This is a genomic window from Streptomyces sp. NPDC085932, assembly GCF_044540525.1.
Taxonomy (GTDB): domain Bacteria; phylum Actinomycetota; class Actinomycetes; order Streptomycetales; family Streptomycetaceae; genus Streptomyces; species Streptomyces levis.
In genome coordinates, this window is the sequence record NZ_JBITSJ010000001.1 from 400744 (window position 1) to 514339 (window position 113596).

The window sequence follows — 113596 nt, forward strand, 5'->3', positions numbered from 1 at the left end:
CGGCCGCTGGATCGGCAAGGTCGTCGCCCAGGCCCTGCCGCGCGACGACGTCCAGCGGTTCAAGGACTACGGCGTGCAGATCTACCACCCCAACTACGAGGTGTGGGACGAGTACCTGTTCAAGATGTACTGCCCCGGCAAGGAGCGGTACGTCGGCCGCGACGAGTGGCACAAGCGCATCCTGGACTCCGCCGAGGTCTTCGGCGCCCGCAACGTCATCCCGAACTTCGTCGCCGGGGTCGAGATGGCCGAGCCCTTCGGCTTCAAGACGGTCGACGAGGCCATCGCCTCCACCACCGAGGGCCTGCGCTTCTTCATGTCCCACGGCATCACGCCCCGCTTCACCACCTGGTGCCCGGAGCCCACGACCCCGCTCGGCAAGGCCAACCCGCAGGGCGCGCCCCTGGAGTACCACATCCGCCTGCTGCAGGCCTACCGGCAGACGATGGAGGACTTCGGCCTCTCCTCGCCTCCCGGCTACGGCCCTCCCGGCGCCGGAAACGCGGTCTTCTCGGTCAGCTCCTTCATGGACAGCCTGCCCGCGGACGAACCCGTCGAGGTCTGACCCGCTCCGCTTGAGACGGAGCGGCGTGCCGTACGTACAGCGTCCCGGAGCCCTGCTGCGGGATTTGAATACGCGGCTTGTCAGTTGTGTCGGAAGCGTGAAAAACTCCTCCCCGCCCCGAGGTTCCCCCCAACTCCAATGCCGACATGGTGAGTTGACCTCGCTTGCGGATGCAGGAGACTCATGCCCGACCTGCCGACCCCTCAGGACGCCATCGAGGCCGCGCTGTTCTCCGAGTGCTGGGACGCGGTCCTCGCCTACGCAGACCTGTGCACGTCCGGTTCCACGGCCGCCGCACAGCTGGGCCGCGAGGCGTTCGCACACGGCATACGCGAGGCCCGCGCGGCCGAGGCCGGGCCCGTCCGGGGCGCCGGCCGCCGCCCGGCCCGGCTGCCCCGCATACCCCTGTTGCTGACCTCCGTGCGCACCACGGCAGCGGCCTGGGAGGAGGACGGACAGGGCCACAAGCTCGACCCCGACCTGCGGCTGTGGCTCAACTCCGACAAGGCCGCACGCTTCACCGGGCCGCCCCTGCGGCGCCCGCTCGCGCTGCGCGGCCTGCGCGACCTGCAGCAGGCGGACGCCGAACTGCTGTGGCTGGCCGAGGTGGAGGCGCTGCCGCTGTCCCTGGTCGCCCGGCGCCTGGGCCTCGACCCGGACACCGCCGCCGAGGAACTCCAGCAGGTGCGCACCCTGTTCCGGGACCGCTGCCACCGCAACCACCTCGACACCCCCATGGACGCCGGGTGCCGCAGCTACGCCCGGCTGCTGGACGCCGTCACCCGCTCGCCGGCCGCCGACACCCCGGGCGACCTCTCCCGGCACCTGGCCACCTGCGTGGGGTGCGCCGAGGCCGCCGCCTGCCTGCGGCTGCACGGCGGAGGGCTGCCCGCGGCGCTGGCCGGCGGGGTGATCGGCTGGGGCGGTCTCGCGTATCTGGAGCGCCGCCGCCGCGCTGCCGAGGTGCGGCTGGGCGCCGGGCGCGCCGGTACGGCGGACCGGGCGGCCGACGACCCGGAGGACGGCACGCAGAAGGCGCGCGTCGCCCGCAACGGCCTCCTCGTCGCCGCCGTCCTCGTCTCCGTCCTGGCGCTCGGCGTCTCCCTGATGCCTTTCGGTGGCTCCGGCTCCGGCGACGAACCCGGCACACGCGACGACGCCGGCCGTCAGCCCGTGGCCGACCCCGGCCCGTCCCTGCCGTCCGCACCCTCCCTGCCGCCCGCCACCTCCCAGCCGGCGGGCCGCTCCCACGATGCCGCCGGGGAGCCGGACCGGCCCCGCTCGTCCGAGAGCAGCGACCGGCACACCGAACCGCAGGGCACCGCCACGCCCACCGAGCGGACCACGCCCGCCGAGCGCGCGAAGCCCACCTGCCGCGTCGAGTACGACCTGGTCAACCAGTGGCCCGACGGCTTCCAGGCCACCGTCAGCGTCACCAGTACCGCCGCCCTCGACTCCTGGCGGGTGTCCTGGTCCTTCCGCGACGGCCAGCAGGTCGGCCAGATGTGGGACGCCTCCGTCTCCCAGGACGGCTCCCGCGTCACGGCCACCGCCGCCGACTACAACGAGTCCGTCCCCGCGGGCGGCGACCTGGCCTTCGGCTTCATCTCCTCCTGGCGCGGCAAGAACTCCCCGCCGTACGACTTCACGCTGAACGGCCGGGCCTGCGCGAAAAGCGGTTGACGCCACCGGGGCGTGGCGGGATACGGTGACGCCGGTTCTGCGAAGAGCCGCAGCAAGAGCCGCACGAAGACCGGAAGATCCGGAGAAGGACGAGGAGGTGTCGACCGATGGCTGTCATTGCGACGAGCGCTGCCCGCATCCAGTTCACGAAGTCCACCTCCCTGGCCACCGGCTGACCGACCGACCGTCGCGCCGGGGCCGTCCTCCAGAAGGATCCCCCTCTTGTCTTCCAGCTCCCTTTCCTCCGTTTTCTCCGCCCTCGTCCCGTACGGCTGGGACACCGCCTGGGCCGAGGCGTTCGCTCCGTACGACACCGAAGGGCTGCTGCCCGGCCGGGTCGTCCGGGTCGACCGCGGGCAGTGCGACGTCATCACCGCCGACGGTGTGCTGCGCGCCGACACCGCGTTCGTCACCCCGCACGACCCGCTGCGCGTCGTGTGCACCGGTGACTGGGTCGCCGTCGAACCCGGCGGCAACCCGCGCTACGTCCGCACGTACCTGCCCCGCCGCACCGCGTTCGTCCGCTCCACCTCCTCCAAGCGGTCCGAGGGACAGATCCTCGCGGCCAACGTCGACCACGCCGTCGTCGCCGTGTCCCTCGCCGTCGAGCTCGACCTCGGCCGCATCGAGCGGTTCCTGGCCCTGGCCTGGGAGTCCGGGGCGCAGCCCGTCGTGGTCCTCACCAAGGCCGACCTCGTGCCCGACGCGGTGACCCGTTCCCACCTCGTGCAGGACGTGGAGACCAGCGCACCCGGTGTGCCGGTGGTCCCCGTCAGCGCACGGGACGGGGAGGGAGTCGACGTGGTCGCGGCGATCGTCGCCGGCGGCACGTCCGTGCTGCTCGGGCAGTCCGGCGCGGGCAAGTCGACCCTCGCCAACGCGCTCCTCGGCGAGGACGTCATGGACGTCCGGGCCACCCGCGACGTGGACGGCAAGGGCCGTCACACCACCACCACCCGCAACCTGCTCGCCCTCCCCGGCGGAGGCGTCCTGATCGACACGCCCGGACTGCGGGGCGTGGGACTGTGGGACGCCGAGACCGGCGTCGGACAGGTCTTCTCCGAGATCGAGGACCTGGCCCAGCGGTGCCGTTTCCACGACTGCGCCCACGAGGCCGAACCCGGATGCGCCGTGCTGGATGCCGTCGACTCCGGTGCACTGCCGCAGCGGCGGCTGGACAGCTACCGCAAGCTGCTGCGCGAGAACCAGCGCATCGTCGCCAAGACGGACGCCCGCCTCCGGGCGGAGATCCGCAAGGAATGGAAGCGGAAGGGGGCGATCGGCAAGGCCGCGCTGGAGGCCAAGGGGGCGACCGGCAGGGCCGCGCTGGAGGCCAAGCGGGGAGCGCACCGGCGCTCCTGATCGCGATGTCCGATTTCCGCCAGCGGCGGCCGGGCCGACGGCGGAGACTGGACCCGTGAGCAACCACGCAACGGACGAGGACACCAGGTACGAGGCCGTGCGCAGCCGGGACGCCCGTTTCGACGGCGTGTTCTTCTTCGCCGTCGAGACGACCGGCATCTACTGCCGGCCCAGCTGCCCCGCGGTCACCCCGAAGCGGGCCAACGTGCGGTTCTTCGCCACGGCCGCCGCCGCGCAGGGCTCGGGATTCCGGGCCTGCCGGCGGTGCCGTCCCGACGCGGTGCCCGGCTCCGCCGAGTGGAACGTCCGCGCGGACGTGGTGGGCCGGGCCATGCGGCTGATCGCCGACGGTGTCGTCGACCGGGAGGGCGTCGCCGGGCTCGCCGCACGCCTCGGCTACAGCGCACGGCAGGTGCAGCGCCAGCTCACCGCCGAGCTGGGCGCCGGGCCGGTCGCCCTCGCCCGGGCCCGGCGGGCCCACACCGCGCGCCTGCTGACGCAGACCACCGAACTGCCGATCACGGAGATCGCCTTCGCCTCCGGCTTCGCCAGCGTGCGGCAGTTCAACGACACGATCCGCGCGATCTACGCCTCCACCCCGAGCCAGTTGCGCGCCGCCGCGCCGCGCGGCGGTCACCCCCGGCGCACGGCCACCCCGGGCGCCGGGATCCCGCTGCGGCTCGCTCACCGCGGCCCCTACCAGGCCGGATACGTCTTCGACCTGCTGGCCCACGAGGCCGTACCCGGTATCGAGGAAGTGAGCGGCCCACCCGGCGCCCGCACCTACCGGCGCACCCTGCGCCTGCCCTACGGCACCGGCATCGTCGCCGTCGGCGAACGCTCCGGCACCGCCCGCACCGCGACCGGCGCCCACCCGGGCGGCTGGCTCGACGCCCGGCTGCACCTGACCGACCCGCGCGACCTGACCACCGCCGTACAGCGGCTGCGGCGGCTGTTCGACCTCGACGCCGACCCCTGTGCCGTGGACGAGCGGCTCGGCGCCGACCCGCGGCTCGCGCCCCTCGTCGCCGCCCGGCCCGGTCTGCGCTCACCCGGCGCCGCCGACCCGGAGGAACTCGCGGTGCGCGCCCTGACCGGGCCCGTGGAGGCGGAACGCCTGGTGCGGCGGTACGGCAAGGCCCTCGACGCCCCCTGCGGCAGCCTCACCCACCTCTTCCCCGAGCCGGCCGTCCTCGCGGCGGCCGAGCCGGGCGGCACCCTCGGCGCGCTCACCGCCGCCCTCGCCGACGGCGCCGTACGCCTCGACCCGGGCGCCGACCGGGACGCCGCGCAGGACGCCCTGCTGGCCCTGCCCGGCCTGGACGCCCCTACGGCCGCCGAGATCCGCGCCCGCGCCCTCGGCGACCCGGACGCCGCCCCGCCCGGCCTCGACATCCCCGACACGTGGCGCCCCTGGCGCGCGTACGCCTTGAACCACCTGCGCGCAGCAGGGGAGTGGGAGCTTCGATGACCCAGCCGACCTATTGGACGAGCGTGCCCAGCCCCGTCGGGCCGCTCCTGCTCACCGCCGCCCCGACCGGCGAACTGACCTCGCTGTCCGTGCCCGGGCAGAAGGGCGGACGCGAGGTGCGGGACGAGTGGCGGCACGACCCCGGGCCCTTCCGCGCGGCCCGGGAGCAGCTGGCCGCGTACTTCGCCGGGGACCTCCAGGAGTTCCGGCTGGCGTGGCGCACCGAGGGCACGCCCTTCCGGGAGAAGGTGTGGGCCGCGCTGGACGACATCCCCTACGGCGCGACCGTGACGTACGGGGAGATCGCCCGGCGGATCGGGGCTCCCCGGGCGGCCGTGCGGGCCGTCGGCGGAGCGATCGGCGCCAATCCGCTGCTCGTGGTCCGCCCCTGCCACCGTGTGATCGGGGCCGACGGCACACTGACCGGTTATGCGGGCGGCCTGGACCGCAAGGTGCGGCTGCTGACGCACGAGGGGGTGCTGACGCACGAGGGGGTGCTGACCCCCAAGGGGGGCCGGGGTCCGAGGGGCGCTGACGGACGCGGGGGCGCTGTGGCCTCCGCCTCGGGGCGCTGACGCGCCCGCCGGGATGCTCTGGCCTCGGGCGCCGGCACCCGCCGGGACGCTCTCGTCTCCGCCGCGTGCGCCTCAGCCCCACAGGACCGCGCCGAGCCACGCCGCCGCGATCAGCTGGCAGGTGAACAGTTCGGCCAGGATGCTGGAGCCGCCCGAGCGCATGACGGTGCGCAGGGCGGACCTCGCCTCGGCGCGGCGGCCCAGCCGGACCCGTTCGAAGAGGTACACACCGGCCAGGAAGCCGGGGATCGCGCCGAGCACGGGGAGCAGGACGAAACCCACGGTGGACCCGGCCCCCGCACAGGCCAGCATGCGGCGGCTGGTGCGGTTCGCCCGCAGCCGCCTCGGCGGCAGCGCCCAGCGCACCGCCTGGGAGGCGAGCAGGAGGACCGTCGCACCGACCAGCACCCACCAGGCGACGGGCTGCGGGTCCTTCAGCGCCCACCACAGGACCGCGGCCCACACGAGCAGCGACCCCGGCACCGCGGGCACCAGCACTCCGCACAGGCCGAGCAGGATGACCAGCCCGACCAGCAGGAGGTCCCACACTCCCATCTGACCAGACTGCCGGAACCCGTGAGAAGGCGCAGGTCAGGAGCGTGTCCGAAGCCCAGACCCGCAGGTCAGCCGTCCACGGCGCGTGGGACGCCCGGTATCGCACGACCGTTCTACGGCTCACTCGGCGCGCCGGGAACGGCGGGGTGGCGGGCCGGTTTTTTCCACAAGCCCCGTTTTCATCCCGCTCGGGCGGTGGACAATTACGGGCATGAGCCAGCAGGGGGGAAGGCCCACCGGTCACGAGGACGACTGGTGGGGGCAGTTGTACGACGACTCCACCGGCGACACGGGCCCCACACCGGCCCCCGATTCCCTGGACGACCGCTTCGCCTCGGCGGCGGGGACGGTGGGCGGCCCCGGGGAGACCGGGTCCGCCGGCGCGGAGCCGATGGTTCCGGCGCCCCGGTCCGGGGCGGACGACGTGCCGGGTGCCCCGCGCCCGACGGGCGGGGCTCCGCAACGGGCGCCGTGGGAACCGCCGCCCGCCCGGGCCACGGGACCCGTGACCTTCCCGACGGCGTCCCACCCACGGGGCCGCTCGGAGCCCGGCCCGGGGCGGCCACCACGGCCTCCGGCCCGGCCGACCGCCCCGGCACGGGGCGGCACGGCTCCGCCGGACCCGCGGGACACGCGTGCGGCATCGATCCCGGCCTCCTGGCCACCCAGGGGCCCCGAGCCCGCACCCGCCGGGCCCGACGTACCCGCGGGAGACCCGGGACGGCGTCCGGAAGCGCCGGCCGAGGGCTCGCGGGGATCCACGGCCCCCGCGCCGCCGCCGGCACCCCCGGCACCCCCGGCACCACCGCCCGCGTCCCCGCCCCCGCCCTCGGCCCCTCCCGGCCGTAGCGCACCCCAGCCCCCGCCCGCCCCACCGGCAGACCCACCCCGAGACGCCACCCCGCCCGCCGCGACCGGCCGGCCGGCCCCACCGGCACCCGTCGACCCGCCACCCGTACGTCCGGGCACGGCAGGCCCGCCCTCGGCGGCTCCGGGGCCGGCCGGGCCGCCGCCCGCGTCACCGAGCGCCACCGGGACGCCGCCCGCGTCGGCCGGTGCCGCTGGACCCTCGGCCGTACCCCCGGCCGTCGGGCCGCCGCCCGCGTCACCGAGCGCCACCGGGACGCCGTCCGCGTCGGCCGGTGCCGCTGGACCCCCGGCCGTACCCCCGGCCGACTTCGGGCCGCCGTCCGTGCCCCCCGTCGCCGGGTCGCCGTCCACGGCCCCCGCAGCCGGGTCGCTGCCCGCGCCGCCCGTCGCCTTCGTGGCCGAGGCCGACGGGTCCGGGCCGCTCGTCGCGCCGCCCGCGTCCGTTCCCCGGGCCCGGGGGCACGTCGGGTCGCGGCCTCCCACCTACGACGCCGAACCCACCGCCCTCCCGTCCGCCGACCCGGACGACCTCGGCGACCTGGTCCCGGACACCGTGCTCGACGGTGCCCGCTACGGGGCCTGCACCCTGCGGGCGGCGTCCGTGCGCGGGGACTCCGCGCGGTACCGGGGCGAGCCGCGGCGCGACGCGCTGCTCACCGCCCGGTTCGGGACCGGAGAGCACGCGCTGGTGCTGGTGGCCATGGCGACCGGCGCCCGGACGGCGCCCGGGGCGCACCGGGCCGCCGCCGAGGCCTGCCACTGGATCGGCCGGGCCGTCGGACGCAGCCACGCGCGGCTCGTGGAGGACATAAGGGGCGGCCGCCGCGGCGACCTCAAGTCCGGGCTGCACCGCCTCACCGACCGCAGCCTGGGCAAACTCCGGGCCAGCGCCTCCGAACAGGGCGTGGCGCCGGAGGAGTACGCGGCCGGCCTGCGCTGCCTGCTGCTGCCGGCCGACCCCGACTGCCGCACCCGCGTGTTCTTCGGTGTCGGCCCGGGCGGGCTGTTCCGGCTGCGGGAGGGGGAGTGGCAGGACATCGAGCCGCAGGTCGCCGACGTCAGGGGCGAAGCGGTCCTGGGCTACGGCTCGCCGCCCCCGGAGACCCCCGAGGGCGACCGGCTCACCATGGACCTCGGCATCCCGACCCCGCCCAGCCCGTACGAACCCGCCCCGGAACCGCCCCGCGAGCCCTTCCGCTTCCGCACCTCCGTCGCCCGCCCGGGTGACACGCTCCTGATGTGCAGCGGCGGGCTCGCCGAGCCCCTGCACGGCGAGCCCGAACTGGGCGAGTACCTCGCCGAGCGGTGGTCCCGGCCCGAACCGCCCGGCCTCGCCGCGTTCCTCGCCGACTCCCAAGTACGGGTCAAGGGTTATGCAGACGACCGTACGGCCGCGGCCGTGTGGGAGGCGTGACGGGCCGCCCTGTGACTTGATGGAACCCGGAGGGATCCCAGGAGACCGAAGGGGCAGACGAGAACCATGGCCAAACAGAACGTCGCGGAACAGTTCGTCGACATCCTGACCCGCGCCGGAGTGAAACGCCTCTACGGCGTGGTCGGCGACAGCCTCAACCCCGTCGTCGACGCGGTCCGCCGCAACTCCGCCATCGACTGGATCCACGTCCGGCACGAGGAGACCGCCGCCTTCGCCGCCAGTGCCGAAGCCCAGATCACCGGCGGTCTCGCCGCCTGCGCCGGCTCCTGCGGCCCGGGCAACCTGCACCTCATCAACGGTCTCTACGACGCCCACCGCTCCATGGCTCCGGTCCTGGCCCTCGCCTCGCACATCCCCTCCAGCGAGATCGGCCTCGGCTACTTCCAGGAGACCCACCCCGACCGGCTGTTCGCCGAGTGCAGCCACTACAGCGAGATGATCTCCAGCCCGGAGCAGATGCCGCGGCTGCTGCAGACCGCCATCCAGAACGCCGTCGGCCGCAGCGGCGTCAGCGTGGTCACCCTGCCCGGTGACATCGCCGACCGCCCGGCCCCCGACAAGGCCGCGGAGACCGCCCTCGTCACCTCCCGGCCCACCGTCCGTCCCGGCGACGCCGAGATCGACCGGCTCGTCGAGATGATCGACGAGGCCGGCAAGGTCACCCTCTTCTGCGGCAGCGGCACGGCCGGGGCGCACGCCGAGGTCATGGAGTTCGCGGCGAAGATCAAGTCACCGGTCGGGCACGCCCTGCGCGGCAAGGAGTGGATCCAGTACGACAACCCCTTCGACGTCGGCATGAGCGGACTGCTCGGCTACGGCGCCGCCTACGAGGCCACCCACGAGTGCGACCTGCTGATCCTGCTCGGCACCGACTTCCCGTACAACGCGTTCCTCCCCGACGACGTGAAGATAGTCCAGGTCGACATCCGGCCGGAACACCTGGGCCGCCGCTCCAAGCTGGACCTCGCGGTCTGGGGGGACGTGCGGGAGACGTTGCGCTGCCTGATCCCGCGGGTGAAGGAGAAGAAGAACCGGCGTTTCCTGGACCGGATGCTGAAGAAGCACGCCGACGCGCTGGAAGGCGTGGTGAAGGCGTACACCCGCAAGGTGGAGAAGCACACGCCGATCCATCCCGAGTACGTGGCGTCCGTGCTCGACGAAGTCGCCGCCGACGACGCCGTGTTCACCGTCGACACCGGCATGTGCAACGTCTGGGCGGCCCGTTACATCTCGCCCAACGGCCGCCGCCGTGTCATCGGGTCCTTCTCCCACGGCTCGATGGCCAACGCCCTGCCCATGGCGATCGGGGCGCAGTTCACCGACCGCAAACGGCAGGTCGTGTCGATGTCCGGCGACGGCGGCTTCTCCATGCTGATGGGCGACTTCCTGACGCTGGTGCAGTACGACCTCCCGGTCAAGGTCGTCCTGTTCAACAACTCCTCCCTCGGCATGGTCGAGTTGGAGATGCTGGTCGCCGGGCTGCCCTCGTACGGCACGGCCAACAAGAACCCCGACTTCGCGGCCGTCGCCCGCGCCTGTGGCGCCTACGGGGTACGCGTCGAGAAGCCCAAGGACCTCGCCGGGGCCCTCAAGGACGCCTTCAAGCACAAGGGCCCGGCCCTCGTCGACGTCGTCACCGACCCCAACGCGCTGTCCATCCCGCCGAAGATCAAGGCCGAGATGGTGACCGGGTTCGCCCTCTCCGCGTCCAAGATCGTGCTGGACGGCGGGGTCGGGCGGATGCTCCAGATGGCCCGTTCCAACCTGCGCAACGTGCCCCGGCCGTAAGGGTCGTCAGCGGTAGGGCGTCCAGCGGCGTGCCGAGGTGTCGTACAGGTAGCGGGGCAGGCCCGTGATGCCGCTGGTGCGGAACGGACGCCCGCCGTCGTCGATGCGGACGGTGCCGCTGCGGCCCTGGGAGGACCAGTCGAGCTCCAGGTACCAGCGGCAGTCGCAGCCCCGCGTCCGGGCGTTGACCAGCAGCACCTCGGGGTCCTGCGCCGAGACGCGGTACGGCATGCTCACCGCCGGGATCGGCGTACCGGCGTCGTTCCCGGGGACGGCGCGGGCGATGGGGCGGTCCTTGTCCAGATCCACGTCGAAGGAGCGCGGGGTGATCGAACCGCCGCAGCCCTGGTCCATGGCGTAGGCGTTGCCCTGGACGGGGTCGGCTCGTCCGACCACGCGCACGCGCAGGGCGTCCAGTACGACGGCCGTGTCGCTCCGCCCCTGCACGGTCAGCCGCACGAGCGTCTCGCCGCCGTGCACCGCGTTCTGCGACGCCGCCCAGACCCCGGCGTCCTGCGGGACCGGGGGCGGGGGGACCTGGGACGGCGGCCTGGCGACCACGTAGTCGTGACCGCAGCCGAGCTTCCAGGCCTGGGAGTTCGCGGACCAGGTGAGAGGTGCGGCGGGGTCCGCTCCGCTCCGCGGCGGGGCGGTGGTGCGCCCGGAGGGCGCGGGGACGGGTTTCCCCTTCCCCTTCCCCTTCCCTCGGCCCTTCCCCTTCTCTTGGGGGTCGTCGGAGGACGCGGTCCCTTCGGGCGTGAGGGAGGCGCTCGGTGAGCGAGAGGCACCGCCCCGCCCGGGTGCGCCGGTGTCCGTCGCCCCAGGGGTGACCGGACCGGTCTCGCGCGGACGGTCGCCGGCGGCCGGACGCCGCCCGTCCGGCAGCGCGGCCAGACTCCCGAGCGTCGCGAACACGGCACAGGCGGCGGCCAGTCCGACCGTGAGGCGCCGTCGGCGGTACCAGGGACGACGGGGAAGCGTACCTCCCTCGACCGGCCCCACCACGGGCCCGGACCCGACCGGCGACTCCGCCTCACCGGGGCCGTCGTCCTGCCCGACAGGAGCGACAGGAGTGACAGGAGCGACAGCGCCTTCGGCCGCATGCGCCTCGCGCGAGGCACCCTTCTTCCCGCCCGATCCGGGGCCACCGGCGCTGCCCGCGCCCGTGCTTCCCGCCGCGCCCGCGCCTCCTGCCGCGCCCGCGCCCGCTTCCCGGGCCGTGCCCGTGTCCGCTTCCCGGGCCGTGTCCGTGTCCGCTTCCCGGGCCGTGCCCGCGCCTCCCGTCGTGTTCGCGCTCCCGTCGCGCGCCGTGGGCGCGCCCTGTGTCGCGCCCGCGCTGTGCGGGGCGCTCTCGGCCTGCGGTGCGCGCTCGTCCTCTGCCGTGCTCGGCGCGTTCGCGGCGCCCGTGCCTTCCGTCGCGCCCTCACCGCGCGCCGGGCCCGCCTCACCCGTCGTACCGTCCCCCGTCGTACCGTCCCCCGTCGCACCGTCCGCCGTCGCGCCCCGCGGTCGCTGACGGGCCGCCACCGCGAGGAGCCAGTGCCGGTGGAGGTCCAGACGTTCCTCGGGCGAGGCCCCGCACAGCGCCGCGAACCGCTCCACGGGCGCGAAGTCGAGAGGGACCGCCTCGCCCGCGCAGTAGCGGTGCAGGGTCGAGGTGTTCATCGCCAGACGGCGAGCCAGTGACCCGTAGCTGCGGTCCGTGCGCTCCTTCAGCGTCCTCAGCAGCGCCGCGAACTCCGCGACGTCGTCCCGTGCCGACACCGTGCCCCCGTCCCGTAGGTGCGAACCGGCCCGGGACGGCATCCCAGGCACTCATGTACCTGCACGTCAGACGGGCTGGGATGGTTCCACCCCGCCGGATCGGGCGCCGGCTGTTGCGCCGGCCCGCTGTGACCGCTGATGCTTCTGGTGTCGCCACCGACCAGGCCCGCTCGACCGGCGGGCACCGTCGTTCGCGGCACACCACATCCACGCACCGCATCATCACGGGGGGACACCCATGTCCAAGCGCATCCGAGCAGGCGCGCTCACCGCACTCGTCACCGCCGCCCTCGCGGCCGGCACGGTCCTCACGGCACCGGCCGCCGGCGCCGCGCCGAAGACCGCCGCGCCCAAGTTCCTGTCGGCGTCCCAGCTGCCGCCGCACCCGACGTCGTCCTGGACGGCCGGTCCGGTCACCGAAGGGTTCCCGGAGGCGCTCGGCTTCTGCGTGAGCACGGAGGGCGTGCCCTCCTACGACTACCGGCACCGGGAGTTCCGGACCGACCTGGACACCGGCGCCGTGCAGCTGACCGTCGTGGCGGACACGCCCGCCCTGGCCAAGGCCCTGGCGAAGCACTACGACGACCTGATCCGCACCTGTGCCGACCGCATCGAGAAGGCCGACCCGGACGTCGCGGCCGAGGGCCGGGACTACGGCAAGCTGCCGGTCGAGGAGGGCGCCCGCGTCCGCGGTCTGCACACCGAGACCTCGTGGGGCGCCAACGACATCTCCCTGATGTCCGTCGGACGGGACGGCAGGACCGTCACCGTCGTGCAGTGGGGGCAGATGGGCGACTTCGACGACGCCCCCGTCGCCGCCTTCAAGAAGACGACGACCACCGCCGTCAACAAGCTGTACTGACGGACGAGCACCGGAAAAGGACCGGGGCCGACCTCCGCCACGGGGGTGGGGAGGACGGCCCCGTACCGGTCGGTGCCCCGGGAACACCGTCGTAGTTCAGCCAACTTCCGCCGCGCGGCACGCACGGGGCCGGGCGGCCCCCGCGCTGCGTGGGGTACGCACGGATCGGCAGCCGGCCGTCGGCCCATCGTCCGATCTCCGGCGGTCAGGATCCGTCCGGGGCCGCGAACCGGCTACCCTCCTGTCCCCCTCCCCGCCGCCGCCGCACCGCCCGACGGCCCGCCGCCCTCGCGTGCGCCCGCCGCCGCATGGCCGAACACCTGGTCGTCGACGACTCGACATGACTGCCGCGTGCCCGATGGGGCATGGATCCCCGTGAACGTGTTCGACCAGGAGGGGAACCGACATCGGCGCGCGGGCGGGGGTCATGGAGAGGCAGGCACGAGGAGGCGGTCCCATAGCGATCGGGGCCTTCTCGGCGAAGACGGTGGAGGACAGGACCGACGACGTCACGGAGCAGACGCCGGCGCCTCAGCTGAGGCGCAGACTGGGCAGGTCGGACCTGCGCGCCGTGCCGGAGGCCCGCAGGGCCCTGCGGGAACTGCTCGGGCAGTGGGGAAAGCGGGGGCGGTCCGACCTCTCCGACGTGGCGGAACTGCTCACCAGCGAACTCGTCACCAACGCGATCGTCCACACCGACCACGACGCGGTCCTGACGGCCACCGTCGGACCCCGCGGACTGCACGTGGAGGTACGGGACTTCGTGGCCCGCAGGCCCCGGGTGCGGATGCCGGTCGCCGACGACGGCACCAACGGCAGGGGTCTGTTCCTGGTGGAGTCCCTCGCGGACGCCTGGGGCGTCAGGCCGCACGGCGTGGGCAAGGCCGTCTGGTTCGAGCTGGAGGCCGAGGCCGCGTGAGCGCCGAAAGGGGCGCGGCCCGCAGGCCACGCCCCCTTGCGGTGCACGAGCCGCCCGGCTAACCGAACTGCTGCTCCAGGTCCTTGAGCTTGCGCTCCAGGGAGTCCAGACGCGGCAGCGCCATGGTGTCGTCCTCCGCGGTGAGGTCGACGGTCACGGGGTCAGACCCTTTGCGAACGGGCTGCAGGGAGGGACGCGAGCGGACGGGCAGGGGCTCCGGCCCGGATATGGCAGGCTCCGCGGTGACCTGTGAGGAGCCGCGCTCCACCTGCACCTCCAGCTGCCGGCCGCCGCGGCCGAGGTAGCCGCGGTGACCGCGGCTGATCGCCTTGAGCTGGGCCCGCTCCACACGCTGCTGGTCGCGGCGCCGCTGCCGTTCGGCGTCCTTCTTGCGCTTGTCCTCGCGCACCTCGTCGACCGCCTCGTCGAGGCTGCGCACACCCTCCAGCAGCATCAGGGACCAGGCCCGGTAGGTCTCCCGGGGGGCCCGCAGCCAGCGCACGATACGGATCTGCGGCAGCGGCCGCGGCACCAGACCCTGCTCACGCAGGGCGGCCCGGCGGGTCTGCTTCAGCGCGCGGTCGAACAGGACCGCCGCGGAGAGGGACATGCCAGCGAAGAAGTGGGGCGCGCCGTCGTGGCCGACGCCCCGGGGCGCGTGCACCCAGTTGAACCAGGCGGCGGCGAGCGCGAACGTCCAGACCAGTATCCGCGAGCCGAGCGCCGCGTCACCGTGGCTGGCCTCGCGCACCGCGAGCACGGAGCAGAACATCGCCGCGCCGTCCAGGCCGAACGGGACGAGGTACTGCCAGCCGCCGGTCAGGCCGAGGTTCTGCTCGCCGAAGCCGACCAGGCCGTGGAAGGAGAGCGCGGCGGCGACGGCCGCGCAGCAGAACAGCAGGACATAGGAAACGGTGCCGTAGATCGCTTCCTTGCGTCTGCGGCGTTCCTCGCTGCGCTCCCAGGAATCGTCCGCGCTCGTGTCCTTGACCGAGGAGCGCTTGCCGCGCGCGAGCACCGCCACCGCCGCCAGCATGCCCAGGAGAAGCACGGCGCCCGGAAGCAGCCAGTTCAGCGATATGTCGGTCAGTCTCATGTGGGTGGTCCCTTGCATGGGGATAGGGCGTAACGCCCGCCATAGTGGCCCAATCCCACCGGCCCTCAGGGGGTTTCGGGGCAAGAGGCCGCCAAGGAAGTGCAAGGGGATGCCCAGGGCGGCGTTCTGCTCGAACTGCCGCTTGAGGGGCGGGAGTTGAGTTCGAACAAGACTACCCGTACGAGTGGTTCTCCGGAAAGTTCCCGTGACCCGTGAGGAAGTTGTGAATCGCCTGTGGGCGCATGGCCGCCCGGTTGCGTGATGATCCTACGGGACGCCGGGAGGGCCTGACGCCCGACGGTCCGTCAACTGGCCGTGGCCAGAAGCTTGCTGACTCGGTCCGTGTCGCAGGTGCGCGGGCAGGTGGCGCAGGTGTCCTCGGGGCGCAGCGTGTAGAACATGCAGCAGCTGGCGCGGTCCCGGGTACGCAGCGGCTCGCCGTCGGGGCCGGTCAGCTCGCGGAACGCGGCCGTGCCGACGTACGGCTTGGTCGCGCCCGGCAGGAGCAGCTCCAGTTCGCGCATCGCGCGCCGCTCCTCCAGCTCGCCGAACAGCTGCCCGACGTACCACAGGCCCTCGACGATCTCGTCCGTCGCCATGCCCCACAGGGCCCGGCCGCGGCGCCGCATCCGGGGGCCGAAACCGGTCAGGACCGGCTCCAGGTGCTCGGCGACGGCCGACCGTACCTCCGCGCGCAGGGCCTCCTCGTCCTCGACGACCCGGGCGCCGGGCAGCGCGGCGGCCTCGTCGCCGGGCAGGCAGGCGAAGCCGGCCGGCCGGACGGCGAGGTGGCCGAGGGCGTGGGCGGGGTCGGTGCGGTCGTACGAGACGTGCGTCACGGGGTAGCGGGGGACGCGGCGCTGCAGGAACCAGGGCACGGTGATCAGCAGGCAGGCCGGCCAGGCGTAGCGGTGCAGGCCGAAGCTGGCGACGACGTCCGGGCGGGCCTGCCGGTCGTAGTCCCGGCGGATCTGGGCCTCGTCCCACGCGAGGTAGGCGTCGAGGCCGGGGCCCGCGGCGGCCAGGTCGGCGGCGCCGATCCAGCCGCCGCCGTGCGGGGTCTCCCGTTGGGGGCCGAGTTCGGTGACGGTGAGTCCCGGGAGGACCTCGGCCAGGCGTGCGTAGGCGCCGGAGACGGCCGAACGGGTCGCGGGCATGTGATCACCGATCCGTGTCTGTAGACGACCTTCGCGGGCAAGTCCTGAAGGTAAGCCTTACCTTACCGAAGATCGCCGGGATTTGAACTGGGGGCCGGTGCGCTTATCGTGCTTGACGGACGAGTAACAACCCGCCGTAATGACCCCAAGTACCGACACGTCCGGAGGAGGACCCGTGAAGCAGGATGCGCAGGGCTCCGCCGGGACGGGGATTCCCCAGGTCCGGGCGGAGACCGCCGGGCAGGCCCGGGTTCCACGGCAGGCCGCGGCGGCGCGCGGGGAGCACACGCACTCCGAGCCTCCCGCGCCGCGGGTGCGGCCCGTCGTGCAGCGGGCCTCGGTGCGGGGTCAGATCCTCGACGCGCTGCGGGCCGCGCTGGTGGCCGGGGACCTCCGGCCCGGCGAGGTGTACTCGGCGCCGGTGCTCGGGGAGCGCTTCGGGGTGTCGGCGACGCCGGTGCGCGAGGCGATGCAGCAACTGGCGCTGGAGGGCGCGGTCGAGGTGGTGCCCAACCGCGGCTTCCGGGTGGTGGAGCGGGGGACGCGCGAGCTGGCGGAGCTGGCCGAGGTCCGGGCGCTGATCGAGGTGCCGGTCATGCTGCGGCTGGCCCGGACGGTGCCCGCCGAGCGGTGGGCCGAGCTGCGCCCGCTGGCGGAGGCGACGGTCCGCGCGGCCTCCTCCGGCTGCCGGGCGACGTACGCGGAGTCCGACCGCGGGTTCCACCGGGCGGTGCTGTCCCTGTCCGGGAACCGCCAGCTGGTGCGGATCGCGGAGGACCTGCACCGCCGGGCGCAGTGGCCGCTGGTCGGGGGCGGGCCGGGCCTGCGGGGGCGTGCGGACCTGATCGCGGACGCGCACGAACACACGGCGCTGCTGGACGCGCTCATCGCCCGGGACCTGGACGTGGTGCGGGCACTGGTGGGGGAGCACTTCACGGGAGCGGCCGGCGGCTGAGACCCGCCTCGTCCGCACGCGTCGTCGCGCCGTCGACGGGCAGGGCGGGCCGAGCCCGCACGGCGCGGTTCCCTCAGGCCGTCGCCGCCGGGGGCGCCGGTGCCAGGTGCCGGGCCAGCCAGGTCGGCACACCCCCGAGCAGCCGGTACAGCCGCCGGGCCTCCTCCCGCAGCCGGGACGCCTCCGGTTCCGTCTCCGTGTCGGCCAGGGACACCAGCGCCGGGGCGGTGCCCACCAGGTAGCCGAGTTCCTCACGGATCCGCAGGGACTCGGCGAACCCGTGCCGGGCCTCCGCCAGTTCGCCGTCCCGCAGGGCGCAGCCCGCCAGGTGGCGCCAGGTGAAGGACAGCAGCAGCGGGTCGGCGTGGGCCGTGGCACCGGCGTGCGCGCGACGGTACGCGGCGCGCGCGGCCTGCGGCGAACGCGTCAGGTTCTCCGCCAGCAGTCCGCGCCGGAAGTCCAGCAGGGCCCGGGCCGGAGCCCCGGGAGGGACCAGCGCCGCCGCCCGGCCCAGCGCGGCCCGTGCCTCGTCGGCCCGGTCCCGGACCGCCAGCAGGGTCGCCGCATAGGCCAAGTACCCGCGTTCACAAGCGGCCGCACCGCGCTCGTCGTCGCTGTGGGCCAGGGCCTCGGCCGTGCGCAGCGCGTCCTCGGCCTCCTCCCAGCCCTCCTCGGTGTACAGACACCGTTCGACCAGCAGCGACGCGCGTTGCAGCGCCGCCGCCGGGGTGGCGGGAAGCAGCAGTGCGGCCGCGTCGGCCCAGCACCCGCGGGAGCGCAGCCGCCATACCGCGGTCTGGAGGGGATCGTCACCAGGGGTCGTTCCGTTACCAGACATGGCGGTATGCGCCACGTTGCCCTCCCCGAGCACGCCATCGAGCTGTTGAGTGGTGGCGGCATCTCAGCACGAATCGCGGGGCCGGGCCAAGAGGGTGGGTGAAGGATTTCACAAAGTCGTGGGACTGAGGGGCGCCCCGGGTTCGGACCACGGGACGCCCGCGCCTCAGCTCATGCGCAGGGCGAGGAAGAAGTCCAGCTTGTCCTCCAGCCGCGACAGGTCACGGCTCGTCAACTGCTCGATACGGCCCACCCGGTAGCGCAGCGTGTTGACGTGCAGGTGCAGACGGGTGGCGCAGCGCGTCCAGGAGCCGTCGCAGTCGAGGAAGGCCTCCAGCGTCGGGATCAGCTCGGCGCGGTGCCGGCGGTCGTAGTCGCGCAGCGGGTCCAGCAGGCGGGCCGTGAAGGCGCGGCGGACGTCGTCCGGGACGAAGGGGAGCAGCAGGACGTGGGAGGCCAGTTCCTGGTGGCCCGCCGCGCAGACCCGGCCCGGGCGGGCCGCGGCGACGCGCCGGGCGTGGCGGGCCTCCTCCAGCGCCCCGCGCAGCCCCTCCGCCGAGTGCACGGCCGCACTGACGCCGAGGGTGAGCCGGCCGTCGTCGTCCAGGCCGGCCGTGAGAGGTGCCCGTACGGACTCCAGGAGCGCGTCCGCGAGGACGCCGGTCTCCGAGCCGTCGTGCTCGGCGGAGACGGCCGGCAGCGGGACCAGGGCGATGGCCTCGTCGCCCGTGTGGGCCACCGCGATGCGGTCGGCGTGCTCCGGGCCGGGGGACTGGTGTCCCCTGCTCGCAGAGCTCGGGGAGGGGTCGACGAGCATCTCCTCCAGGAGGGCCTGGGCGACCGGGCCCGTCTCGGTCCCGGCACCGTCCCAGTCCACGCGGGCCACGACGACCTGCCAGTGCGGCGCCGCGCCGAGACCGGGCAGCAGCACCGGGGCGGCCACACGCAGGCGGGCGGCGATCTCGGCGGGGGCCGCGCCCGTCTGGACCAGTTCCAGGACCTCCTGGGCGAGCCGGCGGCGGACCGTGCGGGCGGCGTCCCGGCGGTCCCGTTCGACCGCGATCAGCTGGGTGACGCCGTACAGCAGGTCCAGGCGCTCCTCGGCCCAGTCCCCGGCGTCCGCCTCGACCGCCAGCAGCCAGTCGGACAGCACGGTCTCCCGGACGTCCCGGGCGCCCTGCGAGGCGCGGCCCCCCGGGCCGATCGGGAAGAGCGAGTAGGTGGTGGAGCCCAGGATCACGCGGTGGGGCCCGCGGCGGCCCGTGCGGGTGGCGGACAGGTGCTCCGCCGCGAGGCGGGCGCAGGCGTCGGCGGGCAGGGCCGGGCCGGTCCCCTTCGAGCCCGCGACGAGGCGGCCGGTGGGGGACAGGACCCAGGCCCGCAGGTCGAGGTCCGAGCCGAGCAGGTCCAGGACGACGTCCGGGCCGCCGCCCGCCGGGCCCGACGTCATCATCCGGCGGTGCCGGTCGACCACCGCCGCGAGGTCGCCGGCGCGCTCGCCGGAGACCTGCCGCACGACGTGCTCGGTGATCGTCGCGAAGGCCACCGACTCGTGCACCGCGAACAGCGGAAGGCGGTGGCGGGCGCAGGCCGTGACCAGGTCCTCGGGCACGTCGCCCAGCTCGGCCTCGCCCGCGGCCAGGGCCGCCACCCCGGCCTGCACCAGCAGGCGCACGAACGGCTCGGAGTCCGCGGAGTCCCGGCGCCAGGCCAGGCCCGTGAGCACGAGTTCGCCGCCCGAGAGGTAGCGGCTCGGGTCGCGCAGGTCGGTGGTCATCACGCCGCGCACGGCGCGGTCCAGCTCGTCCTCGCCGCCGAGCAGCTTGAGGCCCAGCGCGTCCGTGTCCAGCAGTGCGCGCAGCCGCATTCTCGTCGCCGCCGTTCTTTGTCTCGAAATCTATGGTGGATCTTGGCGGGCCGTGGCGGACCACCTGTCCGGCGGCCTGGTGGGCGGCGCCGGCCGTCCCCGGACCGTGTCCCGGCTGTGTCCCAGGTCACGCGGTCGTGTCGCGCGTTTCCACAGGAAAACGAGGAGGTAAAAGATGGCCTCCGTTCATACGAATCTACAAGATGCCTCTCCTGGCCAGCCAACTCCTTCATGGTTTCCGTGACTGACCCCGTCGGAGTACGGCGCTGTGTACTGAGGCCACTACGCGTTAACAGCACATGAACGAGCCGGGACCGCCGCACACGGATTGGCTCAATCTGAACGCCCCACGAGAAGACGAAGAAGAGAGCCGGTCATGGACTTCCTTCGCCCCGCCAGCTGGGAGGAGGCGCTCGCCGCGAAAGCCGAGCACCCCACCGCTGTGCCGATTGCGGGTGGCACCGATGTGATGGTCGAGATCAACTTCGACCACCGCCGGCCCGAGTACCTCATGGACCTGAACCGCGTCGGCGACCTCTCCGAGTGGGAGGTCGGCGAGGAGAGCGTGCGGCTCGGCGCCTCGGTGCCGTACACGAAGATCATGGAGAACCTCCGCGCCGAGCTGCCGGGTCTCGCCCTCGCCTCGCACACGGTCGCCTCCCCGCAGATCCGCAACCGCGGCGGCGTGGGCGGCAACCTCGGCACCGCCTCCCCGGCCGGCGACGCCCACCCGGCGCTGCTCGCCGCGGGCGCCGAGGTGGAGGTCGAGTCGGTGCGCGGCGCGCGCCGGATCCCGATCGACGAGTTCTACCAGGGCGTGAAGCGCAACGCGCTCCAGCCCGACGAGCTGATCCGCGCCGTGCACATCAGGAAGGCCGACGGGCCCCAGCAGTTCTCCAAGGTCGGCACCCGCAACGCCATGGTCATCGCCGTGTGCGCCTTCGGACTGGCGCTGCATCCCGAGACCCGCACCGTGCGCACCGGCATCGGCTCCGCCGCCCCGACGCCCGTACGGGCCAAGGCCGCCGAGGAGTTCCTGAACGCCGCGCTGGAGGAGGGCGGCTTCTGGGACAACGGCAAGATCATCACCCCGTCGGTCGCCAAGCAGTTCGCGGATCTGTGCTCCGCCGCCTGCAACCCGATCGACGACGTCCGGGGCACGGCGAGCTACCGCCGCCACGCGGTCGGCGTCATGGCCCGCCGCACGCTGACCTGGACCTGGGAGTCCTACCGCGGCGCCCGCCGCGCTTCGGAGGGAGCTGCGTAATGCGCGTCAACTTCACGGTCAACGGCCGTCCGCAGGAAGCCGACGACGTGTGGGAGGGCGAGTCCCTGCTGTACGTGCTCCGGGAGCGGCTCGGACTGCCCGGTTCCAAGAACGCCTGCGAGCAGGGCGAGTGCGGCTCGTGCACGGTCCGTCTGGACGGCGTGCCGGTGTGTTCGTGCCTGGTCGCCGCCGGGCAGGTGGAGGGCCGCGAGGTCGTCACCGTCGAGGGCCTCGCCGAGTACGCCAAGCAGCGCGCCGAGGGCGGCTGCGCCTCAGGGGCGTGCGGCACCGGGCTCCAGGACGCCCGGGCGTGGCAGGCCAAGGGCACCGACTCGCAGACCGGCGAGGGCACCGAACTCTCCCCGATCCAGCAGGCGTTCATCGACGCCGGCGCCGTCCAGTGCGGTTTCTGCACGCCCGGCCTGCTGGTCGCGGCCGACGAGATGCTGGAGCGCAACCCCAACCCGACCGACGCGGACATCCGCGAGGCCCTGTCGGGCAACCTGTGCCGCTGCACCGGCTACGAGAAGATCATGGACGCGGTCCGCCTGGCGGCCGCCCGGCAGGGAGAGGCGGTCTGAGCATGTCTTCCCCCAACGGAACGCCCACCAAGATCACCCAGGGCTCGCAGACCAAGGGCGGCATCGGCGAGTCCACGCTCCGCCCGGACGGCACCCTCAAGGTCACCGGCGAGTTCGCGTACTCCTCCGACATGTGGCACGAGGACATGCTGTGGGGCCAGATCCTCCGCTCCACGGTCGCGCACGCCGAGATCGTCTCGATCGACACCTCCCAGGCCCTCGCCACCCCCGGCGTGTACGCCGTGCTGACGTACGACGACCTGCCCACCGACGTGAAGAACTACGGCCTGGAGATCCAGGACACGCCGGTCCTCGCCCACGGCAAGGTCCGCCACCACGGTGAGCCGGTCGCCCTCGTCGCCGCCGACCACCCGGAGACCGCGCGCCGGGCCGCAGCGAAGATCAAGGTGGAGTACAAGGAGCTGCCCGTCGTCACCGACGAGGCCTCCGCCACCGCCCCGGACGCGATCCTCGTCCACGAGAACCGCGACGACCACCACAGCGGTCACGTCCCGCACCCGAACATCGTGCACCGCCAGCCGATCGTGCGCGGCGACGTGGCGAAGGCCCGCGAGCGGGCCGACGTGATCGTCGAGGGCGAGTACACCTTCGGCATGCAGGACCAGGCCTTCCTCGGCCCCGAGTCCGGGCTCGCCGTGCCGGAGGAGGACGGCGGCGTCCACCTCTACATCGCCACCCAGTGGCTGCACAGCGACCTGCGCCAGATCGCCCCCGTGCTCGGCCTGCCCGAGGACAAGGTGCGCATGACGCTGTCCGGCGTCGGCGGCGCCTTCGGCGGCCGCGAGGACCTGTCGATGCAGATCCACGCCTGCCTGCTGGCGCTGCGCACCGGCAAGCCCGTCAAGATCGTCTACAACCGCTTCGAGTCCTTCTTCGGGCACGTCCACCGCCACCCCGCGAAGCTGTACTACGAGCACGGGGCCACCCAGGACGGCAAGCTCACCCACATGAAGTGCCGGATCGTCCTGGACGGCGGCGCCTACGCCTCCGCCTCCCCGGCGGTCGTCGGCAACGCCTCCTCCCTGTCCGTCGGCCCGTACGTGATCGACGACGTGGACATCGAGGCCATCGCCCTCTACACCAACAACCCGCCCTGCGGCGCCATGCGCGGCTTCGGCGCGGTCCAGGCGTGCTTCGCCTACGAGGCGCAGATGGACAAGCTCGCGGCGAAACTCGGCATGGACCCGGTGGAGTTCCGCCGGCTCAACGCCATGGAGCAGGGCACCCTCATGCCCACGGGCCAGCCCGTCGACTCCCCGGCCCCGGTCGCCGAACTGCTGCGCCGCGTCAAGGCGATGCCGATGCCGCCGGAGCGCCAGTGGGAGTCCAGCGAGGGCGCCGACGTACGGCAGCTGCCGGGCGGCCTGTCCAACACCACGCACGGCGAGGGCGTCGTCCGCGGGGTCGGCTACGCCGTCGGCATCAAGAACGTCGGCTTCTCCGAGGGCTTCGACGACTACTCCACCGCCAAGGTCCGCATGGAGGTCGTGGGCGGCGAACCCGTCGCCACCGTCCACACGGCCATGGCGGAGGTCGGGCAGGGCGGTGTCACCGTCCACGCGCAGATCGCCCGCACCGAACTCGGCGTCACGCAGGTGACCATCCACCCGGCCGACACCCAGGTCGGCAGCGCCGGTTCGACGTCGGCCTCGCGGCAGACGTACGTCACCGGCGGCGCGGTGAAGAACGCCTGCGAGCTCGTCCGTGAGAAGGTCCTGGAGATCGGCCGCCGCAAGTTCGGCTCCTACCACCCGGCCTGGGCCACGGCCGAACTGCTCCTGGAGGGCGGCAAGGTCGTCACCGACGGCGGCGAGGTCCTCGGCGACCTGGCCGACGTCCTGGAGGGCGAGGTCGTGGAGGTCGAGGAGGAGTGGCGGCACCGGCCGACCGAAGCCTTCGACCTGCGCACCGGCCAGGGCAACGGGCACGTGCAGTACTCCTTCGCCGCGCACCGGGCCGTCGTCGAGGTCGACACCGAGCTCGGCCTGGTCAAGGTGATCGAACTGGCCTGCGCCCAGGACGTCGGCAAGGCGCTCAACCCGCTCTCCGTCGTCGGCCAGATCCAGGGCGGCACGACCCAGGGCCTGGGCGTCGCGGTCATGGAGGAGATCGTCGTCGACCCGAAGACGGCCAAGGTCAAGAACCCCTCCTTCACCGACTACCTCATCCCCACCATCCTCGACACGCCGACCATCCCCGTCGACGTGCTCGAACTCGCCGACGACCACGCCCCGTACGGGCTGCGCGGCATCGGCGAGGCACCCACCCTGTCGTCCACCCCGGCCGTGCTCGCGGCGATCCGCGCGGCGACCGGGCTGGAGCTGAACAGGACGCCGGTCCGCCCCGAGCACCTGACCGGCACCGCGTGAGAGCTCTCCGGGCGGCGCACCGGAACGTCACACTTCCGCGCCGCCCGGAGGACCGGGCACCGCACCGCTCGCGGTCCCCGGGAACCGACTGATCGTTCGCCTCGGGCCGTCCCCCGGGTCGTGCGGCCGAAGCACCTTCCCAAATCCCGCCCGTCGCCCGACGAGCCGCGGGTGCCCCTATGAACCTTGGGAGTAGGCCCACATGACCCAGCAGTCAGTAGAGCCGAGGACCACAGCCGACGACGCGGGCGAAGGCACCCGCGTCCCGGCCGGCAGGTCCTGGCTCGACCGGTACTTCCACATATCCCACAGAGGGTCCACGGTCGCCCGCGAAGTGCGCGGCGGCATCACGACCTTCATGGCGATGGCGTACATCCTCCTGCTCAACCCCGTGATCCTGTCCGGCAAGGACGCGGCCGGGGCCACCCTCGGGCAGCAGGCGCTGATCACCGCGACCGCGTTCGCGGCGGCCCTGACCACCCTGCTGATGGGCTTCGTCGGCAAGGTGCCGCTCGCCCTCGCCGCGGGCCTGTCCGTCTCCGGGGTCCTCGCCTCCCAGGTCGCGCCCGAGATGACCTGGCCGCAGGCGATGGGCATGTGCGTGATGTACGGCGTCGTCATCATGCTGCTGGTCGTCACCGGCCTGCGCGAGATGATCATGAACGCGATCCCGCTCGCGCTCAAGCACGGCATCACCATGGGCATCGGCCTGTTCATCGCCCTCATCGGCTTCTACAAGTCCGGCTTCGTGCACCAGGGCGAGGCCACTCCCGTCACCCTCGGCCCGGCGGGCGAACTCGCCGGCTGGCCGGTCCTGCTCTTCGCCGGCACCCTGCTGCTGATCTTCATGCTCCAGGCCCGGCACATCCCGGGCGCCATCCTCATCGGCATCCTCGGCGGCACGGTCGTCGCCGCGGTCCTGAACGCCGCCGGCGTCATCGACCCCAAGCAGTGGGCGGCCGGCGCCCCCGAACTGCACGGCAGCGCCGTGTCCATGCCCGACTTCTCGCTCTTCGGCGACGTCGAGTTCGGCGGGTGGGGCGAGGTCGGCGCGATGACCGTCGGCATGATCGTCTTCACGCTGGTGCTCGCCGGGTTCTTCGACGCCATGGCGACCATCATCGGCGTCGGCACGGAAGCCAAGCTCGCCGACGACAAGGGCCGGATGCCGGGCCTGTCCAAGGCGCTGTTCATCGACGGGGCCGGCGGGGCGATCGGCGGGGTGTCGGGCGGCTCCGGCCAGACGGTGTTCATCGAGTCGGCGACCGGGGTCGGCGAGGGCGCCCGCACCGGTCTCGCCTCGGTCGTCACCGGACTGTTCTTCGCGGCCTGCCTGTTCTTCACCCCGCTCACCGCGATCGTGCCGCAGGAGGTGGCGTCCGCCGCCCTCGTCGTCATCGGCGCGATGATGCTGATGAACGCCCGGCACGTGGACTGGGCCGACCGCGCCACCGCCATACCGGTGTTCCTCACGGTCGTGCTGATGCCCTTCACCTACACCATCACCACCGGTGTCGCCGCGGGCGTCATCTCCTACGTCGCCATCAAGACCGCCCAGGGCAAGTGGCGCGAGATCGGCGCCTTCATGTGGATCCTCACCGCGGTGTTCCTCGTCTACTTCGCCCTCAACCCGATCGAGAGCTGGCTGGGCGTCCACTGACGCCCTCCGCAGCCCGACACGCAGCCTCAAGGAGACCGAGACAGATGCTGGACATCGCCGAGGAGCTCGACCGGTGGGTCGAGCAGGGCCGTGACTTCGCCGTGGCGACCGTGGTGGCCGTCGGCGGCAGTGCGCCCCGGCAGCCCGGCGCCGCGCTCGCGGTGGACGCCGACGGCACCGCCATCGGCTCGGTCTCCGGCGGCTGTGTGGAGGGCGCGGTCTACGAGCTGTGCGAGCAGGCGCTGCGGGACGGCGAGACCGTCCTGGAACGCTTCGGCTACAGCGACGACGACGCTTTCGCCGTGGGCCTGACCTGCGGTGGCGTCATCGACATCCTGGTCACCCCGGTACGGGCCGCCGATCCGGTCCGGCCGGTGGTGCGAGCCGCGCTCACCGCCGCCGCGCGAGGGGAGGCGGCGGCGGTGGCGCGCATCGTGTCGGGTCCGGGTGAACTGACCGGCCGCGCCCTGCTGGTCCGCCCCGACGGCTCCCGGTACGGCGGCTTCGGCGCCCACCCGGAGCTGGACCGCACGGTCGCGGCCGAGGCGGGCGCCTTCCTGGACGCCGGGCGCACCGGCACCCTGGAGATCGGAGAGCAGGGCTCTCGTTGTGGAGCGCCGCTCACGGTCCTGGTCGAGTCCTCGGTCCCCGCGCCCCGCATGATCGTGTTCGGCGCGATCGACTTCGCCTCCGCCCTGGTCCGCGTCGGCAAGTTCCTCGGCTACCACGTCACGGTGTGCGACGCCCGCCCGGTCTTCGCGACCCGCACCCGCTTCCCCGAGGCCGACGAGATCGTCGTCGACTGGCCCCACCGCTACCTGGAGCGCACGGACGTCGACGCCCGCACCGTCCTGTGTGTGCTGACCCACGACGCCAAGTTCGACGTCCCGCTGCTGAAGCTCGCGCTGCGGCTGCCGGTGGCGTACGTCGGCGCCATGGGCTCCCGGCGCACCCACCTGGACCGCAACGCCCGGCTGCGCGAAGTCGGCGTCACCGAGCCGGAGCTGAGCCGTCTGCACTCGCCGATCGGCCTGGACCTCGGCGCCCGCACCCCGGAGGAGACGGCCCTGTCGATCGCGGCGGAGATCGTCGCCGGGCGGCGCGGCGGCAGCGGGGTGTCGCTCACGGGCGCGCACACGCCGATCCACCACGAGCCCGGGCCGGGTGCCGTGGGGCGGCGGATCGGGTCGGTCGCCTGAACCGCCCGTCCGGTCAGCGGACCGCGGCCTCCAGCAGCGAGAACGGGTCCGCCTCCGGCAGCGGCGTGACCGAGGCCAGGGTCAGGCCGGCGGCCCCGCACAGCTCCTCGAAGTCCGCGCGGGTGCGCTCCCTGCCGCCCACGTTCACCAGCAGCGCAGGGCGCGGGCGGCGCGGTCGAAGCGGACCGGCATGGCGGCGCGCTTGGGCGTGAGGCCGCTCTGGGCGCTGAACCGGGACCACAGCCGCTTGCGGCTCCAGCCGCAGGAGACGGCCGGCTCGGCGACCCGTACGTTGCCCCGCCGGGCCACGATGGTGTCCCAGGCGGCGGCCACCTCGGGCGCCATCTCCGGTGCTCGTGCGGCCCGTTCGGCGAGGAAGCCGTCCACGAGGGCCAGGCGGCGGTCCCAGGCGGGGGTGGCGGCCGGCCGCTCCCGCAGGAGCCACTCGTCCCGGCCCCACAGATCCTCCAAGGGGGCGACGCACCCGTCCAGTTCGCGCGGGGAGACGCCCAGCAACGCGTAGGCGGCCCGGGGCGACAGACGGATCTCGACGCACTCGACCCGTGCACCGCGGATCCGGGCCGGACGGGGGGGACAGCGCGGCGAGGCAACCCCGCAGCGCACGGCGGCCGCCGGCGTCCTCGACGGTGAGCGGGGCGTGCCCGAGCCCGAGGAGGACGGTCGCCGCCGGCTGCGGGAGCACCCGCAGGTCCGGCCCGGCCGCCGCACGGTCGCGGAACCCGGCCGTCAGGACGCCGTCGAGGGAGGGAGCGCCGAGGGGGAGGGCGACGTCCCAGCCGGGCTCGGCCTCCGCTTCGTGACTGCGCATGCCTCCACGGTCGCCGACGTCGGCCGCGTTGTCTTGGACGAAAGTTCCGCCCCGGCTCACGGCCGGCGGAGCAGGCGGTTCAGCGCCCGGCCGAAGACGACCCGGGCCGAGCGCCGCACCACGCCGTCGAAGAGCGCCAGCAGGAAACGGAGCCGGATCTCCTCCCGCCACACCACCCGGGTGCGCCCGCCCGGCCCCGGCCGCACCTCCAGTTCGGCCCAGCCGAGGACCACGCGCCCGCGCTTCTCCAGCCGGCAGAGCCCCGGGGATCCGTCCGTGGGCGGCCGCCAGAGGACGACCTCCATGGGGTCGTCGAACGCCAGCGGTCCGACGCCCGAGCGGGCCACGACGCGCGTGCCCTCGCGCGTCGGTCCGGGCGGGACCACCCGGACCACGGTCAGTGGCACGACGTCACCGTGCCGGGGCCACGCCGTGATCCGGCGCCACGCCTCGTCGAGGGGGAGCGGGGCCGTGCGCTGGAGCTCGATGTTCGCCACGGCACGATCGTAGGGAACCCGTCCCGCCCCCCGACCCGCCCGCGTCCGGTTCATCCACCCGGCCCAGGCGACGGGTGCCCGGCGCGGGCCGTCGTGCCCCTCACCGGTAGACGGCCCCCGGCTCCGCCTTTCCCGGCGCCAGCAGCTGCGGCACCGTCACGAAGACGAAGCCCCGTTCCTTCAGGGCGTCGATGATCCCGGGCACGGCCGGCACCGTGCCGTCGTAGATGTCGTGCAGGAGGATGATCCCGTCCCGGGACGCCTGGTCGAGGACGCGGCGGCCGATCAGGTCCGAGTCGGTGGTCGTGTAGTCCTTCGCCGTCACGGTCCACAGGACCTCGGACAGGCCGAGTTCGCGGCAGATCTCGTGCACGGTCTCGTCGGTGCGGCCCTGCGGCGGGCGCATCAGGGTGGGGCGGCGGCCGGTGAGGCGCTCTATCTCCCGGTTCGGGCGCTCCAGTTCCTCGCGTATCTCCTCGGGGCCGAGCTCGGTGAGGATCCTGTGGTCCCAGGTGTGGCTGGCCACCTCGTGGCCCTCGTCGGCCATGCGCCGCACCAGTTCCGGGTACTTCTCGATGTGCCGCTCGCCCAGCAGGAAGAAGGTCGCCGGAACCTGCTTCTCCTCGAGGATGTCCAGCAGTCGCGCGGAGTGTTCGCTCGGCCCGGCGTCGAAGGTGAGCGCGATGCACTTGGCCTCGCGGCAGTCCACGGTGCCGTAACGGGCGGCCTGGGCGCCGGCGGCCGGCTGGGCCCGCGCGGCGCTGGGGGCGGTGGTGTCGAGCCCGGAGCAGCCGCTCAGGGCGAGGGTGAGGGCGGCGGCAGCCGCGAGCGTTCCGGCTGTTCGGAACGCGGTCCCCGTTTGCGTCATCTTCTTGGTCAGAGAAGGCATGCCGGGACTATACACACCGAGTATACACGCCGTTTATACGGCTTCGCTCTGTACCGCCCGGACCATCGCAGCGCTACTCACGGTGACAAATGGGCGCTTTTGCCGTAAGTAGGCATCAATTGTTTAAGTCAGCTCACCCGCGGCACTCGCCAGCACCGTAGTCCCCAGACCCCACGTGGAGGTGTCCCCGTGAATCCGGCCCGCCGCGTCAAGGCCGTGCTGTTCGACCGCGACGGCACGCTCGTCGAGGACGTCCCCTACAACGGCGACCCCGGCCTGGTGCGCCCCGTCGAGGGCGCCCGGGAGGCGCTCGCCCTCCTGCGCGAGGCCGGCATCGCCACCGGCGTCGTCACCAACCAGTCCGGCGTCGCGCGCGGCCTGCTCACCGAGGCCGACGTCCGCCGCGTCAACCACCGCGTGGACGAGCTCCTCGGCCCCTTCGACGTGTTCGCCGTCTGCCCGCACGGCCCCGACGACGGCTGCCGGTGCCGCAAGCCGCAGCCCGGCATGGTGCTGTGGGCGGCCGGACGCGTCTGCACCCACCCCGCCGACCTCGTCGTCATCGGTGACATCGGCGCCGACGTGGAGGCCGCCCGCCGGGCCGGTGCCCACGGCATCCTCGTCCCGAACGCGCGGACCCGTCCCGAGGAGACCGCGGCGGCCGATCACATCGCCCCCGACCTCGTCACCGCCGTCCGCGCGGTGCTGGACGGAGTGCCGCGCGGCCGTGTCCTGGCCGACGAACGGCCCGTCCGGGAGGCCTTCGCCACCGGCCCCGCACCGGGGAGGTGCCGGTGAGAGCACTCGTGACCCGACTCGACAGCTTCGGCGACGTGCTGCTCGCGGGCCCCGCGATCCGCGCGGTCGCCGCCCGGGCGGACACCGTCACCCTGCTGTGCGGCCCGCGTGGCGCGCCCGCCGCCCGGCTGCTGCCCGGCGTCGACGACATCCTCGTGTGGGACGCGCCCTGGGTGGGCTTCACACCCCCGCCCGTCGGCCGCGGCGAGGTCGACCAGCTCATCGACACCATCGAGGCGTCCGCCGCGGACACCGCGCTGATCCTCACCTCCTTCCACCAGTCGCCGCTGCCCGCCGCCCTGCTGCTGCGCCTGGCCGGCGTCGGCTTCATCGCCGCCGACAGCGACGACTACCCCGGTTCCCTGCTCGACGTACGCCACCAGCGCGCCCCGCACGCCCACGAGGCCGAGGCCGCTCTCGACCTCGCCGCGGCCGCCGGGTTCCCGGCGGCCGACGACGGCCGGCTGCGCGTGCTCCCGCCGCCCCCGACCGCCGGACTCACCGGGCCCGGCCCCTACGTCGTCGTGCACCCCGGCGCCAGCGTCCCCGCCCGCGCCTGGAGCCCCGAGCGCTGCGCCGAGGCGGTGCGCGAACTGGCCGCCGCCGGCCACCGGGTGGTGGTCACCGGCGGGCCGGAGGAGAGCGAGCTGACCGCGTTCGTCGCCGGTGAGCAGGCCCTCGACCTCGGCGGGCGCACCGGCGCGGCGGAACTGTCCGGCGTCCTCGCGGGCGCCGACACCGTCGTCACCGGCAACACCGGCCCCGCCCACCTCGCCGCCGCCGTCGGCACCCCCGTCGTCTCCCTGTTCGCCCCGGTCGTGCCCGCCGGGCGCTGGCGGCCCTACGGCGTCCCCTACGTCCTGCTCGGCGACCAGGACGCGCCCTGCGCGGACAGCAGGGCCCGGCAGTGCCCCGTGCCCGGCCACCCCTGCCTGGACACCGTCACCGCGCACGACGTGGTCACCGCCGTCGAGAAACTGCGGGGAGAGAGATGAGGATCCCGCCGGGGCACGCGCACGGCCGGCGGACCACCGCCGCCGTGCGGGGCCGCTCCCTGGGCACCCGCGCATGACACACCCGTTGGGCCGGGTCGCGGGGGCGGACCCGCGGGCCACGCGGCAGGCTGCTGCCATGACACCGGACACGCCGCCCGCCGTCCCGCCCCGCCTTCTCGTCCTGCGCGCCCTGGGCCTCGGTGATCTCCTCGCCGGCGTTCCCGCCCTGCGCGCCCTGCGGCGGGCGTACCCGCGCCACGAACTCGTGCTGGCCGCGCCCGCCGAACTCGCACCGGTCGCCGAGGCAACGGGCGCCGTGGACCGGCTGCTGCCCGCCGCCGCCCCGGGGCGCGCGGTACCGCGCTCGCTGGACTGGACCGGCCCGCCCCCGGACGTCGCCGTCGACCTGCACGGCAACGGCCCGCCCAGCCACCGGCTGCTGATGGGCCTGCGCCCGCTGAAGCTGCTCGCCTTCGCCCACCCCGACACCCCGGAGGTCGACGGCCCGCCCTGGTCCGCCGAGGAGCACGAGCGCGACCGCTGGTGCCGGATGCTGCGGGCGTACGGCATCGACGCCGACCCCGGCGACGTGCACCTGGCCCGCCCACGGACGGCCTCCCCGGCGCCCGGCGCGATCGTGCTGCACCCGGGGGCCGGATCACCGGCCCGCCGCTGGCCCGTGGAGCGCTACGCCGCCGTGGCGACGGAGCTGCGGGCCCGGGGCCACCGGGTCGTCGTCACCGGCGGCGCCGACGAGGGGGACCTGGTGGCGCGGCTCGCCAAGCAGGCCGGGCTGCCCGACACGGACGTCTTCGGCGGCGGCCTGCCCTTCGACCGGCTGGCCGCGCTCGTCGCCGACGCGCGGGTCGTCATCAGCGGCGACACCGGCATCGCCCACCTCGCCGTCGCCCACGCCACGCGCTCCGTCACGCTGTTCGGCCCGGTGGCGCCCAGCCGCTGGGGCCCGCCGCCCGACCCGCGCCACCGCGCGCTGTGGTACGGCCCGGAGGGCGACCCGCACGCCCACCGCACCGACCCCGCGCTGCTGCGCATCACCCCCGCCGACGTCCTGGACGCCGTCGCCGCCCTGCCGGGCACGGCACACCCCTGAGGCCCGGCACGGCGGGGGACCCGTACGGCTCAGCCTCCGCACCACCGGCACATCAGCCGGAACCCGGCGAACAGCGTCGGCGGCCACAGGGCGGCGAACGCCCAGATCACGGCGGGCTCGGAGGTGACCATCCCGGCCACCATCAGACCCGTCGACACCGCGAAGAGGACGGCCACGGTCAGCACGCGGGGCCGGTAGGAGGCGAGCCGGGCCGGCAGCCCGGCCGGATCGGGGCGGCGGCCGGGCCGCAGGGTGCGCATCCGGCGGTCCAGGCGGCGGTCGCGGCGCAGGACGCGTTCCATCTCGTCGAGGATGCGCTGCTCGTGGTCGGGGAGTCGGCCGATGGACACGCGGTTCTCCTTCCGGGCGGCCGGACCGTGGGTCCTCCCGGCGGGACGGGCGGCGGGGACGTGCGGCGGGGGACGAACAAGCGGGTGCCCCGCGAGGTGCCGGAGCTAACCGGGAACCGGTCGCGCCAGCGCCTCGACGAGCCGGTCCGCGCTGTCCGGCACGGTGCCCTCACGGAACCCGTCCCGGATCTGCCGCGCGGTCACCCGCCCACCGGTCAGGCACCAGTCCCACCAGCGGTCCAGCTGCCGCACGTCCAGTCGTTCGGCGGGCACCAGCGCGGGCCAGCCGCAGGCCCGGGCCTGCGCGGTCAGCTTGGCGCCGCCGGCGACCGGGTCGACGGCCAGCACCGGGGTGCCGACCCGCAGGGCGATCACCAGGCCGTGCAGCCGGTCGGTGACCACGAGGTCCAGCCGGGCCAGCACGGACTGCAGTTGCGCGGGCGTGGCGCTCAGATGCCAGTCGTGGGTGTCGAGCCGGGTCTCCAGTTCCAGCCGGGCACAGTCCTTCGCGGCGAGCCAGCGCGTCACCTCCTCGGCGACCTGCACGGGCCGCCGCGGCTGCCCGTGCTCCTCCCGCCCGTACGTGAGGATCACCCCGACCACCGGCCGGGCCGGCACCTGAGGCGCCCGGGCCGCCAGGTCCTCCACCGGTTCGCTGTCCGGCCCGTCCCGGGGCAGCACCCGGTGGAAGCCGGTCACGGCCGGGCCGTCCGGGTCGATCACCGAGGTGCCGACGGCGATCCGCACGCAGTGCGCGAACCGCCGGTGCAGTTCCTCGATCTGCGGCCCGTGCAACGGGCCGCAGACGAACACCAGGTGGCTGTAGTCCTGCGGCCGGAGCCGGTCCAGATGCAGTGCCTCCGGCCGGAAGCCGGGACTCCAGGCGATGTCGTAGGGGATGCCCGTCCCCCGCAGTACGTCCTCCACCCGGCGCAGGGCGAGCACGTCCCCGGCGGTGGCCTCCCCGTCCCGGAAGCTGAACCACCCGGTGAGCAGCACCCTGCGCGGTCGCATGCCCTGTCGTGTCTGCACATGCCCTGAGTGCCCGCCCACCGACGGGGCATTCAGGGCATTACTCTCATATGACCTGCGGTCACCGGGCGTGGAAGGTGGCGTCCGCCCGGTCGGTGGCGGTGCTCACCGCCTGCACGTTCAGCAGGTACTCCCAGTGGCGGACGTAGCGCCCCGGGTAGTTGTGGGACTCGAAGGACACGCCCGCCGGGTCGGCGAGACCGGCCCGCCGGTGGAACGACGCGTCGGCGGCGAACCGCGCGCTGCCGTCGTTCCGCTCCAGCCACACCTCGAAGGCGTCGTGCCGCAGGTGGTACCCGGGGAAGTTCGCCGACTCCAGCGAGACGGTGCCGCTGCCGGCGAGACCGGGCACGACCCGGAACTGCGAGTCGGCGAGCCGGGTCACGTTCGCCTCGATCCGGGCCCGGTAGTCGTAGTGCCGGACGAACCGGTCCGGGAAGTTGTGCGAGGAGAAGCGCTGCGGGGTGACCCCGTCGGCCACGGGGATGCCGAAGTTCGGTGTGCCGTCGGCGTTCCAGTAGACCTTCTGCACGCGCGTACGGCGGTTGGGGTCGTGCAGCGGGTCGCCGCTGATGTCCTTGTAGCCGCGGTCGTGGTAGACGAGGATGTCGCTCTTGCCGTCCTCGGAGACCGTGAAGGAGTTGTGGCCCGGCCCGTACTGGCCGGTCGCGGCGCTGCTCGCGAACACGGGCGTGGGGCTCTTGCTCCAGGACGCCCGGCTGAGCAGGTTCGCGCTCGCCGACGCGGTGAGCATGCCGAGGCAGTAGTTGCTGTCCGTGGCGCTCGCGGAGTACGTCATGAACACCTTGCCGCCGCGCTGGATGACGGCCGGCCCCTCGTTGACCTTGTAGCCGACGGTCTCCCAGGAGTAGGTGGGCCGTGACAGCATCACCGGAGTCCCGGTGATGGTCCAGGGGTTGGCCATCCGGGCCAGGTAGAGGTCGGTGTTGTTGTCCACGGACGGGTCGCGCTGCGCCCAGGCCAGGTAGCGCACGCCGTTCACGACGAAGGTGGTGGCGTCCAGGGAGAAGCTCTCCCACTGGGTTCTGATCTGGCCCTTCTCCGTCCAGGCGGCCGTGCGCGGGTCCGCGCCGGTGCCCTCCAGGACGTACATCCGGATCGCCCAGACGTCGTGCGTGGCGCCCGCGGCGAAGTACACGTACCACTTGCCGTCGATGAAGTGGATCTCCGGCGCCCAGATGTGCGCGCCCATGACACCGCCGGCGTGCCTGGTCCAGATCGTCGTCTCCGGCGCCGACTGCAGCCCCTGGATGGTGGTCGCCCGGCGCAGCACGATGCGGTCGTACTCGGGGACGGTCGCGGTGAAGTAGTAGAAGCCGTCGGTGTGCTTGACGATGTGCGGGTCGGCGCGCTTCTCCGCGATCGGATTGGTGTACGTGACGGCGGGGGAGTCGGGCTCGGCGGCCTGCGCGGGCGCGCCGGTGAGGCAGGTCGCGAGGGCGACGAGGACCGCCAGGAACAGCCGAAGGGCTCTGCGTCTCAAGGGAGTTCTCCGGGGGCAGGGGTGAGGGAGACCGACTCTGTCCGTGATTTCGGACGTGGTTCGTGAAATCGGCCACGAAGGCGGTCCAGAAGATAGGGCGGGCCCCCCTCCCCGTCAACGGGTCGGGCAGCGACTGCGCGGACACGTCCTAGGCTGGACACATGCCTCCTACGGCGGAAGCGGCGCCCGTCGCGGTCACCGTCCGGCCGTCGGCGCCCGCGCTCCGGCCCTTGATCGGTGCGCTGGGCCACGTCGAGGGACGGTTCGCGCACGCCGCCGAGCTGGCGCTGCCGACGGGCGGGGTGCAACTGCTGGTGAACCTGGACCGGGACGTCCTGTCCTCCTCCCCCCTGAACGGCCCGGACCTGTGCACGGCGGGAGCCGCGCTGCAGGGACCGTCCACGGGCCCGGTGTTGATCGATCCGGCGCAGCAACGCGCCGTCGTGTGGGTGGCCTTCCGGCCCGCCGGATTCCACCCCTTCCTCACCGCTCCGGCCGGCGCGCTGCGCGACCGGCTCGTGGGACTGGACGAACTGTGGGGCCGGGACGGCGCGGTGCTGCGGGAGCGGCTGCTCCAGGCCCGGGCCACCGGCGGTCCCGAGGCCTGCCTGCGGGAGGTGGAACGGGCCCTGCTGCACCGGGCGGCACGGCCCCTGGAGCCCGACCCGGCGGTCCGCCTCGCCGCGGCCCTGCTGGACCGCGGGAGGCCCGTGGCCGAGGTCGCCGACCGGCTCGGCTGGACCTCCCGGCGGCTGGCCCGCCGGTGCACCGAACACCTGGGGCTCCCGCCCAAGCGGTACGCCCGGGTGCGGCGCTTCCAGCGGCTGCTGCGGCGGGTGAACGCCGCGCTCGACGCGCCGGACTGGGCGCTCCTCGCCGCCGACTGCGGCTACCACGACCAGGCCCATCTGATCCACGAGTTCCGTGCGCTGACCGGCCTCACGCCGACCGCGTACGCGCCGCGCTCGCCGCTCGCCCGCAATCACGTGCCGCTCGACGGGTGACGCGCCCGCCGCCCGGCGTTTTTCTACAATCCACGGCACCCCTCGACCCGCCATCGTGACGACCATGACCCACCGCACCCACACCCCGGCACACCGCCCCCACACCCCGGCCGTCACCCGGCTCCACCCCCGGCTCGTGGTCTCCGACGGGCCCCGCGCGATCGACTTCTACCGGACCGCGTTCGGCGCCGAGGAGATCGAGCGCTACACCGGCCCCGAGGGGAGGATCGTGCACGCGCTGCTGCGCCTCGGCGACGCGGTCGTCGCGGTCAAGGACGCCGACGAGGGCGACCCGGCCCCGCCCTCCCTCGGCGGCACCCCCGTGATCCTGGCGCTGGACGTCACCGACGCGGACGCCGTGGCCGAGGCGATGCTGCGGGGCGGGGCGACGGTGGTGTACCCCGTCGCCGACCAGCCCTACGGGCAGCGCGGCGGGCGGCTCGCCGACCCGTTCGGCCACCTGTGGATGATCTCGCAGACCATCGAGGACCTCACGCCGGAGGAGATCCAGCGGCGCACCGACGCGACGTTCTCGTCCTGACCGGTGCCGGCCGGGCCCGCCGCGCAGGCCGGCGACGGACCTCAGCGGACCGGCGCCGCCGGTTCCCCGGCCTCCGCCGCCCGTGCCCGTGCCGCGTCCACCTTGCCGCCCGGGTGGCGCAGGGCGCACAGGAACGCCACGCCCAGGGCGATGGCCATGCCGTAGAAGACCCACTGGTTGGCCTCGGCGAAGTCCATGCGGATCGCGGACATCGCGTCCCGGGTCGCCTCGGCGGCGGCCCCGGAACCGGTGGGCGGCCGGGCGTCGCCGTTGCCCGTGACCGACTCGGTGACGTCCCGGGCCACGGCCCCCGCGTCCCCGGCGGACACCCCCCGCGACTCCAGGGTGTCCTCGACCTTGCTGGAGGTGACGTGCGTCAGGATCGTGCCGTAGACGGCCAGCCCCACGCTCGCCGCGTAGTTGCGCACGGTCTGGGTGATGCCGGTGACCTCGCCGTACGAGGCGCCGATGGACCGGTTCACGGCGTCCGTGGAGGCCGGTGCCAGGACGAAGCCGATACCGGCCCCGGCCAGGGCCGCGTAGGGCCACTGGTCGTGCATGGACAGGTCGGTGAGCTTCCCCGCCCACAGCGCGAACCCCACACAGCCCAGGGCCGTGCCCAGCTTCAGGGCCGGGCGCGCGCCCCGCTTGTCGAGGATCCGCCCGCCCCACTGCGAGGCGATCGCGAAGCCCACGAAGAAGTACAGCAGGAACAGGGCCGCCTGGTTCGGTGAGGCGCTCAGGGACACCTGGGCGTAGACCGAGGTGAAGAAGAACAACGGGACGAAGGCGAGCATCGAGAAGAACAGCACCGCCGCGTCGACGGTGAACGCCTTGTCGCGGAAGACCCGCAGGTCGACCAGCGGATGCCGGACCCGGTGCTCGAAGCGCACGAACACGCAGAGCACCGCGATGCCGCCCGCGATGCAGACCCAGGTCGCCCAGCTGTCCCACCCCCAGGACCAGGCCTGCTGGAAGCCCAGGACGCTCAGGCCCATGCCCGCCGCGACGAGGACCGCCCCCCGCACGTCCAGCGTGCCGGAGCGCCGTCGGTCGGCGATGTGCGCCAGGGCCGTCAGCACCAGCGCCACGATCGCGACCGGCACGTTGACCCAGAACACCGCACGCCACGTCCAGCTCGTCAGCCAGCCGCCCAGCAGCGGGCCGATGGCGGTCAGCGCGCCGGTGACCCCGAAGAACAGGGCGAGGGCGCGACCGCGCCGCTCGACCGGGAACACGGCCACCACCACGGCCAGCGCCGCGGGGAAGAGCAGGGCCGCTCCGAGCCCCTGGGTGGCGCGGAAGACGATGAGCCAGGTCTGCGCCGCGCCGCCGTCGGGCACACAGCCGCACAGCACCGACGAGACGACGAAGACGAGCGTGCCGGCGACGACGACCCGGCGCGGGCCGTACAGGTCCGCGAGGCGCCCGCCGAGGGCGAAGAAGGCCGCGAGGGACAGCAGATAGGCGTTGACCACCCACTGCATGCCGGAGGACGACAGATCCAGCTCGCGGACGATGTCCGGAGCCGCGATCGACACGATGGTCTGGTCGATGAAGGTCATGGCGACGGCGAACATCATCGCCGCGAGCGCCACGGACTGCTGCGGTGCGGTACGGGTGGGGGACGCGGTCCCGCGCCCCGGGCGCGCAGTGCTCATCACCTCAGTCTGCGCCCCTCCGGTCCCTCCCGCATCAGAGGACCCGTCAGGCCTCGCCCGTCGCACCGATACCGCCGAATGCCTCTCCGGGCAACCCCCCGGTCGTGTGAGGACCGCCTCTCCGGCCATGTGACCACGGCCCGCCACGGATGCCGCGTCGAACGTGCAGGATGCGGGCACCAAGGAGGACAGGCAGCGAACGACGGGAGAAGCAGACGATGGCCCCAGCGGAACCAGAACCCCAGAGGATCGGCGTCCCGGCCGAATCCACTGCGGGCGAGACCAGGGTGGCGGCGACACCCGCCACCGTGGGGAGACTTGTCGCGCTCGGGTACGACGTGGTGGTCGAACCGGGAGCGGGAGCCTCGTCCCGCTTCTCCGACGCCGCGTACGAGGAGGCGGGAGCGCGGCTCGGCGACCCGTGGGCGGCCGGGATCGTCCTGAAGGTCAACGCCCCCTCGACCGAGGAGATCGGCAGGCTCCGCGACGGGGCCACGCTGATCGCGCTGATCAGCCCCGCCTTCAACCCGGAGCTGGTCGAGGAGCTGGCCCGGCGGCCGATCACCGTGCTGGCCATGGACGCCGTGCCGCGCATCTCGCGCGCCCAGTCCCTGGACGTGCTCAGCTCGATGGCGAACATCGCCGGCTACCGGGCCGTGGTGGAGGCGGCGCACGCCTTCGGCCGGTTCTTCACCGGGCAGGTGACCGCCGCCGGCAAGGTGCCGCCCGCCAAGGTCCTGGTGGCCGGCGCCGGCGTCGCCGGGCTCGCGGCCATCGGCGCGGCCCGCAGCCTCGGCGCCGTGGTCCGCGCCACCGACCCCCGGCCCGAGGTCGCCGAGCAGGTGCGCTCCCTGGGCGGCGAGTTCCTGACGGTCTCCGCCGAGCAGGAGGTCAGCACCGACGGCTACGCCAAGGCCACCTCCGAGGACTACGACCGGCTCGCCGCGCAGCTGTACGCCGAGCAGGCCGCCGACGTCGACATCATCGTCACCACCGCGCTCATCCCGGGCCGCCCGGCGCCGAAGCTGATCACCGCCGAGCACGTGGCCCGCATGAAGCCCGGCAGCGTCATCGTCGACATGGCCGCGGCCCAGGGCGGCAACGTCGAGGGCACGGTCCCCGGCAAGGCCGTCGTCACCGACAACGACGTGACGATCATCGGCTACACCGACCTGCCCGGCCGGCTCCCCGCCCAGGCCTCGCAGTTGTACGGCACCAACATCGTCAACCTGATGAAGCTGCTCACCCCGGGCAAGGACGGCCGGCTCGTCCTGGACTTCGACGACGTGGTGCAGCGCTCGATCACCGTGGTCCGCGAGGGCGAGAAGACCTGGCCGCCGCCCCCGGTGCAGGTGTCCGCCGCGCCCGCCCCCGGCGGTGCGAAGGAACCCGCCGCCCCGGCCGCACCGGCGACACCGGCGAAGCCCGCCCGTCCGGCCTGGGCCTCGTACGCGCTCGTCGGCGTCGGGGCGCTCGCGCTGTTCCTCGTGACGGCCTTCTCCCCGAGCGAACTCCTCGGCCACTTCACGGTGTTCGTCCTGGCGATCGTCATCGGCTTCTACGTCATCGGCAACGTGCACCACGCGCTGCACACCCCGCTGATGTCGGTCACCAACGCCATCTCCGGGATCGTCGTGGTCGGCGCGCTGCTGCAGATCGGGCAGGGGGACACGGCCGTCACCGTGCTGTCGTTCGCCGCGATCCTGCTGGCGAGCATCAACATCTTCGGCGGTTTCGCCGTGACCCGCCGCATGCTCGGCATGTTCTCGAAGGGCTGATCAGGATGACCACAGACACGGCCGCACAGGCCGCCTACGTCGTCGCGGCGCTGCTGTTCATCCTCAGCCTCGCCGGCCTCTCGCAGCACCGCACCTCCCGCTCCGGCGTCGTCTGGGGCATCGCCGGGATGGTCGTCGCGCTGGCCGCCACGGTCGGTCTCGCCTCCCGGAGCATCAGCGCCACCGGGCTGGTGCTGATCGCCGTCGCCACCGCCGTCGGCGCGGGCATCGGGCTCTGGCGGGCCAAGGTCGTCGAGATGACCGGCATGCCCGAGCTGATCGCCATCATGCACAGCCTCGTCGGCCTGGCCGCCACCTTCGTCGGCTGGAACGGCTACCTCGACGTCGACGCCGAGCTGTCCGGCTCGCTGCTGGGCATCCACCACGCCGAGGTGTTCATCGGCGTCTTCATCGGCGCCGTCACCTTCACGGGCTCGGTCGTCGCCTATCTGAAGCTCTCGGCGCGCATCGCCTCACGCCCGCTGACGCTGCCCGGCAAGCACGTCCTGAACATCGGCGCGCTGGTCGCCTTCGTGGGGCTGACCATCGCGTTCGTGGCCCGCCCGACCATGGGCCTGCTCATCGCGGTCACCGTGATCGCCCTCGCCCTCGGCGCGCACCTGGTCGCCTCCATCGGCGGCGGCGACATGCCGGTCGTCGTCTCCATGCTGAACAGCTACTCGGGCTGGGCGGCGGCCGCCTCGGGCTTCCTGCTCTCCAACAACCTGCTCATCGTCACCGGCGCGCTGGTCGGCTCCTCCGGTGCCTACCTGTCGTACATCATGTGCAAGGCGATGAACCGGTCGTTCATCTCGGTGATCGCCGGCGGCTTCGGCACTCCGGCCGCCGCGTCAGACGAGGGTGAGCAGGGCGAGCACCGGGAGATCAGCGCCGAGGAGACCGCGGAACTCCTGCGCGACGCCTCCTCGGTGATCATCACTCCGGGCTACGGCATGGCCGTCGCCCAGGCCCAGTACCCGGTCGCCGAACTCGCCCGCAAGCTGCGCGAACGGGGCGTCGAGGTGCGCTTCGGCATCCACCCGGTGGCCGGCCGGCTGCCCGGGCACATGAACGTGCTCCTCGCCGAGGCGAATGTGCCGTACGACATCGTCCTGGAGATGGACGAGATCAACGACGACTTCGCCGCGACCTCGGTCGTGCTGGTCATCGGCGCCAACGACACGGTCAACCCGGCCGCCACGGACAACCCGTCCAGTCCCATCGCGGGGATGCCGGTGCTGCACGTGTGGGAGGCGGCGAACGTGGTCGTCTTCAAGCGGTCGATGGCCGCCGGGTACGCGGGCGTGCAGAACCCGCTGTTCTTCCGCGAGAACACCCAGATGCTCTTCGGCGACGCCAAGCAGCGGGTGGAGGACATCCTGCGCGGCCTGGACGCCCTGGACACCCCGGTCCGGGAGATGGCGGGCTCGTCCCGCTGAGCCTCCGGGCGGCGACGGCGTGAAGGCCGGCTCGACAGTGTCGAGCCGGCCTTCACGTGTCCCGTGCGGGTCCCGCCGTGCGGTCAGTCCGTGCCGGACTCCATCGCCGCGCGGTCCAGCCAGGCGTCCTCCTCCGAGACCTCGCCGCGGGAGGCGATGGCCTCGGCGCCGCCCTCGGGCAGCTCCGGCATGGTGCCGATCAGCCCGGTCGCGGCGGCCTGGGAGGCGCCGATGGTGGGGCTGCCGGTGCCGATCAGGCCGATGCCGGCGTACTGCTCCAGCTTGGCGCGCGAGTCGGCGATGTCCAGGTTGCGCATGGTGAGCTGGCCGATCCGGTCCACCGGGCCGAACGCGGAGTCCTCGGTGCGCTCCATGGACAGCTTGTCCGGGTGGTAGCTGAACGCGGGGCCGGTGGTGTCGAGGATCGAGTAGTCCTCGCCGCGCCGCAGCCGCAGCGTCACCTCGCCGGTGACGGCGGCGCCGACCCAGCGCTGCAGCGACTCGCGGATCATCAGCGCCTGCGGGTCCAGCCAGCGGCCCTCGTACATCAGCCGGCCGAGGCGCCGGCCCTCGGTGTGGTACTGGGCGAGGGTGTCCTCGTTGTGGATCGCGTTGACCAGCCGCTCGTACGCGGCGTGCAGCAGGGCCATGCCCGGGGCCTCGTAGATGCCGCGGCTCTTGGCCTCGATGATCCGGTTCTCGATCTGGTCGGACATGCCCAGGCCGTGCCGGCCGCCGATGGCGTTGGCCTCCATGACCAGGTCGACGGCGGTGGCGAACTCCTTGCCGTTGATCGACACCGGGCGGCCCTGGTCGAAGCCGATCGTCACGTCCTCGGTGGCGATCTCGACCGCGGGGTCCCAGAACTTCACGCCCATGATGGGCTCGACCGTCTCGATGCCGGTGTCCAGGTGCTCCAGCGTCTTGGCCTCGTGGGTGGCGCCCCAGATGTTGGCGTCGGTGGAGTACGCCTTCTCCGTGGAGTCCCGGTAGGGAAGTCCGTGGGCGAGCAGCCACTCGGACATCTCCTTGCGGCCGCCCAGCTCGGTCACGAACGCCGCGTCCAGCCAGGGCTTGTAGATCCTCAGGTGCGGGTTGGCGAGCAGGCCGTAGCGGTAGAACCGCTCGATGTCGTTGCCCTTGAAGGTCGAGCCGTCGCCCCAGATCTGGACGTCGTCCTCCAGCATCGCCCGCACCAGGAGCGTGCCGGTGACGGCCCGGCCGAGCGGGGTGGTGTTGAAGTAGGCCCGCCCGCCCGAGCGGATGTGGAACGCGCCGCAGGTCAGCGCGGCCAGACCCTCCTCGACCAGCGCGGCCCGGCAGTCGACCAGACGCGCGATCTCGGCCCCGTAGGTCTGGGCACGGCCGGGCACCGAGGCGATGTCGGGCTCGTCGTACTGGCCGATGTCGGCGGTGTAGGTGCACGGGACGGCGCCCTTGTCGCGCATCCACGCGACCGCGACGGACGTGTCGAGACCGCCCGAGAAGGCGATGCCGACGCGCTCGCCGGCCGGCAGGGAGGTGAGGACCTTGGACATAGAAAGAGTATGTCTCACTTTGCATATTCATGCAAGCCGGGTATGCGGAATTCCCGTCCCCGCCGGTCAGGGATCAGGAAAGCGTCGTTCCGGAACCGCCGAGCGCGCCCAGGATCCGCTCCGCCGCCAGGGTCGGCGTCAGCTCGCCCTCCCGGACCTGCCGCTCCAGGACCGGCGCCAGAGACCGCACCGCCGGATCGGCCCGGAGGCGGCCGAGGAGTTCGTCGCGGACCATGCTCCATGTCCAGTCGACCTGCTGGTCACGGCGCTTGGCGGTGAGCCGGCCGGTGGAGTCCAGCAGCGCGCGGTGCTGCTCCAGGCGCTCCCACACCGCGTCCAGGCCGGTCGACTCGCGGGCGCTGCAGTGCAGCACGGGAGGCGTCCAGAACGCGTCCTTGCCGTGCATCAGCCGCAGCGCGCCCGCCAGTTCCCGCGCTGCCGCCCGGGCGTCGCGCTCGTGCGGCCCGTCCGCCTTGTTGACGGCGATCACGTCGGCCAGCTCCAGCACGCCCTTCTTGATGCCCTGGAGCTGGTCGCCGGTGCGGGCGAGGGTGAGCAGCAGGAAGGTGTCGACCATGTTCGCCACGGCCGTCTCGGACTGGCCGACGCCGACCGTCTCGACGAGGACCACGTCGTAGCCGGCCGCCTCCATCACCACGATCGACTCGCGGGTGGCCTTGGCGACCCCGCCGAGCGTGCCCGCGGTGGGGGAGGGGCGCACGAACGCCGCCGGGTCCACGGCCAGGCGCTCCATCCGGGTCTTGTCGCCCAGGATGGAGCCGCCCGTGCGGCTGGAGGACGGGTCGACGGCCAGCACCGCGACCCGGTGCCCGAGGGAGGTCAGCAGCGTGCCGAACGCGTCGATGAACGTCGACTTGCCCACCCCGGGCACCCCGCTGATCCCGATGCGGCGGGCCCGGCCGCTGTGCGGCAGCAGCGCGGTCAGCACCTCCTGGGCCAGCGCGCGGTGCTGCGGCCGGGTCGACTCGACGAGGGTGATGGCCCGGGCGACGATCGCCCGCTTCCCGTCGAGCACGCCCTTCACATACGCGTCGGCATCGATCACAGCTCGTGCCCGAGGTCGCCCGACAGCCGCTTCACCAGGTCGTACGCCGCGTCCGGGATCACCGTCCCGGGCGGGAAGACGGCCGCCGCGCCCATCTCCAGCAGCGTCGGCACGTCCTGCGGCGGGATCACGCCGCCGACCACGACCATGATGTCCTCGCGGCCCTCCTCGGCCAGCGCCTCGCGCAGCGCCGGGACGAGGGTGAGGTGACCGGCCGCCAGCGACGAGACGCCGACGATGTGCACGTCCGCCTCCACGGCCTGCCGGGCCACCTCGGCGGGCGTCTGGAACAGCGGGCCGACGTCCACGTCGAAGCCGAGGTCGGCGAAGGCGGTGGCGATCACCTTCTGCCCGCGGTCGTGGCCGTCCTGGCCCATCTTGGCGACCAGGATGCGCGGGCGGCGGCCCTCGGCCTCCTCGAAGTCGGACACCAGGGTCCGGGTGCGGTCCACGCTCGGGGAGTCTCCGGTCTCGTTGCGGTACACGCCGGTGATGGTACGGATCTGGCTCGCGTGGCGGCCGTACACCTTCTCCAGGGCGTCCGAGATCTCCCCGACGGTGGCCTTGGCGCGGGCCGCGTGCACGGCCAGCTCCAGCAGGTTGCCGTCACCCGCGGCGGCCCGGGTCAGCGCGTCCAGCGCGTCCCGGCAGGCCGTCTCGTCGCGCTCGGCGCGCAGCCGCCGCAGCTTCTCGATCTGCTGGGCGCGCACGGAGGAGTTGTCGACCTTGAGCACGTCGATCTGCTCGTCGGTCTCCACCCGGTACTTGTTGACGCCGATGACCGGCTGGCGGCCCGAGTCGATGCGGGCCTGGGTGCGGGCCGCGGCCTCCTCGATGCGCAGCTTCGGGATGCCCGCGTCGATGGCCTTGGCCATGCCGCCCGCGGCCTCCACCTCCTGGATGTGCTGCCAGGCCCGCCGCGCCAGGTCGTACGTCAGCTTCTCCACGTACGCGCTGCCGCCCCACGGGTCGATGACCCGGGTGGTGCCGGACTCCTGCTGCAGCAGCAGCTGGGTGTTGCGGGCGATGCGCGCCGAGAAGTCGGTCGGCAGGGCGAGCGCCTCGTCCAGGGCGTTGGTGTGCAGCGACTGGGTGTGGCCCTGCGTCGCCGCCATCGCCTCGACACAGGTGCGCGTGACGTTGTTGAACACGTCCTGCGCGGTCAGCGACCAGCCGGAGGTCTGCGAATGCGTGCGCAAGGAGAGGGACTTGGCGTTCTGCGGGTCGAACTGCTTCACCAGCTTCGCCCACAGCAGCCGCGCCGCGCGCAGCTTGGCGACCTCCATGAAGAAGTTCATGCCGATCGCCCAGAAGAACGACAGCCGGGGCGCGAACGCGTCCACGTCCAGGCCCGCTTCCCGGCCCGCCCGGATGTACTCCACGCCGTCCGCGAGCGTGTACGCCAGCTCCAGGTCGGCCGTCGCGCCGGCCTCCTGGATGTGGTAGCCGGAGATGGAGATGGAGTTGTAGCGCGGCATCCGCTGCGAGGTGAAGGCGAAGATGTCGGAGATGATCCGCATCGACGGCTTCGGCGGGTAGATGTAGGTGTTGCGGACCATGAACTCCTTGAGGATGTCGTTCTGGATGGTCCCCGCCAGCTTCTCCGGCGGCACGCCCTGCTCCTCGGCGGCGACGATGTACAGCGCCAGCACGGGCAGCACCGCGCCGTTCATCGTCATCGACACCGTCATCCGGTCCAGCGGAATGCCGTCGAACAGCTGCCGCATGTCGAGGATCGAGTCGATGGCCACGCCCGCCATGCCGACGTCACCGGTCACGCGCGGGTGGTCGCTGTCGTACCCGCGGTGCGTGGGCAGGTCGAAGGCGACCGACAGGCCCTTCTGCCCCGCCGCGAGGTTGCGCCGGTAGAAGGCGTTGGACTCCTCGGCGGTGGAGAAACCGGCGTACTGGCGGATCGTCCAGGGCTGGTTGACGTACATCGTCGGGTACGGGCCGCGCAGGTACGGCGCCGCCCCGGGATACGTGTCGAGGAAGTCCAGGCCCTCCAGGTCACGGCCGGTGTACAGCGGCTTGACCGCGATGCCCTCGGGGGTCTCCCACAGCAGGTCGTCGCCGCCGGAGGCGTTCTTCACCGCCGCGCGCCACTCGTCGGGGCTGCCGTCGGCGGCCGGGGTGCCCAGCTCGATCCCGGAGAAGTCGGGGATGCCATGGGGGGCGGTCATCGGGCAACTCCCATGCGGTCGAGGGTCGCGGACAGCACGGCCACGGCGTCGCAGCCCGCGAAGACGTAACCGTCGACACCGGGGTACTCCCCGGGCCGCCCGGCGAGGAACACGTACGAGGCGCCCGCCTCCTTCAGCTCCGCGGCCCGGGCCGCCGCCTGCTCCTCGTAGAGGGCGTCGCTGGAGCACAGCACGGCCTCGCTCGCGCCGCTGTCCGCGAACGTGCCCTCGGTGACCGGCTCGATGCCGCCCGCCTGGAACAGGTTCGAGGCGAAGGTGAGGCGCGCGGTGTGGGCGGCGGCCGGGCCGAGTGCGGCGAGATGGATCCGCGGCCGGGAGCCGGTCGCGGCCAGGTGCGCGTCCGAGCGGGCCCGCAGCGTCTCGAAGGCCTCGTCGCGGCGCACCCGCGGCAGCCCGCCGGACGGCCGCTCGGGGGCGCTCTCGCGCACCACCGGCTTCTCCGCCAGGAACGGGAACTCGCTGACGCCGGTGACGGGCTCGCGCCGCTTGGCCAGCTTCGCGCTCCGCGCCCGCCAGGTCTCGGCGAGGTCCCGCTCCACGTCCCCGGAGCGCAGGGCGGCCGCCATGCCGCCCAGCCGCTCGATCCGCTGGAAGAACTCCCAGCCCGCGTGGGCGAGTTCGTCGGTGAGCCGCTCCACGTACCAGGAGCCGCCCGCCGGGTCGATGACCCGGGCCAGGTGCGACTCCTCGATGAGGATCGTCGAGGTGTTGCGGGCGATGCGCCGCGCGAACGCGTCCGGCAGGCCGAGGGCGTGGTCGAAGGGCAGCACGGTCACCGCGTCGGCCCCGCCCGCCCCGGCGGCGAGCGTCGCGATCGTCGTGCGCAGCATGTTCACCCACGGGTCGCGCCGCGTCATCATCACCGGCGAGGTGACGGCGTGCTGCGCCTGCGCCCCGGCGCGCGGGGCGCCGCAGACCTCGGCCACCCGGGCCCACAACCGGCGCGCCGCGCGCAGCTTGGCGATGGTGAGGAACTGGTCGGCGGTCGCCGCGTACCGGAACTCCAGCTGCCCGCAGGCCTGTTCGACGCCCATCCCGGCCCCGGTCAGCTCCCGCAGGTACGCCACCGCCGTGGCCAGCGAGGCGCCCAGCTCCTGCGCGGCCGAACCGCCGGCCTCGTGGTACGGCAGCGCGTCCACGGCCACCGCCCGCAGCCCCGGGTACCGCTCGGCGCACAGCCGGGCCAGTTCCACCGTCGGCGCCGCGTCGTCCGGCTGCCCGGTGCGGGCCTCGTACCCGAGCGGATCGACGCCCAGACCGCCGCGCGCGGCCTCCCGGGCCACGCCCCGCTCCTCGTACAGCCGCAGCAACTCCCGCGCCGCGGACCCGGCGTCGGCCCCCGCGTCCAGCACGACCGGGGCGAGATCGAGGTACACGCCGTCGAGGACCCGGCCCAGCTCGGCCACCGGGATGCCGCCCTCGCCCACGGTCAGCCAGAGGGAGGTGACGCCGTTCTCCAGGTCCGCGAGCACCGCGTCGTGGTCGGCCGTGGTGTGCCGCTGCCGTACGTCCCAGCCGCCGACCGTGTTCCCCTCGGCGCGGCCGCCACGCACAAAGGGCGAGAACCCCGGCAGACCTGGCTCGGGTGAGGTGTCGCGCGCGGTGTAGAGGGGCCGGGTGCGCACCCCGTCCTCCAGCGCGGTGGAGAGGGCTTCCTCGGCCTCGGCACCCTCGACGTCCTTGCCCGATTTGCGCAGGACACCCGCCACGAGGCGCTGCCACTGCTCATGGGGCACGTCAGGGAACTCGCCGGCCAGCTCAAGCCCGTCGTCAGGCAGGACCGTCATGCTCGGATGCTAGGACACGAGCACGACTGAGCAGCAGAGGCCTCGGCTGTGACCTTTCCCTCGCCCTGACTGTGACCCCGCTCTCCGGGGCCGGTGCCGTCGCGCCCGGCGCGGGTACCCGGCGTGCGGCGGAGGCGGGCACCAGGCGCCCTGCCCCGCGCAGACGTGAGGAGGTGCGGGATGCGACTGCGCGATCGCGTGGTGGTGGTGACCGGGGCGTCCAGCGGGATAGGACGGGCCACGGCGGAGGCGTTCGCCCGCAAGGGCTGCGCCGTGGTGCTGGCGGCGCGGCGCGAGGAGGCGCTGTGGGCGGCGGCCGAGGAGTGCGGCAGGCACCGGGGTGCGCGCACCCTGGTCGTGCCGACCGACGTGAGCGACGTCAAGGCGGTCGAGGACCTGGCGCGGCGCGCCGTGGAGGAGTTCGGCCGGATCGACGTCTGGGTCAACAACGCGGCGGTCAACGCCTTCGGCCGTTTCGAGGACGTGCCCCTGGAGGACTTCCGCAAGGTCCTGGACGTCAACGTCATGGGGAGTGTGTACGGCGCCCGGGCGGCACTGCCGGTGATGCGGGAACAGGGCTCGGGCACGCTGATCAACATTTCGTCCATCGTGGGGGCCGTCGCCCAGCCCTACAGTCACCCGTACGGCATGTCCAAGCACGCCGTCCGGGCGCTCGGCTCCGGTCTGCGGCAGCAGTTGCGCGTCGAGGGCGTGAAGGGCATCGACGTGTGCACGGTGCTCCCCGCGACCATCGACACGCCGCACTTCCAGCAGGCGGCCAACCACACCGGGCACAAGGTCGTCGCCATGCCGCCCGTCTACACGCCCGAGCGGGTCGCCAAGGCGGTCGTGGACCTCGTCCGCCATCCGCGCCGCGAGGTCGTGGTCGGTCCCGCGGGCCGCGCGCTGGTCCGCCAGTCCCGGATGGCGCCGGCGCTCGCCGAGCGGGCGATGGCCCGGCAGACGGACAAGACCCACCTGGACCACGACGAGGACGCCCCGGCCACGCACGGCGCGCTGCACGTACCGGCACCCGGCGAGGGCGCGGTGCACGGCGGCTGGGGCGGACGACGGCGCACCGCACTGCGCAGGGCCGCCCTCGCGACCGCGCTGGCGGGCGCGGCGGTGACGGCGGGGCGGCGGATGGCCCGCGCCTGAGGAGACCGGAGGAGACCCGAGGAGACCTGAAGAGACGGGAGGAGACCGGAGGAGACGACCTGGGGACGACGGACCGACGGCCCGCCCCGAAGGGCGGGCCGTCGTCCGGTTCCGCGTCCCGCCCGCCGGCTAGCCCACCGGCACCGGCACCCGGACCGCATCGAGGACGAAACCGCTGCGCACCCGGGCCGGCACGCGGTTCAGCGGGATCCTCAGGTCCTGTTCGGGCACCTCGTACTCCAGCCGGGCCAGCCGGGGCGCGAGGGTCGCCAGCAGGGCGACGGTGATGTCCTCGCCGGGACAGCGGTGCCCGGTGGCGCGGTCGCCGCCGCCCTGGGGGATCAGCTCGTCCCGGGCGGGCGGATGCCCCAGGAAACGCTCCGGCCGGAAGGCGTACGGGTCGTCCCAGAGGTCGGGGTCGTGGTTCTGCCCGTACAGATCGAGCAGCACCAGCGCGCCGGCCGGGATCGGCTCGCCGTGCCAGTCCAGATCGGTGACGGCCCGGCCGCCGACGAACGGGGCGAAGGGGTAGAAGCGCCGCAGCTCGTGCGCGAACGCCACGGCGTAGGCGGCGTCGTCGCCGCGCAGCCCGTCCCGCACGTCCGGGCGGCGCATCGCGTGTCCGGCGTAGGAGACGAACCAGCACACGGCGACCGTCGGCCGGATCACGTTGAGCAGCTCGACCGCCGCCGTGCGCGGATCGAGGAGCCGGCCGTCGGAGTCCCGGTGCCGGACCACCGCCTCCAGGACCGACCCGTCCGGCGCGCTCGCGGTCCCCGCCCGCACGTCCTCCACCAGCCGTCCCAGCCAGGTCTCGCGCCGGGCCCGGGCGCGGCGGGCCCGCCAGTGGCGCGGCCCGGCCGTGGCGAAACCGTCGACCATGGCGACCAGGTCCCGGGCCAGCGCGTCGGCGTCGTCCAGCGGAATCCCGGCCCACCGGCACACGCCCCGGGTGAGCACCCGGCTCGCCTCGTCGAACAGCACGACCCGGCGCCCGGGCCACGAGCGCACCGCCTCCTCCCACGCCGCGGCGACCTCGTCCACGACCCCGGCGACCGCCTTCGGCCCGGTGAGTTCGGAGAGGAACATCTCCTTGCGGCCGCGGTGCCGCAGCCCGTCCAGCGTGTGCACGGCCCCGTGCCCGAACAGGGTGCTCAGGACCGGGCCGGGCATCGCCGACCCGCGCTCCACGTGCTGCTCGTCGTAGAAGAACCGCACGGCGCCGGTGCCGTGGAGGGCCACGGCGTGCTGTCCCATCAGGCGGGCGCGCACCAGGGGGGCGGTGGTGCGGCGCCTGCGGTCGGGCAGCCAGGTGTACCCCTTGGCCAGCAGGGCGAGCGAGCTGTCCGCGAGTGGTGCACGACGACTCTCATCCATGGCGCGGCGAGTGCCCGCCGGCCCCGCCCGGAAACGCGGACCCGCACCGGACGATTGCACCCCGGAGCGGGGGTACTCGCCGCGCACCGGGGCGCTCGTCGTGACGCACCCCCCGCGCCGGAAGGCCACCGCCATGAGCACACGCACCCAGCCGACGCGAACGGCCCGAACCCCCGTGCAGCAGGCCGCGCTGCTGGTCGGAGCGGTGTTCCTGCTCGTCGGCATCCTGGGCTTCATCCCGGGGATCACCACCGACTACGACACCATGGAGTTCGCCTCGCACGACTCCGGCGCCGAACTGTTCGGGATCTTCCAGATCTCGATCCTGCACAACCTCGTCCACCTCGCGTTCGGCGTCGCGGGCCTGGCCCTGGCGCGCACCGCATCCGGTGCCCGCACCTACCTCCTGGCGGGCGGCGCCATCTACCTGGTCCTGTGGCTGTACGGCCTGATCGTCGGCCACGACAGCGACGCCAACTTCGTCCCGCTGAACACGGCCGACGACTGGCTGCACTTCGTCCTCGGCATCGGCATGATCGCCCTGGGCGCACTGCTCACCCGTCGTCCGGCCGCCGCCTCCCGGAGGATGTGAACGCCGATGGCTCACGCCAAGACCCTGTGGACGGCCGCAGCCGGACTCACCGCCGGCGCCGTCATCGCCTGGCGGCGCAGGGCGGCCGGCCCCGCCGGCTCCCCCGCCGACGACCGCTGGCTCGCCGTGACGATCAACGTGGACCCCGGCGAGCTCCAGCCGGAGAAACTCCCCCCGCCGCTGGCGGAGTACGGCGAGCGCATCGAGACGCGCATCGGGCCCGCCCCCGGGGACCGTGGCACCGAACTGGCCGTACGGCTGAGGGAACCGCAGCCCGAGGGGGCGCACTCCGTGCCCGCCCGGCTGGCCGGCGAGGACCCCCGCCAGGACCTGCGCCGCGCGCTGCGCGACGCCAAGTCACTGCTGGAGGCCGGTGAGGTCCTCGAACCGGACGCCCCGCCCACCACCCACGACACCCCGGGCGGAAAACTCGTCGGACTGCTCGGCCGCCGCGCCGGCGGGGAGGGAGTGCTGTGAAGGCCCTGTGCTGGGAAGGCGTCAACAAGCTCTCCGTCGAACAGGTGCCCGACCCGGAGCTGCGCAACGACCAGGACGTGATCGTCCGGCTCGTCGCCGGCACCACCTGCGGCTCCGACCTGCACCTCATCGGCGGCTACATCCCCTTCATGCGGTCCGGGGACGTCATCGGCCACGAGTTCGTCGGCGAGGTCGTCGAGGTCGGCTCCGCCGTGCGCAAGCACAAGGTCGGCGACCGGGTCGTGGTCTGCTCCTTCGTCGGCTGCGGCCGCTGCTGGTACTGCACCCACGACCTGTGGTCCCTGTGCGACAACACCAACACCAACCCCGGCATCGGGCAGGCCCTGTTCGGCGCCGACACCGGGGGCATCTTCGGCTACTCCCACGCCATGGGCGGGCTGCGCGGCAGCCACGCCGAGTACGTGCGCGTGCCCTTCGCCGACCACGGGGCCTTCCCCGTCCCGGAAGGCGTCGACGACACCAGCGCCCTGTTCGTCTCCGACTCGGTGCCCACCGGCTGGATGGGCGCCGACCTGGGCGGCGTCAAACCCGGCGACGTGGTCGCCGTCTGGGGCTGCGGCGCCGTCGGCCAGATGGCGGCCCGGGCCGCCATTCTGCTCGGCGCGGAGCGCGTGATCTCCATCGACCGCATCCCCGAGCGCCTCGCGATGACCGAACGTCACATCGGCAGCGAGGTCATCGACTACACCGCCACCGACGTCGGCGCCGAACTGCGCGAACGCACCGGCGGCCGCGGCCCCGACGTGTGCATCGAGGCGGTCGGCATGGAGGCCCACAGCGACAGCCCGGTCCACCTCTACGACCAGGTCAAACAGCAGCTGCGCCTGCAGACCGACCGCCCCACCGCCGTACGGCAGGCCATCCACGCCTGCCGCAAGGGCGGCACCGTCTTCGTCCTGGGCGTCTTCGCCGGCGCCGTCGACAAGTTCCCGCTCGGCGCGGTGATCAACAAGGGCCTGACGATCCGGGGCGCCCAGCAGCACGGCCAGCGCTACATCCCGATGCTTTTGGACCGGCTGGCGGCCGGGGAGCTGAGCACCTCCCACCTGGCGACCCACAGCGTCTCCCTGGACGAGGCGCCGCGGGCCTACGAGATGTTCAAGGACAAGAGCGACGGCTGCGTCCGCGCGGTCATCCGGCCGGGCGGCTGACGTGCCTCAGCGCCGCACACTGCCTCGTTTGCCGCCCATACCGGTGGAAACCCGGCGGGGCATGAGTGCAACGCGACGCCGCCTGCTGCGGCAGAACCGGGTCCTGTGGCTGCTGGACCGCCTGGAGCGCGAGCCCCGGGCCGACGCGGTGATCGACACGCTCCGCAAGGGCGTACGGTCCCTGCCGCTGGGACGCGGCAGGGACCTGCTGCACGGCCGCTGGCTGGGACACCCGGTGCATCCGCTGATGGTCCAGGTGCCGATCGGCAGCTGGCTGTCGGCGGCGGTCCTCGACCTGCGACCCGGCCGCTCCCGCGAGTCACGGCTGCTGATCGGCTTCGGCCTGGCCGCCGCCGCCCCGGCGGCCCTCGCGGGCTGGACCGACTGGGCGGAACTGCACCGGCAGCAGCAGCGCGTCGGACTCGTGCACGCCCTGTCCAACACCGTCGCCGTCGGCCTCTACGCCGCCTCCCTCGCCTGCCGCGTCAAGGGACGCGAGGCGGCGGGCCGGACCTACGGCTTCCTCGGCATGACGGCCGTCGGCGTCGGCGGCATGCTGGGCGGCCACCTCGCCTACCGCCAGGCCTCCGGCGCCAACCACGCCGAGGAGGTCCCGCACGTCGTCTCCGCGGGCTGGCACGAGGTCGGGACCGTGGACGAACTCCCCGCCGGGCGGCCGGTGCGCCGGGTCGTCGACGACGTGCCCGTGCTGGTGGTCAGGGAGACCGGCGGGCAGATCCACGCCCTCGCCGAGCGGTGCAGTCACCTCGCGGGACCGCTCGCGGAGGGCACCGTCGAGGACGGCTGCGTCCGGTGCCCCTGGCACGGCAGCGTCTTCCGCCTCTCCGACGGCTGGAACGTACGCGGCCCGGCCACCGCGCCGCAGCCCTCCTTCGAGACCCGCATCACCGAGGGGGGCCGTGTCGAGGTGCGCCTGCGCCACCAGGACGGGGCAGAGCCCGCCGAACAGCGCCGGGAACCGGCCGTACAGGGAAGTGGAACGCGAACGGATGCCGCACATGGACACGACGCCCGTGACTGACAGCCGCCCGGTACGAGGCCTGCGCGGCCTGCTGCGGCGCGCGGAACGGGACTACTCGGCAGGACACGACCGGCCGCTCGGCGGCTACGTCGCGGCCATGGCCGGCTTCGCCGCCTTCACGACGGCCTGGACCACGGCGGTCCGGCTGCGGGGCCGCCCCGTGCCCGACCGTCCCGAGCCGTGGGACGTCGCCCTGACCGCGGTGGCCACCTTCCGCCTGAGCCGGCTGCTCAGCAAGGCGTCGGTGACCAGCCCGCTGCGCGCCCCCTTCACGCGGTACGTCGGGCCGCAGGGCCCGGCCGAACTGCACGAGGAGGCCCAGCCCGAGCAGGGCAGGCACACCGTCGGCGAGCTCGCCACCTGCCCGTTCTGCATGAGCGTCTGGGTGGCCTCGGCCCTGACCGCCGGACAGCTGCTGTGGCCCCGCGCCACCCGCACCGCCATGGGCACGCTCACCGCGCTGGCCGGGGCGGACACGCTGCAACTGGCCTACAGCGCCCTGATGGACAAGACGACCGGCGACTGAGGGACGGCGCGTGACCCGGGCCCGCAAACGGGTACTCGCCGGGACATGCTCAAGCGCGCACTGTGGCAAGGACTGGTCGCCGGTACCGCCGGGGGCGTCGTGATGACCCTCGGCGAGAAGCTGGAGCAGGCCCTCACGGGCCGGCCGGACTCCCATGTGCCGGCCCGTGTCCTGCAACGGCTGACCGGCCTGCCCGAGCGCCCCGGCACCCAGCCGTTGACGGTCAACTGGGCCATGCACTTCGGCCAGGCCGCCCTCCTGGGTGTGCTGCGGTCGGTCATGGCCCAGGCGGGGCTGCGCGGGCCGGTCGCCTCCGCCAAGTTCACCGTCGTCCGCCTCACCAACGACCAGATCCTGGAGAACGCGACCGGCGTCGGGGCCCCGCCCGAGACCTGGCCGCGCCGGGAACTCGTGGTGGACGTGATGCACAAGGCCGTCTACGCCTTCGTCACGGGTGCCGTCGCCGACGCCCTGGCCGCGCGCGGCGGCCCCGGCCCCGGGCAGCGGCACGCCGCCCTCCGCCCCGGCCGCCACGCGGACGTCGGCCCCCTGCCCCGTAGCGCCGCCCACGGACGCTGACCGCCACTCCCGGCGGTGCCGCCTGCAGGTGGTGAGGTGGCGACCTGCCGGCTTACGGCGGCACCGCACACAGACGGTGACCCGCCGGCGCATCGGGGGACCACCACGGGTGGGTGACCCGCCGGCTCACCGGGGACCCCTCGCGGACGCTGGCTTGTCGGCTCAGCGGGGACCACCACGTGCGGTGACCTGCCGGCTCGCCGCAGGGCCCCTCTCGGACGATGATCCGTCGGCTCACCGTCGCTTGCGCATGATGACGGCGACCGCGCCGGAGACCAGCAGCCCGATCAGACCGGACAGGATCCTGCGGCCCCACGGGCCGGACACGCCGAGGCCCAGGCCGTCGCGCAGCCGGTCGTAGAGGCTGAGCGGCACGCCCAGGACCGCGTTGCCCGGCGGGCGCCGCGGCACGACCGGGTGCGGATGGGTCGGCGCGCTCCTGCGCACCGTCTCCCACGCCGCGCCGAGCCGCCGCAGCCGGGCGGCGTCCAGCGCCTCCTGCAGCCGCGGCAGCACGAGGTCCTCCTCGTCCCGGATGTCCTGCCGGATCAGGGCGAAGACCCGCTCCACCCTCTCGTCGCGCTCCGCAGTGCCGGGCTGCAGGCGCTCGATCTCGGCGACGAGGTCGTTGATCTCCTGGTGCTCCTCCTCGACCCGGGAGGTCAGCTCCTCCCCGTCCGGGACCGCACGCCGCACGGCCGGCCACAGCACGGTCTCCTCCGCGAAGGCGTGGCTGAACACGAGCTGCACGACCTCCTTCAGCATCCGCTCCCGCTCCGCACCGTCCTCCAGCGCCCGGTACCGGTCCATCAGCCGGTCCATCTCCGCGTGATCCCGGCGCTGGCGGGCCAGCACGCTGCCCGGGCCGCCCAGCTGGTCGACGCTCTGTGTCTCGATGGTCGTGGCCATGCCCCGCTCCTTCCCGCGCGCCGACGGCACGCCGGCGTCCGCGCGGCACCCGCCGGTGCCGCGTGGCGCGGGTACCCCTTTTCCGCGGAAGCCCTCCGGCTCACCCGGCCGGCCGAACCCGCACGTCGAGGGGGCGCGAGCGGTGGCCGGACCCGGCCCCGGTCGGAAGACTGCGAAGGCGAACCCGTGCTCGCCGGCCCTGGCGGGGCCACCGCCGGCGCGCGAGTGCCCACCCCCCACCCAGGAGACCTTCCGTGACCTTCAACCCACTGGAGCAGCGGGGCATCCCGCTGGACCGCCAGCTGCGCAGCTGGCGCGAGCTGGACGTGCAGCCCATCGACCCCGACCGCTGCGACCCGTACACCCGCTGCCGGATCATCACGATGAACGGCATCGAGGTCGAGGCGATCCTCTTCAGCCACCAGCTCGCCCGCAACACCGTCGACCCGGAGGTCAAACGGCAGCTCGCGCAGACCCGGTACATCGAGGCGCAGCAGCAGAAGGTCGTCAACTGGCTGCTGCCCGGTGTCTCCTCCGTGCTGGAGACGACCATCGCCTACGAGCAGGTCGCGGTGGACCTGACCGCCTGGGTGGCCAGGATGGAGCCGGACCCGTACCTGAAGCAGGCGTACCAGTTCGGCGTGCTGGAGGACTTCGACCACCTGTACCGGTACGCCAACCTCTACGAGATGATCGAGCACCGCAAGGCGGAGTCGATCGTGGACAACCTCACCGAGGTGATGCCGGGCCGGCCGACGAAGTACCACCACCGCCACCCGGCCGACAACGTCCGCGACCCCTACGACAAGAACGGCACGGACCCGCTGTCGAAGCTGCACGCCCTGACCATCATGTCGGCGGAGCAGCAGACCATGAACTTCTACATGAACACCGGCCCCACCTACATGGAGCCGATCGCCCGCCAGCTCTACCAGGAGATCGGGCTGATCGAGGAGGAGCACGTCACCCACTACGAGTCCCTCGTCGACCCGGGTGAGACGTGGTGGGAGCAGCTGGTCAACCACGAGTACAACGAGTGCTACCTGTACTACTCGTTCATGGAGCAGGAGAGCGATCCCAAGGTCAAGGCGATCTGGGAGCTGCACCTGAACATGGAGCTGGAGCACCTGCACACCGCCTGCGACCTGATGCGCCGTCACGACGGCCGGGAGCCGCAGGAGGTCCTCGCGCCGGAGCTGCCGAACGTGCTCACGTTCGAGCCGAACAAGCAGTATCTGCGCGAGCTGCTGGAGACCCAGATGGACCTGACCACCCTGGGCGCCGGCTATGTGCGCGAGGCGCACGAGCGGTTCGAGAAGCTGCAGGAGCAGATCCACGGCGGCGAGGAGCCGCCGAGCGAGCGGGTCATGGCGGAGCACGACGCGATGTTCGGCCGCGAGTACCGGGTGCAGTCGGAGGGCGAGCACCCCGACCCCGCGATGCGTGAGAAGTGAGGCGACCGGTCATGACCGAACTGCACACCCCCCAGGCGGGCGACGACCGGGCGCGGGACACCGACGTGGTCGCGCTGCTGATGCGCCAGCACGGCGACATCCGCAACCTCTTCGACGAGGTGGAGGCCTGCGAGGGCGAGGAGCGCCGGGACGCCTTCCGGCGTCTGGTGCGGCTGCTGGCCGTGCACGAGACCGCCGAGGAGGAGGTCGTCCATCCCTTCGCCCGCCGTTCGCTGCCGGGCGGCGAACAGGTCGTGGAGGACCGGCTCGCCGAGGAGCGGGCGGCCAAGGAGACCCTCTCGGCCCTGGACGACATGGACACCGACGACCCGGCGTTCCTGCCCCGGCTGCGGGAGCTGCGCACCGACGTGCAGGAGCACGCCCGGGCGGAGGAGCGCTACGAGTTCACCCACATCCGCCGCAGCACCGACACCGCCGGCCTCGCCTCCATGGCCAAGGCCGTGAAGGCCGCCGAGGCCATGGCCCCCACCCGCCCGCACCCGGGTGTCGAGTCCGGCGCCGCCAACGTGGCCCTCGGCCCCGTCGCCGCGCTGATGGACCGCACCAAGGACGCGGTCCGCAAGGCCATGGGCCAGGGCTGACAGCCCAGGACCGAGCAGCCCGCCCGGCACCGGACCGACGGCCCGCGCCGCCGGTCACGGTCCGGGCACGCCTGGCGCTTCCTTCTGGCCATGCAACCGTGATGGCCGAAAAATGTGTCTCCGAATGCGGCCGGCCCCTGCCGAGCGGCGGCCCGGGGGGATGCGATGAACACATGGGGAGTGCCCGGATACACCGAGTCGCTGGAACTCGGAGCCGGGGCGAGCGGACGGGTCGTCCTGGCCGTCCACGAGGAGACCGGCGTCCCGGTCGCGGTGAAGTACCTCAGCGAGTCCCTGCGCACCCGGCCGGGCTTCGTGCACGACTTCCGGGCGGAGGCGCGGCTGCTGGCGGGCCTGGCGAGTCCGTACGTCGCCGGGCTGTACGAGTACGTGGAGAGCCCGGACGGGGCCGCCATCGTGATGGAGCTGGTCGACGGGGTCTCTCTGCGGGCGCTGCTGAAGCGCGAGGGCCCGCTCGGTCCGGAAGCCGCGCTCGTCGTCCTCAAGGGATCGCTGCTCGGTCTGGCCGACGCGCACCGCGTCGGCGTCGTCCACCGCGACTACAAGCCGGAGAACGTCCTGGTTGCCCGGGACGGCTCCTCCAAGCTGGTCGACTTCGGCATCGCGGTCGACTCGGGCAGCAGCGCGGGCGTGGCCGGAACCCCCTTCTACATGGCGCCGGAGCAGTGGACGGGTGCTCCCGCCTCGCCCGCCGCCGACGTGTACGCGGCCACCGCCACCTTCTTCGAGTGCCTGACGGGCCGCAAGCCGTACGCCGGCGAGAACCTCGCGGAACTCGCCCTCCAGCACGTCGACGCGCCCGTCCCCGCCGACGAGGCCCCCGAGCCGGTGCGGGACCTGGTGCGCCGGGGCCTGGCCAAGGACCCGGGGGAGCGGCCCGCACGGGCCGAGGACCTCGTGACGGACCTGGAGGCCGCCGCCGGCGCCGCCTACGGCCCCGGCTGGGAGGAGCGCGGCCGGGGCCGGCTCGCCGCCCTGGTGGCCCTGCTGCCCCTGCTGCTGCCCACGTCCCGGCAGGCGCCCCGCGGCACCGCGGACACCGCGCGCACCGTGCTCGGCGGACGGTCCGCGACGGGCCATGGAGGGATCCGCTCATGGCTGCCGGGCCGGGCCGGGCTGTTCGTGTCGGCCGCCGCCGTGCTCCTCGCCGCCCTCCTGACCCACGGGCTGCCGTCCGGGCCCGGCACCGCGGGGCAGGGGGCGGCAGCGGCGCTGGCCACCACCGGCGCCGGCCCGGGACCGTCGGGGTCGCCCGCCGCGACGGGGACCTCACCGTCGCCGTCCGCCACCTCCAGCGCGTCGGCAGGCCCCTCGCCGTCGGTCACCCCGTCGCCGCCCGGCGCCTCGGCTCCCGGCACCGCGGAGCCCCCGGCCCCCGGCACCCCGGCCGGTGGCGAGAGCACCACGGGCGACGAGACGTCCGCCGGTGAGGGGACCACCGCCGAGCCGCCGGCCACCGCCCCGCCCACCGAACCGGCGGCGCCCGCCGGGCCGGCCGTCAAGGACGTCTCCGTGTCGTCCTTCCGGCAGACCGGCCCCACGACCGCCACGGCGACCCTCGGCGTCACCACGGACGGCACCGGTCCGGTGACCATCACGGTCACCTGGTACGCCGGTGGCACGGCGGGAGAGCCCGGCACACCGGACGGCGCTCCCCAGACCTTCGAGCGCAGCGGCGCCACCCGGTACACGCTCACCGTCGACCACACCTTCCGGAGCCTCGGCTGCTACTGGACGGTGCAGGCCACCACGACCCCCGCCCCCGCCGACGGCGGCGCCTCGCAGCAGCTCCTCACCAGGCGGTGCGACCTGCGATGACCCCACAGGACGACGCCGAGTACAGCGCCACCGCGCTGGGCAGCCACTGGATCGTGCGGCCGGAGGAGGACCGGACCCTCGTCGAGCAGGGCACGGGGCAGGAGCGGCCCACCCGGCCCGACCGCGTCGAGGGCACCGTGCTGCGCTTCGGCCCCGGCGTGACGGCAGCCGTCGCGCACCGCACACATCCGGCGCTCGCCGCCGCACCGCCGTCCCCCGCGCCCGCCCCCCGGCGGCCGCGCAGACACGCCCTGCCCGCCCTGGTCGTCCTCTGCGTCCTGGCATACCTCGCCTGGCCACGCCTCGGACCGCCCCTCGCGGTCCGCACGGCGGCCGTCACGGCCCGGCCTGCGGTGCTGGGCTGCGACGGCACCGCGCACGTCACCGGCCTCGTCACCACGAACGGCCGCCCGGGCACGCTGTCCTACCGCTGGGTGCGCAGCGACGGCACCGCCTCGGGCGTCCTGAAGGAAAAGACGGTCCGGGGCCAGAAGCAGGCCCGCCTCCGACTGCGATGGACCTTCCAGGGCACCGGGCACCACACCGCCCGGGCCGAACTGCGCATCCTGGCCCCGGCTCCCCGCACCCTGACCACCCGTTTCACCTACGACTGCCCCTGACGCGTCCTGGATCTGTACATTTAGGCGAAGAGGCAGACAAAATGCCAGGCGTGCCGACGGCCCATCCCGTTCCCTGAGCCGCGCAGGCGAGGACCACATGCTCGATGTGAGTGCGCCGATCCTGACCATGTTCCTCGTGTACGTGGCCGCCCTGATCGGGACCGGTGTCTGGGCGTACCGCCGCACTCGCACGTTCACCGACTTCGCGCTCGGCGGCCGGCGGCTCAACGCGTTCGTCGCGGCCCTGTCCGCCGGGGCCAGCGACATGTCCGGCTGGCTCTTCCTCGCGCTGCCCGGAGCCGTCTACGCGGCCGGCCTCGGCGCCGCCTGGATCGCCGTCGGCCTGGTCGTGGGCACGTACCTCAACTGGCTCTTCGTCGCTCCCCGGCTGCGCACCTACACCGAGCGCGCCGAGAACGCCGTGAGCCTGTCGGCCTATCTGGAGGAACGGTTCGAGGACCGCACCCGGATGCTCAGACTGGTCTCGGCCGCCGTCACCCTGGTGTTCTTCACCGTCTACGTGGCCGGCGGGCTGGTGGCCGGAGGCGTGCTGTTCGAGCAGGTCTTCGACGTCCGCTTCGGCCTCGGGGTGACCCTGACCGCCCTGGTGATCGTCGTCTACGCCGGCCTGGGCGGCTTCCTCGCCGTGAGCATGACGCACGTGCTGCAGGGGACCCTGATGCTCCTCGCGCTGCTCGTGGTCCCCCTGACGGGCATCACGGCGCTCGGCGGCTTCGGGGCCCTCGGGGACGACGTCGACGCCCGGAACCCGGACCTGCTCGACATGGGGGCCGCGGTCGGCTACGCGGACGGCCAGTGGTCGGCGGGCGGTCCGCTCGGAGCCGTGGCCACGGTCTCCCTGCTCGCCTGGGGCCTCGGCTACTTCGGCCAGCCGCACATCCTGGCCCGCTTCATGGGCATCCGCAGCACCCGGTCCGTCCCGGCGGCCCGCCGGATCGGAACGGCCTGGGTCGCCGTCGTGCTCGCCGGCGCCACCCTCGTCGCCCTGGTGGGGATCGCCCAGCCGGGCGCCCCGCTGGGCGACCCGGACACGGTGTACATCGCCGTCACCCGGGCCCTGTTCACCCCGTGGGTCGCCGGTGTGCTGCTGATCGCCGTCCTGGCCGCGATCGTCTCGACCGCCGACAGCCAGCTCCTCGTGTCCTCCACCGCCCTCACCGAGGACTTCTACCGCGCCTTCCTGCACCGGCGGGCCGGGGACCGCACCCTGGTGCGGGTCGGGCGCGGTGCCGTCGTGCTGGTGATCCTGGTGGCCTGTGTGATCGCCCTCAGGGGCGGCGGGCTGCTGGACATCGTCGGCGAGGCCTGGGCGGGCTTCGGGGCCGCCTTCGGGCCGGTGGTCCTGCTCTCGCTGTACTGGCCGCGGATGACGTGGGCGGGCGCCATGGCCGGGATCGTGTCGGGCGCGGCCACGGTCCTGCTCTGGGACCGGATCGATCCCCTGCTCGGCCCGATGGAGTCGGGCATCTACGAGATGGTCCCGGGCGTCCTGGTCGCCACGGCCGCCGCGCTGGTCTTCGGCAGGTTCGTCGGCCGGCCGCCCAGGCGCGCCTTCTGGCGGATGCCGGGCGGCGGTGTGAGCCGGCTGATGGTGACGCCGTTCCTCACCGACGCACCCGTCGGCATGGCCGTGCTGGACGCCGACCTGCGCTACGTCTGGGTGAACGAGCCGCTGGAGCGCCTCATCCCGCTCGAACGACGGCTGGGGCGGCGGGTGCGGGACGTCCTGCCGGAGGCGGAGGCGGACGCCTTCGAGGAGCAGATGCGCAAGGTCCTGGAGACCGGGGAACCGGTGCTCGACCACGAGTACCGCGCCCCCGGTCACCTCGACCCCGGCCGGGTCCGCGCCTGCTCCGCCTCCTTCTTCGGCATGAGGGACCGCAAGGGCCGCACCGTCGGCGTCTCCTACATGGTCGTCGACGTCACCGAGCGCTGGCGGGCGCAGGAACGCCTGGCCCTGCTGAACGACGCCGGCGCGCGGATCGGCAGCACCCTGGAAGTCACCCGGACCGCGCAGGAACTGGCGGACGAGGCGGTCCCCGCCGTCGCCGAGTTCGTCGCCGTCGACCTGCTCGACTCGGTCATGCGCGGCGAGGAGCCGGCCCCCGGTCCGGTGGGCATGACGCCCGTCATCCGCCGGGCCGGCCAGCAGTCGGTGCGCGAGGGCTGCCCGGAGGCGAGTCTGGCCGTGGGCGAGACCGTCCGGCGCGCCGCTCGCTCTCCTGTGACCCGGTGCCTGAGCGAGAGCCGGACGCTGGTGGAGCGCGTCCTGGACCTCTCGGCCAGCACCTGGGTGACGGAGGACGAGTCGCTGGGCTCGACCCTGCGCGACTTCGGCTTCCGCTCGCTGATGGTCGTCCCGGTGCGGGCCCGCGGCGTCACCCTCGGCGTGGCGACGTTCGCCCGCACCGACCGCACCGGCCCGTTCGAGGACGACGACGTACGCCTCGCCGAGGAACTGGTGTCCCGGGCGGCGGTGTCCGTGGACAACGCGCGCCGCTTCACCCGCGAGCGCACCGCCGCCCGCTCCATGCAGCGCTACCTGCTGCCGCGGGAACTGTCCGGCGGCTCCGCGCTGGAGGTGGCCTCCTGGTACCTGCCCGCGGACGCGCCCAGCGGCGTGGGCGGCGACTGGTTCGACGTGATCCCGCTGTCCGGGGCCCGCGTCGCCCTGGTCGTCGGGGACGTCGTCGGGCACGGCATGAACGCGGCGGCGACCATGGGCCGGCTGCGCACGGCCGTCCGTACCCTGGCCGACCTGGACCTGCCCCCGGACGAGTTGCTGGCCCACCTGGACGACCTGGTGATCGGCCACCTCGGGGCGGACGGCGACCAGGAGCCCGCGGTGGCCGGCGACGACAGCGCGGGTGCCGCGTTCCTGGGAGCCACGTGCCTGTACGCCGTCTACGACCCCGTCAGCAGCAGGTGCACGCTGGCCCGGGCCGGTCACCTCCCGCCCGTGATCGTCTCTCCCGACGGGACCGCGGACCTGCTCGACCTGCCCGCCGGACCGCCCCTCGGCCTCGGCTACCTCCCCTTCGAGTCCGTCGAGGTGGAACTGGCCGAGGGCAGCCTCATCGCCCTCTACACCGACGGCCTCATCGAGACCTACGACCGGGACATCGACCTGGGGCTCCACCGGCTGGGCGACGCCCTCGGGGCACGAGGACCGGAGCTGGAGGAGCTCGGCCGGGGCGCGATCGACGCCCTGCTCACCGGCCCGCCCTCCGACGACGTGGCCCTGCTCCTCGCCCGGACCCGGGTCCTGGCCGCCGAGCAGGTCGTCTCCTGGGACCTGCCCAGCGACCCGGCCGCCGTCGCCCACGCCCGCACGCTCGCCCTCCGGCAGCTGGAGGAGTGGGGCGTGCCGGACCTGGCCTTCACCACCGAACTCATCGTCAGCGAGCTGGTCACCAACGCCATCCGGCACGCGACCGGGCCGGTCTGCCTGCGCCTGATCCGGGACCGCGGGCTCATCTGCGAGGTGTCCGACGGCGGCAGCACCGCACCGCGTCTGCGCCACGCCCGGACCACCGACGAGGGCGGCCGCGGCCTGCTGATCGTCGCGCAGCTCGCCCAGCGCTGGGGCACGCGCTACACCGGCACCGGCAAGATCATCTGGACGGAACAGGTCCTGCGCCCCGACGGGATGCCCGAGGTGTAGCACACCGCAGGGCACGTTGCGGACAGAAGCTGTCCGCAAGTCCGGCTACCGTGCCTGGCATGACGAACACCCAGCGGAGCGTCACCCGTACGGCACCCCACCTCGGGACCCGGGCCCTCAACCGGGCCACCCTCGCACGCCAGTTGCTCCTGCGGCCCGCACGGATGTCCGCCGCCGGCGCCGTCGAGCACCTGGTCGGTCTGCAGGCGCAGAACGTCAAGCCCCCGTACTACGCGCTCGCCGCCCGGCTCGACGGATTCGCGCCCCAGGACCTGTCGCGGCTGATGGCCGACCGCGAGGCAGTCCGGATCGTCACGATGCGCTCCACCCTCCACACCCACACCGCGGCCGACTGCCTCGCCCTGCGGCCGCTGACGCAGCCCGCGACGGACCGGGAGCTGGCGAACTTCCGCAAGGGCCTCATCGGCGTCGACCTGGACCGGCTCGACCGCCTGGCCCGTGACCTCGTCGAGGACGAGCCCCGCACCATGAAGCAGTTGCGCGAGGCCCTGCTCCGGGAGTGGCCCGACGCCGATCCGCAGGCCCTGGCCGTCGCCGCCCGCTGCCGCCTGCCGCTCGTGCAGGTCACCCCGCGCGGCCTGTGGGGCAGGAGCGGGCAGGTCAGTCTCACCACCGCCGAGCGGTGGCTCGGCCGCCCCGCCGGAGAGCCCGCCACGCCCGACGCGGTCGTGCTGCGCTACCTCGCCGCGTTCGGCCCGGCCTCCGTGCGGGACATGCAGACCTGGGCCGGACTGACGCGCCTGGACGAGGCCTTCGAGCGCCTCCGCCCGCGGCTGGTGACCTTCCGGGACGACAGGGGTGCCGAACTGTTCGACCTGCCGGACGCCCCGCGCCCCGACCCGGACACCCCCGCCCCGCCGCGCTTCCTGCCCGAGTTCGACAACCTGCTGCTCTCCCACGCCGACCGCACGCGGGTCGTCCCGGCCGAACACCGCGGCCGCAGCTGGCAGGGCAACATCGCCTACTGCACCCTCCTCGTCGACGGCTTCCTCGCCGGCCTGTGGCGGCTGGAGCAGGACGCGCTGGTGATCGAGCCCTTCGAGGAACTCGGCGCCGCGCGGCGCGAGGAGGTCACCGCCGAGGGGGAGCGGATGCTGAGGACCATGCACCCGGGCACGGCGTACGACATCCGCTTCGGCACCGTGCGCAGGTGACGCATGGAGAGGGGGCGTTGCGGGCTGCTCGTGGAAGCCCGCAACGCCCCCTGGTCTTTCACCCGGGGGTGGCCCGGGAGCTAACGGGTCACGAGTTCACCTGCGTCGTGACCAGGTTCGAGAAGGTGGTCAGCCGGGTGTAGACACCCGGGTAACCGGCCTGGGCGCAGCCTTCGCCCCAGGAAGTGATGCCTGCCAGGACGCCCCCGACGAGCAGGGGACCGCCGCTGTCGCCCTGGCAGGTGTCCACGCCGCCGGAGGTGTACCCGGCGCACACCATGTCGCTCTGCACGAAGTCGGAGCCGTAGGAGCTGCCGCAACTCGCGTCGGACACGGTCGGTACGGTCGCGGTGCGCAGCTGGTTGGAGGAGCTGCCGCCGGAGGAGGTGGTGCCCCAGCCGAGGATGCGGGCGGTGGTGCCGGCCGCGTACACCGAGGTCTGGGCGGAGGAGACGTACTTGGCCGGGGTGTACGGCATCGACGTCGACAGCGTCAGCACGGCCACGTCGTCGCCGTTGGTGGCGTCCGTGTAGCTCGGGTGGATCCATATCCGACTGACTCTGCTGACCGTGCCGTTGGTGCCGTTGCGGTAGGTGCGGCCGCCGACGACGCGGACGCTGCCGGTGGTCTCACCGACCATGCAGTGCGCGGCGGTGACCACCTTCGTGGGGGAGACCAGCGTGCCGCCGCAGAACTGGCTCTGCGAGGCGTCCGTGATCTGCATGACGAACGGGTACGCGGTCGTCGTGGTCGTGGTGCCGCCGACGATCGGCTGGGGCGCGGCCACGGCCGTGGGGGCGGCGAGCAGCGCGGCGGTGGCGGCGGCAGCGGTCGCCGCGGCGACGGCGGCGGCCTTCCTGGCGGCGTTGAGCCCGAACATGGGTCTCCTTGGGGAGTTGCCGGTGGGGGGTCGCGCGGGTGGGTGGAGCACGGGGACCCTGACGCCGTTGTTCGGATCTCCGTGTGCCCGGCGAGCGGCACGCCCCTTAAGCTAGGGCTCGGCGGCGAGGGCCCCAATGAGGGAACCCCCTAAGGGAGTTGGGCAGGGAAAACCCTCGGTGCGGCGCCGTAAACCCAGGTCGGGTCAGGTGCTGCGGCGGCCCGCGGCCAGCCGGACGATGTCCACCCGCGAGCGGATGCCCAGCTTGCGGTAGACCCGGGTGAGGGTCGCCTCGACGGTCTTGACGCTGATGAACAGGCGGCCGGCGATCTCCCGGTTGGTCGCGCCCTCCATCACGAGCGAGGCGACCTGACGCTCCATCGAGGCGAGCCCCTCCAGCGCGTCGAGCGCCACCGGCGGCGCGACGGAGGGCGGTTCCACCGCGGCGGGTCCGGCCGTGACGGCCGCGTCGACCTGCCGCAGCCAGGGCAGCGCCCGGCAGCGCCGGAACAGCCGGGCGGCCTCGTCGTACGACGCCGGCCCGGGCTGGGCCGTGCCGCCGGGGCGCGCCTGGGCGGCGGCCCGGTCGCGCAGCCGGGCCAGCGCGAAGGCGGCGCGGGCCTCCTCCAGGCCGTAGCCGAGCCGGCCGAGCCGGCCCTGCACCGAGGTCAGGCGGACCGCGGCCGTCTCGTGCTCACCGCGCGCCGCCCTGACCAGCGCCTCGGCCCGGTCGAGCACGGCCAGGACGCTCTCCCGGCCCAGCCGCAGCGCGTGCACCCGGGCCGTGTCGATGACGTCCTGCGCCTCGCCCGGCTCGCCGATGCGGACCAGGGCCTCGGCGAGGTCGCCGTGCCAGCGGCCGCGCGCCGGGTCGTTGATGCCGAGGCCCTGCTCCAGCTCCCGCACCCGGCGCAGCGAACGGACCGTGCCCGCCGGGTCCCCCGCCACCAACTGGGCGTAGCCCAGCGCCGCCAGGGCCCGGGAGAGGTACATCTGGTCGCCGTCGACCTCGGCGTGGTCGGCCGCCTCACGGGCGAGGGCGAGCGCCCGGTCGACGTCCCCGGCGGAGGCCTCCGCGAGGGAGGTCAGCATCGCGGAGGCGCCCTCGCCGATCCCGGAGTCCCGGGCCAGGCGCAGGCTCTCGCGGGCCAGGTCCAGGGCCCGGCCGCAGTGCCCGGAGCGCAGCTCGGTGTCGGCGAGGAAACGCAGGAAGTGCACCTCGCTCTCGACCATGCCGCGCCGCCGCACCTCGCGCAGCAGCGCCGTGATGGTCGCGCGGGCCTCGGCCAGTTGGTCGCTCATGATCAGCCAGCGGAAGCGGGCCGAGCCGGCGCCGTTGTGATGGCAGGCCACGTACGGGTCCTGTGGTTCCTTCAGGGCCCTCTTGACCGTCGCGGGCGCGTCCGGGTGGCCCATCAGGGTCTCGGTGGAGGCCTGGAAGGACAGCGCCATCAGCTCCGTGCGCCGGTCGCCGCCGCGGGCGGCCAGGTCCGCCGCGTGCGCGGCCTCCTGCCGGGCCTCGGCGAAGTCGCCCTCCACGACCAGGCCGCGCCAGGCCAGCTGGTAGTGGACCAGGGCGAGCAGGCCCGGGTCGTCGCCGGCGTCGGCCAGCACCTGCGGGAAGACGGCGTCGACCTCGCCGAGCGCCTGCCCGGCCGCCTCGATGACCACCATCCAGGCCCGCACCCGCTCCGCCGGCACGGTGGCGCGTGTCAGCACGTCCCGGGCGATGTCCCTCGCGAGATCGGCCTCCCCGGCGGTGATCGCGTCCTCCGCGGCCTGCAGCCGCCGCTCGTCCGGCCCCGGGACGCTGTCCGCCGGGGTGTGCCGGGCCGCGAGCAGCCCGAGCGAGGCGGCCACGGACGGGGCCCCGCGGTCCCGGGCCAGCGCACCCGCCTCGGCCAGCCGGGCCGCCACCTCCGGGTCGGTGCCGGTGGTGGCCAGGGCCAGGTGCCGGGCCCGTTCGATCGGGTCGGAGGCCGCCGTGGACAGCGCCGCGTGCACGGCCCTGCGCTCCTGCGCGGGGGCCTCCGCGTACAGCGCGGCCGAGATCAGCGGATGCGCGAAGCGCAGGGCCGGGGCCTCCGGGTCGGTCGTCAGCAGCCCCAGGGCGGCGGCCTGGGCCGTCTCGGCCTCGGCGTGCTCCCGCCCGGCCGCGCGCAGCAGCGCCAGGGTGGGGCGGGCACCCGCGCTGGCCACCAGGAGGGTGCGGCGGGCCTCGTCCGGCAGCATCTCCAGACGGCTGAGCACCAGCGCCCGCAGCGAGGTGGGCACCGGCAGCGGCTCACCGGGCCGGGGCCGGGCCGGGCTCTCGGCCAGGGCGCGGCCCAGCTCCAGCGCGAAGAGGGGGTTGCCGCCGCTGGTGCGGTGGATGTCGCGGATCGTGGAGCGGGACAGGGGGGTGTAGCCGCGGTGGTCCAGCAGCGCCGAGACCTGCGTACGGGTGAGCGGCCCCAGCCGCACGGCGAGGGTGTCCGGCGGGGACGCGCGGAGGTGGCGGTCGTACTCCTCGCCCTCGGTCCGCACCGCCGACAGCATCTGCACGGGCGTGTCGCCGAGCCGACGGGCGGCGAAGCCGAGCAGTTCGGCACTGGCCGCGTCCAGCCACTGCAGATCGTCGGCGACGACCAGCACCGGACCTTTCGCGGCCAGGACCCGCAGCGCCGACAACACGGCCAGGCGCAGCGCCAGGCCGTCCCGCTGCAGGGTCGACTCGCCGCGGCCGGTGAGCGCCGACTCCAGGGCGGTGCGCTGGGCGGCGGGCAGGTGGCCGGAGACCTCGTCGAGGACCAGACCGAACAGATCGGCCAGGGCCAGGAAGGGCAGATGGGATTCGGACTCCGTGGCCGAGCAGCGCAACACGGTCCGGTCCGGACCGCCGTAATCCGCGGCCAGCGCGCGCAGGACCGTCGACTTTCCTATTCCGGCCGGGCCGTGGAGCAGCACACTGCCGCCCCGGCCGAGCTGGTCCCGTGCCGAGGCGAACAGCTCCTCCCGTCCGATGACCAGGTCGGGGCGGCTCCTGGGAGGCTCCTGGAAGTCCCGTCGAGCGGTCACCTCTGTCCTCCCTGTGTCGTGTCCTGGCCAATATTAGGCAACGGCTCTTTGAATTTCGGACGGACGGTGTGGTGAGGGAAATAACAACCCGTGCCGGAGGACGAATTCACCGGCCTGCCGAATGCGCGGGAACGCGCTGTGCGCGCCCCCTCGGTAACCGGTCGGCCCACCGAACGAACCGACAGGGTGGAAAACACCTCAAACCTACGGCAACCACCCGGCCCGGCGGGCGGCGACCACGGCCTCGCCCCGGGTCCGGGCCCGCAGCTTGCGCATGGCCGATCTGAGATACCCCTTGACGGTCTCGGCCGTGACCCCGAGCCGCTCCGCGGCGACCGCGTTCGTCGCCCCCGCGGCGACACACGCCAGCACGTCCACCTCCCGGGGCGCGAGCCGGACCCGCGGAGCGTCCCCGGACGCCCCGGAGTCGGCCGCCAGCAGCGCGCACGCACCGAGCAGCTCGGCCCGCAGCCCGGGGTCCGCGATCCGCGGTGCCAGCGCCCGCAGGGCCGCGTGCGCCTCACGCACCTGCTCCCAGCCCGCGCCCGCCCCGCCGCCGGCGGCGAGCGTACGCGCCTCGTCGCGCACGACCAGCGCCCGCTCCACGTCCCGCGCCGCCTCGACCGCCGCGTCCAGCATCCGCCCGCCCAGCGGCTGAGCCGTGCGCAGCGCCCCGTACAGCACCCCGCGCACCCGGTGCCGCACCACCACCGGCACGGCCAGCACCGAACGCAGACCCTCGGCGGTCACCGGGGCGTCGTACTCGTGGCTGATCTGCCGCGAGGCGGAGTAGTCCGTCACCACGCACGGCCGTGACAGGGCCACCGTCTTGCCGCCCAGACCGGTCCCGGACGTCACCACCAGCGACCGCAGGGCGTGGGTCGCCGTGCCGCTGAGTTCGCTGATGCGCATGTGCCGCCCGGCCTCCAGCAGGCCGCCGAAGGCCACCGGGAGACCGGTGGCGCGCCGCAGGCGCAGCAGCGCGTTCCGTACCTCGACCGCGTCGGACGCGTCTGCCGTCACCTGTTCGCCCCTTCACTACGGCGCCTGTGCGGGCGCACCCCCCGTTCGGGGGTAGTGAGACCTGCATCACGGATTACACGATGGCTCAGAGCCGCCCGGCAATGGTCCGGCACCGAGGAGGACGCATGACATCGGCGACGGAGGCGTTCCGCAGCGCGCGGGACTTCCTGCTGGAACACCGCGAGGACTACGCCACCGCCTACGAGGGCTTCCGCTGGCCCCGCCCCCCGTACTTCAACTGGGCCCTCGACTGGTTCGACGCGATCGCCGACGGCAACGCCCGCACGGCCCTGCACATCGTCGAGGAGGACGGCCGCGAGACGCAGCTGTCGTTCGGGGAGATGTCCGTGCGGTCGGCCCAGTTCGCCACGTGGCTGCGCGCCCGGGGCGTGCGCGCCGAGGACCGGATCCTCGTCATGCTCGGCAACCAGGCCGACCTGTGGATCACCGCCCTCGCGGCGATGAAGCTGCGCGCGGTGGTCATCCCGGCCACCCCGCTGCTCGGCCCGGCCGACCTGCGCGACCGGGTGGCGCGCGGCCGCGTCCGGCACGTCATCGCCCGCCCCGAGGACGCCGGGAAGTTCGCCGAGGTCCCCGGCGACTACACACGCATCGCCGCCGGTGCCGCCGGAACCGTGCCGGACGGCTGGCTGCCGCTGGACGACGCCTACGGCGCCTCCGCCGACTTCACGCCCGACGGCCCGACCCGGTCCGACGACCCGCTGATGCTCTACTTCACCTCGGGTACCACCGCCCGGCCCAAACTGGTCGAGCACACCCACACCTCGTACCCGATCGGCCACCTGTCGACCATGTACTGGATCGGCCTCAGGCCCGGCGACGTGCACCTGAACATCTCCTCCCCGGGCTGGGCCAAGCACGCCTGGTCCAACCTCTTCGCGCCCTGGAACGCCGAGGCGACCGTCTTCCTGCACAACTACACGCGCTTCGACGCCGCCCGGCTCATGGCCGAGATGGACCGGGCGGGCGTCACCACCTTCTGCGCCCCGCCGACCGTGTGGCGCATGCTCATCCAGGCCGACCTCACCCAGCTGCGCACCCCGCCCCGCGAGGTCGTCGCCGCGGGCGAACCGCTCAACCCCGAGGTCATCGAGCAGGTCCGCCGCTCCTGGGGCGTCACCATCCGGGACGGCTTCGGCCAGACCGAGACGGCCGTCCAGGTCGCCAACAGCCCCGGCCAGCCGCTCAAGACCGGCTCGATGGGCCGGCCCAGCCCCGGCTACCGCGTCGAGCTGCTGGACCCCGTCTCGGGCGCGCCCGGCGCCACCGAGGGCGAGATCGCCCTCGACCTGTCGCACCGCCCGGTCGGCCTGATGACCGGCTACCACGGCGACGCCGACCGCACGGCGGAGGCGATGGCCGGGGGCTACTACCGCACCGGCGACATCGCCTCCCGGGACGCGGAGGGCTACCTGACCTACGTCGGCCGCAGCGACGACGTCTTCAAGGCCTCCGACTACAAGATCAGCCCCTTCGAGCTGGAGAGCGCGCTGCTGGAGCACGAGGCGGTGGCCGAGGCGGCGGTGGTGCCCGCGCCGGACGAGGTGCGGCTTTCGGTCCCCAAGGCGTACGTGGTCCTGGCGGAGGGCTGGGAGCCCGGACCGGACACGGCGAAGGTGCTGTTCGAGCACTCCCGCGAGGTCCTCGCCCCCTACAAGCGCATCCGCCGCCTGGAGTTCGCCGACCTGCCCAAGACCGTCTCCGGCAAGATCCGCCGGATCGCCCTGCGCGAGGCCACGGCGGCCGGCTCGGACGCCGAGTACCGCGAGGAGGACTTCCGGTGAACTCCTACAGCCACGGCACCGGCACCACGGCGCTGCTCGGCGACACGATCGGGGCGAACCTGGACCGGGCCGTCGCCGCCTGGCCGGAGCGCGAGGCCCTGGTGGACGTGGACTCCGGGCGGCGCTGGACCTACGCTCGGTTCGGCGCCGACGTCGACCGCCTCGCCTCCGCGCTGCTGGCCTCCGGTGTCGCCAAGGGCGACCGGGTGGGCATCTGGGCCGTCAACTGCCCCGAGTGGGTGCTCGTCCAGTACGCGACCGCCCGCATCGGCGCGATCATGGTGAACATCAACCCGGCCTACCGCACCCACGAGGTCGAGTACGTCCTGAAGCAGGCCGGGGTGTCCCTGCTGTTCGCCTCGCTCGCCCACAAGACCAGCGACTACCGGGCCATGGTCGAACAGGTGCGGGGCCGCTGCCCCGGGCTGCGCGAGGTCGTGTACTTCGGCGACCCGGGCTGGGAGGGCCTGCTGGCCCGGGCGACCCCCGACCCGGCGTGGCCGGAGCTGTCCTGCGACGACCCCATCAACATCCAGTACACCTCGGGCACCACGGGCTTCCCCAAGGGCGCCACCCTCTCCCACCACAACATCCTCAACAACGGTTACTTCGTCGGGGAGTTGATCGCCTACTCCGAACAGGACCGGATCTGCGTGCCGGTGCCCTTCTACCACTGCTTCGGCATGGTCATGGGCAACCTCGCCGCCACCTCGCACGGCGCCTGCATCGTCGTCCCGGCCCCGTCCTTCGAACCCGAGGCCACCCTGCGGGCGGTCCAGCAGGAGCGCTGCACCTCGCTCTACGGCGTCCCGACCATGTTCATCGCGGAGCTGAACCTGCCCGGCTTCGCCTCCTTCGACCTGTCCTCCCTGCGCACCGGCATCATGGCGGGCTCGCCCTGCCCCGTGGAGGTGATGAAACGGGTCGTGGCCGAGATGCACATGGCCGAGGTCGCCATCTGCTACGGCATGACCGAGACCTCCCCGGTCTCCCTGCAGACCCGGCGGGACGACGACCTGGAGCACCGCACGGGCACGGTCGGCCGCGTCCTGCCGCACCTGGAGGTCAAGGTCGTCGACCCGGCGACCGGGGTGACACAACCCCGGGGAACGGCAGGGGAGTTGTGCACGCGCGGGTACAGCGTGATGCTCGGCTACTGGGACGAGCCGGAGAAGACGGCCGAGGCGATCGACGCCGGGCGCTGGATGCACACCGGCGACCTCGCCGTGATGCGCGAGGACGGGTACGTCGAGATCGTCGGCCGTATCAAGGACATGATCATCCGGGGCGGGGAGAACATCTACCCCCGCGAGATCGAGGAGTTCCTCTACGGACACCCCAAGATCCGGGACGTCCAGGTCGTGGGCGTCCCGCACGAGCACTGGGGCGAGGAGGTCCTGGCCTGCGTCATCGCGAGGGACCCGGGCGACCCGCCGACCCTGGAGGAACTGCGGGCCTTCTGCCGGGGGCGGCTCGCGCACTACAAGGTCCCGAGCCGGCTCCGGATCCTGGACGCCTTCCCGATGACGGTGTCCGGAAAGGTGCGCAAGGTGGAACTGCGCGAGCGCTACACCGTCTGAACGACCGTGGGGGCGTCCGGTCGTACGGGGGCCAGGGCCCGTAAGATCGACGCCCTTGGGGGGTGACACATGGTCAAGCGGCGGCCCGGTACGACGCCCACGCTGGAGCAGGTGGCCGCGCTCGCCGGCGTCGGACGGGGCACGGTCTCGCGCGTCGTCAACAACGAGGCGGGAGTGCGGGAGTCCACCCGCCGCGCCGTGCAGCAGGCCATCGCCGAACTCGGCTACGTGCCCAACCTGGCGGCGCGCTCGCTGGCCGGGCGGCGGGCCGACGCCGTGGCGCTGGTCATGACGGAACGCGACTGGCGGCTGTTCGGCGAGCCGTTCTTCTCCGAGACGGTCACCGCCGTCGGCGACGCGCTCGCCGAGACCTCGGTCCAGCTGCTGCTCACCCTGGTCCGCACCGACGCCGAGCGGCAGCGGTTCGTCGAGTACGCGCGCGGCGGCCGGGTCGACGGCGTGCTGCTGATGTCGGTGCGGGCCGAGGACCGGCTGCCGGACATGCTCGCCGACGCGGGTCTGCCCACCGTGCTGCTGGGCCGCCGCTCCGGCGACGAGCAGATCACCTACGTCGACGCGGACAACGTCGGCGGCGCCCGCGAGGCGGTGGCCCACCTGGTGGCCGGCGGCCGGCGGGCGATCGCGGCGATCACCGGGCCGCTGGACATGTACGTCGCCCGGTGCCGGCTGCGCGGTTACCGGCAGGCCCTGGAGCAGGCGGGGCTGCCCGCGCCGGCCTCCCGGACCGTCGAGGGCGACTTCACGGAGGCGAGCGGACGCCGGGCGATGGCCGAACTCCTGGAGCGCCACCCGGAGGTGGACGCGGTCCTCGCCGCCTCCGACACCATGGCCTCCGGAGCCCTGGCCGTGCTGCGCACGGCGGGGCGCCGGGTGCCCGAGGACGTGGCGGTCATCGGCTTCGACGACTTCGAGCTCGCCCGGCACACCGACCCGCCGCTGACCACCGTCCGTCAGCCGCTCGAGCAGATCGGCCGGACGATGGTGCGGCTGCTGCTGGAGGAGATGGAGCAGCCGGAAGTGGCGTGGCGGCACGTGATCCTGCGGACGCAGCTGGTGGTCCGGGACTCGGCGTGAGGCCGTCCGGGAGTCGTCCCGAGGCCATCCGGGAGCGCTCCCAACTCCTGTGTGCTCTGCACCCGTTGGCCGAAGCAGCTGAGGCGCCTCGCTGACCTGCGGCTTCGAAATACATTCGACGGATTCCCGCCTAACGGGTTGTCAGGGACATGGGGTGGCTCCTACAGTCGCGACCGAAACCGGTGAGGTGGGAGCGCTCCCATCAGTGGGGAGGTGGGAGCGCTCCCGATACCCCTGCCGCAGCACCCTCTGTCGAACCCGGTTGTCCCCCCGCAGAGAGGCCCCCGCATGCGATCGTCACCGCACCGCCTCCGCACCGTCCGCGCCCTGTTCGGCGCGCTGATCACCACGCTCGCCACCGTCGCGGCGCTCCTCGCCGCCACCGCGCCCGCCCGGGCGGACACGGTCGTCTGCGAGCAGTTCGGATCGACCGTGATCCAGGGCCGCTACGTCGTCCAGAACAACCGCTGGGGCACCAGCGCCCCGCAGTGCGTCACCGCGACCGACACCGGCTTCCGGCTCACCCAGGCCGACGGCTCCGTGCCCACCAACGGCGCGCCGAAGTCGTACCCGTCGGTCTTCAACGGCTGCCACTACACCAACTGTTCGCCCGGGACCAACCTGCCGGCGCAGATCAGCACCATCTCCAGTGCGCCCAGCAGCATCTCCTACGGCTACGTCTCCGGCGCGGTGTACAACGCCTCGTACGACATCTGGCTGGACCCGACGCCCCGCACCGACGGCGTCAACCGCACCGAGATCATGATCTGGTTCAACCGGGTCGGCCCCATCCAGCCGATCGGCTCCCAGGTCGGCACCGCCTCCGTCGGCGGGCGCAGCTGGGAGGTGTGGACCGGCAGCAACGGGTCCAACGACGTGATCTCCTTCGTCGCCCCCTCGGCGATCTCCAGCTGGAGCTTCGACGTGATGGACTTCGTCGACCAGACCGTGGCCCGGGGCATGGCGCAGAACAACTGGTACCTGACCAGCGTCCAGGCCGGCTTCGAGCCCTGGCAGAACGGCGCCGGGCTCGCCGTGAACTCCTTCTCCTCCACCGTCAACACCGGCGGCGGCGGCGACCCGGGCGGCCCCGGCGGTCCGGCGGCGGCCTGCCAGGTGACGTACGGGACCAGCGTCTGGCAGGGCGGCTTCACCGCCGACGTGACCGTGAAGAACACCGGATCGGCCGCGGTCGACGGCTGGCGGCTCGGCTTCACGCTGCCGTCCGGGCAGCGGGTCACGAGTGCCTGGAACGCGACCCTGTCCGGCACCTCGGGCGCCGTCACGGCGAGCCCCGTCGCGCACAACGCGCGGATCGCCGCCGGCGGCACCCAGAGCTTCGGCTTCCAGGGCACCTACAGCGGCACCTTCGCCAAGCCGTCCGGCTTCACCCTGAACGGCACTGCCTGCTCCGTCGCCTGACCCGCGGCGCACCGACCCGCTCCGGGCTCCGCCCTGCGCCGAACGGGCGGACCCCGGAGCGTTCCACCCGCGGCCCCGGGACACCGCGGGGGGCCTCCCCGCGGCACGCACCAGGGGCGAACGGACCCCGTCCCCGGCCGCCCACGGGGGCCGCGCCCCTGGCCGTCCCGGCAAGTCCTGCACAGCGCAGTCCGCTTGAGTACCGCACCCCGCGCTCTGCCCGGGCCGCACCACTGGCCCACCGGCAAGTCCCGTACCGCGCACCCTGCTTGAGCTCCACACCCCGGCCCCGGGTCGCGAAAGGCCGGTCGAAGCGACCGGGCGGGCCGTCCCGGAGGCCCGCACGACCGGCTCGCGCCGGGTGGCCCGGGCGACACGAGCCGCTTGCCGGCTCCGGCCCGGGCCACCCGACACGGCCCGCTCCGCTCGGACCGGCACCGTTCCGCCCCTGCTCCGCTTGGACCTCGCACCACCTCGCCCCACCCGGGCCCGCGCCACCTCGCCCCACCCGGGCCCGCGCCACCCCGCTCCGCTCGGACCCGCACCGTTCCGCCCCCGCTCGGGCCCCGCACCACCCCGCCCCACCCGGACCCGCACCACCCCCGCCCCTCCGGCCCGCATCCGGAAAGGCTCTGTCATGATCCCGCTCCCGTCCGAAACCGCCGTTCCCCGTTCCGCCCGGCGGTCCGCTCGCCGGCCCGCGTTCGTCGCCGGCCTGTGTGCCGCCGTGCTCGCCGTGACCGGGCTCACCGCCGCCGCTCCGCCCGGGCGGGACACCGTGCGGGCCGCCGCCGTGCTGCCGTACCAGGACCCGGCCCTGCCCGTTCCGCAGCGGGTCGAGGACCTGCTGGGCCGGATGACGCCGGACGACAAGCTCGGCCAGATGACCCAGGTCGAGAAGGACGCCCTGGTCCCGCGCTCCGACCTCGCCACGTACCGCATCGGCTCGGTGCTCTCCGGCGGCGACTCCACGGTCAGCCCCAACAACGCGCAGACCTGGGCCGACACGTACGACTCCCTCCAGCGCACGGCGCTGGCCACCCCGCTCGCCATCCCGATGATCTACGGCATCGACGCCGTGCACGGCCACAACGCGGTGCGCGGGGCCACGCTCTTCCCGCACAACATCGGCCTCGGTGCCACGCGGGATCCGGCCCTGGTGCAGCGCGTCGGGCGCGCGGTCGCCGAGGAGGTCGCCGGCACCGGCATCGACTGGTCCTTCGCGCCCTGTCTGTGCGTGGCCCGCAACGACCGCTGGGGGCGCACCTACGAGTCGTTCGGCGAGACGCCCGGACTGCCCACCGCCATGACCTCGTTCATCACCGGCCTGCAGGGCGACACCCTGGGCGCCGACCCGGCCTCCGTGCTCGCCACCGCCAAGCACTACATCGGCGACGGCGGCACCACCGGCGGCGTCGACCAGGGCGACACCCGGCTCTCCGAGGCCGAGCTGCGCGCGGTGCACCTGCCGCCGTTCAAGGAGGCCGTCGAGCGCGGCGTGGGCTCGGTGATGCTCTCCTACAGCAGCTGGAACGGAGTGCGCTCGCACGCCCACAAATACCTCGTCACCGATGTCCTCAAGGGCGAACTGGGCTTCACCGGCTTCGTCGTCTCCGACTGGGCGGCGGTCGACCAGCTCGACGGGCAGACCGGCTTCACCGGCGCCGAGATCGCCACCGCCGTCAACGCGGGCGTCGACATGGTGATGGTCCCGCACGACTACAAGAAGTTCCTGAGCCTGCTGCGCGGCGAGGTCACCGCGGGCCGGATCCCCCCGGCCCGGATCGACGACGCCAACCGGCGCATCCTGACGAAGAAGTTCCAGCTCGGGCTGTTCGAGCGGCCGTTGACCGACCGCTCGTACACCTCCACCGTCGGTTCGGCCGCCCACCGGAGTCTCGCCCGGCAGGCGGTGCGCGCCTCGCAGGTGCTGCTGAAGAACGACGGCGGGATCCTGCCGCTGCCGAAGACGGGCAAGCTGTTCGTCGCCGGGAAGTCCGCCGACGACATGGGCAACCAGAGCGGCGGCTGGACCCTGGGCTGGCAGGGCCGCAGCGGTCCCGTCACCGAGGGCACCACCGTCCTCCAGGGCATCCGCGCCGCCGTGGCCGACCCCTCCCGGGTCACCTACGACCGCTACGGCAACGGCATCGACGGCGGCTACACGGCAGCCGTGGCCGTCGTCGGCGAGACCCCGTACGCCGAGATGCGCGGCGACCGCCCCGACGGCATGGGCCTGGACCAGGAGGACCTGCAGACCCTGGCCCGGCTGAAGGCGAGCGGCGTGCCCGTGGTGGTGGTGCTGGTCTCCGGCCGCCCGCTGGACATCGCGGACCGGCTGCCCGACTGGAAGGCCCTGCTCGCGGCATGGCTGCCGGGCACCGAGGGCGGCGGCGTCGCGGACGTGCTGTTCGGCGACCACGCGCCGACCGGCAAGCTGCCCATGACCTGGATGCGCAGCGCCGCCCAGCAGCCGATCAACGACGGCGACGGCAAGACCCCGCTCTTCCCCTACGGGCACGGCCTGACCTACGGCACGGACCCCGGCCCCGACCCGGATCCCGACCCCGACCCCACCCCGGCCAAGGCCTGCACCGCCACCCACAAGCTGGTCAACTCCTGGCCGGGCGGCCATCAGGCGGAGGTCACCGTCAAGAACACCGGCACCGGACCGATCACGGGCTGGACGGTCGACTGGGACCTGGGCGGCGCGACCGTCACCAGCCTCTGGAACGGCACCCACACGGTCACCGACGGCCGGATCACGGTGCGCGGCACCGGCTCGGGCGGCACCCTCGCCGCCGGTGCCACCACCTCGTTCGGCTACACGGCGAACGGCACCGCGGGCACCCCCGCCCCGCGCTGCACTCCCGCCTGACCGGCTCCACGGTTCTCCCCACCGGTTGATCCCGCGGACGTCCCCACACCCGTCACCCGCACCCCCGCACCGAGGAGAGCACATGACAGACCGGACCAGACGCGCGGACACCCGCCCGCGCAGGCCGCACCGCAAGCGGACGGCGGCCCTGGCCACCGCGGTGAGCACGCTGCTGCTGGGCGCGGCGGCCCAGCTGACCGCGCCCGAGGCGTCCGCCGCGGAGGCGCACGTCGACAACCCGTTCGCGGGCGCCTCGTTCTACGTCAACCCGGACTACGCGCGCCTGGTCGACGGATCCATCGCCCAGACCACCGACGCGACGCTCAAGGCCAGGATGGAGAAGGTCAAGAGCTATCCGACGGCCGTCTGGCTGGACCGGATCGCCGCCATCCACGGCGGTGAGGCCAACGCGGGCCGCAAGAGCCTCGCCGACCACCTGGACCTGGCGCTCGCCCAGAAGGAGCCCGGCCGGCCGCTCGTCGCCACCTTCGTCGTGTACGACCTGCCGGGCCGCGACTGCTCCGCCCTCGCCTCCAACGGCGAACTGCCGCTCACCGCGGCTGGGTTGGCGCGCTACAAGAGCGAGTACATCGACGAGATCGCCGAGGTCTTCGCCGATCCCAAGTACCAGGACATCCGCATCACCACGGTCATCGAACCGGACGGCCTGCCGAACCTGGTCACCAACCTCAACGACCCCGAGTGCGCCCAGGCCAAGAGCAGCGGCATCCAGGTCGACGCCATCCGCTACGCCCTGAACAAGCTGCACGCCGTCCCGAACGTGTACACGTACCTGGACTTCGCCCACTCCGGGTGGCTCGGCTGGGACAACAACCTCGCCCAGACCACCCAGTTGTACACGGACGTCGTCAAGGGCACCACGGCCGGTCTCGGCAGTGTCGACGGCCTGATCACCAACGTCGCCAACTACACGCCGCTCGCCGAACCGTTCCTGACCGACCCGAGCAAGACGGTCGGCGGCAACCCGGTCCGGTCCGGCAAGTACTACGAGTGGAACCCGAACTTCGACGAGTCGGACTTCACCAAGGCCGTGCACGCCGCGCTGGTGGCGCAGGGCTGGCCCGCCTCCACCGGCATGGTCGTCGACACCTCCCGCAACGGCTGGGGAGGCGCCGGCCGGCCGACCGCCGAATCCACCAGCACCGTCCTCGACACCTACGTCAGCCAGTCCAAGGTGGACCGGCGGACCCACCGCGGCCTGTGGTGCAACGTCAACGGCGCCGGCCTCGGGCAGCCCCCGCAGGCCTCACCCGCCGGCTACCCGGACTCGCATCTGGACGCCTTCCTGTGGATCAAGCCGCCGGGGGAGTCGGACGGGGCCAGCAAGGACATCCCGAACGACGAGGGCAAGCGTCCGGACCCGATGTGCAACCCGGACTACACGGCGCCCAACGCGGGCGGCAACCCGACCGGCGCCATGCCGGACGCGCCGCTGGCCGGCCACTGGTTCCACAACCAGTTCTCGATGCTGGTGCGCAACGCGTACCCGGCCGTGCCCACGGACGGCGGCGGTGAGCCCGACCCCACCGACACCACCGCTCCCACCGCGCCGACCGGTCTGAGGGCCACCGCGAAGACCGCGAGCAGTGTCTCCCTGGCGTGGACGGCGGCCACCGACGACGTGGGCGTCACCGGCTACGACGTGTACCGCAACGGCACCAAGGTCAACGCCTCGACGGTCACCGGCACCGCGTTCACCGACACCGGGCTGACCGCGGCCACGGCGTACGGCTACACCGTCCGGGCCCGCGACGCCGCCGGCAACGTCTCCGCGGCTTCCACCGCGCTGAGCGTCACCACGGAGGCGGGCGGCGGCGGCCCCGACCCGGCCGGCGGTCTCAAGGTCACCTACAGGAACAACGACGCCTCGGCCACCGACAACGGCATCCGCCCCGGCCTGCGGATCGCCAACACCGGCAGCGCCTCCGTGGACCTCAGCAAGGTCACCGCCCGCTACTACTTCACCCGGGACGGCGGCTCGTCCACCGTGAACGCCTTCTGCGACTACGCGGCCGTCGGCTGCTCCAGCCTCTCGCTGCGGGTGGTGCCGCTGAGCGCCCCGGTCGCGGGCGCGGACGCCTATCTGGAGGTCGGCTTCAAGAGCGGCACCCTCGCCGCCGGCAAGGACACCGGCGACCTCCAGCTGCGTCTGGCCAAGTCCGACTGGTCCGCCTTCGACGAGAGCGACGACCACAGCCGGACCACGGCCGCCTCCTACGCCGACGCCCCGAGGATCCCCGCCTACCTGAACGGTGCCCTGGCCTGGGGCGCCCCGCCCGCCTGACCCGCCCCGAACCCCCGGGGAGACAACCGAACCCCACCATCCCCACAGGAGAGAACATGGCTCGAAGCACCAGACGCCCCCTGTCCTTACTGGCGGTCCTGGTCACCCTGCTCAGCGGGCTCGGTCTGGCCCTGATCGGCCAGAACAGCGCGCAGGCGCACGGCGTGACGATGACGCCCGGCTCGCGGACCTACCTGTGCTGGCTGGACGCCAAGACCAGCACCGGCTCCCTGGACCCGACGAACCCCGCGTGCAAGGCCGCGCTCGCCGAGAGCGGTGCGAGCGCGCTGTACAACTGGTTCGCCGTGCTCGACTCCAACGCGGGCGGACGCGGCCCGGGTTACGTCCCGGACGGCAAGCTGTGCAGCGCCGGTGACCGCTCCCCGTACAACTTCACCGGCTACAACGCCGCCCGCGCCGACTGGCCCCGCACGCACCTCACCTCCGGGGCGACCATCCGCATCAAGCACAGCAACTGGGCGGCGCACCCGGGCGACTTCCGGGTGTACGTCTCCAAGCCCGGCTACTCGCCCACCAAGCCGCTGGGCTGGGGCGACCTGGAGCTGATCCAGACCGTCACCAACCCGCCGCAGTCCGGCTCGGTGGGCAGCGACTCCGGCCACTACTACTGGGACCTGAAGCTGCCCTCGGGCCGCTCGGGTGACGCGATGATGTTCATCCAGTGGGTGCGCTCGGACAGCCAGGAGAACTTCTTCTCCTGCTCCGACATCGTCTTCGACGGCGGCAACGGCGAGGTGACCGGCATCCGCGGTTCGGGCGGCACCCCGGACCCGACGCCGACGCCGACGCCGACCCCGACGCCCACCGATCCGCACGCCGGGTGCATGGCCATCTACAAGGTGACCAACTCCTGGGGCGGCGGCTTCCAGGGGTCCGTCGAGGTGATGAACCACAACACCACCGCGCGTGACGGCTGGGCCGTGCGCTGGCAGCCGGGCGCCGGAACCCGGATCAGCCAGGTCTGGAACGGCACGCTGAGCACGGGCACCGACGGCACGGTGACGGTCAGGCACGCGGACCACAACCGCACCATTCCGCCGGACGGCACCGTGACGTTCGGCTTCACCGCCACCTCGACCGGGAACAACCTGCCGGTCGGCTCGATCACCTGCGTCAACCCGTAACACCGCGCATGACGGCGCCGGCTCCCCGGTCGTGGGGCCGGCGCCGTCCCGCGCCCGCACCTTCAGGCGGCGAACGCCTCGGCAGGCTGGTTCACCGGCCGCGGGGTGCCGGTCGGATCGAGCACGAACAGCGGCACGCCCAGCGCGTCGGCGCGGGCGCGGGCGTCGTCGCCGTACCCGGCGAGGGAGAAGTGGACGCAGGCCGCGGACTCCGTCATCGCGGTCAGCCACAGGCACTCCACGTCCCGCGCGTCCGCCGGGCGGACGGTCGGATCCACCCAGGCCAGCACGCCCGGGGCGGCGAGCCCGATGCCGGAGGGCGGGCGCCGGTCGGCGCGCCGCACGTCCCGGTGGCCCAGCCAGCGCAGATAGAGAGCCGCAGCGGTGACGGCGTCCCGGGCGGTGCGGATCGTCACCGGCCGGAAGGCGGGACGCACCGGCCGCGGCGGGATGTCGCGCAGGGCGTCGCGCGGGCCCGCCACCGGGAACCGCAGCACCGTGCCGCAGGCGCAGCCCAGCTCCGGGTGCGGCCAAACGGAGGGACGGTCGCAGGCCGCGCAGTGCACGGTCACCCACTCCTCCTCCCAGGTGCGGTGGGTGACGGCGGCCGGTTCCACGCGCCGGTCGAGCGGCGGTGCGACGGGCGTCCCGCAGACGCACGGATAGGACGGCACGGCGAACAGATGGGCGCGCCCACAGGCCGGACAGCGCACCGACACGCTCTCGGACATGCCGTCCATCGTCCACCCGCGGGACCGCGCTTGTCCGGTGCTCGGCCCATTGCCCGGACGTCTCTTGACGGCTTGTCCGCACCCCCCTACATTGCTTCCAGATAGTAGAAGTTTATTTCTGCAATGCGGAAGGTGCTCACGGCGGGGCGCGACGGGAGTGCGTATCCGACAGCCGAACCAGGAGTAGTTCCATGGCTCGTATGACCGCTGCCCGCGCGGCAGTCGAGATCCTCAGGCGTGAGGGCGTCACCGACGCGTTCGGTGTCCCGGGCGCGGCGATCAACCCCTTCTACGCGGCGCTCAAGGCCTCCGGAGGCATCGCCCACACCCTCGCCCGGCACGTCGAGGGCGCCTCCCACATGGCCGAGGGCTACACCCGGACCCACCCGGGCAACATCGGCGTGTGCATCGGCACCTCAGGCCCGGCCGGCACCGACATGATCACGGGCCTGTACTCGGCGATCGGCGACTCCATCCCGATTCTGTGCATCACGGGCCAGGCCCCGACCGCCGTGATCCACAAGGAGGACTTCCAGGCCGTCGACATCGCCTCCATCGCCAAGCCGGTCACCAAGATGGCCGTGACCGTGCTGGAGGCCGCGCAGGTCCCGGGCGTCTTCCAGCAGGCGTTCCACCTGATGCGCTCGGGCCGGCCCGGCCCGGTCCTCATCGACCTGCCGATCGACGTGCAGCTGACGGAGATCGAGTTCGACCCGGAGACGTACGAGCCACTGCCGGTCTACAAGCCCGCCGCGTCCCGCGCCCAGGTCGAGAAGGCCCTCGGGATGCTGAACGCCGCCGAACGGCCGCTGATCGTCGCGGGCGGCGGCGTCATCAACGCCGACGCCTGCGAACTGCTCGTCGAGTTCGCCGAGTTGACCGGCACACCCGTCGTGCCCACGCTGATGGGCTGGGGCATCCTGCCCGACGACCACGAGCTGAACGCCGGCATGGTCGGCCTGCAGACCTCGCACCGCTACGGCAACGCGACCTTCCTGGAGTCCGACTTCGTCCTCGGCATCGGCAACCGCTGGGCCAACCGCCACACCGGCAAGCTGGACGTCTACACCGCCGGACGGAAGTTCGTCCACGTCGACGTCGAACCGACCCAGATCGGCAAGATCTTCGCCCCCGACTACGGCATCGCCTCCGACGCCAAGGCGGCCCTGGAACTGTTCGTGGAAGTGGCCCGGGAGATGAAGGCGGCCGGCCGGCTGCCCGACCGCTCCGCCTGGGCCGCGTCCGCGCAGGAGCGGAAGGCCACGCTCCAGCGCCGCACGCACTTCGACGACATCCCGATCAAGCCGCAGCGCGTCTACGAGGAGATGAACAAGGCCTTCGGTCCGGAGACCCGGTACGTCTCCACCATCGGTCTCTCCCAGATCGCCGGCGCCCAGATGCTGCACGTCTACCGGCCCCGGCACTGGATCAACTGCGGCCAGGCCGGCCCGCTCGGCTGGACCGTCCCGGCCGCGCTCGGCGTCGCCAAGGCCGACCCGGAGGCCTCCGTCGTCGCGCTCTCCGGCGACTACGACTTCCAGTTCATGATCGAGGAACTGGCCGTCGGCGCCCAGCACCGGATCCCGTACGTCCACGTCCTGGTGAACAACTCCTATCTGGGGCTGATCCGCCAGGCGCAGCGGGCCTTCGACATCGACTTCCAGGTCAACCTGGAGTTCGAGAACATCAACGCGCCCGAGCTGGGCGTCTACGGCGTCGACCACGTCAAGGTGGCCGAGGGCCTGGGCTGCAAGGCGATCCGGGTGACCGACCCGGCCGAGCTGGGCGCCGCGTTCGAGCAGGCCAAGAAGCTGGCCGCGGAGTACCGGGTCCCCGTCGTCGTCGAGGCGATCCTGGAGCGCGTCACCAACATCTCCATGTCCACGACCAACGACATCGGCAACGTCGTGGAGTTCGAGGAGCTCGCCACGGAGCCGGGCCACGCCCCGACCTCCATCAAGACGCTGAAGGTCTGAAGGACGCCGAAGGTCTGACACCCACGGACCGGGGGCGGTCCGTCCGACAGGACGGGCCGCCCCTCACGCATGCGCGGACGCGCCTCACTCCCCGCCTCCGCCGCCACCGCCCCCGCCGCAGTAGGAGTAGCCCCCGTAGCCGCCGCCCGTGCCGCGTGGCGAGTGCTTCAGCAGGGCGGTGCCACCCACCTCTGCGCGGCGGACCAGGCCCGCGCGCAGGGCGAAGCGGGGCAGCAGCAGCCGCAGGGCCGGCTCGCCGTGCAGGGCCACGGCCCGCAGCCGGTCGTCATGGCTCAGCCCGTGCCTGCTCGCGGGCAGCGGCCGGCTCTGCCGCAGGTTACGGAGGTGCCGACGGGCGGCGCGTGTCGGGCCGAGCAGCGGGTGGCGCAGCAGGCCGGCCTCCGCGAGCGGGATGCGCATCAGCGCGACGGCCAGCCGGATGTCGGCGTCCTTCACCAGGGTCCTCAGCCCGGCGGGCTCCCGCAGACGCGTGTGCACCGCCTCGGCCAGGGGCGAGAGCGGCCGCAGGCCCTGCACGGCGTCCCCGATGCCCCTGCGCACCGTCCCCGGCAGATCGGCCTCGGCCAGGCCCCGCAGGTGCAGATCCACCACGGCGACGGTGACGGCGGCCCGCGGGCCTTCCCCCAGCAGTGCGATCTCGTGCGGCTCCAGCCGGGTCACCGTACCGTCGCTCATGGCTCACCCCCGTACCGGCGCCCGCCGCCCCCGTGCCGGCGGGCCCCGTGTGCCGAGAATGCGCCCGGCCCCGGGGGCGGTTGAAGCCCCCGGGGCCGGGTTCAGAGGTTCATTTGAGGGTTCCGTACGCGGTGTACGACCGGTGCCGTACGCGCTCAGGCGCCGTGGTGCTCGGAAAGCCCGGGCCAGTCGTCCGGGCCGCCGCCCTGCCACTCGACGAGGTCGTTCTCCTCGACGTCGGTGACGTAGAGATCGGCCAGGCGCAGGATCTCCGCCACGTCGTCGACGTGGGTGGCGACGCCCAGGGGCTCGTCGCCCAGCGTGACCCGTCGCGAGCCGTCCAGGGCGGGAGCGTGGACCACGACGTGCGGCTGCTCGGTCGGATGTGCCATGCCTTCAGGCTGTCGCCGCCGGGGCGGTTCCGCACCCCGGGGCGGGCTGGCCGTCCGACGGCGCGAGGCTGGGCGCGACAGGACGTTCGCGCCGCCGGACGGGGTCGAGGGGAGGGGGAGCGTGTGCTGGGACCGCGGCGGGTGCGACGGGATCCGGAGCGGGCTTCCCTCAGGTCGAGAAGCCGGTCCAGACCCCTTCACCACCGCACTGGCTCGCGCCCGCCGCGGTCCGCGCCCTGCCCGTGTCCGTGTCCGGGACGGCCACCCCTCATCCGGGCCGCCGCGGGCGGTCGGACACGGGCAGGGAGTCTCAGTCCTCGCGCAGCGCGCGGACCGCCTCCTCCACGCGCCTGCCGTACTCCGGGTCGGCGGCGTGGAAGTGCGCGAGGTTCTTCTCGATCACGTCGTCGCGGGAGACCCGGGACAGGCCCCCGGCGATGTTCGCGACCAGGCGGGACTTCTCCTCCGCCGACATCAGCCGGTACAGCTCGCCCGCCTGGAAGAAGTCGTCGTCCTTGGTGTGCACAGGAGCCGCGTGGGTGCCGGTGTGGCCGTGCACCGCGAGCGGGGCCGACAGCGGCCGGCCGGTCTCGACCGGGCCGTCGTAGGAGTTCGGCTCGTAGTTCTTCGCGTACCGGCCCTGCGGGTTGGACGCCATGAGGCCGTCCCGGCCGTAGTTCTCGGCGGTGGTGGCCCGGGGCGCGTTGACGGCCAACTGCGTGTGGTTGACGCCCAGGCGGTAGCGGTGGGCGTCCGCGTAGGCGAACAGCCGGCCCTGGAGCATCTTGTCGGGCGAGGGGCCGATGCCCGGCACGAAGTTGTTCGGGGAGAACGCGGCCTGCTCGACCTCGGCGAAGACGTTGTCCGGGTTGCGGTCGAGGACCAGCCGGCCCACGCGCCGCAGCGGGTGGTCCGCGTGCGGCCAGACCTTGGTCAGGTCGAACGGGTTGAAGCGGTACTCCGCCGCCTCGGCCGCCGGCATGATCTGCACGTACAGCGTCCAGGACGGGTGCACGCCCCGCTCGATGGCCTGGAGCAGGTCCGTCTGGTGGGAGTTGGGATCCTTGCCCGCGAGCTCGGCCGCCTGCTCACTGCTCAGGCAGCGGATGCCCTGGTTCGTCTTGAAGTGGTACTTGACGAAGAAGGCCTCACCACGGGCGTTGGTCCACTGGTAGGTGTGCGAGCCGTAGCCGTTCATGTGCCGGTACGAGGCCGGGATGCCGCGGTCGCCCATCAGCCAGGTCACCTGGTGCGTGGCCTCGGGGGAGTGGGCCCAGAAGTCCCATACGTTGTCCGGCTCCTGACGGCCCGTGAACGGGTCGCGCTTCTGCGAGTGGATGAAGTCCGGGAACTTGATCGGGTCCTTGATGAAGAAGACCGGGGTGTTGTTCCCGACGAGGTCGTAATTGCCCTCGCGCGTGTAGAACTTCACCGCGAATCCGCGCGGGTCGCGCACGGCGTCCGCGCCGCCGAGGCTGTCGGCCACGGTCGAGAAGCGCAGGAACACCTCGGTGCGCCGGCCCACCTCGCCGAGGAAGTCGGCGTGGGTGAAGTCCGTGACGTCGTCGGTCACTTCGAAGTGGCCGTAGGCGCCCGAGCCGCGGGCGTGCACCACGCGCTCCGGGATGCGCTCGCGGTTGAAGCGCGCGAGCTTCTCCAGCAGGTGCTGGTCCTGGAGCAGGAGCGGTCCGCCGACGCCGGCGGTGGCGGAGTTCTGGTTGTCGGCGACGGGGGCGCCGGACTCGGTGGTGAGCACGCGCTGCGACATCGTGACCTTCCGTACGAGAGGGCAGCGGAAAAATGTTTCCGCTTTGTGGAGCCTAGGGTCGGGGCGATCGGAGCGTCAACAGTTTGTTGAAGCAGTGGGCATGGGTGGACCGGGCGGCGCCGCCCCTTTGGGCGCGACAGGACAGGTGTCAGCGGCGGCACCGCCCGGAGCAGAGGGCCCTCGGGGGGCGAGGGTCAGAGCTGCGCGCCGGAGAGCCGTTCCACGGCCCGCAGCAGCGCGGAGTGGTCCAGGCCGCCGTCGCCCTGCGCGCGCAGGGACGCGACCAGCTGGGCGACCACGGCGCCGACGGGCAGGGCCGCGCCGACGGTGCGGGCGGCGTCCGTGACGATGCCCATGTCCTTGTGGTGCAGGTCGATCCGGAAGCCCGGCTTGAAGTCCCGGGTGAGGAAGTTGTCCTTCTTGCGGGTCAGCACGGTCGAGCCGGCCAGGCCGCCGTTCAGGACGTCCAGGGCCGCCTTGAGGTCCACGCCGGACTTCTCCAGGAAGACCACGGCCTCCGCGCACGCCTGGATGTTCACGGCGACGATCAGCTGGTTGGCCGCCTTCACGGTCTGGCCGGAGCCGTGCGGGCCGCACAGCACGATGGTCTTGCCGAGGGCCTGGAAGACCGGCTCGGCCTCGTCGAAGTCCGCCTGCTCGCCGCCCACCATGATGGACAGCACGGCTTCGATCGCACCGGCCTCACCGCCGGAGACCGGGGCGTCCAGGACGCGGATGCCCTTGTCCGCGGCGGCCTTGGCGAGGTCGATGGAGGTCTGCGGGGTGATCGAGGACATGTCGATCAGCAGTGCCCCGGACCGGGCGTTCTCCAGGATGCCGTCGGGGCCGTAGGCGATGGCCTCGACCTGGGGGGAGGCGGGCACCATCGTGATGACGACGTCCGCGTCCCGCACGGCCTCGGCGATGGAGGAGGCGGCCGTCCCGCCCGCCGCGGCGAGCCGGTCCAGCTTGTCCTGCTCCAGCGTGTAACCGGTGACCTGGTAACCCGCCTTGATCAGGTTCTCGGACATGGGGGAGCCCATGATGCCGAGGCCGATCCAGGCGACCTTGGGAAGAGTGCTGCTCATGGTGGGGTGCCTTTCGGTGCAGGAGGTCAGCGGGGCAGCCAGTCGAAGGCCTGGGCGCTCGGGCGGTCGCCCGGCTTGTACTCGAGGCCGACCCAGCCGTCGTAGCCCGCCTTCCTCAGCCGGTCGAGGAGGTCTTCGAGGGGGAGCGAGCCCGTGCCGGGCGCGCCGCGGCCCGGGTTGTCGGCGATCTGGACGTGGCCGGTCTGCGCGGCGAACCGCTCGATCACCGCCGGCAGGTCCTCGCCGTTCATGGACAGGTGGTAGAGGTCCATGAGGAAGCGCGCGTTGCCCAGCCCGGTGGCCTCGTTGACCCGGTCGACGACCTCGACGGCGGCGGGCGCGGACACCAGCGGGTACAGCGGGGACTCCGGCTTGTTCAGCGCCTCGATCAGCAGCACCGCGCCGATCCGGTCGGCGGCCCGGGCCGCGAGGGCCAGGTTCTCCAGCGCGAGCGCGTCCTGCTCCGCCGGGTCCACGCCCTCGACGCGGTTGCCGTACAGGGCGTTGAGGGCCCGGCAGCCGAGCGAGGCGGCGAAGCCGGCGGCCACGTCGATGTTGGCGCGGAACCGATCCGACTCCGCGCCGGGCACCGACAGTGCGCCGCGGTCCGGGCCCGGCAGCTGTCCGGCGTAGAAGTTCAGCCCGGTGAGCTGTACGCCCGCGTCCTCGATCGCCCGCTTGAGGGCGTCGAGCTCGGACCGCTCGGGGGTGGGTGTGTCGGTCCAGGGCCACCACAGCTCGACCGCGGTGAAGCCGGCCGCGGCGGCGGCCGCGGGGCGCTCCAGGAGCGGGAGTTCCGTGAAGAGGATCGACAGGTTGACGTTGAAGCGCTGGTCTGCGAATCCCATCGGGCCGCGCTCCCTTCCGCTGTATTTCGTATTGTGGAAGTTGCTTTCTGCTTAACGGAAGACTGCCGTCGGGTCTCCCCGCTTGTCAAGGGGGCGTGTCGGCTAGGGTCGGCTCGTGGCGGGCCCGGCGGGTCCGAGTCATTACAGTCAGGGGGCACTATGCGCTTGAGGGTGGAGTTCACGACCGAGCCCTTCGACCTGGACGAGGCGCCCGCGCACGCGCTGGTCGCCCGTGAGGTCGTGGAAGGGGCCGGACTGGACGCCGTGGACGTCGGTCCGTTCGGCAACACCGCGCAGGGCGGCGCCGACGCGGTCCTCACCGCCGTGGACGCCCTCCTCCGCAGGACCCTGGAGGCCGGCGCCACCCGGATCTCGCTCCAGGTCAACGTGGTCGAGGAGGACGAGGCATGACCGGCGCGGGGGACGAGCCGTTCATCGCGGCCGTGAAGCCCCTGGTCGACGCCATGGGTGGCGAGATGGTGCCCCCCGACGAGGCCGGCCCCGACGACGTCGTGCTGTCCTGGGAGGGCCGCGACGCCGTCGCCGTACGGCTGCCGCAGCTCGCCGACTCCCTCGATCACATCCTGGCCGCCATGGAGCGCCGCAAGGGCATGCCGCTGGCCGACCTGGACCGCAAGGCCAAGCAGGAGGTCGTGCGCATACTGGAGGCGCGCGGCGCCTTCTCGGTACGGCACGGCGTGGAGACGGTGGCGAGCGCCCTCGGCGTCAGCCGCTTCACCGTCTACAACTACCTCAACCGCGAGAAGGGCTCCTGACCGGCCCCTTCCCGGCCCCTTCCCGGCCCTTTTCCGGTCTCGGCCGGCCGCGCCGCCGCCCTGCGGTTTCCGCGCCGTTTCCCCGCCGCGAATTTTCAACAAACTGTTGACGTGCTGTCGCGGGAGGGCGTTAGCTATCGGCACGCCCGTTCAGCACGACGGCCGCATCCGGCCACGGAGGCTCCCGTGACTTCCACTTCCACGCCGCCGGGCCTGGCCCGGTTCAACACTCTGGAGGAGCACGCGGCCCTCACCGCGCTCCACGAGGCGTGCGCCTCCACGGCGTGGGCGAAGCGCCTGCTCGCCGCCCGCCCCTACGCCACCCCCGAGGACCTGTACGCCGCGAGCGACGCCGCCACGGCGGATCTGACGGCCCCGGACCTCGACGAGGCGATGGCCGGCCACCCACCCATCGGCCGCCCCAAGCCCGGCGACCCCACCTCGGCCCGCGAACAGCGCGGCATGGCCGGCGCCTCCGACGAGCTCAAGGCGGAGATGCTGGAACTGAACCTCGCCTACCAGGAGAAGTTCGGCCATGTCTTCCTGATCTGCGCCACCGGCCGCACCGGCGAGCAGATGCGCGACGCGGTCCGGGAACGGATCGGCAACACGCCGGAGCGGGAGCGGGAGATCGTCCGCACCGAACTGGGGAAGATCAACCGCATCCGCCTGGCCCGACTCGTCGAAGGGGACTGACCGCACCATGAGCACCTCCGCCACCGCGTCCGTGTCCACGCACATCCTGGACACCAGCGCCGGCCGCCCGGCCGAGGGCGTCGCCGTCCAGCTGTCCGCCCGCTCCGGGCGTGCGGCCGACTGGCGGGCGCTCGGCGGCTCCGCGACCGACGGGGACGGCCGGTGCAAGGACCTCCCGGCCCTGCCGGGGGGAACCACCCACGTACGGCTCGACTTCGCCGTCGAACCGTACTTCGAGAAGAAGCAAGCCGATGCGCAGCAGGACGCCCCCGCGAATCGGGACAGCGGCGCCGGTGTGTTCTTCCCGGAGGTGGCGATCACGTTCGCCGTCGTCCCGGGCGAGCACTACCACGTACCGCTGCTGCTCAACCCGTTCGGCTACTCCGTATACCGAGGGAGCTAGCTAAATGACCGTCAATTCCCGCCCGGGCCGCCCTGTCCTGCTGGGACAGAACCAGTACGGCAAGGCCGAGAACCGAGTCGTGAAGATCACGCGGGACGGCGCCACCCACCACATCAAGGACCTGAACGTGTCCGTGGCGCTGAGCGGCGACATGGACGAGGTCCACTACTCCGGCTCGAACGCCAACGTCCTGCCGACCGACACCACCAAGAACACGGTGTTCGCGTTCGCCAAGGAGCACGGCATCGAGTCCGCCGAGCAGTTCGGCATCCACCTCGCCCGGCACTTCGTCACCAGCCAGGAGCCGATCCACCGGGCCCGGATCCGCATCGAGGAGTTCGCCTGGGAGCGGATCGAGGCCTCCGACGCGAACTCGCAGTTCATCGGCGCCGACGAGGTCAAGCACTCCTTCGTCCGCAAGGGCCAGGAGACCCGCCTGACGCAGATCACCTACGACGGTGAGAAGTGGGAGGTGATCTCGGGCCTGAAGGACCTGGTCGTGATGAACTCCACCAACTCCGAGTTCTGGGGCTACGTCAAGGACAAGTACACGACCCTGAAGGAGGCCTACGACCGCATCCTGGCCACCGAGGTCTCCGGCCGCTGGCGGTTCAACTGGACCGACGACGAGGAGCGCATGCCGAACTGGGAGAAGTCCTACGAGCAGGTGAAGAAGCACATGCTCCAGGCCTTCGCCGAGACGTACTCGCTCTCGCTGCAGCAGACGCTGTACCAGATGGGCGCGCGGATCATCAACCACCGCAGTGAGATCGACGAGGTCCGCTTCTCGCTCCCGAACAAGCACCACTTCCTGGTCGACCTGGAGCCGTTCGGGCTGAAGAACGACAACGAGGTCTACTACGCCGCCGACCGGCCCTACGGCCTGATCGAGGCGACGATCCTGCGGGAGGGCTGCGAGCCGCGCATCCCGGTGGACCTCACCAACCTCTGACGTTCCCTTTTTCGGCACCCGTGGCCGGGGGAACCCGTCTCCCGGCCACGGCACTCAAAACTCCCGGGGTCCTGCCGTGCCCTCTCCACATCAGCGCAAAGGACGAACCATGGCAGCAGACCGGCGCATCGTCATCGAGAACTGTGCGATCGCGACCGTCGACGGACACGACACCGAGTACGCCTCCGGACACGTCGTCATCGCCGGCAACCGCATCGAGTCCCTCGGCGCGGGCCCCGCCCCCGAGGGCCTGCGGGACGTGGCCCGCCGCATCGACGCCTCCGGCCACCTCGTGACCCCCGGCCTGGTCAACACGCACCACCACTTCTACCAGTGGATCACCCGTGGCCTGGCCACGGACCACAACCTCTTCGACTGGCTCGTCGCGCTCTACCCCACCTGGGCCCGCATCGACGAGCCGATGGTCCGCGCGGCGGCCCAGGGATCGCTCGCGATGATGGCCCGCGGCGGCGTCACCACCGCCATGGACCACCACTACGTCTTCCCGCGGGGCTCCGGCGACCTGGCCGGCGCGATCATCGGCTCCGCCCGCGACATGGGTGTGCGCTTCACCCTGGCCCGCGGCTCCATGGACCGCAGCGAGAAGGACGGCGGCCTGCCCCCGGACTTCGCCGTGGAGACCCTCGACGGCGCGCTCGCGGCCACCGAGGAGACCGTGCGCCGGCACCACGACTCCTCCTTCGACGCCATGACCCAGGTCGCCGTCGCCCCCTGCTCACCCTTCTCCGTCTCCACCGAACTGCTCCGCGACGGCGCCCAGCTGGCCCGCCGCCTCGGCGTGCGCCTGCACACCCACGGCTCGGAGACCGTGGAGGAGGAGAAGTTCTGCCACGAGCTGTTCGGCATGGGCCCGACCGACTACTTCGAGTCCACCGGCTGGCTCGGCGAGGACGTGTGGATGGCGCACTGCGTCCACATGAACGACTCGGACATCGCCGCCTTCGCCCGCACGAGGACCGGCGTCGCGCACTGCCCCTCCTCCAACGCCCGCCTCGCGGCCGGCATCGCCCGCGTCCCCGACATGCTCGCCGCCGGCGTCCCGGTCGGCCTCGGCGTCGACGGCACCGCCTCGAACGAGTCCGGCGAACTCCACACCGAGCTGCGCAACGCCCTCCTCATCAACCGCCTCGGCGGCCACAAGGAGGCCGCGCTCAACGCCCGCCAGGCGCTGCGCCTGGGCACCTTCGGCGGAGCCCAGGTCCTCGGCCGGGCGGCGGAGATCGGGTCCCTGGAGCCCGGCAAGCTCGCCGACCTGGTGCTGTGGCGGATGGACACCCTCGCGCACGCCTCCATCGCCGACCCGGTGACCGCCCTGGTCTTCGGCGCGGCGGCCCCTGTCACCGCCTCGTTCGTGAACGGCCGGCAGATCGTCGAGGACGGGCGCCTGCTGACCGTCGACGAGGACGCGATCGCCCGCGCCACGCGCGACGAGGCCCGGCGCCTGGCGAGGATCGCCGCGCAGGCCTGACCACCCGGATACTCCGGCCGGGAGGGACGGCTCCCGGCCGGTGGCCGTGGACCCGAGCGGGGTCCGCGGCGGCTGTCTCCGGGGGCGTGCGCCCATGCGCGCGCTCCCGGAGACGGTCACCACCGTCCGCCGGTCCCGCACGACCACCCGCACCACCTCCTTGACACCCACGGGCGCCGCTCGGCGCAGCCGTGTAACCGACCGGAGGGACGCCGCCGTGGCCGACCACCCCGTTGACGAGAAACTCCCCGCGCTCAAGATGGCGACGACCGGCCTGCAGCACGTGGCCGCCATGTACGCCGGAGTCGTCGCCCCACCCCTGATCGTCGGCGCGGCCATCGGCCTCTCCGCCACCGACCTGACCTTCCTCACCGGCGCCTGCCTGTTCACCGCGGGCCTCGCCACCTTCCTGCAGACCCTCGGCATCTGGAAGATCGGCGCCCGGCTGCCGTTCGTCAACGGCGTCACCTTCGCCGGTGTCGCCCCGATGACGGCGATCGTCGCCGCCACCGAGGACAAGTCCGACGCCCTGCCGGTCATCTTCGGCGCGGTCATCGTCGCCGGACTCCTGGGCTTCCTCGCCGCCCCCGTCTTCTGCAAGGCGATCCGCTTCTTCCCGCCGGTCGTCACCGGCTCCGTGATCACCCTCATCGGCATATCCCTGCTGCCCGTCGCCTTCGGCTGGGCGCAGGGACCGAACCCGGCCGCCGACGACTTCGGCTCGGCGACGAACCTCGGCCTCGCGGGCGTGACCCTGCTGATCGTGCTGCTGCTGCGCCGGTTCACCCGCGGCTTCGTCAAGCAGATCGCCGTGCTGCTGGGCCTGGTCGCCGGCACCCTGATCGCGATCCCGTTCGGCGTCACGGACTTCGGCCCGGTGGCGGACGCGGACGTCATCGGCTTCCCGACGCCGTTCCACTTCGGCGCCCCGCAGTTCCAGCTCGCCGCGATCCTCTCGATGTGCGTGGTGATGGTGGTGTCGATGACCGAGTCGACCGCCGACATGCTGGCGCTCGGGGAGATCGTCGACCGCCCGGCCGACGAGAAGACCATCGCCGCCGGACTGCGCGCCGACACCCTCGGCTCGGCGATCAGCCCTCTCTTCAACGGCTTCATGTGCAGCGCCTTCGCACAGAACATCGGCCTGGTGGCCATGACGAAGATCCGCAGCCGGTACGTCGTCGCCGCGGGCGGCGGCTTCCTGGTGCTCATGGGCCTGTGCCCGATGGCCGCCTCACTGATCGCCGTCGTACCGCGCCCGGTGCTCGGCGGGGCGGGCGTGGTCCTGTTCGGCTCGGTCGCGGCCAGCGGCATCCAGACCCTGGTCCGGGCGGGTCTGGACAAGGACAACAACGTCCTGATCGTCGCCGTCTCCCTGGCCGTCGGCATCGTCCCCATCACGGCGCCGGAGTTCTACCACGCCTTCCCCGAGACGGCCCGGATCGTCCTCGACTCCGGCATCTCCACCGGCTGCGTGGCGGCGGTGCTGCTGAACCTGGTCTTCAACCACCTGGGCAGGAGCGGCCGGGACGCCCACGACGTGACCCACCCGATGGAGGCGGGCGAGGAGCTCACGGGCACGCCCAAGGCGGCGACCGCGTCCTGAGCCCGCGGAACTCCGCTCCGCGTTCCGGCCTCGGCCGACCATGGGTCGACCGAGGCCGGAACGGTCCGGCTCAGAGCCCGAACAGGCCCGGGTCGGAGGCCAGCTTCCGGAAGACCTCGGCGGGGTCGGCGACCAGCTTGCGCTTCTCCAGGTCCAGGATCCCGCCGACCGCCGAGATCTCGGCGGCCACCGTGCCGTCGGTCTTCACCACGCTCTGCTCGATCCGGAAGGTCTTGCCGCCGCTCCAGAGGAAGGCGCAGGTCACCTCGGCCTCGTCACCCGCGAGGAGCTCGCGCAGGTAGCGGATGGTCGTCTCCAGGGCGACCGGGCCGACGCCGCTGCCGATGAGGGCGGACTGGCTGATCCCGGCCGCCCGCAGCAGTGACCAGCGGGCGTGCTCCGCGTAGTTCAGATAGACCGCCTGGTTGAGGTGCCCCTGCACGTCCGTCTCGTAGCCACGGACGGTCACTGGGACGGAAAACGGCTCGCTCACGGCTTTCCCTTCTCGCGCCGGACTCTCCCGCACGGGAGTCCCGTGCACTGCGCAACGATCCACCGATCTTGGCATGTTCATCACGCCCGGCGGGGCGAAGCCAGCAGATACCGGATGCCGGTGCGCGGCTCGCGGTGCTCGCTCACCTGCCACCCTGCCTCCTGAAGCGTGGCCGCGCAGGTCCGCAGCGCCTCGCCGTCCGGCTCGTACACGGCGACGGCCTCCGGCTGCGGTGTCTCCCGCACCCGGTAGCCCTCGCCGTCCGGGCCGGCCGGGTGGTGGCCCGCCGCCTCCAGCGCGAGCGCGGCGGCGGACACCAGGTGCGCACGCTCCCAGCCGCACGGCCGGTCCGCCGCCGCGTCCGGGTTGGTCATCCGGCGCAGCTCCAGCAGCCCCTGCCAGGCGCTGTGCACCTCCCGGCGCCGGGCGGGCCCGGGCGGCGGTGGATCCGGCTCGCCTCCCGTGCGGGCCGCGAACACCCCGGCCGGGGCGGCGCGCTCCCCGGGCGCCGCGGGCTCGGGCTCCCGGGTGATGCCCTGGCGGATCCGGTGCCCCTCCGGCGTCAGGAAGTGCTCGTGCGGCGGGCGGGGGTGGCGGAAGGCGAGACCCCGCTGCACCAGCGCCGCGAGCTGCGCCGGCGTACCCCGCAGGCGTCCGGTCACGGGGTCGGCGGCGTCGATGACACGCCGCTGCGCGGCGGTCGGCGGTCTGGTCACGGCGTGCTCCTCTCCGGCCGGTCTCGGCTGCGGCCCACCTGCTCGAAGGCTACGGCCCGCCACTGACACCCGCTCTACTGGCGATAGCCGCCGAGGAACCGCCCGATCCGCCCGATCGCCGCCTCCAGGTCGTCGGCGTGGGGCAGCGTGAGGATGCGGAAGTGGTCCGGGGACGGCCAGTTGAAGCCGGTGCCCTGCACCACCTGGATCTTCTCCCGCAGCAGCAGGTCCAGGACGAACCTCTCGTCGTCGTGGATCCGGTGGACCTTGGGGTCCAGGCGCGGGAAGGCGTACAGGGCGCCCTTCGGCTTCACGCAGGTCACGCCGGGGATCTCGTTGAGCTTCCGCCAGGCCGTGTCCCGCTGCTCCAGCAGCCGACCGCCGGGCCCGGTCAGCTCGGTGATGGACTGCCGGCCGCCGAGCGCTGCCTGGATGGCGTACTGGGCGGGCGCGTTGGCGCACAGCCGCATGGAGGCCAGCATGGTCAGCCCCTCCAGGTAGTCCCTGGCGTGCTGCCTGGGGCCCGTGACCACCAGCCAGCCGGAGCGGAAGCCCGCCACGCGGTAGGTCTTGGACAGGCCGCAGAAGGTGAGGACGACCAGGTCCGGGGCGAGCGCGGCGGCCGAGTGGTGCACGGCGTCGTCGTAGAGGATCTGGTCGTAGATCTCGTCGGCGAAGACCATCAGGCCGTGGCGGCGGGCGAGGTCGAGGATGCCCTCGACGATCTCCCTGGGGTAGACCGCGCCGGTGGGGTTGTTCGGGTTGATGATCACGACGGCCCTGGTGCGGTCGGTGATCTTCGCGGCCATGTCGTCGAGGTCGGGGTACCAGTCGGCCTGCTCGTCGCAGAGGTAGTGGACCGCCTTGCCGCCGGCGAGGGTCGTCACGGCCGTCCACAGGGGGAAGTCCGGCGCGGGGATCAGGACCTCGTCGCCGTCCTCGACGAGGGCCTGCACGGCCATCGACACCAGTTCGGACACGCCGTTGCCGAGGAAGACGTCGTCGACGCCGACCTCCAGGCCCAGGGTCTGGTAGCGCTGGGCGACCGCGCGGCGGGCGGAGAGGATGCCGCGCGAGTCGGTGTAGCCGTGCGCCCGGGGCAGCATCCGGATCATGTCCTGCAGGATCTCCTCCGGCGCCTCGAACCCGAAGAGCGCGGGGTTGCCGGTGTTCAGGCGCAGCACGCTGTGGCCGGCCTCCTCCAGCGCGTTGGCGTGCTCGATCACCGGGCCGCGGATCTCGTAACAGACCTCGCTGAGCTTGCTCGACTGCCGGAACTCCATGCGCCGCTTCTCCTCTGCCGACTGTGTCGCTTGGTTTTACCAAGTGGGCGCTTGGAAAGTCCAACAACTTGTCTAGACTGCGTCGCATGCCACCTCGCCGAAGCTACGACCAGTACTGCTCCGCCGCCCGCGCGCTCGACGTCGTCGGCGACCGCTGGACCCTGCTGATCGTCCGGGAACTGCTCGCCGGTCCCCGTCGCTACACCGACCTGCACGCGGACCTGCCCGGCGTCAGCACGGACGTACTCGCCTCGCGGCTGAGGGACATGGAGCGCGACGGCCTGGCGACCCGGCGCCGGCTCCCGCCGCCCGGTGCGGCGAACGTCTACGAACTCACCGCGCGAGGGCGTGCGTTGCTGCCGGTGCTGCAGGCCCTGGGGGAGTGGGGGCAGGACGAACTCGGTGAGCGCCGGCCGACGGACGCCGTACGGGCGCACTGGTTCGCGCTGCCCCTGCTGCGCCTGCTGGAGGGGAAGGAAGGGCTCGTCGAAGTGCGCCTGGAGGAAGGGCGGTTCCATGTGCACGCCGGTGCCGGGGAAGGCCCGGTGTACGGCGACGGACCCGCCCCCGCGGAGCCCGACGCCCTGCTGGTCCTGGACACCGCCACGTGCGCGGCCCTCGGCCGGGGGGAGCTGGACCTGGTGCGGGCGGTGCGCGAGGGCCGGGTCGAGGTGACCGGCGAGGGCACCCTGGCGAAGACCCTCCGCGAGGCATGAGAGAAGGCCCGCACGGGGCGGGCCTTCCGCAAGGGTGTCAGGTCCGGTCAGGCGCCCGGCGGAACGCGGGCCGGGCGGCCCGGGCCGCGGGTCAGGGCGTATCCGGCGACCCCCGCCAGCGCGGCCAGCGCGCCGCCCAGGGCGGTCCACACCCACCGGTCCGACCACCAGCCGGAACTCCAGCCGTCCTCGGGTTCGAGTCCGGCCGGCGCCGCCGCGTCCTGACGCTCCTCCTCGGGCTTCGCCGCGATCCCGGGCACCAGCGGCTCGGCCAGGGAACCGTCCACCGCTGCCGCGCCGCCGACGTCCACGGACTCCACCCGGACCCTGGTGTCCACCGGGAGGCCGAGGTCGGAGGCGGCGACGCCCGTGGCCGTCAGCCGGATGTAGTACGTGCCGGGCAACGGGTCGTTCGCCCACGGCTCGGACCAGGCGCGGACGGTGCGCAGCGCGCAGGCCAGCTCCACCGAGGCCGCGTCCGCCGCCGCCGTGCGCGTCTGGGCCCCGTACCGGCAGGCCTGACGGCGGCGCAGACCGTCGTAGACGTCGATCTGCCAGGTCTGGGAGACGTGGGTGTCCGGCAGTTTCACCGTCGCCCTGACCGTGGGGCGCTGCCCGGTGTCCGCGGGGAACGACCAGTACAGGTAGTCACCGGTGGAGCCGCCGGCCGTGGCCTCCTGCCCCGGCTCGATCCCCGTCGCGGTACGGAAGGAGGTGCCCGCCCGCGTGGGGCCCGCCGAGCCGTCCTGCGAGGGACCCGGTGAGGCGTCGGCGGCGGCCGGGGCGGCCGCCAGGCCCAGGGTCAGCAACGCGGCGCCGAACGCGCGTACTACTCGCATCAGTTGGTCCTCCAGACGGCGACCCGCCAGCGCGACAGCCAGCCCCAGACGAGACCGGCCAGGAAACCGGTCAGGATGAGCACACCCAGCAGCCACCAGCCGCGGCCCAGGCCGAAGGCGGCCACGTCGGCCGCGTCGTCGGGACCGTCCACCACGTCGACGGTCAGCTCCAGCGGCAGGCCGGGCGTGCTCTGCACGCCGGGCGCCGCCGAGAAGGAGTGTGAGACGGCCAGGCAGACCACCTCGGCGGGAGCGTCCTCGTCGTCGCTCCCGGCCTTCGGGTAGCGCAGACCCGTCGAGATCACGTCCGTACGGCCGGTGCCCGCCGCCTCGCCGCGCACGATCTCGCGACCCTTGACCGTGACGGCCCGCAGCAGCACGCCGTAGCCGGGGTTCACGGCCCGGTCGGCCGCCACGCTCACCGACGCGCGCAGCTCCTTGCCCGGCGGGACGTCCACCCGGTACCAGCGCTGCTGCCCGAACCCCTCCCGGTCCGTGTACAGGCCCGCCTTCAGAACCGGTGCCTCGACGCACCGGTCCGCGCCCTCGGCCGGCACCGGCGTCACCACCGGATCGGCCGCCCGGTCCACCAACTCGTTCACCCGGTCGGTGAGTTCGTCCTGGTGCTGCACCGAGGTGTAGGTGCCGCCGGTGGCCTCGGCGATGCAGCTCAGCTGCCGGCTCAGCTTCGCGGTCGGCACCAGGCCGAGCGTGTCGATGGTCAGGCCGATGCCCTTGGCGGCGATCTCGCGGGCGACCTCGCACGGGTCGAGCGGGGCGCAGGTGTCCTCGCCGTCACTGATCAGCACGATGCGCTTGGAGCCGTCACCGCCGTCCAGGTCGTCGGCCGCCTTCAGCAGGGCCGGGCCGATCGGCGTCCAGCCGGTCGGGGCGAGCGTGGCGACGGCCGCCTTCGCCTCGGTGCGGTCGAGCGGCCCCACCGGGTAGAGCTGCGCGGTGTCCTTGCAGCCGGTCCTGCGGTCGTCCCCGGGGTAGTTCGCACCGAGGGTGCGGATACCGAGCTCGACCTCCTCCGGCGTCGCGTCCAGCACCTCGTTGAACGCCTGCTTCGCGGCGGCCATCCGCGACTGCCCGTCGATGTCCCGGGCCCGCATCGAGCCGCTCACATCGAGGACGAGGTCGACCTTGGGGGCGTCCCGGCCCGTGGGTTCACCGGCGGCCGCCCCGGCCGGGACGGCGATCCCGGCGGTCAGGGCGGCGAGCAGGGCACAGGCGCCCGCCGCCAGCCGTGTACGTGTGATCATCGGCGGATCCTATTGATCACTCGGGCCGTCCTCCAAAACGGCAGTCAGCGCAGCGGATTGGGCAGTTCCGCCCACTGGTCCCCGGGTGTCCGCGGCGAGAGCCGCATCAGCGTCAGCGCCTTGGCGGGCAAGGGCTCCGCCCGCAGGGCCGCCAGGTCCGCGGTCTCCGGCAGGTCCCCGGCGGCCGTCCGCAGCGCCGCCGCGAGTGCCCGGCCCGACCCGGCCGTCCCGGCCAGCGCGCCCGCCACCAGGGAGCCGAACAGCTTGCGGCGCAGGACGCGTTCGTCGTCCGTGACCATGCGGGCCGGCAGCTCCGGCACCGCGATGCCGTGCCGCGCGAGGCGCGCCGGGCTGACGCGGATGTCGGCCAGGTCGCGGTAGACCAGCCGCAGCGGCTCGCCCGCCGCCGAGAGGACGACCAGGAGGTTCTGGCCGTGCGCCTCCAGGGCCACCCCCAGCTCCAGCAGCCGCAGGCCGACCGTGAGGGCGAGACGGGCGAAACCGGCCAGCCAGGCGGGGGAACGGGCCAGTTCGGTGGTGGCGAGGGCCGCCACCGGCAGCACGCGCTCGCCGTCGCCGGCGTACGTCTGCGGCGACTCCCGCAGCACGGCCGCGAAGTCGGGGGAACCGGCCGCCGCCGCGCCCAGGGTGCGGGTGACGTGCAGCAGCCCGTCCGTGCGCGCGGCCGGGAGTCCGGCGAAGTCCGACAGCAGCGCGGAGGCGGCCACCGAGGGCAGCGAGATGTCCCGCACCGAGGACGTCAGCCGGGCGCTCAGCGAGGTCTTGACGTGCGGCCCGCCGGGCAGGGCCAGCGTCCGCAGGGACATCAGCGGATGCCCCGGACGGTGTTCCTCGCACGTCCGCTTCAGCACATGGGCCGCCTGCCAGGGGTGCACCGGCAGCACCAGCCGCCCGCCGTCCCGCAGTTCGTCCGGCCACCCGCCGGTGACCAGGCACTCCGCCGCCGGCACCGGCACCAGCCCCAGCTCCACCACCGGCCGGTGCTCGGGCCCGTAGGCAAGCTGCTCGGCGACCGAGAAGCCGGGCCGGGAGCGGCAGGTCGGGTGGAACGGGTGCCCGTCGACGATCCGCTGCTCCCACTCCCAGTCCCGCTCCGGCCACGCCCCCCGCTCGCCCTCCTGCCCCGCCCGCGACAACGCCAGGGAGGCGACGCTGTGCCCGAGTTCGGCCGCGAAGGAGGCGGAGTGCGGCACCCCCAGGGCGGTCACCAGCCGCGCCGGATCGTCGTACTCCGTCCCGTCGAGCCGTACGGCCGTGACGTACGCCCCGGTCGCGTACGGATCCGGCAGCGGACCGTGCAGCCGGCGGCCGTCGGCGAGGCACAGGGTCAGTCCGTCCCGGCCCCGCTCACCGCCCCGCACCCAGGGCAGTGGATCATGGGTCAGGCCGCGCCACAGGCGGGACAGCACGGCCGCCCGGGCGCCGGGCAGTTCGGCCTCGTACCGCGGCAGCAGCCCGGGCCGCACGACGGACAGCTCGTCGGCGACCTCGGTCTCGGCGCAGGGGGGACGGTGCACGGGCGGACTCCTCGGGTACGAATAGGGCGTCACAGCGGAATGGCGACGACCGACATACTGATCATCTCCGCCCGGAACGCTGGAAGGACCGTAGGGACGAGTGGAACGCGTGGACCTCATGCCCCCGCCCGCCGACGACGACTCGGCCCACGGTGACGACCCGGCCATCGGCGATCTCGCCGACGCGTACGCCGCCGTGCCCCTGCTCAACTGCCTGCTGCGCGAGGTCGCCCGGCCGGTGCGCGAGGAGGACGGACACCGCGTCCACCACCTGCCCGGCACGGACCGGCTGCTGCGCGTGCGCGGCAGCCGGCGGCCGGCCGAGCCCGAGATCGAGGAGGCGGGCACCTGGCGGCGCCTCGGCCACGCCGAGCTGGTCGGCCTGGTCGCCGCGGAACTGCGCCGGCACACCGGTCTGGACCACCCCGCTCTGCCCGCCGAGATGACCGACAGCCGGGACGTGGTGGCCGCGCTGCTCGCCGCCCGCGCCGGGACCACCCCGCCCGAGGACCTCTACCGGCGGTCCGAGCAGTGCCTGCTCACCGGTCACACCCACCACCCCGCGCCCAAGGCCCGCGGCGGCGGTCCCGCGGCGGACTGGCTGCCGTACGCGCCCGAGGCGTATGCCCGCTTCCCGCTGGTGCTGCTCGGGCTGCGCGCGGACACCGTCGTGGAGGAGGGTGACACCTCCGCCCTCGACGCCCTCGGCACGGCCCCGCCCGGCTACCGGCTGCTGCCCGCCCACCCCTGGCAGCTCGACCTGGCCGCCCGGGAGCTGGCCCCCGCCTTCGCGGACGGCAGGCTCCTCCGGCTCGGCACCACGGCCTTCCACACCTGGCCGACCGCCGCGATCCGCACCCTCTACGCCCCCGAGCGGGACCTGTTCCTGAAGTTCAGCCTGGACGTGCGCATCACCAACGACATCCGCCGGCTGTGGCGTCACGACCTGCTCGCCCTGCGCCGGACCGACACCGCCACGAGCGCGGCCTTCGCGGCGTACGACGGCCCGCCCGGCTGGCTCGGCGACCGCGGGTACCGCACCGCCGGTTTCGCCTTCGAGGCCCTGGCCGTCCTGGTCCGCGACGGCTTCGCCGGCCGCCTCGTGCCCGGGGCGACGCCGCTGCTCGCGGCCGGTCTCGTCGAGGGCTTCGACGGCAACCCGCTCGACCGGGTCACCGACCCGGAGCCCTGGTGGGAGGCCTATCTGGCGCACGCCGTGCCCCCGGTCCTGGCGGCCTTCGCCGGGCACGGCGTCGTCGTCGAGGCCCATCTGCAGAACACGCTGGTCGCCGTGGACGCCGACGGTGTGCCCGTGCAGGTGCTGTACCGGGACGCCGAGGGCGTGAAGCTGCTGCCGGACGTGGAGCGCGCGGCCGGCTGGGAACGGCTGGTGTACTGCCTGGTCGTCAACCACCTCACCGAGATCGCGGGCGCCCTCGCCGAACGCCGGCCCGGCTTCGATCCCTGGCCCGCCGTCCGCCGCGAACTCGCCCGGCACGACCTGCCGGAGATCCCCGCCCTGCTCGCCTCCCCGGCGCTCCCGGCCAAGACGAACCTGCTGCTGCGCTGGACGGGAGCCGACGGCGCCGACGCACGCTACCTGCCGCTGCCGAACCCGCTCAGGCGGTCCTGACCCCGGCACGGCCCCGTGGAATGATGACCGGCGACAAAGGCGACGGCGGACGAGGAAGCCGGTGTGAATCCGGCGCGGTCCCGCCACTGTGATCGGCGAGCCGGTCCCGAGAGGCCACTGCCCGCGAGCGGGTGGGAAGGCCGGGACCGGCGGCGACCCGAGAGCCAGGAGACTCACGCGGTGGCCTCCTCCACGGACCACCGGGGCGGATCTCCCCGGAGAGAGGGCAGGTGCGGCATGCCCGCGACGCCGGCCGGCGAACCCCTGGACGACCCCCGCGGCGATGCCCCGCCGTGCCGGGTCGTCGTCTGCCGTGACTGCTGCTGCGGCAGCCCCAAGGTGAGAGGCATCGACCACGCGGCCCAGACCGCGCGTCTGCGCGCGGCGGCCCCGGTGCGGATCTCCGACTGCCTCGACGTCTGCGACCAGGCCAACGTCGTCGTCGTGCAGCCCTCCGCCGCGGGCCGGGCCGCCGGCGCCCGGCCCGTCTGGCTCGGCCTCGTCAACGACCCGGCCGCCACCGAGGACGTCGTCGCGTGGGTCCGCGCCGGCGGCCCCGGCGTGGCCCCGCTGCCCGACATCCTCGGACTGTACGTCTTCAGCCCCCGGGCGCGACGGGACGGGGACCGCCCCTGACACCGGTCTAGGCCGCTCTCCGGCCGCGGACCAGCAGCCACAGGAAGTACGGCGTGCCGATCACGGCCGTCATCAGGCCGGCGCCCAGTTGGGCCGGGGCGATCACGGTCCGGCCCAGCAGGTCGGCCGTGCCGACGAGCGCGGCGCCGAGCAGGACGGCGACCGGCACCACCCGCACGTGCCGACGGCCCACCAGGGCCCGGGCCGCGTGCGGCGCGACGAGGCCGACGAAGCCGATGGTGCCGGCCGAGGCCACGGCGGTCCCCGCCAGCAGCACGCCCACCACCAGGAAACCGAGCCGGGCCCGGGGCAGCCCGAGCCCGAGCAGGCGCGGGGTGTCCCCGTCCAGCGAGACGAGGTCCAGCTCGGTGCGCCGGGCGACCGCGACGGCCACCCCCAGGGCCAGCACGAGCGCGACGGGCACGACGTCCGCCGTGGTCCGCCCGTACGTCGAACCGGACAGCCAGGTCAGCGCCTTCGTGGCGTTGAACGGGTCGGTCAGCACGATGAGCAGGCTGATCAGGGCCGTCGACCCGGCGGCCATGCCGATGCCGACGAGGACCAGCCGGCTCTGCCGGTAGCCGCCCCGGGCGGCGAGCCCGAAGACCACCGCGGAGGCGAGCGCCGCACCCGCGAACGCGGCGGCGGCGATCCCCCAGGAACCGGCGGCGGGCACGGTGGTCACCAGCAGCACGGCACCGAGGGCGGCACCGCCCGAGACGCCCAGCACCCCGGGCTCCGCGAGCGGATTGCGCGTCACGGCCTGCACCAGCGTGCCGGCCAGGGCGAGCGCGGCGCCCGCGCACAGCGCCGCGAGCACCCGCGGCACCCGGGTGTCCAGGACGAACGAGACGGCCTGACCGGCGCGTCCCTGCGCCCAGTTGGCGACGTCGCCGAGCAGGAGCTTGCTGTCGCCCAGCAGGGCACCGGCGAGGGCGACCCCGACGACCACCGCGGTCAGGGCGGTCACCGTGACCAGGAACGCCGTCCGGCCGGGGATGCGCAGCCGGTCCGGGGCCTCCACTCCGGCCGTGTCCTTCAGTCGCAGCGCCGTCGCCACCAGGAACACGGCCCCGACCAGGCTGGTGACGATGCCGGTGGGCACACCGACGGCCGTGTCCGCGGGGATCAGGGCCCGCAGCAGCACGTCCGAGCCGAGCACCAGGGCGGCCCCGGCCAGCCCGGCCACGGGCAGCGCGGCCCGCGCGCGGACGAAGCCCCGGAACCGGCGGGCGAGCGGCCGGACCAGGGCGGGCGCGCAGAGCCCGACGTAGCCGAGGGGACCGGCCAGCGTGACGGCCGCCGCGGACAGCAGCGCCGCCAGCACCACCACCGTGACGCGGGTGGCGTGCACCGGGACGCCGAGACCGCGCGCCGCGTCGTCGCCGAGGGCGAGCGCGTCGACCCTGCGGGCGACCAGCAGCAGCCCGGCGACGCCGACGAGCGCGACGGGCAGCATCTGCAGGACACCGTCGAAGCCGTTCTGGCCGATGCTGCCCTGGTTCCACTGGTAGAGGCCCTCCGTCTGCTGCGGGAACAGCAGGAGCAGGCCTTCCGTCAGGGAGTTCAGGCCCAGCGCGAGCGCGGTACCGGCGAGGACCAGCCGTACGATGCCCGTGCCGAGGCCGGACAGGGCGAGCACCACGGCCGCGGCCACCAGCCCGCCGGCGAAGGCCACGCCCGAGGAGGCGAGCAGGGGCAGGGAGACGCCGGTCGCGCCGACCAGGCCGAGCGCCAGGTACGAACCGGCGTTCACCGCGAGGGTGTCGGGCGAGGCGAGCACGTTGCGGCTGACGGCCTGCAGCACGGCGCCCGCGATGCCGAGGACGACACCGACCAGGACGCCCGCGGTCATCCGCGGCAGCCGGGAGGCGATCACCACGGACGCGTCGGCCGGATCGGCCTGCCCGGTCAGGGCCTTGAACACCTGGGCCGGCCCGACGGCGGCGGTGCCCTGGGTGATGTCGACGACCGCGAGGGCGGCGACGAGGAGGACGAGCCCGGCCGTCACCGCGGCCGCGCCCGACCGGGACGGGGCCTCGGGGGGACGGACGGCGGGGGGCGCTTCGGTGACGGCCATGACGGGCGTTACTTCGTCAGCGCGCCGACGAGGGCGTCGATGTACGCCTCCATCGAACCGGGGCCGCCGAACATCCAGATGCCGTCGGGCAGCCGGTGCACCTCGCCCGCCTTCACGAACGGCAGGGAGGTCCACACGGCGTTCTTCTTCAGCTGCCCGGCGAACGGGTTGCTGGCCTTGTCGCCGTCGTTGCCGATATAGGCGAACGCGGTGTCCTTCGGCAGCGCCGTGAGGCCCTCGACGTCGGTGGTGCCGAGGCCGTAGGCCGGGTCCCCCTTGACCTTCCAGGCGTTCTTCAGGCCGAGTTCCTCGTTGACGGAGCCGATCAGGGAGCCGCTGGTGTACGGACGGATGGAGACCTGGTTGGACGTCACGTAGCCGTCGGCGAAGGCGATGCCGGTGCCGTCGAGCTTCGCACCGCCGAGGGCCTTGCGGCCCTCGGCGACCTTGGCCTCGAAGCTCGTGCGGGCGGCCTCAGCCCTGTCGGTGGTGCCGGTGGCCTTCGCGATCAGGTCGAGGTTCTTGAACATCTGCCCGATCTGGTCGGCGGCGTCGGCCGACTTGATCTCCAGCACCGGGGCGATCTTCCGCAGCTGCTTCACGGCCGCGTCCGGCAGGTCGGAGCTGGCCACGATCAGGTCGGGGGAGAGGGAGGCGATGGTGTCCATGCTCGGCTCGCCGCGCGTGCCGATGTCCTTGGGCTCGTTCTTCAGCGGGACGGCGGTGTCCCAGGTCTTGTAGCCCTTGACGTCGGCGACGCCCACGGGGTCGACGCCGAGGGTGATCAGGCTCTCGACCTCGTTCCACTCGGTGGCGACGACCTTCTTCGCCGGGCCGTCCAGCTTCACCTTCGCGCCCGTGGCGTCGGTCAGGGTGATGGCCTCGGAGGCCTTGCTCCCGGAGCTGTCGGCGGCCGGCTCGGTGGTGCCGCAGGCGGCGAGGGCGAGTGCCGCGGCGGTGGTGGTGGCCGCGGTGAGCAGGAGACGTCTCATGAGGTGGTGCCGAGCCTTTCGCTTCGGGTGGTGCGGGTGTGGTGGCGGCCGATCGGACGGGTCCGCAGCCGGCCGGTGAGGGGGTCGGTGTCGACGTCGATCCGGATGCCGTAGACGGCCGTGAGGCGCTCCGGCGTCAGGACGTCCTCGGGCGGTCCGTCGGCGACGATCCGGCCCGCTTCGAGCAGCGTGATCCGGTCGGCGATCGCCGCCGCCTGGTCGAGGTCGTGCAGGACGACGCCGACGGCGATGCCGTGGTCGTCCGCCAGGTCGCGGACGAGGTCGAGGAGTTCGATCTGGTAGCGCAGGTCGAGATAGGTCGTGGGCTCGTCGAGCAGCAGCACCCCGGTCTCCTGCGCGAGGCAGCTCGCCAGCCAGACGCGCTGCAACTGCCCGCCCGAGAGGTGGTCGGCGCCGCGCCCGGCGAGGTCCGTGACCCCGGTCAGCGCCAGCGCCCGTTCCACCGCGGCCGCGGCGTCGGCGTCGGGACGGCCGAAGCGGCCCCGGTAGGGGTAGCGGCCGAACTCCACGAGGTCGCGCACGGTCAGTCCGCTGGGGGTGGGACGGCCCTGGGTCAGCAGGGCCACGTGCCGCGCGAACTCCCGGGCGGACAGGGCCAGGCCGTCGATGTCGCCGTCGATCCGCAGCCCGGCCCGGCGGGCGCGCTGCAGCCGGGCGACGGTCCGCAGCAGCGTCGACTTGCCGCTGCCGTTGGGGCCCACCAGGACGGTGACCTCGCCGGGCCGCAGCGCGATCGTCGCGTCGTGCACGACGTCGACGCCGTCGTACGACACGGTCACGTCCGTGGCCGACAGTTCGTGCCCGCGCAGACGCTGACCGCCGGCGGGTGCTTCACCAGATCTCACGTGGCGAAGGTTAGCCTAACCTAACCGCAGGTCGGGAGGGGGGTGCCCCGCTCAGCCGGCGGCCGGCCAGGACGCGGGGTCCCACACGCCCGAGCGGCGCAGCGAAGCGGGGCAGTGCAGATAGATCTCGTCGATCTCCAACAGCAGGGCGAGGGCGGGACGTTGGCCGCCGTGGCGCATGGCGTCGAAGAACGGGGCGTCGGTGAGGACGCGGGCCCGGCCGTTGACGCGCAGGACCTCCTTGCCGCCGGGTATCAGGTACAGCAGCCCGGCGTGCGGGTTGTCCAGGACGTTGTGCAGGCTGTCGCCGCGCCGGTTGCCCGGCCGCTCGGGCAGGGCGATCCTGCCGGGGTCGACGACGTGCGTGAAGCCGGCCGCGTCCCCGCGGGGCGAGACGTCGCAGTTGCCTGCCGCGTCGGAGGTGGCCAGCAGGCAGAACGGGGAGCGGGCGAGGATGCCGAGGTCCTGCTCGGTGAGCCGGTCGTGGACCTTCTCGATCACCACGGGCCAGGGCTCGCCCAGCAGTTCGCGCAGTGCGGAGCGGGAGGCGATTTCGGTCCAGCCCTCATCGGGCGCTGCGCCCGGCCCGTTCCCGGCGGTGTCGGTGGTGTGCGGCATGGCCGGCTCCCGTGCTCGGATGATCGAACTTAGGCTTGCTAACCTTAACGGACCTGGAACGGCTGATCGCTGCCGCGGCCCCGCCGCCCGGTACGGTGGGGGGATGCTGTCCGAGGTCACCGCCACCCGCTACATCGAGCCCCTGCGCTCCGGCGGTTCCGTCCCCGGGATCGTCGAGGCGGACGACCTGGGCACGTACGTCGTGAAGTTCACCGGCTCCGCGCAGGGCCGCAAGGCGCTGGTCGCCGAGGTGATCGTGGGCGAGCTGGCCCGGGCGCTCGGGCTGCGGTTCCCGGAGCTGGTCCTGGTGCACTTCGACCCGGCGATCGCCGACGAGGAGCCGCACCAGGAGGTGCGCGGCCTGCACGCGGCCAGCGCCGGCGTCAACCTCGGCATGGACTACCTGCCGGGCGCCCGCGACTTCACCCCCGAGGTCGCCCGGGCCTTCCCCGTCGATCCGCTGGAGGCCGGGCGGATCGTCTGGCTGGACGCCCTGACCGTGAACGTCGACCGCACGGTCCACAGCTCCAACCTCATGGTCTGGCCCACCCTGGGTGTGGCGCCCCCGCGCCTGTGGCTCATCGACCACGGCGCCGCGCTCGTCTTCCACCACCGCTGGGACGGCACCGACCCCGCCAAGTCCTACGACTTCCGCCACCACGCCCTCGGCCACTACGCGCCCGACGTCCGGGCCGCCGACGCCGACCTCGCGCCCAGGGTCACCGAGGAGCTGCTGCGCCGGATCCTCGCGGAGGTCCCGGACGCCTGGCTCGCCGACGACCCGGCCTTCAACACCCCGGACGCGGCCCGCGAGGCGTACGTGGCCCACCTGCACGCGCGCGTACGGGCCTCCGCGGCGTGGCTGCCCACCGACTTCCCCAGCCGGGAGGAGCTCGCCGCCGAGGAGGCCCTGCGGGCGGCGCGGAACCAGCAAGGACGCCCCGCGTGGCTCAAGCAGGTCCCCGACCTGCACGGCAAGCCCGCGGCCCAGCAGGATTGGTCGGTGCACCTGGGATGAGTGGCCGTGTCGAGATCGAGTACTGCACCCAGTGCCGCTGGCTGCCCCGCGCGGCCTGGCTGGCGCAGGAGCTGCTGACCACCTTCGAGGCCGAACTGACGGAACTGGCCCTGAAGCCCGGCACGGGCGGGGTGTTCGTGGTCCGCGTCGGCGACGAGGTCGTCTGGGACCGCCGCGAGCAGGGCTTCCCCGAGCCGACGGCCGTGAAGAAGGTCGTACGCGACCGAGTGGCCCCGGGCAGGACCCTGGGCCACTCGGAACGGTAGGGGCTCCTTCGGGCGGTGCCGGCTGCTCAGCCCTTGAGCTGCTCGTAGGCCGGAAGCGTGAGGAAGTCGGCGTAGTCCTCGTCGAGGGAGACCTTCAGCAGCAGGTCGTGCGCCTGCTGCCAGGTGCCGGCCGCGAAGGCCTCCTCACCGATCTCGGCCCTGATGTTCGCCAGTTCCTCGGCGGCGACCTTGCGGGCCAGCTCGGCGGTGACCCGCTCGCCGTTGTCCAGGACGACTCCCGCGTTGATCCACTGCCAGATCTGCGAGCGGGAGATCTCGGCGGTGGCGGCGTCCTCCATCAGGTTGAAGATGGCGACGGCGCCCAGGCCCCGCAGCCAGGCCTCGATGTAACGGATGCCGACCTGCACGGCGTTGACCAGGCCCGCGTACGTCGGCTTGGCGTCCAGCGAGTCGACGGCGATGAGGTCGGCCGCCTTGACGTCGACGTCCTCGCGCAGCCGGTCCTTCTGGTTCGGCCTGTCGCCGAGGACCTTGTCGAAGGACTCCATGGCGATGGGCACCAGGTCGGGGTGGGCGACCCAGGAGCCGTCGAAACCGTCGTTCGCCTCGCGGTCCTTGTCGGCGCGGACCTTCTCGAAGGCGACCTTGTTGACCTCGGCGTCCCGGCGGGAGGGGATGAACGCCGCCATGCCGCCGATGGCGTGCGCCCCGCGCTTGTGGCAGGTGCGGACGAGGAGTTCGGTGTAGGCGCGCATGAACGGGGCCGTCATCGTCACCGCGTTGCGGTCCGGCAGCACGAACTTCGCCCCGCCGTCACGGAAGTTCTTGACGATGGAGAACAGGTAGTCCCAGCGGCCCGCGTTCAGCCCGGAGGCGTGGTCGCGCAGCTCGTAGAGGATCTCCTCCATCTCGTACGCGGCCGTGATGGTCTCGATGAGGACCGTGGCGCGGACGGTGCCGTGGGGGATGCCGCAGTACTCCTGAGCGAAGACGAAGACGTCGTTCCAGAGGCGTGCCTCCAGGTGCGACTCCGTCTTGGGCAGGTAGAAGTACGGGCCCTTGCCCAGGTCGAGCAGGCGCTGGGCGTTGTGGAAGAAGTACAGGCCGAAGTCGACCAGCGCGCCGGGCACGCGGGTGCCGTCGGTGTCCGCGAGGTGACGCTCGTCCAGGTGCCAGCCGCGCGGGCGCATGACGACCGTGGCGAGCTCCTCGTTCGCCTTCAGGGCGTAGGACTTGCCCGACTTCGGGTCCGTGAAGTCGATGTTCCGGGTGTAGGCGTCGATCAGGTTGAGCTGGCCCGTGACGACGTTCTCCCAGGTGGGCGCGGAGGCGTCCTCGAAGTCCGCGAGCCACACCTTCGCGTCCGAGTTGAGGGCGTTGATGGTCATCTTGCGGTCGGTGGGGCCGGTGATCTCGACCCGGCGGTCGTTCAGGGCGTCCGGGGCCGGGGCGACCTGCCAGGAGTCGTCGGCGCGGATGGCGGCGGTCTCGGGGAGGAAGTCGAGGGTGGAGGTGCGGGCGATCTCGGCGCGGCGCTCGGCACGGCGGGCGAGGAGTTCGTCACGCCGGGGAGTGAACCGCCGGTGCAGCTCGGCCACGAAGGCGAGCGCCGCTTCGGTGAGGACCTCCTCCTGCCGGGGCAGGGGCTCGGCGTCGACGATGGCCAGCGGGGACGGCGCTGGAGCGGACATGAACGGTCACTTCCTTCAGCGAGCTGTGAAGACGAGCCGGCGGTGGCACCCGGTGCCAGTCTTCCCGGATACGGCGTTCGGCGCCCGGGGAGCCATCGGGCGCCTCTGAACAGTGGATAGTAGTTTCCTCATGGTGGAAGTTCAATGGTCTGTTGATGTCGAGATTCTCCGGGTCGAGGCAAGGTGGCTCTCCGTGCCACCCCGCTCACTCCAGGTGGGCCAGGTCGGCCTCGGTGTCGATGTCGAAGGGCCGGGCCACGTCCGCGCACTCCACGAGCGTCAGCGCCGGTGCGTGCTCCCTCAGGTAGGCGCGTGCCCCCCGGTCCCCGGTGGCAGTCGCGGCGACACCGGCCCAGTGCGCGGCGCCGAACAGCACCGGATGGCCGCGCACCCCGTCGTACGCGGCCGACACCAGGGATTCCTCGCCCGTGTACGCCCCGAGCACGCGGGCCACCGCCTCCGGGCCGATGCCGGGCTGGTCGACGAGCGAGACCAGGGCGGCCCGGGCGTCCGAACCGGCGAGCGACTCCAGTCCGGCCCGCAGGGACGTCCCCATGCCCTGCTCCCACGCGGGGTTGTCGACGAGGACGCAGTCCGCCAACTCGGCCCGGGCGCGCACCTCGTCGGACCGTGCGCCCAGCACCACGTGCACACGGGTGCAGCCGCCCTCGCGCAGGATCCGCACCGCGTGCTCCACCAGCGGACGTCCCCGGTGGGGCAGCAGGGCCTTGGGGCGGCCGCCCAGCCGCCGCCCGCCCCCCGCGGCGAGCAGCAGGGCGACCGCAGCCGCCTCGTCCGTCGTCTTCCGTGTCGTCATGGATCCTGCATACCGCACGAATCCAGGGCCAGGTCGTCACGCAGCGGAGCAAGTCGATGACGCAATGGACTGGCGCCCGGTGGTCCGCGTCGTTTACTGTCGCCCGCACCGACCGGCCGGGCGTGCGGGCAGCGCCGGGTGCGGAGGCTCGGTGCCGGGGCGGCACGCGCACGACGAGGTGCGAGGGGGAGGACTGTGTTGCGGAGCGTGGAGCGGAAGCGGCAGGGGCCTGTGGCCGGCGGCGACGAGGATCCGCGGGTGGCGGAGCTGTGCTCCGCCGTGGCCCGGCTGCGGCGTCGTCTGGCCGCCCATCCCGGCGAGTTCGCCGACCGGAGCATCGCCGAGGAGGAACTGGCCGCCCTCGCGGCCATGGCCGCCGGCGGCGTCCCCGAGGTCCCGCGGCTGCGCCGCTCCCTGCTGCTCATCGCAGGCGCGATCGGCTCGGTGAGTGCGCTCTCCCCGGGCCTGG

The 113596-nt window shown here is 73.4% G+C and carries 97 protein-coding genes and 1 riboswitch (2 of these 98 running past the window's edge); of the genes, 56 read left to right on the plus strand and 41 right to left on the minus strand.

Annotation, left to right across the window (positions count from 1 at the left end):
• From ACIGAQ_RS01665 to ACIGAQ_RS01685, 5 genes are all read left to right on the plus strand, one after another.
• Positions 1-565: the final stretch of a radical SAM protein gene (locus ACIGAQ_RS01665; protein ID WP_399778347.1), read on the plus strand. 761 nt of this gene lie to the left of the window's left edge; 565 of the gene's 1326 nt are visible here — the last part of the coding sequence; the start codon falls outside the window, past its left edge; the stop codon is at positions 563-565.
• Positions 566-748: 183 nt separating this feature from the next.
• Positions 749-2248 carry a cellulose binding domain-containing protein gene (locus ACIGAQ_RS01670; protein ID WP_399778350.1) on the plus strand — a complete coding sequence of 500 codons (1500 nt, stop codon included), beginning with the start codon at positions 749-751 and terminating at the stop codon, positions 2246-2248.
• A gap of 222 nt (positions 2249-2470) precedes the next feature.
• Positions 2471-3610 carry a ribosome small subunit-dependent GTPase A gene (gene rsgA / locus ACIGAQ_RS01675; RefSeq protein ID WP_399778353.1) on the plus strand — a complete coding sequence of 380 codons (1140 nt, stop codon included), beginning with the start codon at positions 2471-2473 and terminating at the stop codon, positions 3608-3610.
• A gap of 55 nt (positions 3611-3665) precedes the next feature.
• On the plus strand, positions 3666-5081 hold the full coding sequence (locus ACIGAQ_RS01680) for a DNA-3-methyladenine glycosylase 2 family protein (protein WP_399778356.1): 1416 nt from the start codon (positions 3666-3668) through the stop codon (positions 5079-5081).
• Positions 5078-5656, plus strand: a complete 579-nt coding sequence (locus ACIGAQ_RS01685) for a methylated-DNA--[protein]-cysteine S-methyltransferase (RefSeq protein ID WP_399778359.1) — start codon at positions 5078-5080, stop codon at positions 5654-5656. The genes ACIGAQ_RS01680 and ACIGAQ_RS01685 overlap by 4 nt, the downstream gene beginning before the upstream one ends.
• Before the next feature lie 72 nt (positions 5657-5728).
• Here ACIGAQ_RS01685 and ACIGAQ_RS01690 read toward each other — a convergent pair whose 3' ends face one another.
• Complete coding sequence (locus ACIGAQ_RS01690; protein ID WP_311688889.1) at positions 5729-6211, minus strand: DUF456 domain-containing protein; 483 nt, start codon at positions 6209-6211, stop codon at positions 5729-5731.
• 211 nt (positions 6212-6422) lie between these two features.
• Here ACIGAQ_RS01690 and ACIGAQ_RS01695 point away from each other — a divergent pair, with 211 nt between their 5' ends.
• Positions 6423-8495, plus strand: coding sequence for a protein phosphatase 2C domain-containing protein (locus tag ACIGAQ_RS01695; RefSeq protein ID WP_399778363.1), 2073 nt, complete (start codon positions 6423-6425; stop codon positions 8493-8495).
• 66 nt (positions 8496-8561) lie between these two features.
• Entirely contained in the window at positions 8562-10304 is a 1743-nt protein-coding gene (locus ACIGAQ_RS01700; RefSeq protein ID WP_311680518.1) for a pyruvate dehydrogenase, read from the plus strand.
• A 6-nt stretch (positions 10305-10310) separates the two neighbouring features.
• Here ACIGAQ_RS01700 and ACIGAQ_RS01705 read toward each other — a convergent pair whose 3' ends face one another.
• Positions 10311-12068 (minus strand): helix-turn-helix domain-containing protein, encoded by a 1758-nt coding sequence (locus tag ACIGAQ_RS01705; protein ID WP_399778367.1) that lies wholly within the window; start codon positions 12066-12068, stop codon positions 10311-10313.
• Positions 12069-12306: 238 nt separating this feature from the next.
• Between ACIGAQ_RS01705 and ACIGAQ_RS01710 the strand changes: the two genes are divergently transcribed.
• Positions 12307-12930: a hypothetical protein gene (locus ACIGAQ_RS01710; RefSeq protein WP_399778370.1), complete on the plus strand. Its 624-nt coding sequence runs from the start codon at positions 12307-12309 to the stop codon at positions 12928-12930.
• A 427-nt stretch (positions 12931-13357) separates the two neighbouring features.
• Positions 13358-13849, plus strand: coding sequence for an ATP-binding protein (locus ACIGAQ_RS01715; protein ID WP_399778373.1), 492 nt, complete (start codon positions 13358-13360; stop codon positions 13847-13849).
• Between the two features lie 58 nt (positions 13850-13907).
• On the opposite strand, the gene ACIGAQ_RS01720 is transcribed toward ACIGAQ_RS01715, so the two are convergent.
• Positions 13908-14945 (minus strand): DUF2637 domain-containing protein, encoded by a 1038-nt coding sequence (locus ACIGAQ_RS01720; protein ID WP_399778376.1) that lies wholly within the window; start codon positions 14943-14945, stop codon positions 13908-13910.
• Positions 14946-15250: 305 nt separating this feature from the next.
• Entirely contained in the window at positions 15251-16102 is an 852-nt protein-coding gene (locus ACIGAQ_RS01725; RefSeq protein WP_399778379.1) for a (2Fe-2S)-binding protein, read from the minus strand.
• Positions 16103-16277: 175 nt separating this feature from the next.
• Between ACIGAQ_RS01725 and ACIGAQ_RS01730 the strand changes: the two genes are divergently transcribed.
• Positions 16278-17057 (plus strand): GntR family transcriptional regulator, encoded by a 780-nt coding sequence (locus ACIGAQ_RS01730; RefSeq protein WP_399778382.1) that lies wholly within the window; start codon positions 16278-16280, stop codon positions 17055-17057.
• Between the two features lie 73 nt (positions 17058-17130).
• Here the strand turns inward: ACIGAQ_RS01730 and ACIGAQ_RS01735 are convergent, their stop codons facing one another.
• Positions 17131-17895 (minus strand): hypothetical protein, encoded by a 765-nt coding sequence (locus tag ACIGAQ_RS01735; RefSeq protein ID WP_399778385.1) that lies wholly within the window; start codon positions 17893-17895, stop codon positions 17131-17133.
• A 165-nt stretch (positions 17896-18060) separates the two neighbouring features.
• Positions 18061-19761 carry a PucR family transcriptional regulator gene (locus ACIGAQ_RS01740; protein ID WP_399778388.1) on the minus strand — a complete coding sequence of 567 codons (1701 nt, stop codon included), beginning with the start codon at positions 19759-19761 and terminating at the stop codon, positions 18061-18063.
• A 376-nt stretch (positions 19762-20137) separates the two neighbouring features.
• On the opposite strand from ACIGAQ_RS01740, the gene ACIGAQ_RS01745 reads away from it, so the two are divergent.
• From ACIGAQ_RS01745 to ACIGAQ_RS01765, 5 genes are all read left to right on the plus strand, one after another.
• Positions 20138-21028 (plus strand): xanthine dehydrogenase family protein subunit M, encoded by an 891-nt coding sequence (locus tag ACIGAQ_RS01745; RefSeq protein WP_311680532.1) that lies wholly within the window; start codon positions 20138-20140, stop codon positions 21026-21028.
• Positions 21028-21609: a 2Fe-2S iron-sulfur cluster-binding protein gene (locus tag ACIGAQ_RS01750; RefSeq protein WP_311680533.1), complete on the plus strand. Its 582-nt coding sequence runs from the start codon at positions 21028-21030 to the stop codon at positions 21607-21609. The genes ACIGAQ_RS01745 and ACIGAQ_RS01750 overlap by 1 nt, the downstream gene beginning before the upstream one ends.
• Positions 21610-21611: 2 nt before the next feature.
• On the plus strand, positions 21612-23999 hold the full coding sequence (locus tag ACIGAQ_RS01755; protein ID WP_311680535.1) for a molybdopterin cofactor-binding domain-containing protein: 2388 nt from the start codon (positions 21612-21614) through the stop codon (positions 23997-23999).
• A gap of 202 nt (positions 24000-24201) precedes the next feature.
• Positions 24202-25659, plus strand: a complete 1458-nt coding sequence (locus tag ACIGAQ_RS01760; RefSeq protein WP_399778392.1) for an NCS2 family permease — start codon at positions 24202-24204, stop codon at positions 25657-25659.
• Positions 25660-25703: 44 nt separating this feature from the next.
• On the plus strand, positions 25704-26858 hold the full coding sequence (locus tag ACIGAQ_RS01765; protein WP_362277785.1) for an XdhC/CoxI family protein: 1155 nt from the start codon (positions 25704-25706) through the stop codon (positions 26856-26858).
• 13 nt (positions 26859-26871) lie between these two features.
• On the opposite strand, the gene ACIGAQ_RS01770 is transcribed toward ACIGAQ_RS01765, so the two are convergent.
• From ACIGAQ_RS01770 to ACIGAQ_RS01785, 4 genes are all read right to left on the minus strand, one after another.
• A complete protein-coding gene (locus ACIGAQ_RS01770; protein WP_399778396.1) occupies positions 26872-27000 on the minus strand; it encodes a hypothetical protein in 129 nt (42 codons plus the stop codon).
• 2 nt (positions 27001-27002) lie between these two features.
• Positions 27003-27482, minus strand: a complete 480-nt coding sequence (locus ACIGAQ_RS01775; RefSeq protein WP_399778399.1) for a hypothetical protein — start codon at positions 27480-27482, stop codon at positions 27003-27005.
• 261 nt (positions 27483-27743) lie between these two features.
• On the minus strand, positions 27744-28184 hold the full coding sequence (locus ACIGAQ_RS01780; protein ID WP_399778402.1) for an SRPBCC family protein: 441 nt from the start codon (positions 28182-28184) through the stop codon (positions 27744-27746).
• 100 nt (positions 28185-28284) lie between these two features.
• A complete protein-coding gene (locus ACIGAQ_RS01785) occupies positions 28285-29073 on the minus strand; it encodes a polysaccharide deacetylase family protein (RefSeq protein WP_399778405.1) in 789 nt (262 codons plus the stop codon).
• Positions 29074-29262: 189 nt separating this feature from the next.
• Here ACIGAQ_RS01785 and ACIGAQ_RS01790 point away from each other — a divergent pair, with 189 nt between their 5' ends.
• The 3 genes from ACIGAQ_RS01790 to ACIGAQ_RS01800 all read left to right on the plus strand — a co-directional run bounded on the left by ACIGAQ_RS01790 (position 29263) and on the right by ACIGAQ_RS01800 (position 31977).
• On the plus strand, positions 29263-29871 hold the full coding sequence (locus ACIGAQ_RS01790; RefSeq protein ID WP_399778408.1) for a D-glycero-alpha-D-manno-heptose-1,7-bisphosphate 7-phosphatase: 609 nt from the start codon (positions 29263-29265) through the stop codon (positions 29869-29871).
• Positions 29868-30866, plus strand: a complete 999-nt coding sequence (locus tag ACIGAQ_RS01795; RefSeq protein WP_399778411.1) for a glycosyltransferase family 9 protein — start codon at positions 29868-29870, stop codon at positions 30864-30866. Before ACIGAQ_RS01790 ends, ACIGAQ_RS01795 begins: the two co-directional genes overlap by 4 nt.
• A gap of 136 nt (positions 30867-31002) precedes the next feature.
• Positions 31003-31977, plus strand: coding sequence for a glycosyltransferase family 9 protein (locus ACIGAQ_RS01800; RefSeq protein ID WP_399778414.1), 975 nt, complete (start codon positions 31003-31005; stop codon positions 31975-31977).
• A 29-nt stretch (positions 31978-32006) separates the two neighbouring features.
• On the opposite strand, the gene ACIGAQ_RS01805 is transcribed toward ACIGAQ_RS01800, so the two are convergent.
• The 3 genes from ACIGAQ_RS01805 to ACIGAQ_RS01815 form a co-directional block, all read right to left on the minus strand.
• A complete protein-coding gene (locus tag ACIGAQ_RS01805) occupies positions 32007-32327 on the minus strand; it encodes a DUF3040 domain-containing protein (RefSeq protein WP_311680544.1) in 321 nt (106 codons plus the stop codon).
• Positions 32328-32432: 105 nt separating this feature from the next.
• Positions 32433-33341: a polysaccharide pyruvyl transferase family protein gene (locus tag ACIGAQ_RS01810; RefSeq protein ID WP_399778417.1), complete on the minus strand. Its 909-nt coding sequence runs from the start codon at positions 33339-33341 to the stop codon at positions 32433-32435.
• A 79-nt stretch (positions 33342-33420) separates the two neighbouring features.
• Positions 33421-34863, minus strand: coding sequence for a family 43 glycosylhydrolase (locus ACIGAQ_RS01815; RefSeq protein WP_362277769.1), 1443 nt, complete (start codon positions 34861-34863; stop codon positions 33421-33423).
• Between the two features lie 161 nt (positions 34864-35024).
• Here ACIGAQ_RS01815 and ACIGAQ_RS01820 point away from each other — a divergent pair, with 161 nt between their 5' ends.
• The gene (locus ACIGAQ_RS01820) at positions 35025-35867 is read left to right on the plus strand and encodes a helix-turn-helix domain-containing protein (RefSeq protein WP_399778421.1); all 843 of its coding nucleotides are present in this window, start codon (positions 35025-35027) and stop codon (positions 35865-35867) included.
• A gap of 64 nt (positions 35868-35931) precedes the next feature.
• On the plus strand, positions 35932-36408 hold the full coding sequence (locus ACIGAQ_RS01825) for a VOC family protein (protein WP_399778424.1): 477 nt from the start codon (positions 35932-35934) through the stop codon (positions 36406-36408).
• Between the two features lie 41 nt (positions 36409-36449).
• Here the strand turns inward: ACIGAQ_RS01825 and ACIGAQ_RS01830 are convergent, their stop codons facing one another.
• Entirely contained in the window at positions 36450-38069 is a 1620-nt protein-coding gene (locus ACIGAQ_RS01830) for an MFS transporter (protein WP_399778427.1), read from the minus strand.
• 218 nt (positions 38070-38287) lie between these two features.
• Between ACIGAQ_RS01830 and ACIGAQ_RS01835 the strand changes: the two genes are divergently transcribed.
• Entirely contained in the window at positions 38288-39847 is a 1560-nt protein-coding gene (locus tag ACIGAQ_RS01835; RefSeq protein WP_362277760.1) for a Re/Si-specific NAD(P)(+) transhydrogenase subunit alpha, read from the plus strand.
• Positions 39848-39852: 5 nt separating this feature from the next.
• Complete coding sequence (pntB, locus tag ACIGAQ_RS01840) at positions 39853-41286, plus strand: Re/Si-specific NAD(P)(+) transhydrogenase subunit beta (RefSeq protein WP_362277757.1); 1434 nt, start codon at positions 39853-39855, stop codon at positions 41284-41286.
• A gap of 83 nt (positions 41287-41369) precedes the next feature.
• Here pntB and argG read toward each other — a convergent pair whose 3' ends face one another.
• From argG to ACIGAQ_RS01860, 4 genes are all read right to left on the minus strand, one after another.
• A complete protein-coding gene (argG, locus tag ACIGAQ_RS01845; protein ID WP_311680553.1) occupies positions 41370-42824 on the minus strand; it encodes an argininosuccinate synthase in 1455 nt (484 codons plus the stop codon).
• Between the two features lie 73 nt (positions 42825-42897).
• Positions 42898-43890, minus strand: coding sequence for a methylmalonyl Co-A mutase-associated GTPase MeaB (gene meaB / locus ACIGAQ_RS01850; protein ID WP_399778431.1), 993 nt, complete (start codon positions 43888-43890; stop codon positions 42898-42900).
• Positions 43887-46073, minus strand: coding sequence for a methylmalonyl-CoA mutase (gene scpA, locus ACIGAQ_RS01855; protein WP_362277750.1), 2187 nt, complete (start codon positions 46071-46073; stop codon positions 43887-43889). The genes meaB and scpA overlap by 4 nt, the downstream gene beginning before the upstream one ends.
• Positions 46070-47881 carry a methylmalonyl-CoA mutase family protein gene (locus ACIGAQ_RS01860; protein WP_399778435.1) on the minus strand — a complete coding sequence of 604 codons (1812 nt, stop codon included), beginning with the start codon at positions 47879-47881 and terminating at the stop codon, positions 46070-46072. Before ACIGAQ_RS01860 ends, scpA begins: the two co-directional genes overlap by 4 nt.
• Before the next feature lie 180 nt (positions 47882-48061).
• On the opposite strand from ACIGAQ_RS01860, the gene ACIGAQ_RS01865 reads away from it, so the two are divergent.
• Positions 48062-49039, plus strand: coding sequence for an SDR family oxidoreductase (locus ACIGAQ_RS01865; protein WP_399778437.1), 978 nt, complete (start codon positions 48062-48064; stop codon positions 49037-49039).
• A 129-nt stretch (positions 49040-49168) separates the two neighbouring features.
• Here ACIGAQ_RS01865 and ACIGAQ_RS01870 read toward each other — a convergent pair whose 3' ends face one another.
• A complete protein-coding gene (locus tag ACIGAQ_RS01870; RefSeq protein ID WP_399778439.1) occupies positions 49169-50416 on the minus strand; it encodes a cytochrome P450 in 1248 nt (415 codons plus the stop codon).
• A gap of 133 nt (positions 50417-50549) precedes the next feature.
• Between ACIGAQ_RS01870 and ACIGAQ_RS01875 the strand changes: the two genes are divergently transcribed.
• The 6 genes from ACIGAQ_RS01875 (at position 50550) to ACIGAQ_RS01900 (ending at position 54804) form a co-directional block, all read left to right on the plus strand.
• Positions 50550-51008, plus strand: a complete 459-nt coding sequence (locus tag ACIGAQ_RS01875; protein WP_362277742.1) for a DUF4383 domain-containing protein — start codon at positions 50550-50552, stop codon at positions 51006-51008.
• 6 nt (positions 51009-51014) lie between these two features.
• Entirely contained in the window at positions 51015-51485 is a 471-nt protein-coding gene (locus tag ACIGAQ_RS01880) for a hypothetical protein (protein WP_311680562.1), read from the plus strand.
• Positions 51482-52657, plus strand: a complete 1176-nt coding sequence (locus ACIGAQ_RS01885; RefSeq protein ID WP_362277736.1) for a zinc-dependent alcohol dehydrogenase — start codon at positions 51482-51484, stop codon at positions 52655-52657. The genes ACIGAQ_RS01880 and ACIGAQ_RS01885 overlap by 4 nt, the downstream gene beginning before the upstream one ends.
• Positions 52658-52718: 61 nt before the next feature.
• Complete coding sequence (locus ACIGAQ_RS01890) at positions 52719-53699, plus strand: Rieske 2Fe-2S domain-containing protein (RefSeq protein ID WP_399778442.1); 981 nt, start codon at positions 52719-52721, stop codon at positions 53697-53699.
• Complete coding sequence (locus ACIGAQ_RS01895) at positions 53677-54225, plus strand: DUF1360 domain-containing protein (protein ID WP_311680565.1); 549 nt, start codon at positions 53677-53679, stop codon at positions 54223-54225. The genes ACIGAQ_RS01890 and ACIGAQ_RS01895 overlap by 23 nt, the downstream gene beginning before the upstream one ends.
• A gap of 45 nt (positions 54226-54270) precedes the next feature.
• Positions 54271-54804, plus strand: coding sequence for a hypothetical protein (locus ACIGAQ_RS01900; protein ID WP_399778444.1), 534 nt, complete (start codon positions 54271-54273; stop codon positions 54802-54804).
• A 234-nt stretch (positions 54805-55038) separates the two neighbouring features.
• Here the strand turns inward: ACIGAQ_RS01900 and ACIGAQ_RS01905 are convergent, their stop codons facing one another.
• Positions 55039-55713, minus strand: coding sequence for a hemerythrin domain-containing protein (locus tag ACIGAQ_RS01905; protein ID WP_399778446.1), 675 nt, complete (start codon positions 55711-55713; stop codon positions 55039-55041).
• A 254-nt stretch (positions 55714-55967) separates the two neighbouring features.
• Here ACIGAQ_RS01905 and ACIGAQ_RS01910 point away from each other — a divergent pair, with 254 nt between their 5' ends.
• The 6 genes from ACIGAQ_RS01910 to ACIGAQ_RS01935 all read left to right on the plus strand — a co-directional run bounded on the left by ACIGAQ_RS01910 (position 55968) and on the right by ACIGAQ_RS01935 (position 65088).
• Positions 55968-57167 carry a hypothetical protein gene (locus ACIGAQ_RS01910; protein ID WP_311680570.1) on the plus strand — a complete coding sequence of 400 codons (1200 nt, stop codon included), beginning with the start codon at positions 55968-55970 and terminating at the stop codon, positions 57165-57167.
• Positions 57168-57178: 11 nt separating this feature from the next.
• Complete coding sequence (locus ACIGAQ_RS01915) at positions 57179-57769, plus strand: hemerythrin domain-containing protein (protein WP_362277722.1); 591 nt, start codon at positions 57179-57181, stop codon at positions 57767-57769.
• Between the two features lie 165 nt (positions 57770-57934).
• On the plus strand, positions 57935-59608 hold the full coding sequence (locus ACIGAQ_RS01920; RefSeq protein WP_399778449.1) for a serine/threonine-protein kinase: 1674 nt from the start codon (positions 57935-57937) through the stop codon (positions 59606-59608).
• Positions 59605-60228 carry a hypothetical protein gene (locus ACIGAQ_RS01925; RefSeq protein WP_399778451.1) on the plus strand — a complete coding sequence of 208 codons (624 nt, stop codon included), beginning with the start codon at positions 59605-59607 and terminating at the stop codon, positions 60226-60228. Before ACIGAQ_RS01920 ends, ACIGAQ_RS01925 begins: the two co-directional genes overlap by 4 nt.
• 97 nt (positions 60229-60325) lie before the next feature.
• The gene (putP, locus tag ACIGAQ_RS01930) at positions 60326-63913 is read left to right on the plus strand and encodes a sodium/proline symporter PutP (protein WP_399778453.1); all 3588 of its coding nucleotides are present in this window, start codon (positions 60326-60328) and stop codon (positions 63911-63913) included.
• 59 nt (positions 63914-63972) lie between these two features.
• Positions 63973-65088 (plus strand): winged helix DNA-binding domain-containing protein, encoded by a 1116-nt coding sequence (locus ACIGAQ_RS01935; protein WP_362277711.1) that lies wholly within the window; start codon positions 63973-63975, stop codon positions 65086-65088.
• A gap of 88 nt (positions 65089-65176) precedes the next feature.
• On the opposite strand, the gene ACIGAQ_RS01940 is transcribed toward ACIGAQ_RS01935, so the two are convergent.
• The 3 genes from ACIGAQ_RS01940 to ACIGAQ_RS01950 all read right to left on the minus strand — a co-directional run bounded on the left by ACIGAQ_RS01940 (position 65177) and on the right by ACIGAQ_RS01950 (position 70048).
• Positions 65177-65968 carry a serine protease gene (locus ACIGAQ_RS01940; RefSeq protein WP_311680577.1) on the minus strand — a complete coding sequence of 264 codons (792 nt, stop codon included), beginning with the start codon at positions 65966-65968 and terminating at the stop codon, positions 65177-65179.
• 204 nt (positions 65969-66172) lie between these two features.
• Positions 66173-69025: an AAA family ATPase gene (locus tag ACIGAQ_RS01945; protein WP_399778456.1), complete on the minus strand. Its 2853-nt coding sequence runs from the start codon at positions 69023-69025 to the stop codon at positions 66173-66175.
• Between the two features lie 204 nt (positions 69026-69229).
• Entirely contained in the window at positions 69230-70048 is an 819-nt protein-coding gene (locus ACIGAQ_RS01950; RefSeq protein WP_399778458.1) for a response regulator transcription factor, read from the minus strand.
• 125 nt (positions 70049-70173) lie between these two features.
• Here ACIGAQ_RS01950 and ACIGAQ_RS01955 point away from each other — a divergent pair, with 125 nt between their 5' ends.
• From ACIGAQ_RS01955 to ACIGAQ_RS01985, 7 genes are all read left to right on the plus strand, one after another.
• Positions 70174-71853, plus strand: a complete 1680-nt coding sequence (locus tag ACIGAQ_RS01955; RefSeq protein WP_399778460.1) for an AMP-binding protein — start codon at positions 70174-70176, stop codon at positions 71851-71853.
• Positions 71850-73433 carry an AMP-binding protein gene (locus ACIGAQ_RS01960; protein WP_399778462.1) on the plus strand — a complete coding sequence of 528 codons (1584 nt, stop codon included), beginning with the start codon at positions 71850-71852 and terminating at the stop codon, positions 73431-73433. The genes ACIGAQ_RS01955 and ACIGAQ_RS01960 overlap by 4 nt, the downstream gene beginning before the upstream one ends.
• A 69-nt stretch (positions 73434-73502) precedes the next feature.
• Positions 73503-74528, plus strand: coding sequence for a LacI family DNA-binding transcriptional regulator (locus ACIGAQ_RS01965; RefSeq protein WP_311680584.1), 1026 nt, complete (start codon positions 73503-73505; stop codon positions 74526-74528).
• A 288-nt stretch (positions 74529-74816) separates the two neighbouring features.
• Positions 74817-75950 carry a cellulose binding domain-containing protein gene (locus tag ACIGAQ_RS01970; protein WP_399778464.1) on the plus strand — a complete coding sequence of 378 codons (1134 nt, stop codon included), beginning with the start codon at positions 74817-74819 and terminating at the stop codon, positions 75948-75950.
• Between the two features lie 637 nt (positions 75951-76587).
• On the plus strand, positions 76588-78828 hold the full coding sequence (locus ACIGAQ_RS01975; protein WP_399778466.1) for a glycoside hydrolase family 3 N-terminal domain-containing protein: 2241 nt from the start codon (positions 76588-76590) through the stop codon (positions 78826-78828).
• An 82-nt stretch (positions 78829-78910) separates the two neighbouring features.
• Positions 78911-81133: a glycoside hydrolase family 6 protein gene (locus ACIGAQ_RS01980; RefSeq protein ID WP_399778468.1), complete on the plus strand. Its 2223-nt coding sequence runs from the start codon at positions 78911-78913 to the stop codon at positions 81131-81133.
• A 56-nt stretch (positions 81134-81189) separates the two neighbouring features.
• Positions 81190-82278: a lytic polysaccharide monooxygenase gene (locus tag ACIGAQ_RS01985; RefSeq protein ID WP_399778470.1), complete on the plus strand. Its 1089-nt coding sequence runs from the start codon at positions 81190-81192 to the stop codon at positions 82276-82278.
• 62 nt (positions 82279-82340) lie between these two features.
• On the opposite strand, the gene ACIGAQ_RS01990 is transcribed toward ACIGAQ_RS01985, so the two are convergent.
• Complete coding sequence (locus ACIGAQ_RS01990) at positions 82341-83009, minus strand: hypothetical protein (RefSeq protein WP_399778472.1); 669 nt, start codon at positions 83007-83009, stop codon at positions 82341-82343.
• A 191-nt stretch (positions 83010-83200) separates the two neighbouring features.
• Here ACIGAQ_RS01990 and gcl point away from each other — a divergent pair, with 191 nt between their 5' ends.
• On the plus strand, positions 83201-84985 hold the full coding sequence (gene gcl, locus ACIGAQ_RS01995; RefSeq protein ID WP_311680591.1) for a glyoxylate carboligase: 1785 nt from the start codon (positions 83201-83203) through the stop codon (positions 84983-84985).
• A gap of 84 nt (positions 84986-85069) precedes the next feature.
• On the opposite strand, the gene ACIGAQ_RS02000 is transcribed toward gcl, so the two are convergent.
• From ACIGAQ_RS02000 to ACIGAQ_RS02020, 5 genes are all read right to left on the minus strand, one after another.
• Entirely contained in the window at positions 85070-85681 is a 612-nt protein-coding gene (locus ACIGAQ_RS02000; protein ID WP_399778474.1) for a TIGR04222 domain-containing membrane protein, read from the minus strand.
• A gap of 155 nt (positions 85682-85836) precedes the next feature.
• Complete coding sequence (locus ACIGAQ_RS02005; RefSeq protein WP_311680593.1) at positions 85837-86073, minus strand: hypothetical protein; 237 nt, start codon at positions 86071-86073, stop codon at positions 85837-85839.
• A 310-nt stretch (positions 86074-86383) separates the two neighbouring features.
• Positions 86384-87841, minus strand: a complete 1458-nt coding sequence (locus ACIGAQ_RS02010) for a catalase (protein ID WP_399778476.1) — start codon at positions 87839-87841, stop codon at positions 86384-86386.
• Positions 87842-88035: 194 nt separating this feature from the next.
• Positions 88036-88929, minus strand: coding sequence for a 2-hydroxy-3-oxopropionate reductase (locus tag ACIGAQ_RS02015; protein ID WP_362277674.1), 894 nt, complete (start codon positions 88927-88929; stop codon positions 88036-88038).
• A gap of 26 nt (positions 88930-88955) precedes the next feature.
• Positions 88956-89777, minus strand: a complete 822-nt coding sequence (locus tag ACIGAQ_RS02020) for a TIM barrel protein (protein WP_399778478.1) — start codon at positions 89775-89777, stop codon at positions 88956-88958.
• A gap of 159 nt (positions 89778-89936) precedes the next feature.
• Between ACIGAQ_RS02020 and ACIGAQ_RS02025 the strand changes: the two genes are divergently transcribed.
• From ACIGAQ_RS02025 to ACIGAQ_RS02055, 7 genes are all read left to right on the plus strand, one after another.
• Positions 89937-90188 carry a hypothetical protein gene (locus tag ACIGAQ_RS02025; protein WP_311680598.1) on the plus strand — a complete coding sequence of 84 codons (252 nt, stop codon included), beginning with the start codon at positions 89937-89939 and terminating at the stop codon, positions 90186-90188.
• Positions 90185-90553 (plus strand): helix-turn-helix domain-containing protein, encoded by a 369-nt coding sequence (locus tag ACIGAQ_RS02030; RefSeq protein ID WP_311680599.1) that lies wholly within the window; start codon positions 90185-90187, stop codon positions 90551-90553. The genes ACIGAQ_RS02025 and ACIGAQ_RS02030 overlap by 4 nt, the downstream gene beginning before the upstream one ends.
• Positions 90554-90739: 186 nt before the next feature.
• Entirely contained in the window at positions 90740-91249 is a 510-nt protein-coding gene (gene uraD / locus ACIGAQ_RS02035; protein WP_399778481.1) for a 2-oxo-4-hydroxy-4-carboxy-5-ureidoimidazoline decarboxylase, read from the plus strand.
• A 7-nt stretch (positions 91250-91256) separates the two neighbouring features.
• Entirely contained in the window at positions 91257-91652 is a 396-nt protein-coding gene (gene uraH / locus ACIGAQ_RS02040) for a hydroxyisourate hydrolase (protein WP_399778483.1), read from the plus strand.
• A gap of 4 nt (positions 91653-91656) precedes the next feature.
• Positions 91657-92604 carry a factor-independent urate hydroxylase gene (gene pucL / locus ACIGAQ_RS02045; RefSeq protein WP_311680603.1) on the plus strand — a complete coding sequence of 316 codons (948 nt, stop codon included), beginning with the start codon at positions 91657-91659 and terminating at the stop codon, positions 92602-92604.
• 109 nt (positions 92605-92713) lie between these two features.
• Positions 92714-94093, plus strand: a complete 1380-nt coding sequence (locus tag ACIGAQ_RS02050; protein WP_311680604.1) for an 8-oxoguanine deaminase — start codon at positions 92714-92716, stop codon at positions 94091-94093.
• 217 nt (positions 94094-94310) lie between these two features.
• Entirely contained in the window at positions 94311-95699 is a 1389-nt protein-coding gene (locus ACIGAQ_RS02055; RefSeq protein WP_399778486.1) for a nucleobase:cation symporter-2 family protein, read from the plus strand.
• A gap of 70 nt (positions 95700-95769) precedes the next feature.
• Here ACIGAQ_RS02055 and ACIGAQ_RS02060 read toward each other — a convergent pair whose 3' ends face one another.
• The 3 genes from ACIGAQ_RS02060 to ACIGAQ_RS02070 form a co-directional block, all read right to left on the minus strand.
• Complete coding sequence (locus ACIGAQ_RS02060; protein WP_362277656.1) at positions 95770-96192, minus strand: acyl-CoA thioesterase; 423 nt, start codon at positions 96190-96192, stop codon at positions 95770-95772.
• Positions 96193-96272: 80 nt separating this feature from the next.
• Positions 96273-96908: a hypothetical protein gene (locus ACIGAQ_RS02065; protein WP_399778488.1), complete on the minus strand. Its 636-nt coding sequence runs from the start codon at positions 96906-96908 to the stop codon at positions 96273-96275.
• 74 nt (positions 96909-96982) lie between these two features.
• Positions 96983-98191, minus strand: a complete 1209-nt coding sequence (locus ACIGAQ_RS02070) for a pyridoxal phosphate-dependent aminotransferase (RefSeq protein WP_399778490.1) — start codon at positions 98189-98191, stop codon at positions 96983-96985.
• A gap of 86 nt (positions 98192-98277) precedes the next feature.
• On the opposite strand from ACIGAQ_RS02070, the gene ACIGAQ_RS02075 reads away from it, so the two are divergent.
• Positions 98278-98907: a helix-turn-helix domain-containing protein gene (locus ACIGAQ_RS02075; protein WP_311680609.1), complete on the plus strand. Its 630-nt coding sequence runs from the start codon at positions 98278-98280 to the stop codon at positions 98905-98907.
• 47 nt (positions 98908-98954) lie between these two features.
• On the opposite strand, the gene ACIGAQ_RS02080 is transcribed toward ACIGAQ_RS02075, so the two are convergent.
• From ACIGAQ_RS02080 to ACIGAQ_RS02090, 3 genes are read right to left on the minus strand one after another with little or no spacing between them, the layout of a single operon-like run.
• The gene (locus ACIGAQ_RS02080) at positions 98955-99746 is read right to left on the minus strand and encodes a hypothetical protein (protein WP_362277649.1); all 792 of its coding nucleotides are present in this window, start codon (positions 99744-99746) and stop codon (positions 98955-98957) included.
• The gene (locus ACIGAQ_RS02085) at positions 99746-101011 is read right to left on the minus strand and encodes a VWA domain-containing protein (RefSeq protein WP_399778492.1); all 1266 of its coding nucleotides are present in this window, start codon (positions 101009-101011) and stop codon (positions 99746-99748) included. Before ACIGAQ_RS02085 ends, ACIGAQ_RS02080 begins: the two co-directional genes overlap by 1 nt.
• Positions 101012-101055: 44 nt before the next feature.
• A complete protein-coding gene (locus tag ACIGAQ_RS02090; protein WP_399778494.1) occupies positions 101056-102549 on the minus strand; it encodes an IucA/IucC family protein in 1494 nt (497 codons plus the stop codon).
• A gap of 100 nt (positions 102550-102649) precedes the next feature.
• On the opposite strand from ACIGAQ_RS02090, the gene ACIGAQ_RS02095 reads away from it, so the two are divergent.
• Both ACIGAQ_RS02095 and ACIGAQ_RS02100 read left to right on the plus strand, forming a co-directional pair.
• Positions 102650-104182, plus strand: a complete 1533-nt coding sequence (locus ACIGAQ_RS02095) for an IucA/IucC family protein (RefSeq protein ID WP_399778496.1) — start codon at positions 102650-102652, stop codon at positions 104180-104182.
• A 49-nt stretch (positions 104183-104231) separates the two neighbouring features.
• Positions 104232-104357: riboswitch (cobalamin riboswitch) on the plus strand.
• 62 nt (positions 104358-104419) lie between these two features.
• Positions 104420-104818: a (2Fe-2S) ferredoxin domain-containing protein gene (locus ACIGAQ_RS02100; RefSeq protein WP_362277640.1), complete on the plus strand. Its 399-nt coding sequence runs from the start codon at positions 104420-104422 to the stop codon at positions 104816-104818.
• A gap of 7 nt (positions 104819-104825) precedes the next feature.
• Here ACIGAQ_RS02100 and ACIGAQ_RS02105 read toward each other — a convergent pair whose 3' ends face one another.
• Genes ACIGAQ_RS02105 through ACIGAQ_RS02120 form a run of 4 tightly spaced genes read right to left on the minus strand, consistent with a single transcriptional unit; the run spans position 104826 to position 109374 of the window.
• Positions 104826-106898 carry an iron ABC transporter permease gene (locus ACIGAQ_RS02105; protein ID WP_399778498.1) on the minus strand — a complete coding sequence of 691 codons (2073 nt, stop codon included), beginning with the start codon at positions 106896-106898 and terminating at the stop codon, positions 104826-104828.
• Between the two features lie 8 nt (positions 106899-106906).
• Positions 106907-107890: an ABC transporter substrate-binding protein gene (locus ACIGAQ_RS02110; protein ID WP_399778500.1), complete on the minus strand. Its 984-nt coding sequence runs from the start codon at positions 107888-107890 to the stop codon at positions 106907-106909.
• Positions 107887-108756 carry an ABC transporter ATP-binding protein gene (locus ACIGAQ_RS02115; RefSeq protein ID WP_399778502.1) on the minus strand — a complete coding sequence of 290 codons (870 nt, stop codon included), beginning with the start codon at positions 108754-108756 and terminating at the stop codon, positions 107887-107889. Before ACIGAQ_RS02115 ends, ACIGAQ_RS02110 begins: the two co-directional genes overlap by 4 nt.
• A gap of 51 nt (positions 108757-108807) precedes the next feature.
• Positions 108808-109374, minus strand: coding sequence for an MSMEG_1061 family FMN-dependent PPOX-type flavoprotein (locus ACIGAQ_RS02120; protein ID WP_362277633.1), 567 nt, complete (start codon positions 109372-109374; stop codon positions 108808-108810).
• 103 nt (positions 109375-109477) lie between these two features.
• Here ACIGAQ_RS02120 and ACIGAQ_RS02125 point away from each other — a divergent pair, with 103 nt between their 5' ends.
• Together ACIGAQ_RS02125 and ACIGAQ_RS02130 are read left to right on the plus strand one after the other, a co-directional pair.
• On the plus strand, positions 109478-110392 hold the full coding sequence (locus tag ACIGAQ_RS02125; protein WP_399778504.1) for a HipA family kinase: 915 nt from the start codon (positions 109478-109480) through the stop codon (positions 110390-110392).
• Positions 110389-110658: a SelT/SelW/SelH family protein gene (locus tag ACIGAQ_RS02130; protein WP_399778506.1), complete on the plus strand. Its 270-nt coding sequence runs from the start codon at positions 110389-110391 to the stop codon at positions 110656-110658. Before ACIGAQ_RS02125 ends, ACIGAQ_RS02130 begins: the two co-directional genes overlap by 4 nt.
• 26 nt (positions 110659-110684) lie before the next feature.
• Here the strand turns inward: ACIGAQ_RS02130 and aceB are convergent, their stop codons facing one another.
• Together aceB and ACIGAQ_RS02140 are read right to left on the minus strand one after the other, a co-directional pair.
• Complete coding sequence (aceB, locus tag ACIGAQ_RS02135) at positions 110685-112310, minus strand: malate synthase A (RefSeq protein ID WP_399778508.1); 1626 nt, start codon at positions 112308-112310, stop codon at positions 110685-110687.
• A gap of 205 nt (positions 112311-112515) precedes the next feature.
• Positions 112516-113127, minus strand: coding sequence for an NTP transferase domain-containing protein (locus ACIGAQ_RS02140; protein ID WP_399778509.1), 612 nt, complete (start codon positions 113125-113127; stop codon positions 112516-112518).
• A 231-nt stretch (positions 113128-113358) separates the two neighbouring features.
• Between ACIGAQ_RS02140 and ACIGAQ_RS02145 the strand changes: the two genes are divergently transcribed.
• Positions 113359-113596 carry the 5' portion of a DUF5955 family protein gene (locus ACIGAQ_RS02145; RefSeq protein WP_394814223.1) on the plus strand. 56 nt of this gene lie beyond the right edge of the window, so the window shows 238 of its 294 coding nt (coding positions 1-238); it begins with the start codon at positions 113359-113361; its stop codon lies beyond the right edge, outside the window.

Excerpts from the sequence above, each read along its gene's own strand:
- ACIGAQ_RS02025 (WP_311680598.1), top strand. The coding sequence starts at position 89,937 with ATGCGCTTGAGGGTGGAGTTCACGACCGAGCCCTTCGACCTGGACGAG.
- ACIGAQ_RS02110 (WP_399778500.1), bottom strand. The coding sequence starts at position 107,890 with ATGAGACGTCTCCTGCTCACCGCGGCCACCACCACCGCCGCGGCACTC.
- scpA (WP_362277750.1), bottom strand. The coding sequence starts at position 46,073 with ATGACCGCCCCCCATGGCATCCCCGACTTCTCCGGGATCGAGCTGGGC.
- ACIGAQ_RS01710 (WP_399778370.1), top strand. The coding sequence starts at position 12,307 with ATGTCCAAGCGCATCCGAGCAGGCGCGCTCACCGCACTCGTCACCGCC.
- ACIGAQ_RS01765 (WP_362277785.1), top strand. The coding sequence starts at position 25,704 with ATGCTGGACATCGCCGAGGAGCTCGACCGGTGGGTCGAGCAGGGCCGT.
- ACIGAQ_RS01965 (WP_311680584.1), top strand. The coding sequence starts at position 73,503 with ATGGTCAAGCGGCGGCCCGGTACGACGCCCACGCTGGAGCAGGTGGCC.
- ACIGAQ_RS01835 (WP_362277760.1), top strand. The coding sequence starts at position 38,288 with ATGGCCCCAGCGGAACCAGAACCCCAGAGGATCGGCGTCCCGGCCGAA.
- ACIGAQ_RS01810 (WP_399778417.1), bottom strand. The coding sequence starts at position 33,341 with ATGCGACCGCGCAGGGTGCTGCTCACCGGGTGGTTCAGCTTCCGGGAC.
- ACIGAQ_RS01670 (WP_399778350.1), top strand. The coding sequence starts at position 749 with ATGCCCGACCTGCCGACCCCTCAGGACGCCATCGAGGCCGCGCTGTTC.
- aceB (WP_399778508.1), bottom strand. The coding sequence starts at position 112,310 with ATGTCCGCTCCAGCGCCGTCCCCGCTGGCCATCGTCGACGCCGAGCCC.
- ACIGAQ_RS01715 (WP_399778373.1), top strand. The coding sequence starts at position 13,358 with ATGGAGAGGCAGGCACGAGGAGGCGGTCCCATAGCGATCGGGGCCTTC.
- ACIGAQ_RS01890 (WP_399778442.1), top strand. The coding sequence starts at position 52,719 with ATGAGTGCAACGCGACGCCGCCTGCTGCGGCAGAACCGGGTCCTGTGG.
- pucL (WP_311680603.1), top strand. The coding sequence starts at position 91,657 with ATGACCGTCAATTCCCGCCCGGGCCGCCCTGTCCTGCTGGGACAGAAC.
- ACIGAQ_RS01990 (WP_399778472.1), bottom strand. The coding sequence starts at position 83,009 with ATGTCCGAGAGCGTGTCGGTGCGCTGTCCGGCCTGTGGGCGCGCCCAT.
- ACIGAQ_RS01875 (WP_362277742.1), top strand. The coding sequence starts at position 50,550 with ATGAGCACACGCACCCAGCCGACGCGAACGGCCCGAACCCCCGTGCAG.
- ACIGAQ_RS01725 (WP_399778379.1), bottom strand. The coding sequence starts at position 16,102 with ATGCCCGCGACCCGTTCGGCCGTCTCCGGCGCCTACGCACGCCTGGCC.
- ACIGAQ_RS01735 (WP_399778385.1), bottom strand. The coding sequence starts at position 17,895 with ATGTCTGGTAACGGAACGACCCCTGGTGACGATCCCCTCCAGACCGCG.
- ACIGAQ_RS01745 (WP_311680532.1), top strand. The coding sequence starts at position 20,138 with ATGGACTTCCTTCGCCCCGCCAGCTGGGAGGAGGCGCTCGCCGCGAAA.
- ACIGAQ_RS02015 (WP_362277674.1), bottom strand. The coding sequence starts at position 88,929 with ATGAGCAGCACTCTTCCCAAGGTCGCCTGGATCGGCCTCGGCATCATG.
- ACIGAQ_RS02080 (WP_362277649.1), bottom strand. The coding sequence starts at position 99,746 with ATGCGAGTAGTACGCGCGTTCGGCGCCGCGTTGCTGACCCTGGGCCTG.
- ACIGAQ_RS01940 (WP_311680577.1), bottom strand. The coding sequence starts at position 65,968 with ATGTTCGGGCTCAACGCCGCCAGGAAGGCCGCCGCCGTCGCCGCGGCG.
- ACIGAQ_RS01695 (WP_399778363.1), top strand. The coding sequence starts at position 6,423 with ATGAGCCAGCAGGGGGGAAGGCCCACCGGTCACGAGGACGACTGGTGG.
- ACIGAQ_RS01935 (WP_362277711.1), top strand. The coding sequence starts at position 63,973 with ATGACGAACACCCAGCGGAGCGTCACCCGTACGGCACCCCACCTCGGG.
- ACIGAQ_RS01825 (WP_399778424.1), top strand. The coding sequence starts at position 35,932 with ATGACCCACCGCACCCACACCCCGGCACACCGCCCCCACACCCCGGCC.
- ACIGAQ_RS01865 (WP_399778437.1), top strand. The coding sequence starts at position 48,062 with ATGCGACTGCGCGATCGCGTGGTGGTGGTGACCGGGGCGTCCAGCGGG.
- putP (WP_399778453.1), top strand. The coding sequence starts at position 60,326 with ATGCTCGATGTGAGTGCGCCGATCCTGACCATGTTCCTCGTGTACGTG.
- ACIGAQ_RS01915 (WP_362277722.1), top strand. The coding sequence starts at position 57,179 with ATGACCGAACTGCACACCCCCCAGGCGGGCGACGACCGGGCGCGGGAC.
- ACIGAQ_RS01955 (WP_399778460.1), top strand. The coding sequence starts at position 70,174 with ATGACATCGGCGACGGAGGCGTTCCGCAGCGCGCGGGACTTCCTGCTG.
- ACIGAQ_RS02140 (WP_399778509.1), bottom strand. The coding sequence starts at position 113,127 with ATGACGACACGGAAGACGACGGACGAGGCGGCTGCGGTCGCCCTGCTG.
- ACIGAQ_RS02120 (WP_362277633.1), bottom strand. The coding sequence starts at position 109,374 with ATGCCGCACACCACCGACACCGCCGGGAACGGGCCGGGCGCAGCGCCC.
- ACIGAQ_RS01975 (WP_399778466.1), top strand. The coding sequence starts at position 76,588 with ATGATCCCGCTCCCGTCCGAAACCGCCGTTCCCCGTTCCGCCCGGCGG.
- ACIGAQ_RS02010 (WP_399778476.1), bottom strand. The coding sequence starts at position 87,841 with ATGTCGCAGCGCGTGCTCACCACCGAGTCCGGCGCCCCCGTCGCCGAC.
- ACIGAQ_RS02070 (WP_399778490.1), bottom strand. The coding sequence starts at position 98,191 with ATGGAGTTCCGGCAGTCGAGCAAGCTCAGCGAGGTCTGTTACGAGATC.
- argG (WP_311680553.1), bottom strand. The coding sequence starts at position 42,824 with ATGTCCAAGGTCCTCACCTCCCTGCCGGCCGGCGAGCGCGTCGGCATC.
- ACIGAQ_RS01720 (WP_399778376.1), bottom strand. The coding sequence starts at position 14,945 with ATGAGACTGACCGACATATCGCTGAACTGGCTGCTTCCGGGCGCCGTG.
- ACIGAQ_RS01895 (WP_311680565.1), top strand. The coding sequence starts at position 53,677 with ATGGACACGACGCCCGTGACTGACAGCCGCCCGGTACGAGGCCTGCGC.
- ACIGAQ_RS01820 (WP_399778421.1), top strand. The coding sequence starts at position 35,025 with ATGCCTCCTACGGCGGAAGCGGCGCCCGTCGCGGTCACCGTCCGGCCG.
- ACIGAQ_RS02030 (WP_311680599.1), top strand. The coding sequence starts at position 90,185 with ATGACCGGCGCGGGGGACGAGCCGTTCATCGCGGCCGTGAAGCCCCTG.
- ACIGAQ_RS01755 (WP_311680535.1), top strand. The coding sequence starts at position 21,612 with ATGTCTTCCCCCAACGGAACGCCCACCAAGATCACCCAGGGCTCGCAG.
- ACIGAQ_RS02005 (WP_311680593.1), bottom strand. The coding sequence starts at position 86,073 with ATGGCACATCCGACCGAGCAGCCGCACGTCGTGGTCCACGCTCCCGCC.
- ACIGAQ_RS01800 (WP_399778414.1), top strand. The coding sequence starts at position 31,003 with ATGACACCGGACACGCCGCCCGCCGTCCCGCCCCGCCTTCTCGTCCTG.
- ACIGAQ_RS01925 (WP_399778451.1), top strand. The coding sequence starts at position 59,605 with ATGACCCCACAGGACGACGCCGAGTACAGCGCCACCGCGCTGGGCAGC.
- ACIGAQ_RS01970 (WP_399778464.1), top strand. The coding sequence starts at position 74,817 with ATGCGATCGTCACCGCACCGCCTCCGCACCGTCCGCGCCCTGTTCGGC.
- ACIGAQ_RS01980 (WP_399778468.1), top strand. The coding sequence starts at position 78,911 with ATGACAGACCGGACCAGACGCGCGGACACCCGCCCGCGCAGGCCGCAC.
- ACIGAQ_RS01685 (WP_399778359.1), top strand. The coding sequence starts at position 5,078 with ATGACCCAGCCGACCTATTGGACGAGCGTGCCCAGCCCCGTCGGGCCG.
- ACIGAQ_RS01900 (WP_399778444.1), top strand. The coding sequence starts at position 54,271 with ATGCTCAAGCGCGCACTGTGGCAAGGACTGGTCGCCGGTACCGCCGGG.
- ACIGAQ_RS01700 (WP_311680518.1), top strand. The coding sequence starts at position 8,562 with ATGGCCAAACAGAACGTCGCGGAACAGTTCGTCGACATCCTGACCCGC.
- ACIGAQ_RS02085 (WP_399778492.1), bottom strand. The coding sequence starts at position 101,011 with ATGATCACACGTACACGGCTGGCGGCGGGCGCCTGTGCCCTGCTCGCC.
- ACIGAQ_RS01830 (WP_399778427.1), bottom strand. The coding sequence starts at position 38,069 with ATGAGCACTGCGCGCCCGGGGCGCGGGACCGCGTCCCCCACCCGTACC.
- ACIGAQ_RS01690 (WP_311688889.1), bottom strand. The coding sequence starts at position 6,211 with ATGGGAGTGTGGGACCTCCTGCTGGTCGGGCTGGTCATCCTGCTCGGC.
- ACIGAQ_RS01870 (WP_399778439.1), bottom strand. The coding sequence starts at position 50,416 with ATGGATGAGAGTCGTCGTGCACCACTCGCGGACAGCTCGCTCGCCCTG.
- ACIGAQ_RS02125 (WP_399778504.1), top strand. The coding sequence starts at position 109,478 with ATGCTGTCCGAGGTCACCGCCACCCGCTACATCGAGCCCCTGCGCTCC.
- ACIGAQ_RS02100 (WP_362277640.1), top strand. The coding sequence starts at position 104,420 with ATGCCCGCGACGCCGGCCGGCGAACCCCTGGACGACCCCCGCGGCGAT.
- ACIGAQ_RS02000 (WP_399778474.1), bottom strand. The coding sequence starts at position 85,681 with ATGAGCGACGGTACGGTGACCCGGCTGGAGCCGCACGAGATCGCACTG.
- ACIGAQ_RS02075 (WP_311680609.1), top strand. The coding sequence starts at position 98,278 with ATGCCACCTCGCCGAAGCTACGACCAGTACTGCTCCGCCGCCCGCGCG.
- ACIGAQ_RS02020 (WP_399778478.1), bottom strand. The coding sequence starts at position 89,777 with ATGGGATTCGCAGACCAGCGCTTCAACGTCAACCTGTCGATCCTCTTC.
- gcl (WP_311680591.1), top strand. The coding sequence starts at position 83,201 with ATGGCTCGTATGACCGCTGCCCGCGCGGCAGTCGAGATCCTCAGGCGT.
- ACIGAQ_RS01920 (WP_399778449.1), top strand. The coding sequence starts at position 57,935 with ATGAACACATGGGGAGTGCCCGGATACACCGAGTCGCTGGAACTCGGA.
- ACIGAQ_RS01905 (WP_399778446.1), bottom strand. The coding sequence starts at position 55,713 with ATGGCCACGACCATCGAGACACAGAGCGTCGACCAGCTGGGCGGCCCG.
- ACIGAQ_RS01860 (WP_399778435.1), bottom strand. The coding sequence starts at position 47,881 with ATGACGGTCCTGCCTGACGACGGGCTTGAGCTGGCCGGCGAGTTCCCT.
- ACIGAQ_RS01740 (WP_399778388.1), bottom strand. The coding sequence starts at position 19,761 with ATGCGGCTGCGCGCACTGCTGGACACGGACGCGCTGGGCCTCAAGCTG.
- ACIGAQ_RS02050 (WP_311680604.1), top strand. The coding sequence starts at position 92,714 with ATGGCAGCAGACCGGCGCATCGTCATCGAGAACTGTGCGATCGCGACC.
- ACIGAQ_RS01785 (WP_399778405.1), bottom strand. The coding sequence starts at position 29,073 with ATGCCTTCTCTGACCAAGAAGATGACGCAAACGGGGACCGCGTTCCGA.
- ACIGAQ_RS01880 (WP_311680562.1), top strand. The coding sequence starts at position 51,015 with ATGGCTCACGCCAAGACCCTGTGGACGGCCGCAGCCGGACTCACCGCC.
- uraH (WP_399778483.1), top strand. The coding sequence starts at position 91,257 with ATGAGCACCTCCGCCACCGCGTCCGTGTCCACGCACATCCTGGACACC.
- ACIGAQ_RS01750 (WP_311680533.1), top strand. The coding sequence starts at position 21,028 with ATGCGCGTCAACTTCACGGTCAACGGCCGTCCGCAGGAAGCCGACGAC.
- ACIGAQ_RS01985 (WP_399778470.1), top strand. The coding sequence starts at position 81,190 with ATGGCTCGAAGCACCAGACGCCCCCTGTCCTTACTGGCGGTCCTGGTC.
- ACIGAQ_RS02105 (WP_399778498.1), bottom strand. The coding sequence starts at position 106,898 with ATGGCCGTCACCGAAGCGCCCCCCGCCGTCCGTCCCCCCGAGGCCCCG.
- pntB (WP_362277757.1), top strand. The coding sequence starts at position 39,853 with ATGACCACAGACACGGCCGCACAGGCCGCCTACGTCGTCGCGGCGCTG.
- ACIGAQ_RS02130 (WP_399778506.1), top strand. The coding sequence starts at position 110,389 with ATGAGTGGCCGTGTCGAGATCGAGTACTGCACCCAGTGCCGCTGGCTG.
- ACIGAQ_RS01760 (WP_399778392.1), top strand. The coding sequence starts at position 24,202 with ATGACCCAGCAGTCAGTAGAGCCGAGGACCACAGCCGACGACGCGGGC.